At 62.5% G+C, this 115,343-nt stretch carries 100 protein-coding genes and 6 pseudogenes (1 of these 106 running past the window's edge); 57 read left to right on the forward strand and 49 right to left on the reverse strand.

Going from position 1 to position 115,343, the window contains the following annotated elements; genetic code table 11:
• A pseudogene (locus ACWUKX_RS11550) lies at positions 1-121 on the reverse strand (co-chaperone GroES); the annotation flags it as partial.
• A gap of 199 nt (positions 122-320) precedes the next feature.
• On the opposite strand from ACWUKX_RS11550, the pseudogene ACWUKX_RS11555 reads away from it, so the two are divergent.
• From ACWUKX_RS11555 to ACWUKX_RS11565, 3 genes and pseudogenes are all read left to right on the forward strand, one after another.
• Positions 321-410, forward strand: a pseudogene (locus tag ACWUKX_RS11555) (DUF433 domain-containing protein); the annotation flags it as partial.
• A gap of 94 nt (positions 411-504) precedes the next feature.
• Positions 505-804 (forward strand): annotated as a pseudogene (locus ACWUKX_RS11560) (winged helix-turn-helix domain-containing protein); the annotation flags it as partial.
• Between the two features lie 454 nt (positions 805-1,258).
• A complete protein-coding gene (locus ACWUKX_RS11565; protein ID WP_456006783.1) occupies positions 1,259-2,341 on the forward strand; it encodes a cytochrome-c peroxidase in 1,083 nt (360 codons plus the stop codon).
• A 144-nt stretch (positions 2,342-2,485) separates the two neighbouring features.
• Here ACWUKX_RS11565 and ACWUKX_RS11570 read toward each other — a convergent pair whose 3' ends face one another.
• The 3 genes and pseudogenes from ACWUKX_RS11570 to ACWUKX_RS11580 form a co-directional block, all read right to left on the reverse strand.
• Positions 2,486-3,316, reverse strand: coding sequence for a thermonuclease family protein (locus tag ACWUKX_RS11570; protein ID WP_456006785.1), 831 nt, complete (start codon positions 3,314-3,316; stop codon positions 2,486-2,488).
• A gap of 514 nt (positions 3,317-3,830) precedes the next feature.
• Positions 3,831-4,655 (reverse strand): annotated as a pseudogene (locus tag ACWUKX_RS11575) (nucleotidyl transferase AbiEii/AbiGii toxin family protein).
• 124 nt (positions 4,656-4,779) lie between these two features.
• Positions 4,780-5,451 carry a hypothetical protein gene (locus ACWUKX_RS11580; RefSeq protein ID WP_456006788.1) on the reverse strand — a complete coding sequence of 224 codons (672 nt, stop codon included), beginning with the start codon at positions 5,449-5,451 and terminating at the stop codon, positions 4,780-4,782.
• Between the two features lie 721 nt (positions 5,452-6,172).
• Between ACWUKX_RS11580 and ACWUKX_RS11585 the strand changes: the two genes are divergently transcribed.
• From ACWUKX_RS11585 to ACWUKX_RS11600, 4 genes are read left to right on the forward strand one after another with little or no spacing between them, the layout of a single operon-like run.
• Entirely contained in the window at positions 6,173-7,732 is a 1,560-nt protein-coding gene (locus tag ACWUKX_RS11585) for a Wadjet anti-phage system protein JetA family protein (RefSeq protein WP_456006790.1), read from the forward strand.
• Positions 7,722-8,372, forward strand: coding sequence for a DUF4194 domain-containing protein (locus ACWUKX_RS11590; RefSeq protein WP_456006792.1), 651 nt, complete (start codon positions 7,722-7,724; stop codon positions 8,370-8,372). The genes ACWUKX_RS11585 and ACWUKX_RS11590 overlap by 11 nt, the downstream gene beginning before the upstream one ends.
• Before the next feature lie 38 nt (positions 8,373-8,410).
• Positions 8,411-11,803, forward strand: coding sequence for an SbcC/MukB-like Walker B domain-containing protein (locus ACWUKX_RS11595; RefSeq protein ID WP_456007033.1), 3,393 nt, complete (start codon positions 8,411-8,413; stop codon positions 11,801-11,803).
• Positions 11,800-12,996, forward strand: coding sequence for a Wadjet anti-phage system protein JetD domain-containing protein (locus tag ACWUKX_RS11600; protein WP_456006794.1), 1,197 nt, complete (start codon positions 11,800-11,802; stop codon positions 12,994-12,996). Before ACWUKX_RS11595 ends, ACWUKX_RS11600 begins: the two co-directional genes overlap by 4 nt.
• A gap of 137 nt (positions 12,997-13,133) precedes the next feature.
• Here ACWUKX_RS11600 and ACWUKX_RS11605 read toward each other — a convergent pair.
• A pseudogene (locus ACWUKX_RS11605) lies at positions 13,134-14,129 on the reverse strand (IS481 family transposase).
• A 398-nt stretch (positions 14,130-14,527) separates the two neighbouring features.
• Here ACWUKX_RS11605 and ACWUKX_RS11610 point away from each other — a divergent pair.
• Together ACWUKX_RS11610 and ACWUKX_RS11615 are read left to right on the forward strand one after the other, a co-directional pair.
• Entirely contained in the window at positions 14,528-15,583 is a 1,056-nt protein-coding gene (locus ACWUKX_RS11610) for a dsDNA nuclease domain-containing protein (RefSeq protein WP_456006797.1), read from the forward strand.
• A 57-nt stretch (positions 15,584-15,640) separates the two neighbouring features.
• Positions 15,641-17,332 carry a hypothetical protein gene (locus ACWUKX_RS11615; RefSeq protein ID WP_456006800.1) on the forward strand — a complete coding sequence of 564 codons (1,692 nt, stop codon included), beginning with the start codon at positions 15,641-15,643 and terminating at the stop codon, positions 17,330-17,332.
• 794 nt (positions 17,333-18,126) lie between these two features.
• Here ACWUKX_RS11615 and ftsZ read toward each other — a convergent pair.
• Both ftsZ and ACWUKX_RS11625 read right to left on the reverse strand, forming a co-directional pair.
• Positions 18,127-19,134, reverse strand: coding sequence for a cell division protein FtsZ (gene ftsZ / locus ACWUKX_RS11620; protein ID WP_029348340.1), 1,008 nt, complete (start codon positions 19,132-19,134; stop codon positions 18,127-18,129).
• Between the two features lie 207 nt (positions 19,135-19,341).
• Positions 19,342-20,127 (reverse strand): SDR family NAD(P)-dependent oxidoreductase, encoded by a 786-nt coding sequence (locus tag ACWUKX_RS11625; protein WP_029348339.1) that lies wholly within the window; start codon positions 20,125-20,127, stop codon positions 19,342-19,344.
• Between the two features lie 75 nt (positions 20,128-20,202).
• Here ACWUKX_RS11625 and uxuA point away from each other — a divergent pair, with 75 nt between their 5' ends.
• Positions 20,203-21,387, forward strand: a complete 1,185-nt coding sequence (gene uxuA, locus ACWUKX_RS11630) for a mannonate dehydratase (protein ID WP_455840716.1) — start codon at positions 20,203-20,205, stop codon at positions 21,385-21,387.
• A gap of 22 nt (positions 21,388-21,409) precedes the next feature.
• Here uxuA and ACWUKX_RS11635 read toward each other — a convergent pair whose 3' ends face one another.
• The 6 genes from ACWUKX_RS11635 to ACWUKX_RS11660 all read right to left on the reverse strand — a co-directional run bounded on the left by ACWUKX_RS11635 (position 21,410) and on the right by ACWUKX_RS11660 (position 28,135).
• Complete coding sequence (locus tag ACWUKX_RS11635; protein WP_456006804.1) at positions 21,410-22,303, reverse strand: sugar phosphate isomerase/epimerase family protein; 894 nt, start codon at positions 22,301-22,303, stop codon at positions 21,410-21,412.
• Between the two features lie 120 nt (positions 22,304-22,423).
• Positions 22,424-23,362 carry an ABC transporter substrate-binding protein gene (locus ACWUKX_RS11640; protein WP_456006807.1) on the reverse strand — a complete coding sequence of 313 codons (939 nt, stop codon included), beginning with the start codon at positions 23,360-23,362 and terminating at the stop codon, positions 22,424-22,426.
• Between the two features lie 78 nt (positions 23,363-23,440).
• A complete protein-coding gene (locus ACWUKX_RS11645; RefSeq protein ID WP_065009780.1) occupies positions 23,441-24,439 on the reverse strand; it encodes an ABC transporter permease subunit in 999 nt (332 codons plus the stop codon).
• The gene (locus ACWUKX_RS11650; RefSeq protein WP_456006809.1) at positions 24,436-25,980 is read right to left on the reverse strand and encodes a sugar ABC transporter ATP-binding protein; all 1,545 of its coding nucleotides are present in this window, start codon (positions 25,978-25,980) and stop codon (positions 24,436-24,438) included. The genes ACWUKX_RS11645 and ACWUKX_RS11650 overlap by 4 nt, the downstream gene beginning before the upstream one ends.
• Complete coding sequence (locus ACWUKX_RS11655) at positions 25,980-27,356, reverse strand: FGGY-family carbohydrate kinase (RefSeq protein ID WP_456006811.1); 1,377 nt, start codon at positions 27,354-27,356, stop codon at positions 25,980-25,982. The genes ACWUKX_RS11650 and ACWUKX_RS11655 overlap by 1 nt, the downstream gene beginning before the upstream one ends.
• Positions 27,353-28,135 carry a DeoR/GlpR family DNA-binding transcription regulator gene (locus ACWUKX_RS11660; RefSeq protein ID WP_029348331.1) on the reverse strand — a complete coding sequence of 261 codons (783 nt, stop codon included), beginning with the start codon at positions 28,133-28,135 and terminating at the stop codon, positions 27,353-27,355. Before ACWUKX_RS11660 ends, ACWUKX_RS11655 begins: the two co-directional genes overlap by 4 nt.
• Before the next feature lie 197 nt (positions 28,136-28,332).
• On the opposite strand from ACWUKX_RS11660, the gene ACWUKX_RS11665 reads away from it, so the two are divergent.
• The 4 genes from ACWUKX_RS11665 (at position 28,333) to ggt (ending at position 33,243) form a co-directional block, all read left to right on the forward strand.
• Complete coding sequence (locus ACWUKX_RS11665) at positions 28,333-29,376, forward strand: class II aldolase/adducin family protein (protein ID WP_095520315.1); 1,044 nt, start codon at positions 28,333-28,335, stop codon at positions 29,374-29,376.
• A 1-nt stretch (position 29,377) separates the two neighbouring features.
• Positions 29,378-30,679, forward strand: a complete 1,302-nt coding sequence (locus ACWUKX_RS11670) for an FGGY-family carbohydrate kinase (RefSeq protein ID WP_456006814.1) — start codon at positions 29,378-29,380, stop codon at positions 30,677-30,679.
• Positions 30,676-31,530, forward strand: a complete 855-nt coding sequence (locus ACWUKX_RS11675) for a TIGR01459 family HAD-type hydrolase (RefSeq protein ID WP_127209088.1) — start codon at positions 30,676-30,678, stop codon at positions 31,528-31,530. The genes ACWUKX_RS11670 and ACWUKX_RS11675 overlap by 4 nt, the downstream gene beginning before the upstream one ends.
• 126 nt (positions 31,531-31,656) lie before the next feature.
• Positions 31,657-33,243, forward strand: a complete 1,587-nt coding sequence (ggt, locus tag ACWUKX_RS11680) for a gamma-glutamyltransferase (RefSeq protein ID WP_456006817.1) — start codon at positions 31,657-31,659, stop codon at positions 33,241-33,243.
• On the opposite strand, the gene ACWUKX_RS11685 is transcribed toward ggt, so the two are convergent.
• The 5 genes from ACWUKX_RS11685 to ACWUKX_RS11705 form a co-directional block, all read right to left on the reverse strand.
• A complete protein-coding gene (locus ACWUKX_RS11685) occupies positions 33,237-34,040 on the reverse strand; it encodes an ABC transporter ATP-binding protein (protein WP_456006820.1) in 804 nt (267 codons plus the stop codon). The two genes, ggt and ACWUKX_RS11685, sit on opposite strands and share 7 nt — an antisense overlap.
• On the reverse strand, positions 34,037-34,918 hold the full coding sequence (locus tag ACWUKX_RS11690) for an ABC transporter ATP-binding protein (protein WP_456006822.1): 882 nt from the start codon (positions 34,916-34,918) through the stop codon (positions 34,037-34,039). Before ACWUKX_RS11690 ends, ACWUKX_RS11685 begins: the two co-directional genes overlap by 4 nt.
• On the reverse strand, positions 34,915-35,745 hold the full coding sequence (locus ACWUKX_RS11695) for an ABC transporter permease (protein WP_456006824.1): 831 nt from the start codon (positions 35,743-35,745) through the stop codon (positions 34,915-34,917). Before ACWUKX_RS11695 ends, ACWUKX_RS11690 begins: the two co-directional genes overlap by 4 nt.
• The gene (locus ACWUKX_RS11700; protein WP_287113182.1) at positions 35,742-36,728 is read right to left on the reverse strand and encodes an ABC transporter permease; all 987 of its coding nucleotides are present in this window, start codon (positions 36,726-36,728) and stop codon (positions 35,742-35,744) included. Before ACWUKX_RS11700 ends, ACWUKX_RS11695 begins: the two co-directional genes overlap by 4 nt.
• A gap of 105 nt (positions 36,729-36,833) precedes the next feature.
• A complete protein-coding gene (locus ACWUKX_RS11705) occupies positions 36,834-38,444 on the reverse strand; it encodes an ABC transporter substrate-binding protein (protein WP_456006827.1) in 1,611 nt (536 codons plus the stop codon).
• A gap of 364 nt (positions 38,445-38,808) precedes the next feature.
• Here ACWUKX_RS11705 and ACWUKX_RS11710 point away from each other — a divergent pair, with 364 nt between their 5' ends.
• Positions 38,809-39,999 carry a M24 family metallopeptidase gene (locus ACWUKX_RS11710; RefSeq protein ID WP_456006830.1) on the forward strand — a complete coding sequence of 397 codons (1,191 nt, stop codon included), beginning with the start codon at positions 38,809-38,811 and terminating at the stop codon, positions 39,997-39,999.
• Here ACWUKX_RS11710 and ACWUKX_RS11715 read toward each other — a convergent pair.
• The 3 genes from ACWUKX_RS11715 to ACWUKX_RS11725 are packed head-to-tail and all read right to left on the reverse strand — an operon-like array spanning position 39,996 to position 42,491.
• Positions 39,996-40,415, reverse strand: coding sequence for a cupin domain-containing protein (locus ACWUKX_RS11715; RefSeq protein ID WP_135934609.1), 420 nt, complete (start codon positions 40,413-40,415; stop codon positions 39,996-39,998). The two genes, ACWUKX_RS11710 and ACWUKX_RS11715, sit on opposite strands and share 4 nt — an antisense overlap.
• A gap of 4 nt (positions 40,416-40,419) precedes the next feature.
• The gene (locus tag ACWUKX_RS11720) at positions 40,420-41,283 is read right to left on the reverse strand and encodes a phosphoenolpyruvate hydrolase family protein (protein ID WP_456006832.1); all 864 of its coding nucleotides are present in this window, start codon (positions 41,281-41,283) and stop codon (positions 40,420-40,422) included.
• Positions 41,284-41,294: 11 nt separating this feature from the next.
• Positions 41,295-42,491: a Tm-1-like ATP-binding domain-containing protein gene (locus ACWUKX_RS11725; protein WP_456006834.1), complete on the reverse strand. Its 1,197-nt coding sequence runs from the start codon at positions 42,489-42,491 to the stop codon at positions 41,295-41,297.
• Between the two features lie 112 nt (positions 42,492-42,603).
• Here ACWUKX_RS11725 and ACWUKX_RS11730 point away from each other — a divergent pair, with 112 nt between their 5' ends.
• From ACWUKX_RS11730 to ACWUKX_RS11760, 7 genes are all read left to right on the forward strand, one after another.
• Complete coding sequence (locus ACWUKX_RS11730) at positions 42,604-43,287, forward strand: TetR/AcrR family transcriptional regulator (RefSeq protein ID WP_065009766.1); 684 nt, start codon at positions 42,604-42,606, stop codon at positions 43,285-43,287.
• Between the two features lie 356 nt (positions 43,288-43,643).
• Positions 43,644-44,960, forward strand: a complete 1,317-nt coding sequence (locus tag ACWUKX_RS11735; protein ID WP_456006837.1) for an extracellular solute-binding protein — start codon at positions 43,644-43,646, stop codon at positions 44,958-44,960.
• Between the two features lie 73 nt (positions 44,961-45,033).
• Entirely contained in the window at positions 45,034-45,939 is a 906-nt protein-coding gene (locus tag ACWUKX_RS11740; protein WP_455850636.1) for a carbohydrate ABC transporter permease, read from the forward strand.
• 1 nt (position 45,940) lies between these two features.
• Positions 45,941-46,900 carry a carbohydrate ABC transporter permease gene (locus ACWUKX_RS11745; protein ID WP_455850635.1) on the forward strand — a complete coding sequence of 320 codons (960 nt, stop codon included), beginning with the start codon at positions 45,941-45,943 and terminating at the stop codon, positions 46,898-46,900.
• Positions 46,897-47,106 (forward strand): hypothetical protein, encoded by a 210-nt coding sequence (locus ACWUKX_RS11750; RefSeq protein WP_065009763.1) that lies wholly within the window; start codon positions 46,897-46,899, stop codon positions 47,104-47,106. Before ACWUKX_RS11745 ends, ACWUKX_RS11750 begins: the two co-directional genes overlap by 4 nt.
• The gene (locus tag ACWUKX_RS11755) at positions 47,103-48,212 is read left to right on the forward strand and encodes an ABC transporter ATP-binding protein (RefSeq protein WP_455850634.1); all 1,110 of its coding nucleotides are present in this window, start codon (positions 47,103-47,105) and stop codon (positions 48,210-48,212) included. Before ACWUKX_RS11750 ends, ACWUKX_RS11755 begins: the two co-directional genes overlap by 4 nt.
• Entirely contained in the window at positions 48,212-49,297 is a 1,086-nt protein-coding gene (locus ACWUKX_RS11760) for an ABC transporter ATP-binding protein (RefSeq protein WP_456006840.1), read from the forward strand. The genes ACWUKX_RS11755 and ACWUKX_RS11760 overlap by 1 nt, the downstream gene beginning before the upstream one ends.
• 52 nt (positions 49,298-49,349) lie before the next feature.
• On the opposite strand, the gene ACWUKX_RS11765 is transcribed toward ACWUKX_RS11760, so the two are convergent.
• Complete coding sequence (locus tag ACWUKX_RS11765; protein WP_456006843.1) at positions 49,350-50,321, reverse strand: AraC family transcriptional regulator; 972 nt, start codon at positions 50,319-50,321, stop codon at positions 49,350-49,352.
• Between the two features lie 92 nt (positions 50,322-50,413).
• On the opposite strand from ACWUKX_RS11765, the gene ACWUKX_RS11770 reads away from it, so the two are divergent.
• Positions 50,414-51,628: an MFS transporter gene (locus tag ACWUKX_RS11770; RefSeq protein WP_456006846.1), complete on the forward strand. Its 1,215-nt coding sequence runs from the start codon at positions 50,414-50,416 to the stop codon at positions 51,626-51,628.
• Positions 51,629-51,635: 7 nt separating this feature from the next.
• Here ACWUKX_RS11770 and ACWUKX_RS11775 read toward each other — a convergent pair whose 3' ends face one another.
• Positions 51,636-51,983: a GFA family protein gene (locus tag ACWUKX_RS11775; protein ID WP_456006849.1), complete on the reverse strand. Its 348-nt coding sequence runs from the start codon at positions 51,981-51,983 to the stop codon at positions 51,636-51,638.
• A 125-nt stretch (positions 51,984-52,108) separates the two neighbouring features.
• Between ACWUKX_RS11775 and ACWUKX_RS11780 the strand changes: the two genes are divergently transcribed.
• Entirely contained in the window at positions 52,109-53,413 is a 1,305-nt protein-coding gene (locus ACWUKX_RS11780) for an amidase (RefSeq protein WP_456006851.1), read from the forward strand.
• Positions 53,414-53,513: 100 nt separating this feature from the next.
• Here ACWUKX_RS11780 and ACWUKX_RS11785 read toward each other — a convergent pair whose 3' ends face one another.
• Genes ACWUKX_RS11785 through ACWUKX_RS11800 form a run of 4 tightly spaced genes read right to left on the reverse strand, consistent with a single transcriptional unit; the run spans position 53,514 to position 57,328 of the window.
• Positions 53,514-54,494 carry a hydroxyacid dehydrogenase gene (locus tag ACWUKX_RS11785; RefSeq protein WP_456006853.1) on the reverse strand — a complete coding sequence of 327 codons (981 nt, stop codon included), beginning with the start codon at positions 54,492-54,494 and terminating at the stop codon, positions 53,514-53,516.
• Between the two features lies 1 nt (position 54,495).
• Positions 54,496-55,212 (reverse strand): FadR/GntR family transcriptional regulator, encoded by a 717-nt coding sequence (locus tag ACWUKX_RS11790; RefSeq protein WP_456006855.1) that lies wholly within the window; start codon positions 55,210-55,212, stop codon positions 54,496-54,498.
• Between the two features lie 2 nt (positions 55,213-55,214).
• The gene (locus ACWUKX_RS11795) at positions 55,215-56,384 is read right to left on the reverse strand and encodes a mandelate racemase/muconate lactonizing enzyme family protein (protein WP_065009790.1); all 1,170 of its coding nucleotides are present in this window, start codon (positions 56,382-56,384) and stop codon (positions 55,215-55,217) included.
• Positions 56,385-56,440: 56 nt separating this feature from the next.
• Positions 56,441-57,328, reverse strand: coding sequence for a sugar phosphate isomerase/epimerase family protein (locus ACWUKX_RS11800; RefSeq protein WP_456006857.1), 888 nt, complete (start codon positions 57,326-57,328; stop codon positions 56,441-56,443).
• Positions 57,329-57,394: 66 nt separating this feature from the next.
• Here ACWUKX_RS11800 and ACWUKX_RS11805 point away from each other — a divergent pair, with 66 nt between their 5' ends.
• From ACWUKX_RS11805 to ACWUKX_RS11820, 4 genes are all read left to right on the forward strand, one after another.
• Positions 57,395-57,598 (forward strand): hypothetical protein, encoded by a 204-nt coding sequence (locus tag ACWUKX_RS11805; RefSeq protein ID WP_127208719.1) that lies wholly within the window; start codon positions 57,395-57,397, stop codon positions 57,596-57,598.
• Positions 57,599-57,726: 128 nt separating this feature from the next.
• On the forward strand, positions 57,727-58,782 hold the full coding sequence (locus ACWUKX_RS11810) for a sugar phosphate isomerase/epimerase family protein (RefSeq protein ID WP_456006859.1): 1,056 nt from the start codon (positions 57,727-57,729) through the stop codon (positions 58,780-58,782).
• Between the two features lie 157 nt (positions 58,783-58,939).
• Complete coding sequence (locus tag ACWUKX_RS11815; RefSeq protein WP_036267011.1) at positions 58,940-60,127, forward strand: Gfo/Idh/MocA family protein; 1,188 nt, start codon at positions 58,940-58,942, stop codon at positions 60,125-60,127.
• 173 nt (positions 60,128-60,300) lie between these two features.
• Positions 60,301-61,155 (forward strand): sugar phosphate isomerase/epimerase family protein, encoded by an 855-nt coding sequence (locus ACWUKX_RS11820; protein ID WP_456006861.1) that lies wholly within the window; start codon positions 60,301-60,303, stop codon positions 61,153-61,155.
• Positions 61,156-61,174: 19 nt separating this feature from the next.
• On the opposite strand, the gene phnE (ACWUKX_RS11825) is transcribed toward ACWUKX_RS11820, so the two are convergent.
• From phnE (ACWUKX_RS11825) to phnG, 11 genes are all read right to left on the reverse strand, one after another.
• Positions 61,175-62,734: a phosphonate ABC transporter, permease protein PhnE gene (phnE, locus tag ACWUKX_RS11825; RefSeq protein ID WP_456006863.1), complete on the reverse strand. Its 1,560-nt coding sequence runs from the start codon at positions 62,732-62,734 to the stop codon at positions 61,175-61,177.
• A 4-nt stretch (positions 62,735-62,738) separates the two neighbouring features.
• Complete coding sequence (gene phnE, locus ACWUKX_RS11830) at positions 62,739-63,713, reverse strand: phosphonate ABC transporter, permease protein PhnE (RefSeq protein ID WP_456006865.1); 975 nt, start codon at positions 63,711-63,713, stop codon at positions 62,739-62,741.
• A gap of 72 nt (positions 63,714-63,785) precedes the next feature.
• Positions 63,786-64,694: a phosphonate ABC transporter substrate-binding protein gene (gene phnD, locus ACWUKX_RS11835; protein ID WP_456006866.1), complete on the reverse strand. Its 909-nt coding sequence runs from the start codon at positions 64,692-64,694 to the stop codon at positions 63,786-63,788.
• 147 nt (positions 64,695-64,841) lie between these two features.
• On the reverse strand, positions 64,842-65,699 hold the full coding sequence (gene phnC, locus ACWUKX_RS11840) for a phosphonate ABC transporter ATP-binding protein (protein ID WP_456006868.1): 858 nt from the start codon (positions 65,697-65,699) through the stop codon (positions 64,842-64,844).
• A gap of 194 nt (positions 65,700-65,893) precedes the next feature.
• Positions 65,894-66,511, reverse strand: a complete 618-nt coding sequence (locus tag ACWUKX_RS11845) for a DapH/DapD/GlmU-related protein (RefSeq protein WP_456006870.1) — start codon at positions 66,509-66,511, stop codon at positions 65,894-65,896.
• Positions 66,508-67,215: a phosphonate C-P lyase system protein PhnL gene (gene phnL / locus ACWUKX_RS11850; protein ID WP_456006872.1), complete on the reverse strand. Its 708-nt coding sequence runs from the start codon at positions 67,213-67,215 to the stop codon at positions 66,508-66,510. The genes ACWUKX_RS11845 and phnL overlap by 4 nt, the downstream gene beginning before the upstream one ends.
• Before the next feature lie 2 nt (positions 67,216-67,217).
• Positions 67,218-67,994 (reverse strand): phosphonate C-P lyase system protein PhnK, encoded by a 777-nt coding sequence (gene phnK, locus ACWUKX_RS11855; RefSeq protein WP_065009749.1) that lies wholly within the window; start codon positions 67,992-67,994, stop codon positions 67,218-67,220.
• Positions 67,991-68,872, reverse strand: a complete 882-nt coding sequence (locus ACWUKX_RS11860; protein WP_456006874.1) for an alpha-D-ribose 1-methylphosphonate 5-phosphate C-P-lyase PhnJ — start codon at positions 68,870-68,872, stop codon at positions 67,991-67,993. The genes phnK and ACWUKX_RS11860 overlap by 4 nt, the downstream gene beginning before the upstream one ends.
• Positions 68,873-69,140: 268 nt before the next feature.
• Complete coding sequence (locus tag ACWUKX_RS11865; RefSeq protein WP_065009747.1) at positions 69,141-70,253, reverse strand: carbon-phosphorus lyase complex subunit PhnI; 1,113 nt, start codon at positions 70,251-70,253, stop codon at positions 69,141-69,143.
• A 1-nt stretch (position 70,254) separates the two neighbouring features.
• Positions 70,255-70,866 (reverse strand): phosphonate C-P lyase system protein PhnH, encoded by a 612-nt coding sequence (gene phnH / locus ACWUKX_RS11870; RefSeq protein WP_095520286.1) that lies wholly within the window; start codon positions 70,864-70,866, stop codon positions 70,255-70,257.
• Complete coding sequence (gene phnG, locus ACWUKX_RS11875; protein ID WP_065009787.1) at positions 70,866-71,327, reverse strand: phosphonate C-P lyase system protein PhnG; 462 nt, start codon at positions 71,325-71,327, stop codon at positions 70,866-70,868. Before phnG ends, phnH begins: the two co-directional genes overlap by 1 nt.
• A gap of 121 nt (positions 71,328-71,448) precedes the next feature.
• On the opposite strand from phnG, the gene phnF reads away from it, so the two are divergent.
• Entirely contained in the window at positions 71,449-72,198 is a 750-nt protein-coding gene (phnF, locus tag ACWUKX_RS11880; protein ID WP_456006876.1) for a phosphonate metabolism transcriptional regulator PhnF, read from the forward strand.
• Between the two features lie 23 nt (positions 72,199-72,221).
• On the opposite strand, the gene ACWUKX_RS11885 is transcribed toward phnF, so the two are convergent.
• The 6 genes from ACWUKX_RS11885 to ACWUKX_RS11910 form a co-directional block, all read right to left on the reverse strand.
• Complete coding sequence (locus tag ACWUKX_RS11885) at positions 72,222-73,238, reverse strand: zinc-binding alcohol dehydrogenase family protein (protein ID WP_456006878.1); 1,017 nt, start codon at positions 73,236-73,238, stop codon at positions 72,222-72,224.
• 68 nt (positions 73,239-73,306) lie between these two features.
• Positions 73,307-74,272, reverse strand: coding sequence for an ABC transporter permease (locus tag ACWUKX_RS11890; protein WP_456006880.1), 966 nt, complete (start codon positions 74,270-74,272; stop codon positions 73,307-73,309).
• The gene (locus ACWUKX_RS11895; protein WP_456006882.1) at positions 74,269-75,822 is read right to left on the reverse strand and encodes a sugar ABC transporter ATP-binding protein; all 1,554 of its coding nucleotides are present in this window, start codon (positions 75,820-75,822) and stop codon (positions 74,269-74,271) included. The genes ACWUKX_RS11890 and ACWUKX_RS11895 overlap by 4 nt, the downstream gene beginning before the upstream one ends.
• Positions 75,823-75,972: 150 nt before the next feature.
• Positions 75,973-76,968, reverse strand: a complete 996-nt coding sequence (locus tag ACWUKX_RS11900; protein ID WP_456006884.1) for a substrate-binding domain-containing protein — start codon at positions 76,966-76,968, stop codon at positions 75,973-75,975.
• A 326-nt stretch (positions 76,969-77,294) separates the two neighbouring features.
• On the reverse strand, positions 77,295-78,293 hold the full coding sequence (locus tag ACWUKX_RS11905; protein WP_456006886.1) for an aldo/keto reductase: 999 nt from the start codon (positions 78,291-78,293) through the stop codon (positions 77,295-77,297).
• A gap of 61 nt (positions 78,294-78,354) precedes the next feature.
• A complete protein-coding gene (locus tag ACWUKX_RS11910; protein WP_456006888.1) occupies positions 78,355-79,860 on the reverse strand; it encodes a UxaA family hydrolase in 1,506 nt (501 codons plus the stop codon).
• 272 nt (positions 79,861-80,132) lie between these two features.
• Here ACWUKX_RS11910 and ACWUKX_RS11915 point away from each other — a divergent pair, with 272 nt between their 5' ends.
• The 6 genes and pseudogenes from ACWUKX_RS11915 (at position 80,133) to gndA (ending at position 86,014) form a co-directional block, all read left to right on the forward strand.
• Positions 80,133-81,035 carry a GntR family transcriptional regulator gene (locus ACWUKX_RS11915; RefSeq protein ID WP_456006890.1) on the forward strand — a complete coding sequence of 301 codons (903 nt, stop codon included), beginning with the start codon at positions 80,133-80,135 and terminating at the stop codon, positions 81,033-81,035.
• 118 nt (positions 81,036-81,153) lie between these two features.
• Complete coding sequence (locus ACWUKX_RS11920) at positions 81,154-81,507, forward strand: DUF2946 family protein (RefSeq protein WP_128345406.1); 354 nt, start codon at positions 81,154-81,156, stop codon at positions 81,505-81,507.
• A gap of 107 nt (positions 81,508-81,614) precedes the next feature.
• Complete coding sequence (locus tag ACWUKX_RS11925) at positions 81,615-82,154, forward strand: copper chaperone PCu(A)C (protein WP_456006892.1); 540 nt, start codon at positions 81,615-81,617, stop codon at positions 82,152-82,154.
• Between the two features lie 40 nt (positions 82,155-82,194).
• Positions 82,195-82,713 (forward strand): annotated as a pseudogene (locus ACWUKX_RS11930) (YcnI family copper-binding membrane protein).
• 55 nt (positions 82,714-82,768) lie between these two features.
• Positions 82,769-84,406, forward strand: a complete 1,638-nt coding sequence (locus tag ACWUKX_RS11935; RefSeq protein ID WP_456006894.1) for a copper resistance CopC/CopD family protein — start codon at positions 82,769-82,771, stop codon at positions 84,404-84,406.
• Between the two features lie 180 nt (positions 84,407-84,586).
• Positions 84,587-86,014: an NADP-dependent phosphogluconate dehydrogenase gene (gene gndA, locus ACWUKX_RS11940; protein ID WP_456006896.1), complete on the forward strand. Its 1,428-nt coding sequence runs from the start codon at positions 84,587-84,589 to the stop codon at positions 86,012-86,014.
• Here the strand turns inward: gndA and ACWUKX_RS11945 are convergent.
• Complete coding sequence (locus tag ACWUKX_RS11945) at positions 86,011-87,057, reverse strand: LacI family transcriptional regulator (RefSeq protein WP_455840674.1); 1,047 nt, start codon at positions 87,055-87,057, stop codon at positions 86,011-86,013. The genes gndA and ACWUKX_RS11945 overlap by 4 nt on opposite strands.
• A gap of 404 nt (positions 87,058-87,461) precedes the next feature.
• On the opposite strand from ACWUKX_RS11945, the gene ACWUKX_RS11950 reads away from it, so the two are divergent.
• The 8 genes from ACWUKX_RS11950 (at position 87,462) to ACWUKX_RS11985 (ending at position 95,558) form a co-directional block, all read left to right on the forward strand.
• Positions 87,462-88,700, forward strand: a complete 1,239-nt coding sequence (locus ACWUKX_RS11950) for an ABC transporter substrate-binding protein (RefSeq protein ID WP_456006898.1) — start codon at positions 87,462-87,464, stop codon at positions 88,698-88,700.
• Between the two features lie 95 nt (positions 88,701-88,795).
• On the forward strand, positions 88,796-89,689 hold the full coding sequence (locus tag ACWUKX_RS11955; RefSeq protein ID WP_455840672.1) for a carbohydrate ABC transporter permease: 894 nt from the start codon (positions 88,796-88,798) through the stop codon (positions 89,687-89,689).
• Entirely contained in the window at positions 89,682-90,617 is a 936-nt protein-coding gene (locus ACWUKX_RS11960) for a carbohydrate ABC transporter permease (protein ID WP_029348229.1), read from the forward strand. Before ACWUKX_RS11955 ends, ACWUKX_RS11960 begins: the two co-directional genes overlap by 8 nt.
• A gap of 2 nt (positions 90,618-90,619) precedes the next feature.
• Positions 90,620-91,717: an ABC transporter ATP-binding protein gene (locus ACWUKX_RS11965; protein WP_127318032.1), complete on the forward strand. Its 1,098-nt coding sequence runs from the start codon at positions 90,620-90,622 to the stop codon at positions 91,715-91,717.
• Between the two features lie 53 nt (positions 91,718-91,770).
• Positions 91,771-92,517, forward strand: a complete 747-nt coding sequence (locus tag ACWUKX_RS11970; RefSeq protein ID WP_456006900.1) for a sugar phosphate isomerase/epimerase family protein — start codon at positions 91,771-91,773, stop codon at positions 92,515-92,517.
• Between the two features lie 12 nt (positions 92,518-92,529).
• Positions 92,530-93,693, forward strand: coding sequence for a Gfo/Idh/MocA family protein (locus ACWUKX_RS11975; protein ID WP_128341183.1), 1,164 nt, complete (start codon positions 92,530-92,532; stop codon positions 93,691-93,693).
• Between the two features lie 150 nt (positions 93,694-93,843).
• Entirely contained in the window at positions 93,844-94,890 is a 1,047-nt protein-coding gene (gene mgrA / locus ACWUKX_RS11980; RefSeq protein WP_456006902.1) for an L-glyceraldehyde 3-phosphate reductase, read from the forward strand.
• 263 nt (positions 94,891-95,153) lie between these two features.
• Positions 95,154-95,558, forward strand: coding sequence for a Fur family transcriptional regulator (locus ACWUKX_RS11985; RefSeq protein ID WP_023675234.1), 405 nt, complete (start codon positions 95,154-95,156; stop codon positions 95,556-95,558).
• A gap of 152 nt (positions 95,559-95,710) precedes the next feature.
• Here the strand turns inward: ACWUKX_RS11985 and polA are convergent, their stop codons facing one another.
• Positions 95,711-98,677, reverse strand: coding sequence for a DNA polymerase I (gene polA, locus ACWUKX_RS11990; RefSeq protein ID WP_456006904.1), 2,967 nt, complete (start codon positions 98,675-98,677; stop codon positions 95,711-95,713).
• Between the two features lie 402 nt (positions 98,678-99,079).
• On the opposite strand from polA, the gene ACWUKX_RS11995 reads away from it, so the two are divergent.
• The 8 genes from ACWUKX_RS11995 to ACWUKX_RS12030 all read left to right on the forward strand — a co-directional run bounded on the left by ACWUKX_RS11995 (position 99,080) and on the right by ACWUKX_RS12030 (position 106,101).
• Positions 99,080-100,465, forward strand: coding sequence for a M20/M25/M40 family metallo-hydrolase (locus ACWUKX_RS11995; RefSeq protein ID WP_456006906.1), 1,386 nt, complete (start codon positions 99,080-99,082; stop codon positions 100,463-100,465).
• Positions 100,466-100,558: 93 nt separating this feature from the next.
• A complete protein-coding gene (locus tag ACWUKX_RS12000; protein WP_456006908.1) occupies positions 100,559-101,179 on the forward strand; it encodes a ribonuclease D in 621 nt (206 codons plus the stop codon).
• A 51-nt stretch (positions 101,180-101,230) separates the two neighbouring features.
• Positions 101,231-101,479, forward strand: coding sequence for a hypothetical protein (locus ACWUKX_RS12005; RefSeq protein WP_135934665.1), 249 nt, complete (start codon positions 101,231-101,233; stop codon positions 101,477-101,479).
• 105 nt (positions 101,480-101,584) lie between these two features.
• Complete coding sequence (locus tag ACWUKX_RS12010) at positions 101,585-101,839, forward strand: GlsB/YeaQ/YmgE family stress response membrane protein (protein WP_065010153.1); 255 nt, start codon at positions 101,585-101,587, stop codon at positions 101,837-101,839.
• 26 nt (positions 101,840-101,865) lie between these two features.
• Positions 101,866-102,012, forward strand: a complete 147-nt coding sequence (locus tag ACWUKX_RS12015) for a hypothetical protein (protein ID WP_029348215.1) — start codon at positions 101,866-101,868, stop codon at positions 102,010-102,012.
• 205 nt (positions 102,013-102,217) lie between these two features.
• Positions 102,218-102,607 (forward strand): hypothetical protein, encoded by a 390-nt coding sequence (locus ACWUKX_RS12020; RefSeq protein WP_065010152.1) that lies wholly within the window; start codon positions 102,218-102,220, stop codon positions 102,605-102,607.
• Positions 102,608-102,989: 382 nt separating this feature from the next.
• Positions 102,990-105,245, forward strand: coding sequence for a transglycosylase domain-containing protein (locus ACWUKX_RS12025; RefSeq protein WP_456006909.1), 2,256 nt, complete (start codon positions 102,990-102,992; stop codon positions 105,243-105,245).
• A gap of 103 nt (positions 105,246-105,348) precedes the next feature.
• Positions 105,349-106,101 (forward strand): SDR family NAD(P)-dependent oxidoreductase, encoded by a 753-nt coding sequence (locus tag ACWUKX_RS12030; protein ID WP_065010150.1) that lies wholly within the window; start codon positions 105,349-105,351, stop codon positions 106,099-106,101.
• A gap of 21 nt (positions 106,102-106,122) precedes the next feature.
• On the opposite strand, the gene ybaL is transcribed toward ACWUKX_RS12030, so the two are convergent.
• Together ybaL and ACWUKX_RS12040 are read right to left on the reverse strand one after the other, a co-directional pair.
• Positions 106,123-107,910 (reverse strand): YbaL family putative K(+) efflux transporter, encoded by a 1,788-nt coding sequence (gene ybaL, locus ACWUKX_RS12035; RefSeq protein WP_456006911.1) that lies wholly within the window; start codon positions 107,908-107,910, stop codon positions 106,123-106,125.
• Between the two features lie 221 nt (positions 107,911-108,131).
• On the reverse strand, positions 108,132-108,581 hold the full coding sequence (locus ACWUKX_RS12040; protein ID WP_029348209.1) for a baeRF12 domain-containing protein: 450 nt from the start codon (positions 108,579-108,581) through the stop codon (positions 108,132-108,134).
• Between the two features lie 392 nt (positions 108,582-108,973).
• Between ACWUKX_RS12040 and cysG the strand changes: the two genes are divergently transcribed.
• From cysG to ACWUKX_RS12070, 6 genes are all read left to right on the forward strand, one after another.
• A complete protein-coding gene (cysG, locus tag ACWUKX_RS12045) occupies positions 108,974-110,425 on the forward strand; it encodes a siroheme synthase CysG (protein WP_287151259.1) in 1,452 nt (483 codons plus the stop codon).
• Positions 110,422-110,727, forward strand: coding sequence for a DUF2849 domain-containing protein (locus ACWUKX_RS12050; protein ID WP_456006913.1), 306 nt, complete (start codon positions 110,422-110,424; stop codon positions 110,725-110,727). Before cysG ends, ACWUKX_RS12050 begins: the two co-directional genes overlap by 4 nt.
• A 46-nt stretch (positions 110,728-110,773) precedes the next feature.
• The gene (locus ACWUKX_RS12055; protein WP_095520260.1) at positions 110,774-112,444 is read left to right on the forward strand and encodes a nitrite/sulfite reductase; all 1,671 of its coding nucleotides are present in this window, start codon (positions 110,774-110,776) and stop codon (positions 112,442-112,444) included.
• Entirely contained in the window at positions 112,419-113,183 is a 765-nt protein-coding gene (locus ACWUKX_RS12060) for a phosphoadenylyl-sulfate reductase (RefSeq protein WP_065010146.1), read from the forward strand. Before ACWUKX_RS12055 ends, ACWUKX_RS12060 begins: the two co-directional genes overlap by 26 nt.
• 27 nt (positions 113,184-113,210) lie before the next feature.
• Positions 113,211-113,747 carry a DUF934 domain-containing protein gene (locus ACWUKX_RS12065; RefSeq protein WP_456006915.1) on the forward strand — a complete coding sequence of 179 codons (537 nt, stop codon included), beginning with the start codon at positions 113,211-113,213 and terminating at the stop codon, positions 113,745-113,747.
• Between the two features lie 139 nt (positions 113,748-113,886).
• A complete protein-coding gene (locus ACWUKX_RS12070) occupies positions 113,887-114,507 on the forward strand; it encodes a DJ-1/PfpI family protein (protein WP_456006917.1) in 621 nt (206 codons plus the stop codon).
• A 143-nt stretch (positions 114,508-114,650) separates the two neighbouring features.
• On the opposite strand, the gene ACWUKX_RS12075 is transcribed toward ACWUKX_RS12070, so the two are convergent.
• Positions 114,651-115,343 carry the 3' portion of a fatty acid desaturase gene (locus ACWUKX_RS12075; protein WP_065010144.1) on the reverse strand. It continues 330 nt past the right edge of the window, so only the last 693 of its 1,023 coding nucleotides appear in the window; the start codon falls outside the window, past its right edge; its stop codon occupies positions 114,651-114,653.

Genomic DNA, 115,343 nt, shown 5'->3' on the forward strand with positions numbered 1-115,343 from the left:
CTTCCTGCGGCTTTTCCTTCGCCGTATCCGGGATGATGATCCCGCCGGCAGTCTTGGATTCGGATTCGACCCGGCGAACGACCACACGGTCATGAAGTGGGCGGAATTTCGATTGTGCCATTTTGGATTCCCTGGTGCGGATGTTGAACGGTTCCCCGTTGCCGGAGCGCGATTAGCACTCACCGAGGCCGAGTGCTAACAAGGGGGTGGATAGGCGGTTGGCGGTTGCAAGTCAAGGCGCGAAGAACGGTGAAACCGAGCCGAAGGGACGTGAGCTGAGGGCCTATATCGTTCTTCAGAAGGAGCAGGAGTATAGGCTCATTTCTTGCATCTATACCCCCACAGAGGCGGCGGCGGTCTGTGGGATGGGCATCAAGCCCGTTCACAATGCGATCGACAAACGCGTCGTCGTACTGTGCCTTGCACTGTTCGTTTTCTCGGTGTTCGGCGTGATGCGGTTCTCATATTCGATGAGGGACGATAGGCGGATGTTTGCCGCCAATCGTCAAACGACGCCGCTTGCGCCGAGGGACAAATCTTGAAGTCAAGCTCACTGCGGGTGAGTTCAACCTGCTCATGGCCTTCCTCAAGAACCCAGGCCGGGTGCTTTCGCGCGAGCAGCTTCTGACGGCGACCAGGGTCTATGATCAAGAGGTCTATGACCGCAGCATCGACGTGCTGATCCTGCGCCTTCGCCGTAAGCTGGCACACCCCTCGGCCCTGCAGTACATCCGTACCGAGCGCGGCGCCGGGTATGTTTTCGACAGCGCCGTGGACGTTGAGGAGCTGAGGACGCGCCGCTAAGGCGGCGCCCTTCCTTTGTAGTCTATCACGTGCTTCACCAACCACTCAGCGTATGTGGTTCACTCAAGGAGTGTTACCGGAGAGGCGCGACTATGTTGTCTGCCTGGCCGGCTACCGTGGCCGGCTTTGCGGGCGATAGACACCGAGTAGCTCTTCCGCGGAGGGCGCCGGATCAGAAGCGTTAACTGATGCTTGCGCGCGTGGCCATTGTGGCAGCCACGGACATAAGATCGTGTGGACCGGTGTAGGCATGCGCCGGGCAACGCCCATTGTCGGGTTTGTCCGGGCCACAACGCTGCCGTGGTCGATTTGCACCCGGCTCGGGCCGAAAGCCGTTTGGAACACTTGTCCAATTTCTTCTGCGCCTTTGGCTCGATTTTTGCTCCTCTCCATCGCGACGCTGCAGATGCTGCCGAGGACGCCTCAACCGCTAATGATGGGAAAGCGCGCTCATTTGGCGCGCAGGATCGGGTTTGAAAAAGGAGAGGCTTGTTTGGCGATTGGATGGAACTTTCGGTTTGCTGCACTCGGATCTTGTCTGCTCACCTCAATGGCGATCGGGCAGGACAATCTGCTCGACGAAGCGAAATCGCTGTTCAGCCCAGTTCCCAAGAACCCGCCTGCCCTTGAGGGCAATCCGGCGACTGCAGAGAAGGTCGAACTGGGCAAGATGCTCTATTTCGAGCCGCGACTTTCGGAGGCGCAAAACATCAGCTGCAACACCTGCCATCAAATCGGGCGCGGCGGCGCTGATGGCCGCCCCACCTCAATTGGCTTCAATTGGCAGCGCGGCGGCCGCAACGCGCCAACTGTGCTCAATTCAGTGTTCAACACCACTCAGTTTTGGGACGGTAGGGCGATCGACCTGACGGAGCAGGCCGGCGGGCCCATCGCCAACCCGATCGAGATGGGAAGCACCCCTGAGCACGCCGTCGACCAGCTCAAAGGCATTCCCGGCTATGTAGAGGCATTCCGCAAGGCCTTCCCAGATGAAACCGATCCTCTCGACTACGACAACATCGGGAAGGCGATTGCCGTCTTCGAGGCGACGCTGACCACGCCCAATGCGCCGTTTGATCGATATCTCGAGGGTGACGAAAAAGCGCTCACCGTTGAAGAGAAGAAAGGCCTCGGGCTTTTTATCCACAATGGGTGCGCATCTTGCCACAACGGTGTCAATGTCGGCGGCGGTATGTACGCTCCTTTTGGCCTGGTCGAGAAGCCCGGCTGGGGCTTCCTGCCGCCCGACGATGAAGGTCGCAAACAGGTGACACGGGAGATTGACGACCAATATGTCTTCAAAGTCCCCAGCTTGAGAAACGTCGAACTCACTGCCCCGTACTTCCATAGCGGCCGTGCGTGGGACCTCGAGGAGGTGGTGGCGGTGATGGGCACCACCCAGCTTGGCACCCGATTGGCCGCTGACGAAGTCTCCAATATCGTCGCCTTCTTGCGGACACTAAGCGGAGACCAGCCGCAGGTAACTTACCCGATCCTGCCGCCAAGCGTCGCTACGACACCTCGGCCAGCGCCGTGATCGCATGAGGTTGGTGATGCGTTGATTGCCAGCCGCCGTTTGCCTCCGCGACCGGCTCTCTAGGATAGGACGCCTTTACCGCGAGTTCAAAAAGCGCGACGGCCCGAGCCGGTCGCCAAGTCACAGGCGACGAACGAGCTTTCCCTAGCAAACCGATTCGCAGGGGATACCGTCCTTGTCTCGGTCCAACTTGCCTCCCCATGAGCAGTTTGCGAGAAACCAGTTTGCTTCATCGCATGAGCTGATTTGAGAGCATGTTCGCCGCGCCTCGCACGAATAGCCGTTCTGCGCGAGCAGCCGGCGGCTGACGATGCCTCGTGGTGGGCCCGACGGCGCCGCGCCATCTGCATGCTCCGCTCGCCACTCCCAAGGCGCCTGAAACTTGCCGGCCCATATGCCGATCTTCATAGCTTCCGCCTTCGCTTGCTGCTGTGCGTACGCGCCGTGGCTGTAACGGGGCCAATCCAGGGCCTGGCCGTGCTCGACCATCCAGGCGGACAGGCTGGCACCATCTGAGCGCAGGCAATCGCCGACAAATCGGTCGTAGCGATCCCTGGAGACGAACCGGCAGTGAACTGGCCTCGATGTCGCCAGGAACGCGTCTAACGCTTCGGCCGAACGGCGCCCACAGGGATAGTCGAACCCCTTCGCGTCGTCGCAATACTGCTTACTCTCAGGCGCATCGATCCCGTTGAGGCGAATGCGCTGACCGCGGATTTCAATCGTGTCGCCGTCTACAATGGAGGCGACCCCGGCGGTCGGTGGAGGGCTCGGGCGGGTTAGATTCGACAGACTGATCTCGGGCAGGCGGTCGCTTTGCTGCATGGCCGACAGGAAGGCTAACGCACCAGCGGCAGCCACACTGACAAAAATCAGCCGCTGTGGAACGGGTGCCCAACGCCGGGCGCGTGTCCGCTTGGCGGCGGTGCGCTTTCGCGACTGGTCAAGCCGATTGTCGTGCCGGGATCTGTCCAAGCCCATTCCCCCCGGGGGAAGAATGCGTCGATCCGGGCAGAGAGTCCATAGTTGTGCCGGCGTGATACGAGGCAGGCTGGAGGCCGATGCCATCGATGGAACCAGCGGCGCCACGTTGCCCCTCGCTTGGGGCCTGGATTATCAATGCCCGATAGTGCGGCGGATTCTCGGAACAATGCGCACCAAACGGGTGCATAGAATCCCGCCCGGCGAATGCGCTTGGAACGCAAATGTTGCCGCGTCGGCGGTGAATCGCGATCGCGACGCTGACAGCTTGCCCCGGATCGGTCAAAGCTGCCAGAGTCAGGGTGCTTGGATGCAAAGATCTGAAGGGATGACTCATCAACCCGACAATCCAGAAAATATTGTTGGCTGCGATCAGGAACTGGCCCGGTACCGTTCCCGGCGGCGGGCCACACTTGTGGATCTCATCTAGGTTGCGAGTGGACTTGGCGTGCTTCCGCCTACGCTGACCCGGAGTCAGCCGCGCCTCACAGTCTGGACCCTTATGGGATCACAATCGATCGAGATGCGCGTCCAGCTGAGTAAGGATTGCGTCGAGCGAAGGCCGGTCCCTGTAGTAAAGGGCGCGGGTTCGCTCATAGGCGTCGGCGTAGATCTGCCGGGTCGTGGGCTCGCTGAGGCGAAAGGCCTCGTTCCGCCGCAGGTCCGGCTCATCCCCGCCTCGGAACCGGTCGGCTTTGTGTGCGCGGTATGCCGGGCTGCCGATAAAGGCCTGGACGCCATCGTCCTCCAGAAGACAGGAGACGTCATAGTAGTGACGCATGAAGTTGTCAGGCATCTCTCCGGAAGCCTGCTGCTGGCGAAATTTGGTGGAAAGGGTCTGTAGCTTTTCGACGAAAGTGTAGCCGGGCTCGTAGCACTAAACATCGACGGCGCGGTTATCGATTAGGTCTGTCACGCCCGATGCGACCGCTCGATCATAGGCCCAGGAAGAGATCAGGCGGGCTTGATTGGGCGCGACCCGATCGAAGCCCGCTTCCAACAGCACGCCGGCCTTGAGCCCGGCGGGCAACGGATTGAGCTCCGGATAAATCAGACGAATTCCAGCACCTCGCACCCGACCCGTGGGATCATCAAAGGCCTGATCACGCTCGGCGCGCAAAAATCCGGGTATGTTGAGTCGAGGAACCAGGCCGTCGAAGAATTCTCGGCGCAGTTCGATGTGGGCCGGCTTGTCGTGATTCCTGCCGGTAGGAAGAGCGCCCTGAGGATGGATCAGAATGTCGATGTCTTCGGAGAAGCGGTGGATCAGCTGATGTCCCTTGGACAGCGATGTGCCGCCCTTGAGCTCGAAGCGGAAACCAAGCTGCTGCAAGCCCCACAGGCATGCATGATCCAGTAGTCCTTCTCAACCAGACCGGAATCGATGTTCATGTCCGCGGCGACGACCGAGATCAGATCCTTGAAATCCCCCAGATCGTGTAGAAGCGGCATGCGGATCAGACCGCTTCTAGCGCTTGGCTCACCAGTCGCCCGGCGCGAACCGAACCGAAATCCCGCGCCGCCTTGGCCAGCTGCGCGGGATTCATATCGCGGGCGCGCCTGAGGGCTCGAGGCAACACCTCGGCCTTGTTCTCGGGAAGACGATCAAGGTTCTGGAGAAGGTCGACCAGCAACACTTCCTGGGTCAGTTTCGCAGGCACTGAGGGCTTCTTACGGAAGTCGTACATTCGACCGCCTAGCTGAAAGCGCCCATGGCGCTTGAGATTATAGACCACCGGTTCGTTATAGAGCTGGGTCGTGCCCACCCCCAGGCTGTTATAGGCGCTGGGGGAGACTATCAGAAAGCGATCGTCCTTGAGGAACGTCTCGACCAGTTTCTCCGCCGCAGCCGGAGCCTTGCCGAAACGCGTATTGCGCGGAGCCATGTACAGTCCGCCCGATACCCTATCGAGCCGACCTTCCTCGACAAGCTGACGTAGGTGACGATCGACAGCCGTGGACCATTTCGCCAGGTCCTTGCGCCGATAGACCTGCCCAGGGCGCAACCGCTTCTTCAGTTCGCTCAATGCGGACATCGCCAAATCCTTCGTCCTCCACATAGGAGGCTGTGCTTCGTTTTGCAACGTTTTTTGTTTAAAATTCATGCATCCAAGCAGGCGGCGGCCCATGTCGCTAGGTTGAATCTCTCTTATTGGCAGGAAGCGCAAACTCAGGGCGTGGACGCCGAGCGGGTGGGGTGTGGGAGTTTTGGTTTGAAGTATCCTGCCGACGGTTGGGGACCTTGTTCAATTCGGCCGAGTAGGTCCATGCTCGCCACACTGCGCAGCTATCGCCGTGGCGGCGCATGTGAAGTTTTCATGGGTTCGTGGACCATCGGCGGTCAATGATGAACAGCGGCGTTGGAAAGTCCTTCAGCACGCTGACGCTCACCGCATAGCCGGGATGGGTGAGGTCGCCTCCGCCGGCATGCCTACCTCGCGGTCTGGAATGTCCGCTTCGTGGCGGCGCCCCGAGGAATCCTACAGGATCTCAAGAACCTGCGGCCAGCGGCCGGGCTCGACCGCCGACCCGTCGGAATACGACAACGGCATTTCTTGGTGACCGCTTCGTGCCCGATATCGGACGTCTGACGCTGAATTTCGCCACCTCAATAGCCCGCCGTTTGTTCATCATTTCTCTTGATTTCTCTTGCCGAGCCTAGAACGAGTGCCGTGGATTGCAAAGTTTGCTGCTGGACGACCTTCGGGTGGGCACTCTGTAAAATCGGTGAGAAAGATCCATTGTTAGAAACCGGTTGAACCATTTCCCGTGCCTAACACGCGGCATAGTCCGCTAATCGCTTGACCTTTAGACGGGCTCCAGCCAACCTTCTCAGAAGGGGTGGGAATCTTGGCAAAGTCCGCAGTATCTTCAGTATCGGATGCATCGCGTCCACAACTCTTCGGTCAACTCGGTCCGGACGTCTTCACGGTGTTCTCTGGGGGGAACCGGCTGCTCTATGAGCGTGCGATCCTTGCCGTCTACGACGGCCTCTACCGGTCGGACCTGCTGTTCCCGACCGAGGCGGAGGTGGTCGGTGTGATCTACGACTGCGTCACGCGGGAGCCCGGCCTCTGGGCTGAGGACGAAGCTGCCGTCGACCTAGACCGTCTCATCACGCGAACCGGCCGACGGGTCAGGCGTCGCCGCGTCGCAGGCGTGGATGATGAGGCCACCGGGACCGCGATTAGCTGCTCCCGGCACATCTACAACCGGATGCTGCAGACGGGCTGGCTGGACGAGGCGAGCTATGGCCTTAAGACGACCGTAGAGATGCCGTCCGGCGCGATGCGTCTCGCCGAATTCCTCTGCTCCCTGAAGGAGGGCGGGGCCGAGCAACTAGGCGGCCTGGTGGTGGAGGTAAGGAACGCGATCCGTGCAGTGCGCGAGAAGCCGGCCGAAAACGCTCTCGGCCTCAACAAGGCCGCTCAGGACTCAGCACGTTTCGGACGATATCTGAGAAGCGTGCTCGCGGCCCTGCGGGAAGTTGATCGGCAGGTGCTTGCCTCGGAGACACTTGCGGAGCGGCTGCGGCATTACTTCGAGGACTTCGTCGAGCGGGTGCTCCTACGCGACTATACCTCCATCTCGACCACGGCGCATCCCTATCGGTATCGGCGGACTATTCTGGTCTCCCTCGACGAGTTGCAGGATTCCGAGATTGACTTGGCAGCAATCGCAGACGCGTATCTTGAAGCTAGGCTGGTTCCCGACGGGAAAGCGGCGCGCGACCTCGTGCAGGAGGACCTGTTCCGGATCCGCCGCGTGTTCGAGCGGATCGAGGAATCCTTCGAGGCGATCCAGCAACACCGGTCCAGGCTCGAGATGCGGCTGCGCAACGTGGTCAGGTATGCTGGGCGCCGAACCAACTTCCTCCAGCGCAGCGAGCACGTGATCCAGGGCCTTGACGACGCTCTTTCGCGGGGCGTGGATGATCTTATGGTCCGAGGATTGATTGAGCCTCGGGTGACCGTGGTCGCTCCCGAGCTGCTCGCGAAGCCGCGCGGGGAGCGGCCGGAGATCGCCGACGCCGATCTGACTCTTCCGGCGCCCGACCCGATACGCGAATTCAGACGTCAGCTCGAGCGGGCGTACTTGGATCGCCTGACCATCTCGCCAGCAAGGATTAGCCGTTTCCTCGAAAGGCGGGTACCGCCCTTTGGCGAAACTACGGCGGCCTCCATGAGGGTCGAGACCGTCGACGACTTCCTTGCCTTCGAAGCCATCCGAATGATGGTTGCCGGCGGCCTCGGCGCCGACGTCGACTCGCGGCTCGCGAAGGCGCTCGAGGGCAGGTTCGAGCTCGCGGCGTTCGACGAGGCGGTGTCAAATGAGTGGCTGGACTGCGGCGGCTTTCACGTGAAGCGCCTCGACGATAGCATCACCCTCGAGGTCGGGCATGCTGCTTGAGTTCAACGCCCTCGAGAACTCGAACCCCCGCGGCTTCCTAAGGGTCACGCAGTTCATTGCGCATCTAATGCGTAACCAGTTTGTCCACACGGAGGACCGTGGGGCCGCGACGCTGCTCGAAACGCTTCACCGTCCAGAGCTCGCGAAGCTCGTCGAGGCTTATTTTGACGTCGCGGGCTACCGTCTCGTCCACCGGGAGACCGAAGGCTGGGCGGGGATCCTGCCCGATCCGGAGCGCACGTCGCTGCCGCGGCTGCGCATCGATGAGACGATCGCCCTACTCGTCATGCGACGGCTCTGGGAAGAGGCGCTCCAACTAGGCGAAATCTACACCAACGGAACTGTCCGCACGACGCTCAACGAGGCGTATGCGGCCTATCAGGGCATAGTCGCCGGCAGCCGGCGCGCGGCGCTTGCGCCAAACGAGTTCCGCGACGTGCTCCGGATGCTCGAACGGAAGGCGATCGTTCGCCTTGGTGAGTTCGACGCAGACGCGCAGGATATGAATCTCGACATTCGCGCGCTCGTTACGAGCGTCGCCGGCGACGACTTCGTCGCGTCGCTCGAGCAGATCCTGTCGCGTCCGGCCGCCTCGAACACCGACGCGGGCGATCAGGCGGTGGTGGGAGGCGAGGCATGATGGAACTGCGACGCATCGTCCTCGTGAACTGGCACATGATGGTGAGGGCCGACCTCGATCTGGCCGGCGATGCTGCCATCCTCGGCCAGAACCGATCCGGCAAGTCTACGATCATCGATCTGATACAGGCGATCATAGCGGGCGGTTCGTCCCGTCTGTACCGGTTCAACCGATCGGCGGGCGAGAGCAGCGGCCGTTCGGACCGCACGCTCGGGGGCTACTGCCTCGGCCAACTCAACGAGGACACATTCCTCAGGAACCAGGCGAGGAGCTACATCGCGCTTGTCTTTGAGCATCCGGAAAGGCGGCGGATGCCTGTGAGCCTCGGCCTGTCCATTGAGGCCGCCCGCGGACAACAGACAGAGGTAGTTGGACGATTTGTCGCCGAGGGGATCAGCGTCGACACCTCCATGCTGCTGGATATCGGCCAAGACGCGTCCCGGCCTACCGTGTGGCCCGTTGTCCGCCGGCGGCTCGATCAGGCCTGCGGCGAAGCGGGCGGTCAGCTCCTCACGCCGGACGATGCCAAGACATACATCCGCGAGTACATGCGCGCGCTGTTCACGGGGCGCCGCACGTCAGATCCCGAGCGGTTTGTTCGCACCTTCGTGGCCGCGCTCTCCTTCACGGACATCTCGTCTGTCGAGCAGTTCGTGCACCGCTACCTGCTCGAACCCAAGCCGATCGACATCGCCGAGCTACGCGATTCTATCCGCCGCTACCGCGAGATCCAGAAGACCATTGCCGACCTCAACCGAAGGCTAGAGGCACTTCGCGCAATCCGCGCCCAAATAGAGGAGTTCAACCGACTTCTCGCCGAGGAGCTCACCTGCCGCGCGATCGAGAAGACCGCCATGCTGGTCGAAGGATTCACCAGGCTGTTGACGAATATCAGTGAACACAGGTCGAAGTCGCACGAGCTTCATGTAGTCATGGAGGAGTTCGCGCGGGTGGAGGAGGAGATTGAGCGTGAGACCGAGGCGTTCGCATCCGTCCAGCGACAGCTCGCCGCGACCGGCGCGCAGGGACAACGCGCCATCGTTGAGCAGGAGATTAGGGGGCTGGAGCGGGACCATGCCGGCGTCATGGAGCGCCTGCTGGCTCGACACCTTTGCGCTGCGCGCGCGATCCAGCTCCTGGAGTTGCGCGACAAGCTGAGCGTCATAAACCCGGGGGAACTGTTCCGCGCGCTCGAGCGCGTCGAGGAGGCCAGCCGCGGGCTCGCACCACCCGATTGGCCACGCGATCCGGCGAAGATGGACGAGCTGCTGGACGCGGTCTCTGAAGCGGCGATTGCCCGGACAGAAAAGGCGACCGACCAACGAGACGACGCCATCGTCTGGGTCAAGCAACTTGAGGCCGAGACAGCCGAGGACAGCAAACAGCTTGCCAACGCCAAACGGGGACAAATCACCCTTAATACCGCAACCTCGAAACTTATGGCGGCTCTGCGCCGCGAAGGCATGACGCCGCGCACACTCTGCGAGGTCGCTGACGTAATCGACGAACGGTGGCGTAATGCGCTCGAGGCGCTGCTCACCCGCGACCGCGAGGCCATCATTGTCGATCCGGAGCACGCCTACCGTGCGACCGAGATCCTGCGACATGGACGCGACGCCTATCCGGGATGCCGCGTAGCCAACACCCGCAAGCTCCAGTCGAGGTCCACCGTGCCCGAAGGCGGCACGCTAGCTTCGATGATCCGCAGCGACGATAAGCTGGCCATGGCGTTCGTAGTCTTCAGGATAGGCAATGTCCGGCTTGCGGAGAACCAGGATGAGCTTCTATCCAGCGGCCGCGCCGTGATGGCCGACGGTGCATATTACGACGGCCTGATTACCGAGATGCGCCGGCCGGACGGCCTCAAGATTGGCCGGGCTGCGGCACCACTGATGGAGGCCACGCTACGGGAGCAGATAGAACAGCGCTTGCAGCTTCTCAGGATTCATCTTGAGAAGAAGCGCTTCTTCGAGGATGCGATCCGCCGGCTCGAGGATTGCAGCAGACCGGTCGGCGAAAAGGACAAGTTAGAAGCGCTCGCATTCGTGCTAGGGGATCTGGCCGACAGGCGTGCCGACGCGCGGCGACGGCTCGATCGGATATCGGCCCAGGTCGACCCTGAACTACTCGACGCGGAGAGGCGGTCGCAGGTCCTATTGAGCAGTCTCAAGGCAGGTCGCGATGAACTGATCGATAGTCGCGCGTCGCTCAGATCGAAGATTGAGGAGGTCAAGGCGAGACTAGGCGCGGGCGAGCAGAGCGTCGGCTCTTATCTGTGCCTCGCCCATCGCCGTCGACAGTTCCGCGGTGTCGTGACCTCCGCAGCACAAGTGCGATCGCTCCGAGAGCGATATAAAAGGCATCCGGCTAGAAGTCCGGCCAGGATTGCTTCCGACATGGAGAAGGCTGCGGACGATGCGAAGCAGGGATATCGGGAGCTCGGTCATGGGATCAGGGCGGCTCTTGGGAGGTATGCGATCGACTTCCCCGACGCACTCGAGGGCTATGCGGACGTGCCGATCATCGGCACGGTAAAACCATGGGTGTCAGATGGCATTGCGATGCTGGAAGACAACGAGCTCATCCGGTACCGCGAGCAAGCGGACGAGGCGGCAGATCGGGTTTCGCGTCTCTTCAAGACGACCTTCATTCATGAGCTGAACAGCCGTTTCGGGCAGCTTCACTCGGAGATGGAGAAGTTGTCGGCGGCGCTCCGTAGACGTCCCCTTCACGGTGAGATCTATCGGCTGGCGGAGCTCGTCAAACCAGAGTTCGATGACCTCTATCATCTCGCCAAGGACAGCGAGACTGACGGGCGCGTGCTGGATGCACTGTTCGGTCGGGCCGAGCCTCGCGACGAGCGGCACGCGCGAGCGCTGAGGCAGATTGAACAGCTTCTCGCCGACGAATCCTTCGACTTCACGGTCTTTCAAGATTACCGCAGCTATTTCACCTATGACCTCAGGATGCGCGACGTCGCGACCGGGCGGACGACGAGCTTCGACCGCCGACGCGGCGTGGCCAGCGGTGCCGAACGCCAGGTGCCTTTCTACGTAGTCATCGGAGCAGCCCTCGCAAGCTCCTATCACGGCGTCCGCCAGGCGACCGCTCCAAGTGATCTCGGAATGGGTCTTGCCGTATTCGACGAGGCCTTCAGCAAGATGGATGGCCCCAACCAGCGGACACTGCTCGACTTCTACCGCGCGATCGGCCTCCAAGTCGTCATCGCTGCGCCGACCGAGAAACGTGCGGTCGTCTACGAGAACCTAGACTATATCATCGACGTGTTCCGCAGCGGCGACGTTTCCCTGGCCGAATCCATCCGGATCAAGGACCGTGTCCGCGAAGAGATGCGCGCTGCCAATCCGCAACACGCGACGGATGAAGAACTCGCGGAGCGCCTCGGCCTCAAGGCGAGCGCCGCCGAATGAGCCGACGCGGGTTTTCCACCATCAGTTCACTCGTCGACGATCTGCTCACGCGGCACGAACGCAGTCCCGCCGCGCAAAACCTGCTCGCCTCGATCGACAACAACGGCTTCGCCAACATGGACCTGCGGGACACCTTCGACGAGGAACTAGCAGCGCTGGAGCGAGCAGGCGGGATCGAGCTGGTCCACACCGGTCCGAAGACGGAGCGCCGGGTAACCAGTGCGAGACTGAAGGATGCCGGGGTGCTCTACCGGAAGGTCGAACGCCGGCCGGCTGGCGAATTGGCATCTCAAGCTGTTTCAGAACTGCGGTCGCAGCCGAGACTGCCCGCCGGCGCCACCAGCTTGATCGACGACGCCGTCGCGGCCTGGACGCGCGGCGTGTCCCACATCGGAATCGGGAACGGAGACGGGCGAACGCTTGCACACGTGATCGGCCTCGCCATCGCGATACACGAGCGCATGTCGGGCAATCCACAGGGAGAGCAGGACTTCCGGACGTTCTCGCGCCTGACAGTCGGCGACAGTAAGGCGCTGGAGAAGAATGTCCGACAAGTCGCCGCAGCGATGGCGAAGATTTACCCGAACATGGAGGATCAGACTCGCCTCGATCCGGAGGAGTTGCTTGCCAGCGCAGGTATCAGGCGCTTGCCGCAACCTATCCTGCTGCACGGTGATGTATCGCTAGACGGGCGGTCCTTTCCGGCGATGCCCTATGTCGGAATACCTACCGACTGCGCCGGCGGGATCGGTCTCCTGACGAGGCCCAACTACGTCCTCACGATCGAGAACTTCACGTCATTCGTTCGGCACATCCGCGAGGTCGCACGGTCCGAACGGGCGCTCGTCATCTATTCGGGGGGCTTCCCCTCGCGACCGACGCTCGCAACAATCACAAGGCTGGCGGCCCAGGCGCAGGTGCCGACGTTTCACTGGGGGGATATGGACGCCGGAGGCATCCGCATATTCCAGCACCTCGAACGACATCTTGCCAACGTCGACATTTCGCTGCGCCCCCATATGATGGACACTGAGCTGCTGCGCCGCTTCGGGAGGCCCGCACAGATCGTGACCAATCCTATTGGCGACGTGAATGGAAGCATGGTTGCCGACTTGGCGAACTTCCTTTCCTCGAATGGTCTCGTGCACGAGCAGGAGGAGTTCGATCCAAGAAGTCCGATCAGGGACGCTTGAAGCCGCAGAGCAGAAAGCGCTGATCCTCCGCCCGGATCCCTTGCATTGACGAACGGCGATCCGTGATCGGATAGTTCATGCTGTCGGAGGCGGACCGGCTGGCCCTTTCCTTGCAGAACTCGCAGGGACCCTCTCTACTAGCTGTTTAGTCCCGGCATTTGCTGGAGCGGATTAAGCTTGAACCGTTCGGGCTGTGCGGCCCAAACCTTACAGATGAGCTCATAGGGTGTGAGGCCTTTGACGGTCTTGAGTCTGCGACCGAAGTTGTAGACCGAGATGAAGTCGGCAAGGTGCTGGCGGAGTTGGTCGTCGCTCTCGTAATAGAAGCGCCTGACAATCGCATCCTTGATGGTCCGGTTCATCCTCTCGACCTGGCCGTTGGTCCACGGATGTCTTGCCTTGGTTGTTCGGTGCTCGATGTCGTTCGTGGGCGCAGGCGTATTCGAAAGCATGGACCCAGAAGCGTTCGCCGTTTGCGATGGCTTCCTTGATCAATGGCACGGCCGAACCGCCGGCGCCGGGCGTCGTGAACTGGATGCCGTTGTCGGTGAGCACGGTGTGGATCTTGTAGGGAACGGCCGCGATCAGGCGCAGCAAGAAGTCTCTTGAGACGGCGGTGGTGGCCTTCTCATGCAGTTCGACGAAGGCGAACTTCGAGGTGCGATCGATCGCGACGAACATGTGCAGCTTGCCCTGTTCGGTGCGCACCTCGGCGACGTCGATGCGGAAGTAGCCGATCGGATCGCTCTTGAACTTCTTCTTGGCCGGCCTGTCGCCTTCAACATCCGGCAGGCGGCTGATGCCGTGGCGCTGCAGACAGCGATGCAGTGACGAGCGCGTCAGGTGTGGGATCGTAGGTTGTAGGGCATAGAGGCAGTCATCAAGTGGCAACAGAGTGTAGCGCCGGAAGGCGACGATGACGGCCTCCTCCTCGGGCAAGAGCACCGTCGATTCTAGGCTCCCTCGGACCGGTCGGCAGATCGGCCACCGAGGTCCGTTCCCGCCATTTGGCAACAGTCTTCTGGTTGATGCCGTAGCGCTTCGGCAGCGCTCTCAGGCTCTCTTGACTATGCTGTATCGCTCGACGGATCGCCTCTGTCGTCGTGGCGCTCCCCATGAAGAACCTGGCCCATAGCGCATCCCTTGATTCGGAGGACAAGGATGCCCCATCAAAATCTGGGATCAAACATCTAACCGTCTCGCTCTTTGCCAAACCGGATCCTGACGGTTGAGCCGGCTAGTCTAGTCTAAAAGCCTGCCAGCTCTGCGCCGCATGTCCGCCGTTTGCAGCTTCCTGAAAGCAGAAATGGCCAGCTGCCACACTGGAGGTGGTGGCTGCGCCAATGAGCGGACGCTTACATCTTATGTAGCGACACGGAATATTGGACAGTTGAGGGTTCGTTCAGTGATGTCGGAGTCGCTCCGAAGGGTGGTCAATAATTCTTGGTCAATATCTCGCAGGCGCGATATTGAGAGCTTGAAAAGGGAAGCGTAATTTGCTTTTCATTTCCGGGGTTGGGGGGTGGTCTTTTTGAGCGTCAAGGATTCGCTGCTGACGGTTTCGCAACGCGAAGAGGGCGGGCGGACAGCGTATGACCGTTTCGACTACCAGACAGCGTGGGGCCTGTCGCGTCTTTTAGATTTGCACGCGGAAGGGAAAAACTACGCCGTCGCCTTCGAATTTCATGACGACATTGTCTCCCTCGACGAGGCCGATGCGCCAACGAGCGCGATCTTCTACCAGGTCAAGACCAAGAAATCCGGTAACTGGTCTTTTGCCCAGATAACCAGCCGCCCGACGTCAAAGGGCGCCAAGAAAAGTTCGTTTGCCGGCAAGATGTTCGACAACTTCGTTCGGTTCGGGGCGATTGTTGAGAAACTCGCGTTCGTGAGCAATCAGCCGCTCCCCGACGTGATCGTTGTCCACGGCGAGGAAGGTTTCACCAAGGCCGAGAAAAAGAAGCTTGCCAAATTTGTGACGGAGCTGAGCTCGGAGTCAGCCGGCTTCAAAGACCTCAAACATACAAGCCTCTTTTTCTTCGTCTTCTCCGACCTGAACCTGTCGAACTATGAAAACACCGTCGTCGGGCGGATCGCTGCGTTCCTAGAGCAGGAACTTGGCTCGCATATACCGCCCAAGCCGTTTGCCTTGGCGCTGAACGATTATTGCCGCCGACGTTCTAAGTCCCTGGCCGACCTTAGCAGCTTTGACCAGCTCAAGGCTTCGAAATTCGTTACGCGGGCGGACATGCTGAAGTGGTTGTCTCAGGCGCAGGACCAGCATGAAAGAAGACCGGATTGGACAGCTGTGGCTAACGAACTCCACCTGCCATTAGCTGAGAAGACTAGGATTGAGCGAGCTTGGCGGGAGTACGAGATCACCCTCCGTTCCCGGTCGAATGCCGCAACTATCGCTTTCACGGAGCGAGTGCGCGGAATTGTCGACGAGGCAATCGATAAGGCCGACGATCTTTTGGCGCTCATCAATGCGGTTATCACTGAGGTCCGGCCAATCGTGACCGAATGGAAAGCCGGCACCAACGACGCATTTGTGAAAGCGGCTATACTTTACGAGCTGAAAAGATGAGTACAAACGAAGACCTTCGGTACCAACTGCTGATCAGGAATCTCCGGAAGAAGAACGATGAAAAAACTGCGCTTCGAGACTCTGGAGTTGTTGTCGCGGCTAGAGCGCAAAGCTCGCAAAATCGAGTTCCACCCTCTATTGACGGTGATCAAGGGGGCGAATGACGTCGGCAAATCCTCTGTTATAAAGAGCCTCTACTGGGCTCTCGGTGCATCGTCGGCAAAAATCCACCCGACTTGGGCGAAGGCGAACATCAAGGCCCTTCTCACTTTTACTGTCGACGGTCGCCGCTACCGGATCCTTCGTGACCATGACGCATTCGGTATTTTCGACGCCGATGGCGAGCTCTTGCTCGCAACCAGTCAAGTCACAAGAGAGCTAGCGCCCTTTCTGAGTCGACTGTTGGATTTCAAACTGGTGCTCTCAAATCGGAAGGGTGAGCCTGAAACCCCTCCACCCGCCTATACGTTCCTGCCGTTCTACATGGACCAGGACTCCGGTTGGGCGAAGCCGTTGGACTCGTTCGCCAACCTTTCCCAGTACACGGACTTCCGGAAAGCGTTGTTAGAGTTCCACACCGGCATCCTACCAAACGAATACTATGAACTTGAGGCCGACAAACGGGGGCTGCAAGTTGACCAGAAAGGGCTAGTGGCTGATCGCCGGGTCGTGCAGAAAGCGATCGAGCGCTTCAACCTCCAAGCCTCGTTCGATGGACTTGAACTATCAATAGAGGGTCACGAACAGGCGATTGAAGGCCTCCTTACGCGCCTCAAGCAGATTAGGGGGGTGCGGCAGGATCGCGCTAGCAAGCTCTCCGAGATTCTAGATCAGCGGATGATCATCGAACAGCAAATGCAGGTAGTCAGAGCGTCGATCGCTGAGTTGGAGAAGGATGCCAGGTTCGCTGGTGATCTACCTGAAGAGGTTTTTTGCCCTACATGCGGAACCGCTCATCGCAACGACTTCGCCAACCGTTACGGCATTATTGAGGATCGTGAAGCCTGCTTTGAGTTCATCACTGAAGCCAGGCAGAAAGTCGGTGCGTTGACGTCCCAAGCCGTCAAGGCAGAGTCCGAAGTCCATGAGGCCGATCGAGCGCTTGCCGAAGTCCAGGCATCTCTTGATGCAAAGAAGGGGGATGTCAGCCTGTTTGAGGTCATCGAAAGTCGAGGGCGACACATTGCGTCCAACCTGTTCGATGGACAGATCGAAGAGCTTGACGATCAGATCGCCGACTTGTTGGGCAAGATCGAGAAAATCGATGAAAGGCTGCGCAAAATCAAGGACAAGAAGCGCCGCGAAGAAATCGTTCAATACTATTCCGGCCTCGTGCTCGGCTACCTTAAGCGGTTAGACGTCACCAACTACAGCGCTGATGAGATCACGAAGATCCCCGCCAAGATTTCGGAAACAGGCAGCGACCTGCCAAGAGCACTACTGGCATATTTCCTCGCGATCCTGCGCACGATATACAAGCATTCGACATCCCTCCTCGCTCCGATCGTCGTGGATAGTCCCAACCAGCAGGATCAAGACGCGACCAATGTGGGTGCCATGATTGACCTGATCGTGGCTGCTCGTCCGGACGACGCTCAGACGATCCTCGGCACGGTTTCTCTTCACGGTCGAACCATTGTAGACGGCAAGGTGATAGAGTTCACCGAAAAATTGTCTGTGCTGCAGAAGGAGGATTTCCACGACATCTTAGCATCGATGCAACCATACATGGATCAGATGACCACTTAGGGTCAGTTCGCAACCCTGGTACCCGCAGTCTGAACGTCTGATTTTCTACTTTCTCCTACGGAACCGCTCCGGCAAATACATCTCAGGATCAGCGTTATTGGGCAAGGGGCCAAATGGCTTAAGATAGCAGGAATGGCGGCTATCGCCGATTACATCCCGAAACCCGTCAGGCCGCAAGCGGCCCCATTAAGGCCTTCGAGAACTGTAGACGAACGATTGCCTGTGGCCGTTGGACGCTTTCATCGAACAGCCAAAGCTGCCGTTAAAGGCCTCGCTTTGGGAAGCTTCGCCATTGCTTCCCTGCATGGTAAGAATCGCTACAGGGTCGACCTCAAGGAGTAGGTCTCTATGTACCGCCTGAATAGCGTAACGATCCCAGCCCACGAAAAGCCTCTCTCAATCAAGAGTTGAATACGTCCTCCGGGCCTCGAACCCTAGAGGGATTTTCGACTATCATCGATGCACAAGCCGTCGTCATATCGGCGTGGTTACCAAATGTCGGCATCGGTGGTTGCGTGTCCCCGCAACCAAATACCCAAAACGGCCCGCCTCAGTGCGGGCCGTTTTGCGTTTGCGGCCTGCCGCGCTCGGTTTTTGATCCTCATCAGGGCCTGCAAGGGAGGCGAGCCGACACAGCTGGACAGAGAAAGAAAGTCAAGTCCTGTCCCGGCAACCAGTTTCGGCATAAACCCCCAGCAATCTCGAATGGTTGCCGGGGTTTTCTTTGATGCCGGCGTCACTTGTTCGCCCGACATTCCAACCGGCGCTGCCAGGCCATGAATTTCTTTTGTTGATCAATTCACACGGTTTTCCAATCCCGCCGTCAGCGGTATCTCGAGCCCGCGACGCAATCCCGTCGCAACAACCGACACCCTGAATTTTCCGGCGAGCGCCTTGTCGAAAATGGCGCCGACGATGATATCGGCGTCGGCGTCGACCTCCTCGCGGATGCGGGTGGCAGCTTCGTCGACCTCGAACAGCGTCATATCAGTGCCACCCGATATCGAGACAAGGACGCCCTTGGCGCCCATCATCGACGCTTCGTCGAGAAGCGGGTTTGCGATCGCTGCTTCGGCCGCCTTCCTGGCGCGGTCCTCCCCGGTGGCTTCGCCGGTTCCCATCATCGCGCGACCCATATCGCGCATCACCGACTTCACATCGGCAAAGTCGAGATTGATCAGCCCTTCCTTGACGATGAGATCGGTGATACAGCCGACGCCGGCGTAGAGGACGCGATCCGCCATGGCGAACGCGTCCGCGAAGGTCGTCCTGGCATCGGCGATCCTGAAGAGGTTCTGGTTCGGGATGACGATGACGGTATCGGCGCTTTCGCGGAGCCGCTCGATGCCCTCATTGGCGGCATGCATTCGACGGTTCCCTTCGAAGACGAACGGCTTGGTGACGACGGCCACGGTCAGTATTCCCGCGTTGCGCGCGGCCTGCGCTATGACCGGTGCTGCACCAGTTCCGGTTCCGCCTCCCATGCCCGCGGTCACGAAACACATATGCGTTCCCGCAAGATGGTCCATGATTTCGTCGATCGATTCCACGGCCGCGGCATGGCCGACCTCGGGCAGGGATCCTGCACCAAGGCCTTCCGTGACGTGCGCTCCCAATTGGATCAGCCGCGTTGCCTTCGACATGGTGAGCGCCTGAGCATCGGTGTTGGCGACGATAAATTCGGTGCCCTGCAAGCCTTCGGCGATCATGTTGTTGATGGCGTTGCCGCCACCGCCGCCAACCCCGATGACGGATATTTTGGGCCTCATCTCCGAGATTGCCGGCCTCGTTGCAGTGTTCATTTGCCGTCTCTCCCATTGAATGCGCCAGCGCAGCGGTCGGTGGAAGGCTTGCTCCTGGCGCACTGCAAAGACTTTGGACAGTGAGCGAATCAGGACAGCCCAGCGTAACCAAGGGAATCAGACGGTTGAACCGGCTGCAAGTGCAGTATGCAAACTCGCGCATGTTAAGCGTCATTGGTTTGCCGGCCGAGACCGATCTTCCTGTTTCTACTTCACGCCGATGCCGGCCGTCAGGCCGCCATCGATCCTGTAGTCCGCACCGGTGCAGAACCCGGCTTTCGACGAACACAGAAAGGCGATGAGTTCCGCCACTTCCTCGGGCTCGCCGATGCGTCCGATGGGGTGGGCTTCGCCGAAGCGCCTGTAGGCGGCCTCGACATCGGCGTCGGTGCCATTCTCGCCGCGCGCCGCCTTTTCCAGGATCGGGGTGCGGATCGAGCCCGGGCTGACGGAATTGACGCGAATGCCGGAGCGCGCGTAGTCAAGCGCCAGAGAGCGCGTCAGGGTGTGGATGGCGCCCTTGGTCGTAGCATAGGCGGCGACGTTCTGCTGGCAGGCGAAGCCCTGCACCGAAGCCACGTTGACGACGGCGCCGCCGCCTCTCTTCATCATCTCGGGAATACCGAAATGCGCGGTCAGGTAGATCGAGCCGACATTGACGGACATCGCCTGGTTCCAGGTGTCGAAATCGGTGCTAACAGCGGTTCCATATGGATGGACCGCCGCGGAATTGACGATGATATCGAGGCCGCCGAACCGCTCGACACCGGCCGCGACCGCATCGCGAACCTGATCCGGCACGGAGACGTCGACGGCCATGACCAGCGCCCCCGCTCCGGAGCTGTCCAGTTCCGCTGTCATCGCCGCGTTGGCCGCGCGGTCGATGCCGCAGGCGATGATCGCCGCGCCGCCCGCCGCAAGACGTCTGGCGGTTGCCAGGCCGATCCCGGTCGTCCCCGTCACCAGAGCGATCTTGCCGTCGAAATCCTTCATTGCGCAGACTCCTTTAATTTGACTTCCATTGTGGCCCAACAATACGGTTCTGTTTTATCGCAAAGGAAAGCCTCGATGGAACAATGCTGGCGCTGGTATGGCCCTGACGACCCGGTGACGCTCGATCATGTCAAGCAGGCCGGAGCCACGGGCGTCGTATCCGCCCTGCATAATATCTATGACGGCCGCGCCTGGCCTTTGGCGGATATCCTGGAGCGCAAGCGGATCATCGAGGCCGAAGGGCTGACCTGGTCTGTCGTGGAGAGCATTCCCGTCCACAATTCGATCAAGATCGGCTCGGCGGAACGGGTTCGCTATGTTGGCTGGTACAAGGACACGATCCGTGCGCTGGCGAAAGCCGGCATAAAGACCATTTGCTACAACTTCATGCCTGTGGTCGACTGGACCCGCACCGACCTTGCCTATCGGCTTCCAACGACGGGCTACGCCCTGCGTTTCGACGCGATCGATTTTGCCGCATACGACCTGTTCGTCCTGAAGCGCAGGAATGCCGAGGCCAGCTACAGCGCGGCACGTATCGCAGAGGCGGAATTACGCTTCAAGGCGCTGAACGACGAGCAGATCGACAGGATCGAGCGCAATCTCATCGCTGGCCTGCCAGCAACCGAGCGCAGCTACAACCGGGAAAGCTTTCGCGAGGCATTGGCGGAATACGATTCGATCGGGCCGAAGGAGTTGCGCAACAATCTTGCCTGGTTTTTGCACGAGATCATTCCCGTGGCCGAGGAGGAGGGGGTGCGCATGTGCATCCATCCCGACGACCCACCATTCTCACTCTATGGCTTGCCACGGATCGTCTCGACCGCCGAGGACGCGCGTTTCATCCTCAGCGCAGTCGGCAGTCCGGCAAACGGCCTGACATTCTGCACCGGCTCCTACGGTACGCGCGCAGACAACGACATTGTCGGCATGGTCAAGGAATTCGCCGACCGGATCCATTTCGTCCATCTGCGCAATGTAACCATCGAGGATGACGGCTCCTTCTATGAAGCCGAGCATCTGGAGGGCGGCACTGACATGGCGCATGTCATCCTCGCTTTGATGCAGGAAGAGACGCGCCGCAGTAGGGAAGGTCGCGCCGACTGGCGGATTCCCATGCGTCCCGATCATGGCCATCTGCTCGCCGACGATATCGGCAAGACCAGGATCAACCCCGGCTACTCGCTGATCGGCCGCCTGAAAGGCCTAGCCGAGCTGCGTGGCATCATGCGCGCCGTGGAGCGTTTTGATCTGGCCTGAGGATCGCAAACGGGAAGTGGTGCTAAGGTCGATGGCTTGACGAAACAAGCTCGGCCTTGCGCCGTGCCGTCTCCAGCCCGATGGCTATGAAGCGGCGCGCATGCCGGGCCAGTTCCATATTGTCGGTCCACAGATTGCGCCAGATGGCGGTTTTCTTCGACAGGTTCTCGTCGACGATCTCCGACGAGAAGGATTCGAAGCTGAGGTCGTCGCTATAGCCGATCGCGGTCAGCGCATCGAAGATCGCGGCGAAGTCGATGTTGCCTGTACCGAGGAAGCCGCGATGGCTCTCGCCGATATGGACATAGCCGATCTTCTTCGCGGCGTGGCGGATGGCCAGCCCGACATCGGCCTCCTCGATATTCATGTGGAAAGTGTCGAGATGCAGGAAGATGTTGTCGGAGCCGGTGTCCTCGATGAAGGCTAGCCCTTGTGCGGCGGTGTTGAGCAGGTTGCTCTCGAAGCGGTTGACGATCTCGAGGTTGAGCGTGACGCCGGCGGCCTTGGCGGTCTCCGCGACCTTGGCGAGCGTGGCAGCACTGCGGTTCCATTGATCGCGCGTCGGCGCCTCAGTCTGCAATCCGTGGCTGGTGCTGAGGATGCCGGCGACCTTCCGGCCGCCGAGATCGCGGGTGAGCGCGATCGTACGTTTCAGGATTTCGACGCCGTGCGCCGCAATCGCCTTGTCGGCGCTTGAAATGTCGCCGTCGGCCGGCAGTCCGATGCTGATCGCCACGCCGAGGTCGAGGTCGGCGATGCGCCTGGCCAGCCCGCCAACATCGACATTCGCAGGGTCGAGATAGGAGAATTCGATCAGGTCAAAGCCGGCCTCTTTGGTGTTGGCCAGCGTCCGTTCGAGGTCGCCTTGCGCCGAGCTTGCCGACCAGACGAAAGAATGGATTCCAATGCGCGACATGATCGTCTCCTGCTGGTCGAGAGCATCGGACCCAAAAGTGGAAACCGGTTTTGGGAAAATCCGATGCTCAGACAAAAAAGGTGCGGCCGGTCATCCCGGCCGCACCAGCCTTGGGAGGCCTTAGCGGGCTGCGGTCCAGCCCTTGTAGTCCTTCAAGTTCTCGGCTGTGATCAGCTGCGGGTCGAGCAGTACCGTCGCCTCGGCCGGCTTTTTGCCGGCGAGCACCTCAGCCGCCATCTGCAGCGACTGGCCAGCCATGACGTAAGGATCTTGCGAGGCCGAGGCCTTGATCATCGAGGTGCCGGAAGAGAGTTCCTTCTCGATATCGGGCGCGCCGTCGACCGCGGTGAAGATGAACTCCGAGCGGTTGAGCTGCTTGGCCGCAAGCTGGGCGCCGATCGCCGTCGGATCATTGATGGCGAACACCGCGTCGATCTTGTCGAAACGGGTCAGTAGCGACTGGAACACCTTCAGGCCGCCGTCGCGCGAGCCTTCGGCGTTCTGGTCGTCGGAGAGGATCTTGATATCCGGGTGCTTCGCCAGCACGTCCTTGCAGCCCTTGACCCGCTCCAGGATCGACGACGATGCCGGGCCGTTCAGGATGACATAGTCGCCCTTGCCGCCGGTGTGGTCGATCAGATACTGGCAAGCCGCTTCGCCGGCCTTGACGTTGTTGGTCATCACGGTGACGTCGGCGCCCGGCGCCGAAACATCGAAAGCGGCAACCACGATGCCCGCCGCCTGCGCCTTCTTCACCGCCGGTGCGATCGCCTTGGCATCGACGGCGTTGAGCATGATCACGTCGACGCCGGCGGCGATGAAGGAGTCGACCTGCGAGACCTGCTTGTTGAGGTCGTAGTCGGCCGACACCGACGTCACCTCGACATTAGGGTTGATCTTCTTGGCGGCGTCCTCGATGCCCTTGATGGTGGCGACGAAGAACGGGTTGCCGAGCAGGCCGACCGAGATGCCTACCTTGTTCAGATCCTTGGCCGAAGCCGGTGCGATGACGACGGCCGCAAGGGCAACGCCGCAGAGCAGTTTAGCGATGGTCTTCATTGTTTTCCTCCTGATGCCCCGCGCCTCTCACGGTGCGTTACATGAAACCGGGTCGTTGACGCCGGCGACTAAGGTCAATCACGTTCTTGCTCCTGCCTGGAGCCTGTAGCGGTCGAGGGCGACCGCCACGATGATGACCAATCCCTTGATGATGTACTGCCAGATGTCCGAAACACCGGCCAAGATGAGCCCATTGGAGAGCACTGCGATGATCAGCCCGCCGATCAGCGTGCCCCAGATCGAACCGACGCCGCCGACAAAGCTGGTGCCGCCGAGAATGACCGCGGCAATGGCGTCGAGTTCGTAGGACTGCCCAAGCTGCAGCCCGTTGGCCGCGTAGAGCCGGGCCGCCGACATGGCGCCGCCAAGGCCGGCCAGAAGGCCGGAAACGCCATAGACGAAGAGCAGCACCAGCGGCACCTTGATGCCGGTGAGGCGCGCGGCCTCGGCATTGCCGCCGACGGCATAGATCCAGGTGCCGAGCACGGTGCGCTTGAGCACCAGCCAGGAAAGCACCACGACCGACAGAGCGATGATGACCAGCCAGGGGATGCCGAACAGCGAACCGTTGCCGATGAAGTCGAACGGCAGGTCCGAGTTGAACACCGTGGTGTCCTGGCCGAGCAGGCGGGCGACGCCGCGCACGGCTGTCAGCGAACCCAGCGTGACGATGAAGGGCGGCAGCTTGATATAGGCGACGAGCAGTCCGTTGATGACGCCGAAGCCGAGGCCGACCAGAATGGCCGCCGGCACGCCGAGCATGCCCCACTCCGGCACCAGCGACACCATCACCGCCACCATCGCCGAGGCGGCAAGAATGGAGCCGACGGACAGGTCGATGCCGCCGGTCAGGATGACGAAGGTCATGCCGGCCGCGAGCACGATGTTGATCGACGACTGCTGCGTGACGATCAACAGGTTGGTCTCGGTGAGAAAGCGCGGGTTCATGAACTGGAAGCCGGCTGCCAGCAGGATCAGGACCGGCAGCATGCCAAGCGCGGCGAAGGCGGTGCGCAGCCGCCGGCTCCTGCCGACCGCCTGGTCACCCGCGCTGATCTCGGTTGCCTTGTCGGTCATCCCTTGGCCGCTCCCGTTGCAAGTTCCATGATTGCTTCCTGACTGAGCGGCTGGCCGGCGGATGCCATAACTTCGCCAGCGATAGTGCCGTCGCGCATCACCAGCACGCGATCGGCGACGCCGATCACCTCCGGCAGTTCGCTGGAGATCATCAGGATGGCGATGCCCTTCTTGGCGAGATCGTCGATCAGCCGGTAGATTTCGGACTTCGCCCCGACATCGACGCCGCGAGTCGGCTCGTCGAGGATGAGGACCCGCGGCTCGGTTTCGAGCAGGCGGGCGAGCAGCACCTTCTGCTGGTTGCCGCCCGACAGCGAGCCGGCATTGGCCTGCACCGAGCTGGTGCGGATGGAGAGGTCGGAAACGGCCTTGGCGGCGCGCCTTTCGGCCGTGGCGAAGTCGCGCAGGCCGCCGGCCTGCGCGTCCCTTGCGAGCACGCCCATGCTGATATTGTCGGAAATCGACATGTCGAGGAAGAGACCGAGTTCCTTGCGGTCTTCGGTGAGATAGGCGATTCCGGCGTCCAGCGCCTCGCGCGGCGAGCCGATGGCAATCGGCTTGCCGTCGAGTTCCAGCGTGCCTGATGTGTGCCTGTCGGCGCCGAAGATCAGCCGTGCGAGCTCGGTGCGACCCGAACCGACAAGGCCCGCCAGCGCCAGCACTTCGCCCTTGTGCAGATCGAAGGAACAGTCCTTCAGGAGATTGCCGTCCGACATGCCGCGCACCGACAATGCGATCGCTCGGTTGCTGTCCGGCGGGCGGTGATCTTTTTTGTAGAAGGCGGACAGGTCACGGCCGACCATCATCGAAACGAGGCGCGAGGCGTTCAGATCGGCGCGATCGAGCGTGCCGACATAGCCGCTGTCGCGCAGCACGCTGACGCGGTCGGCAAGCTGGTAGACCTCTTCCATGCGGTGGCTGATGTAGATGATGGCGATGCCCTGCGACTTCAGCGTCGCAATCACCTCGAACAGCCTGTCCGTCTCGCGCGAGGTCAGCGAGGTGGTCGGCTCGTCCATGACGATGATGCGCGCGCTGGTCGACAGTGCACGGGCGATTTCGACCATCTGGCGTTCGCCAAGCGAAAGGCTGGAGACCGAGGCGCGCGCCGAGAAGGAGACGCCGAGCCGCGCGATGATTTCCTTGGCGCGCCGATTGCACTGGTCGCGGTCGACGATGCCGAACCGTCTCGGTTCGTTGCCGAGGAAGATGTTCTGCGCGACCGTCAGGTTGGGCGCCAGCGACAGCTCCTGATAGATGACCGCGATGCCGTTGGCGCGTGCCTTGATCGGGTCGCCGGTCGCGACCGGCGCGCCGTCGATCAAGATGTCGCCGCCGGGATCTGGCCGATAGGCGCCGGACAGCACCTTCATCAGCGTCGACTTGCCGGCGCCGTTTTCTCCCATCAGCGCGTGCAGTTCACCGGCGTGAACGGTCAGCGACACATCCTGCAAGGCGCGGATCGGGCCGAACGTCTTGGAGATGTGCCGCATCTCCAGCACCGGCTGGCGCACTGTTTCGATTCGGGCAGCGGCGGTCATCACGCGCCTCCCGCTGCTGCAGCAACGATGCCTCGGTCGGCGGAAAGGCCGCGCCAGCTGTCGCGATAGCCGGCAAGCCCGGTGATGCTTGAAACACGAACAGGCTCCGGCGCCTCGGCGGCAAATTCGCGTCCAACACTCTCGAAGGCGAGAGCCGCCGCTCCAGTGGCGCTGCCCTCCAGCGTGGCGCCCTGCATGAAGGCCTGGCTGGGACGCAGCTGCGCCAGCAGGCTAGCGAGCAGGCCGCCGCTGTTCAGCCCGCCATCGACGATCACCGTGTTGTTCGAATGGATCAGGTCGAGACACAGATCGACCATCAGCGCGACGTAGAGCAGCGCCACGGCCGCGCGCTCCTCCGCGGTGGGTGTGCGCCCGACCAGTTCGCCGGGATGGCCAGGCATCGGGCCACCTGGCGCGAAGCTGGGCAGCGCCATGATGCCGGCGTCGATCACCTGCTGTACTGTGGAGCGGTCGATTGCGCCCTGCCAGCCGGCGCTGATCGTCGCGAATTCACGCCCGCCCATGAAGCGGATGGTCGGCACCGGGCCACCGTCGACATCGACATTGACCAGCATGTCGCGATCGCGATCGAGCGCGTCGAGCGGGCAGTCCGGATTGAGCACGACGACCCAGGTGCCGGTCGAGACGACCGTTACCGGCCCAAGCTCCTGGCGGCGATAGGTATGGAGCGCCGCATTGCTGTCATGGACACCGTTGTGGATGGCGATCGGCCGCGCCGCCTCGCCGAAGCGCTGCTCGCCGATGACCACGCCGGCACGCTGGAAGGCGGGCATCTGGCCGCGCCATCCTTCGGCGTCAACCAGCGAGGAGAAATCGCGCTTGCGCGGCGCCCACATATGCGAGTGGCAGCCGAGATAGGAAACCTCCGACACCGCCCGGCCACCAAAGCGCCAGCTCCAGTATTGCGGATAGCCGAGGATCGATTTCGCGGCATCGAACGTGCTGGGTTGCACCGCCTTCAGCCACAGCATGTGGCGACCATAGTTGAAGCCGAGCGGCAGGAGCGGCGAGAAAGTCTCGGCAAAATCCGGAATGCGGCGATCGATCTGCGCGGCGATCTCAGCAGGTGGCTCCTGCTCGTAGTCGAGAATAGGATGCGTCAGCGCCGCATTGTCGACCAAGGCAAAGGTGCAGCCGTGGCCCGAAACCATCAATCCTTCCACACCATGATTGTCGACCGCTTCGCCGACGACGCGAGCCGCCCATTCGTGAAGCGCTGTCTCGTCGAGCACACTGAAGTCGCCTTTGCGCGTCCAGTTCGGCTGAGTCCGGCGCTCATCGAGAATCTGCCCGTCCTGACCAAAGACGAAGAGCTTCGAGTTGGTCTTGCCGAAGTCGAGGACGGCCACCTTCACTGCAGGGCTCCAGAGGCAGAGGCGATCCGCACCATGACGCCGGCGTCTTCGAGCATGCGTGCGTCCGCATCGGACAGGCCGTCATCGGTCACCAGCGTGCCGATGCGGGACAGAGGCAGCGCGACGTTGCGCGCGTGGATCGACAGTTTGCGGCTGTCGGCCAGCACCACGATCTGGTCGGCGCATAGGCTGAGTTCGACGATGGAGCGGACCAGCAGCGGATGCGATTCCAGCACGCCCTCCGGGCCGATGCCTTGCGCGCCAAGAAAGAATTTCGACGCATAGAACGGCACGGCCTGGGTGAGCGAATGGATGATACCAGGCTCGCGATGAAGCTCACCGCCGGCGATGGTTAGGCTGCAATGACCGTGGTCGCTCAAATAGGCGATGAGCGGCATCGAGTTGGTGTAGAGCCGGATGTTGCGGTCGGCGAGCTTGGCACCGAGATGGAAACAGGTCGAACCGCCATGCACGATGACGGCGTCGCCATCGCGCACCATGGTCGCGGCGAGAGCCGCGATCTGCCGCTTGGCTTCGACTGCGAGATCGCGGTTCTCGTCATAGGGCCTGGCATAGGCGACGCCCGCCTGCGAGGCGCCATCGAGCGCCGAGATGCCGCCATAGACCTTTCGTGCTTCACCGGCCTCATCGATCTTGTCGATGTCGCGCCGCACCGTCGCTGCCGACACGCCGAGCCGCTCCTGCAGCTCGCGCACTGAGGCGAAGGGGCGATCCCGCAACAACTCGACAATCTGACGCTGGCGGCCGGAGTCGCTCAACGGATACCCTCCCGAAATGCCATTGCCACGGCAATTGGTGCAACTTACTCAACACCGATCAGATTGCAAGCTCGATTTGACTAGATAAGATCACTATTGACGTAACTTACTCGCATCTGCGATACCAGCATCACTCGTTATCCCGGCAGCGGGATATCCAAAGCCGTGGCCACGCGGCCGTTTGTGAAGGAATTTCGATGGCAAACTATGCGGATGCGCAGGAATTGGCTGCTTTGCGGTCGCTTTCGGCCAGCATCGGGCGCGACCCGCATTTGACCCAGGCCGCGGGCGGCAACACTTCGCTGAAGGCTGGCGACACGCTATGGATCAAGGCTTCCGGTACTTGGTTGAAGAATGCGCTCGCCGAAGACATTATGGTTCCCGTGGCGATCGCCCCGCTGCTCAGGGCTGTCGAACAGCGCGACCCGGCCGCCGATAAGCCGCAGGGTTTCGCCATCGAGGCGCTCAACACACGCAGGCTGCGCCCCTCGATCGAGACCACGGTTCATGCCCTGATGCCGCAGCGCGTCGTCCTGCATGTTCACTGTGTCGACACCATCTCCCTTGCCGTGCAGGCCGACTGCGAGGCTCAAATCGCCAAGCGCCTCGATGGTCTCGAATGGGCGTATGTTCCCTATCGCCGGCCGGGCCTGCCGCTCGCCCAAGGCATTGCCGAGCGCCTTCGGCCTGGGGTCGATATGCTGATCCTTGCCAATCACGGCCTGGTCGTCGCAGCCGAGACCGTTGCCGGCGCCGAAGCGCTGCTGCGCCGCGTCACAGGGCTGCTGGCGCGGCCGCCCCGCGAGGTGGCGGAGCCCAACCTTGCTGCACTGACGGCGCTCATCGGACGCACCGGTTACAGGTTGCCGGCGGATGTCGAAGCGCATGCGGCCGCGATCGATCCGGAAAGCTGCCGCATGGCGTCGGGGGGCAGCCTCTATCCCGATCACGTTATCTTTCTCGGCCAGGGTTCGGTCGTGGCGAGACCCGGCGAGGACGTGAAGCGTGTCACCGAACGGTGCGACAGTGCACCGGTGGCAATCCTGTTTCCCGGGCTTGGCGTGCTGATGCGCGGCGACGCGAGTGGCGGCGCCGACGCCATGCAACGCTGCCTTGCCGACGTGACGGCGCGGGTCGATGTCGCGGCGAAGCTGAACTATCTGACCGCCGCCGAGAACGACGAACTGATCAACTGGGACGCCGAGCAGTACCGCCAGAAACTCAATGCAGCCGGCAGTTGACATGGCGCGTTCGAAGGGCTCGCTTTCGATCGGCCCCCTTTCGATCGGCATCGACATCGGCACATCAGGTGCGCGCGCCGTCGCCATGCGCCCGGACTTTTCGATTGCCGCGCGTTCCGCCGTCCCACTCGACAGATTTGGCCAGAACGCCCCCGACCCCTCAGTGTGGTGGTCAGCGGTCGGCGCGGCGCTGACCGAACTGCTTTCAGGCATCGATCGCGCCGCGGTCCGGTCGATTGCCGTCGACGGCACTTCGGGCACGCTGCTGCCGGTCGACGGCATCGGGCGGCCGCTCGCCGAACCGTTGATGTACAATGACAAGGTCGACGACGACGCTATTCTGGCCGTGATCGCGCGCGACGCGCCGGCAGCGAGCGCAGCACTTGGGGCGACGTCCGGTCTCGCCAAGGCGCTCTGGTTCCAGCGACGGCCCGGCGTTGCCGCGGTGCTGCATCAGGCCGACTGGATCGCGGGACAGTTCTCCGGCCGTTTCAATGTCAGCGACGAGAACAATGCCCTGAAAACCGGTTACGACGTCGAGGCCCGGCGCTGGCCGGACTGGATCGCGGCGACCGGCATGCGCATGGAACTCCTGCCCCGCGTCGTCAAGCCGGGCGACATCACGGGAACGCTCTCCGCGAGCGCCGCGGATTTGTTCGGCCTGGCGCGCGACGTCGCCGTGGTCGCCGGGACGACGGATGGCTGCGCGTCATTCCTGGCGACGGGCGCTACGGCAGTTGGCGACGGCGTCACCGCTCTGGGGTCCTCGCTGACCATCAAGATCCTCTCCGACCGGCCGATCTCGGCGCCGCAGTTCGGAATCTATAGTCACCGGTTGGGAGATGCCTATCTGGCGGGTGGTGCGTCGAATTCGGGCGGCAAGGTGCTGGCGCAGCATTTTCCCCTCGCGCGCATCATCGAGTTGAGTGCGGCGATCGACCCTATGACGGAGACGGGCCTCGACTATTATCCACTTCCCGCGGTCGGCGAACGCTTCCCGGTAGCCGATCCTGCCCTGCCGCCGCGTCTGACGCCGCGGCCGGCGGACGACGCCGACTATCTGAAAGGAATGTTGGAGGGCATTGCCGAGATCGAGGCGCTCGGCTATCGCCGGCTTGCCGAGCTCGGCGCGCCTCGGCTGAACTCGGTCAGAAGTGTCGGCGGCGGTGCGGCAAACGCCGCCTGGACCGCGATCCGGCAGCGCAAGCTGGGCGTCGATTTTCTGCCGGCGCTTTCGGACGAGGCGGCCGCCGGCACGGCGCGGCTGGCGCTGATGGGCGCAATCGAAGCGGGGCTCTTGTGATTACGAAGACAGTTGAACATGTCGATGGCATCGGAGCGCTGGTCGAGCGCTATCAGGTGTTCCTGCTCGATCAGTTCGGCGTGCTGCACGATGGCACAAACCCTTATCCGGGCGCCGTGGAGGCATTGTCGGCGCTGAAACGCGCAGGCAGGACGATTGTGCTGGTCTCAAACTCGGGCAGGCGCGCGCGGCCCAACGAAGCCCGCTTGCTGAAGCTCGGCTTCCAACCAGGAAGCTGGGATCAATTTGTCTCCTCCGGCGAGATCGCGTGGCGGTCCTTTCACGAAATGGCGATATCTGGAACGCTGCGCCCAAACACAAAGTGCCTACTGATCAGCCGCGAGGGCGATCGCTCGGCGATTGAAGGCCTGCCTTTCGCGTTGACCGGTGACGGCGACGATGCCGAGCTGGTGCTGATCGCCGCCAGTGAGGGCGATCGCTATGACATCGATCACTATCGCAGACTTTTTGCACCGGCAGCAATGCGGCAGGTGCCGTGCTTCTGCACCAACCCCGACAAGATCATGCTGACCGCCGTGGGGCCTCGCTTTGGCGCTGGTCAGCTTGCGGATCTCTATGAGAGCCTCGGCGGCAGCGTCACCCGTATCGGCAAGCCCTATACCCCGATCTTCGACGCCGCGCTGGCGCTGGCGGGCAACCCGGACCGAAGCAGCGTGGTCTGTGTCGGTGACAGCGTCGAACATGATGTCGCCGGCGGAATTGGCGCCGGCGTGGCGACTGCGCTGGTCCTGTCCGGAATATTGGCTGACACCCCTGACCTGGCCGAGCTTTTCGACAGTCTGGATGCCTACCCCGATTACACCACGGATGTTTTTAAATTCGCTGATTGAGCCGTCAGTTTTCCAGGGTTGGGCGCTGCCACGGCAATGATACTGTCGGTCGTGGTGCTCGGTGGCGCAGCCCTTTGGCTGCCGGTGCCAGTTCACATCTGGTTGGTCGGAGGCTATTGATCCTGCATGCGTGATTTTCAACTCCCCGGTCGGTCGCCGGTTCGTGCGACGGAAGCGATGGCCGCGACATCGCACCCTCTGGCGACACTGGCGGCGCTCGAGATGCTGCGGTCCGGCGGTAATGCGATGGATGCAGCCGTGTGCGCGGCGGCGGTGCAGGCGGTCGTCGAGCCGCAATCGACCGGTATCGGCGGCGACTGTTTTGTCCTCTATTGTCCCAACGGCCAAGGCGAGGTTCTGGCCTTCAACGGCTCCGGCCGCGCACCTGCGTCAGCGACGGCTGAATGGTATCTGGACAGGGGGCATGTCGAACTGCCTGAGTCCGGTCCGCACGCGGTCACCGTGCCGGGCGCCGTTGACGCCTGGTACCGGCTGCTCGAGAATCACGGCAGAAAGGGCATCGACGCCGCGCTCGCACCTGCCATACGCTACGCCGAACAGGGCTACGTCGTCCAAGACCGCGTCGCCTTCGATTGGGCTGAAAGTGCTGCCTTGCTTGCCGTTGACGAACATGCCGCGCGGATATTTCTGCCGGATGGAAGGGCGCCGCAGGCTGGCGAGTTGCACCGGCAGCCGCAACTGGCCGACACCTTGCGCATCGTCTCGCGCCGTGGCCGCGCCGGCTTTTACGAAGGCGAGGTTGCGGACGACATGGTCTCGCGTCTGCGCGCGCTTGGCGGGCTGCATGCGCTCGAGGATTTTGCGGCCACGAAGGGTGAGTATGTCAGGCCCGTCGGTACGTCCTACCGAGGCTACGACATCCATCAGATGCCGCCGAACAACCAGGGCCTGACGGCACTGATCATGCTGAATGTGCTGTCAGGCTTCTCGCTAGGCGCGCTGGAACCGAACGGCGCCGAGCGCTTTCACCTCGAGATCGAGGCTGGGCGGCTTGCCTATCAGGACCGCGACAATTTCATCGGCGACCAGAACCACGTCCATGTTCCGGTTGAGCAGTTGTTGTCCAGATCCCATGCGGACCGGCTCCGCGCCGAGATCGATCCGGCGCGTGCGATGACGCATCTGCCTCGGCTTGAGCTTCAGCCGAGCGATACCGTTTACATCTCCGTGGTCGACCGCGATCGTAATGCGGTCAGCTTCATCAACTCGACCTTTGGTTCGTTCGGCAGCGGGGTGGTCGGCCCGAGCACCGGCGTCGTCCTGCAGAACCGCGGCAGCAGCTTCCGCCTGGCGGCGGACCACCCAAACCGCATCGCACCGGGAAAACGCCCCATGCACACCATCATGCCGGGCATGGTGACAGCCAAGGGCCGGGCGATCATGCCGTTCGGCGTGATGGGCGGCGGCTACCAGCCGTTCGGCCATGTCCACCTGCTCACCAATATTATCGATTTCGGCATGGACCCGCAGGAGGCGCTTGATGCGCCGAGGGTGTTTTACCGCCAGGACGCAGTGGAGGCGGAGCGTGGCGTTCCGGCCGAGGCGATCGCCGGCCTGCGCGAGCGAGGCCACGACGTGTCCATCCCAACCGAGCCGCATGGCGGCGGCCAACTGGTGCTGATCGACTGGGACAAGGGCACGCTTACCGGCGCGTCCGATCCACGCAAGGATGGTTGCGCGCTGGGTTACTGACGATCGGCCGCGCCTTGCGTGCTGGTCCGGTTCAGTTTTGGCGCTGCCGTCACCAGCGCCTTGCCGATCGTCGATTGCGGGGCACCAATGACCGCACGGGCGTTGCCGCTCTCGGCGACGCGGCCGGCGTCGAGGATGACGACACGATGGGCGATGGCGCTGATAACGCCGAGATCATGCGAAATGAACAGATAGGCGATCCGTTCCTCGCTCTGCAGATCGAGCAGCAATTGCAGGATTTGTCGGCGCACCGATAGGTCGAGCGCGGACACCGCTTCGTCGAGCACGATCAGCGACGGCTTTGTCGCGATGGCGCGAGCAATCGCGATGCGCTGGCGCTGGCCGCCCGAGATCTCGTGGATGGCGCGGCCGGCGAGATCAGTGCTCAGGCCGACGCGATCGAGCAGAGCGGCGATGCGGCGCGGGCGTTCTGATCGGGTTGCGATGCCATGGATCCGCAGCGGATCGTCGAGCACGCGCGCGACGGTGGCGCGTGGGTTGAAGGCGGCGAGCGGGTCCTGAAATACCATTTGCAGACGAGCACGCCGGGCACGCAAGGCAGCGCCGCTCAGGGACAGGAAATCGCCGCCTTCGAACTCGATGCGGCCGGCGTCCGATTCGATCAGCCGCAGCAGCAGCCGCGCGATGGTCGACTTGCCGCTGCCGGAAGGCCCGGCCAGTGCCAGCGTCTCGCCGGGCTCGATGTCGAAGGAAACATCATCGACGGCGGCGATTGTCTTGCCGCCGCGACGATATCGTTTGGTCAGGCCGGAAACAGCCAGCAATGGACGGCTCACCTCGATGCTCCTGCCGGCCGCAGCATTGGTTCGGCGTCGGGGCCGAGATGAGCGTCGAGCAGCGCTCTTGTGTAGGCGTGGCGCGGGCTAGCAATGATCTGCGCCGTCGCACCGAGCTCGACCAGCTCGCCGTGCCGGAACACAGCGATGCGCTCGGCCAGCTCGGTGGCCAGCGCGATGTCGTGGCTGACGAACAGCAGCGTCATCCCGTCCTCGGCCACCAATTGTCGGATCAGCGCGACGATCTCGGCCTGCACGATGGTGTCCAACGCGCTGGTCGCCTCATCGGCGATCAGCAGTTTCGGACCTGCCGCGATCGCGGCGGCGATCGCTACGCGCTGCTTCTGGCCGCCGGAAAGCTGGTGCGGATAGGCGCGCAAGGCGGCATCGGGATCGGACAGGCGGACGCGTTCGAGCAGGGTTTTTGCCCAAGCATAGGATTGCGGCCAAGTAAGGCGGAGATGCGTGTGCGCAACTTCCGCGATCTGCTCGCCGACCGACATCACCGGATCGAGGCTGGCCGAGGGGTCCTGGAAGACGAAGCCAATGTCGCGGCCGCCGAGGGGTGTGTGGGTGGACCGGGTAATGAATTCGGATGGCTGGCGTTCCTTCACACCCCCCTCAGAGGGGGGTGCCTTGGCACCAACGGATGGCGACGATGGCAAAAACCAGTCAAGGCAGCCGTCAATCCTGGAGGAAGCCGGCAGCAGCCCGGCGATGGCCAGCGCCAGCGTGCTCTTGCCCGAGCCGCTCTCGCCGATGATGGCGAGGCGCTCGCCGGCGGCGACATCGAGGTTGACATGTTTCAGCGCCGCCACCTCGGCGCCATCGCGGCGATAGCTCACCGTCAAATCGCGGATCGAAAGCAGTGCCGTCACGACAGGCTCCTCCTCACCGCTGTCGTTTCGACGGCGCCTTCGCCGGCGAGATAGACGCCGAGCACGGTCAGCACGAGCGCTACGCCCGGAATGATCGACAGGAAGGGCGCGGCGCGCAGCACGGCGCGACCTTCGGCGATCATGCCGCCCCAGGTCATGCGGTTCGGGTCGCCGAGACCGAGGAAGGACAATGCCGCTTCAGTAAGGATCGCCGCGGCGACGATCACCGACGACAATGCCAGCACCGGCGGCAATGCGTTGGGCAGCACTTCGCGAAAGGCGATCTCCAGCGGATGCATGCCGATGACGCGGGCGCCGGCGACAAAATCGCGCTCGCGGATCGACAGCACTTCGGCTCGCGCTACGCGCGCCGGACCGGTCCATGCGCCGAGCGCTATCGCCGCGACGACGACGCCGAGCGATGGCCCGACGACGCTGACGAAAGCCAGCGCCAGCAGGAAGCTCGGCACGGTCTGGAAGGCGTCAGTGATGCGCATAAGGACTTCGTCGACGAGGCCGCCGGTAAAGCCGGCCAGCGTGCCGACTATCGCGCCGACGGCAATGGCTGCGGCTGCCGCCGCCAGCCCGACTGCCAGCGAGGTGCGGGCGCCGTGGAAAAGTTCGGCCAGCACGTCACGGCCGAGCCGGTCGGTGCCGAGCGGCAGCGACCAGTCCTGAAAGGGCGGCAGCAATGCCGGCCCGGCAATGGCCTGCGGATCGCCGGGGAAGAACAGCGACGCCGACAGCGCCATGGCAAACAGCGCCACCAGGATGATCGCGCCGGCGATCGCTTCCGGCGCCCGAAGAAAGCGGCGAAGCGGGTTCACGCGCTCGCCTCGTTGGCGCCGACGCGCGGATCGAGGAAGGCGTAGGCGATGTCGACGAGAAGGTTTATCACGACAACCAGAACGGCGCTGGTGAGAATGATGCCGAGCAACAGCGGCGTGTCTCGCGCCGCCACTGCTTCCTGCGCCAGCCGGCCAAGGCCGGGCACGGAAAAGACGCTTTCGATGACGACGCTGCCGCCGAGCATCTGCGCCGATTGCAGGCCGAGCATGGTGACCAGCGGCAACAGCGCGTTGCGGGCAACGTGGGCGAGCACGATGCGGCGGCGGGACAGCCCTTTAGCGCGAGCGGCGAGGACAAAATCCTGTCGCCAGACCTCGGCCATGCCGGCGCGCATCATGCGCAGGTAGAGCGCGAGATAGATGAAGCCGAGTGCGGACACCGGCAGGACGAGATGGCTGGCGATATCAACCGCGCGGTCGAGGCCGGTCTTGGCCGACGCGAGGCTCTCGATGCCGCCGATCGGGAACCAGCGCAGGTCGACGGCGAAGACGATGATCAGCACCAGCCCGAGCCAAAAGCCGGGAACGGCATAGAGCGCCAGCGAACCGATCGACAGGAAACGGTCGCGAAAGCTGCCGGGCCTGGCGCCGGCATAGATGCCGAGTGCCGAGCCGAGCCCGAAGGAGAGCGCGGTGGCGCTGCCCATCAAAAGCAGCGTGTTGGGCAGGCGTTCGAGGATGACGTCGCGGATCGGCCGCGAAAAGCTCACCGATTGGCCGAGGTCGAGATGCAGCAGCGCCCAGAGATAGTTGGCCAGCCGCGTCAGCGCCGACTGGTCAAGGCCCCAACGATGGCGCAGCAGTTCGATCATGCCGGCATCGCCGCCGGTCGAGGCGATATAGGCGTCGACCGCGTCGCCGGGGGCGGCTTCCAGCAAAAGGAAAGTGCCGATGACGACAATCAGCAGTACGAAGACGCTGCCGACGAGGCGACGGCGAAGGAGGGTGAGGCTGCGGGTCATGCGGCAATCGCGCTGGGGAGGGACCCCAGCCAGTGGCGTCGCGAAGGAACTCTCATCGCCGAAGCTGAGCACCCGATTACGCGATGTGCAAGCCTGGAGAAAACGCTAGCCCGCCAAATAGGTGTCCGCCCAGTTCGACACCGCCCAGCGCGGGTTGTTGGCGACATTCCCCACCGTCTCTCTGATAACGCTGATGAAGCTCCATTCGGCGACGTTGATCAGCGGCAGGTCGGCTGTGACCTTTTTCTGAAACTCCTTGTAAAGTTCCGTCCGCGCGGCGGGGTCGAGCGTCTCGGATGCCTTGGCGATCAGGGCGTCGAGTTCGTCGTTCTTGTAGCCGCCCTGGTTGGAGAACGGCACCCCGTCGGGAATGCCGCTCTGCACGAGGATGGTGGTCGAGATCGCAGGGTCGCCGCGGAACACCGGCGGCCCGACCGCGAGGTCGAAAGCGTGGTCGGTGTAGACAGCCTTGATATGCGCGGCCGAGTCGTTGTTGACCAGCTGCGCGTCAATGCCGATGGCGGCGAGCGCCGGGCGCAAATAGTCGCCGAACTGCTTGGTCTCGTTGAAATAGGGTGCCGGCAGTAGCTTCAGTGAAAAGCGCTTGCCGTCGTCGCCTTTGCTGTAACCGGCTTCGTCGAGCAGGGCGTTGGCCTTGGCCACATCGAAGTCATAGGTCGGCACATCGGCCGTATAGAATTGCGTATCGTTCTTCGGCACCGGGCCGGTGGCTGTGGCGGCGTAGCCGAGGAACACTGTCTTGACGACGAAATCCTTGTCGATGGCGTGGGCGATCGCCTGGCGCACCTTCAGGTCGGCCAGTTCGTTGCGGCGATGGTTGATCTCGACGACAAGCTGATAGGTCAGCCCCTCATAACCCTTGGTAATCACCTTGAGACCAGGCACCTTGGAGATGCGGTCGAGATCGGCCAGCGGCACCGCGGAAAAGGCGGCGAGCTGGATCTCCTCCGCCTCGAGCGCGCTTGCGGCCGAGGTGCGGTCGGGCAGCACCTGATAGATGATCTCGTCAAGGTAAGGCTGGTCCTTGCCCCAATAATCGGCATTCTTCTCCAGCCGGTAATATTCTCCTGACTTGTGCTCGGCGAATTTGAACGGGCCGGTACCGACGGGCGCGTTGTTGGCCGGGTTCTCTTCGATCTTTCCGGTCTCGTAGATGTGCTTGGGCACCACGCTGCTCAGCGCCGGCAAGGCATTGCGGATCAGCTGGAACGGTGTCGGCTTGGCGAATTTGAACACAGCCGTCAGTTCGTCCGGCGTGTCGACCGCCTCCAGATCCTTGAACACGGTGCGGCCGAGATTCTGCAGCGGCTTCCAGATCTGCAGCGCCGAGAACGCGACGTCGGCGGAGGTGAAGGGTTTGCCGTCATGCCATTTGACGCCCTCGCGCAATTTGAACGTCACCGACAGGCCATCGGCGGCGCCCTCCCAACCTATCGCCAGGCGCGGGTCGAGCCCGTCCTTGCCCTCGAAGGACGCCTCGGCCAGCGTTTCCACGATCTTGCTCGTAATGAAGAACACGCCGTTGGAAGCGACGATCGCCGGGTTGAGGTTGCGCGGCTCCGAATCGGCGGCGACGACCAGCCGTCCGCCTTTCTTCGGCGTCTGTGCCAGACCGATGGTCGGCAGCGCCGTCGAGGTCAGAAGCAATGCCGAACCGGTAAGCACGGTGCGTCTGGAAATCGTGAAATCTGACATGATTGAACTCCGTCCCTCTCAGCCACCCGGCCGGGTGGGCCATCACCCTCGGACGCCAGACGGCCTCCTTGCAAGGGTGATTATGAGCCTTGCCGAGGGTTTCGCCAGAGACGGATTTGGCGCATCCTCATGTGGCTTTGAAAATTTCGTCCGCTGGACCAGTTACAAGAAGCGGTTCAATCCGACCATTTCTGGTAGGACCAAATTGGGCTGGTCACCGCAGTGTACGACGACGGAGGGTGCCGGAACGGCCGTTCCAAATGTTTCTGGCTGGACCAGGCTGGACAAAATAGTGCAGATTTGACCGACAGCCAGAGCATCAGAACCAAAACAGCCTCGGCCAGGGAAATTCAGGGAGAGAGAGATGAACGTCGCCCCGGGCAAGAATGCCGTCAGCACCATCCCGTTCGATCATGCCAGGCTCGATCGGCTGATGGAGGAGGCCGGCATCGATGTGCTGCTCGCTACCTCCAAGCACAACACGCAATATCTGCTTGGCGGCTACAAGTTCATCTTCTTCGCCGCCATGGATGCGATCGGCCACAGCCGCTATCTGCCGATCGTTGTCTATGAGAAGGGCGGGCCGGGCCACGCCGCCTATATCGGCAACCGCATGGAGGGCGGCGAGCACCAGAACAAGCCGTTCTGGACGCCGACCTTGCATGCCGCCTGCTGGGGCACGCTCGACGCCGCCAACCTTGCCGTCGAACACCTGACGAAAATCGGCAAGGGCGATGCCCGCATCGGCATCGAGCCGGCTTTCCTGCCGTCGGATGCCTACACGCTGATCCGCAAGGCATTGCCCGACGCCAAGCTGCTCGACGCGACTGATATGCTGGAGCGGATGCGTGCCATCAAGACGGAAGCCGAGTTGGAGAAGTTGCGCATCGCCTCTGACCTGATCACCGATTCCATGCTGGCAACTATTCACTGGGCGCGCGAAGGCACGACCAAGACCGAAATCATCGAGCAGTTGCGGCGCGAGGAGACCAATCGCGGCGCGCATTTCGAATATTGCCTGCTGACGCTGGGCGCCAGCCACAACCGCGCCGGCTCGCCACAGGCGTGGAAGAAGGGCGAGGTGATGTCGATCGACTCAGGCGGCAATTATCACGGCTATATCGGCGACCTCTGCCGCATGGGCATTCTGGGCGAGCCGGATGCCGAACTCGAGGACCTTTTAGCCGAGGTCGAGACGGTGCAGCAGGCGGCCTTTTCCAAGGTACGCGCCGGCACACTGGGCGGTGATATGCTTTCCTATGCGGAGGGCGTGCTGAAGAAATCCAAGGTTGCGCCCTATACCGATTTCTTCGCCCACGGCATGGGGTTGATCACGCATGAAGCGCCATTCCTGATGACCAACCATCCGGTGACATATGAAGGCACCTATGCCGAAAAGCCGCTGGAGAAAAACATGGTGCTCTCGGTCGAGACCACGATGCTCCACCCGACGCGCGGCTTCATCAAGCTGGAAGACACCGTGGCGGTCACCGAGACTGGCTATGTCATGTTCGGCGATCGGGGCAGGGGTTGGAACAGAGGTGGGGTGGCTTAGCCGCCGCCCGGCGGCAGCAGCCTGAAATCCGGCAGGTCGCGCAACGCCAGTTCCGGTCCGGCGGGCGAATAGACGACGAAGAGCTGCATCGGCCCATCGCCGGTATTTAGCGTTGAATGGAAGCGGCTTTCCGGCACATAGATGGTGCAGCCGGGGCCGACCTTCGCAATGACCGGATTGCCCTTGTCGTCCTCAACCATCTGCTCGCCGTTGCCTGATATGACGAAGATGATTTCCTCGGCGCCCGGGTGGTTGTGGCGCGTGTGGCCCTTGCCGGACGGCAGGTCGACGACGCCGCCGGAAAAGCGCGTCGCGCCGTTCACCTCGGGCGCCACCGTCAACGACAGTCTGCCCCAGTCGAAGCCGAAGGCGCTGACCTCCTTCGGATAGACAAACACCTTGTTCTTGTCGGTCATCGTCTCATCCCTTCTTTTTCTTTGCAACGATTGTGCCGCCAAGCGTGACGGCCTTGAAATCCGCAGTCTGCCTGGCGATCGCCGCTTCCGCCGGCAGCCGCTCCATCGAGCTTGCCCCATAAAAGCCGTGCAGGCCCTTGCAGCGTTCGAGAATGTACCGGGCGTCGTCCGGCATCGAGATCGGCCCGCCATGGCAAAGCAGGATGACGTCCTTGCGCACGATACGCGCCGCTTCAGCGATGGCGTCGATCTCCGTCAGGCAGTCATCGAGCGACTTGGCCGACGTCGCGCCGATCGAGCCGCCGGTGGTCACCCCCATATGGGCGACGATGATGTCGGCGCCGGCCTTGGTCATGGCGCGGGCCTCATCGGGATTGAAGACATAGGGCGTGGTCAGCAGGTCGAGTTCGTGTGCCGCGGCGATCATGTCGACCTCGAGCCCGAAGCCCATACCGGTTTCTTCGAAACTCTGCCGCATCTGGCCGTCGAACAGGCCGATGGTCGGAAAGTTCTGCACGCCGGAAAAACCCATCGTCTTCAGCTCGGTCAGCAGCAGCGGCATAATGACGAAGGGATCGGTGCCGTTGACGCCGGCCAGCACCGGCGTCTTCTTCACCACCGGCAGCACCTCATAAGCCATTTCCTTGACGATCTCGTTGGCGTTGCCATAGGCGAGCAGGCCGGCGGCGGAGCCGCGCCCGGCCATGCGGTAGCGGCCGGAATTGTAGATGATGATCAGGTCGATGCCGCCGGCCTCCTCGGCCTTGGCGGACAGACCGGTGCCGGCGCCGCCGCCGACGATCGGCACGCCGCCGGCAATCATCTTGCGGAATTTTTCCAGGGTCTTCTTGCGCGGTATGGCGGCCATGGCTTCGTCTCTCACTGTCTGGCGATGTCGAGAAAAGCCGCAACCGCAGCCTTGGCGAATTCGGGATCGTTGATGTGCATCGGCAGGCGCGTCACGCTTCGCGTGTCACCAGGCTTGATCGTGCGCTCGATGGCCTCGAAGAGTGCTGCATCGGCCTCGGGGTCGAAGAAAGCGCCGCCTTCGATGTCGAGCGCCGAGACGCCTTTTTCGGGAATGAGGAACCGGACCGGGCCATCGCAGAGGCTCAGTTTGGTGCCGATCCATTCGCCGATCTTGCGGCTTTCGTCAGGTGTCGTGCGCATAAGCGTCACGTTAGGATTGTGCTCGTAAATCAGCCGCCCGCTATAGCGTTCCGGAATGGTCGGCGGCGCCCAGAAATTCACCATGTCGAGCGCGCCGACCGAACCCACATAGGGCAGCCTGGTGCGGGCGATCGCGCCGAAGCGGTCTTCGGTCGCCGGCAGCACGCCGCCGAACAGGAGGTCGCAGACTTCTGTCGTCGTGATGTCGATGACGCCGGACAGCAAGCCGCTATCGGCAAGCTTCTCCATGGTGCGGCCGCCGGTGCCGGTGGCGTGGAAGACCATGCAGTCATAGATCGATCGGAGTTGTTCGGCGATGGAAGTCACGCACGGCGTGGTCACGCCGAACATGGTGAGGCCGATCGACGGTCTGCCGTCGGGCGGCTCCGCCGGCTTTGCCGCCATGCCTGATATCGCCTGGGCGGCGTTGTGCAGCACGACACGAGACAGCCGGTTCAGGCCAGCCATGTCGGTCACCGACGGCATCATCACGATGTCGGAGACATCGACATAAGGTGCGGTGTCGCCCGAGGCGAGCGTCGAAACCATGATCTTAGGCAGGCCGAGCGGCAGCGCGCGCATGCCTGATGTGATGATCGAAGTGCCGCCACCACCGCCAATGCCGATCACACCTGCTATATCGGTGCGCGATTGAACAAACCGGGTGAAAGCGATGGCCATTGCCGCCACTGCGGTGCCGCGGTCGTCGATGCCCAGTACGGCACTGCTGCCGCCGGGATGGTGGCCGGCGACCTCTTCGGCCGAGACATCGACCGGCACGGTTGGGTTGCGCGTTCCAACATCGATGCGGGCGACAGCAGCACCGGTAGCAGCGACTGCATCGGCCAGAAAGGCGAGTTCCTCACCCTTGGTGTCGGCGGTGCCCACCACATAGACGCGCTTCATTGCGTTTCCCCGGTTCTAGGCGCGCTCGGCGTTGCCGCCTGCCGCTCTTTGCCCGGCCGTTCGGCATCGCGACGGCCATTGCAATTTTTTGAGACGCGCGTATCGTATTGACATGAATGTCTCACGTCAACAAGCGGCGGTTTCCGACGATGCCGGTTCTGGAGCCGCACGCGGACCGCGCGCGCGCACAAGACGGCTGATGCTGGAGACAGCGACAAGGCTGATGCAGGCGGGCGCCACGCCTTCGGTCAGCGAGGTCGCCGAAGCGGCAGAAGTCTCCCGCGCCACCGCCTATCGATATTTTCCAAGCCAGGCGGCCCTGGTGCAGGCGGTGGTCGACGAAGGACTCGGGCCGATCCTCACCTGGAAATCAGCCTCGGCCGATCCCGAGCGCCGCGTCGTTGAACTGTTCGATACGGCCATGCCGCGCATCGAAGCCTTCGAGGCGACCTTCAAGGCGGCGCTGAAACTGTCGCTCGACCAGTGGGCGCGGCGGCAGGCAGGCACGCTGGGCGGCGAGCCGGCCTTCACGCGCGGCCATCGCGTCGATCTGCTCAAGGACGCGATCGCACCGCTCAAGCACCGGCTGCCGCCACGCGAATTCAAGCGCCTGGCGCAGGCCCTGTCGTTGATCTTCGGCGTCGAAGTGCTCATCATACTGAAGGACATATGGGGGCTGGACAGCCGCAAGATGATGTCGGTAGCGCAATGGGCAGCCGGCGCCCTGGTGCGGGCTGCAGTGATGGAATCGGTAACCGAAGGAGGCAGAAGCGCGCCGGCGACAGCCACGGAATAGTATCGATCTGGTTCGACCAGTTTGGGATGCTGATTAGCGACAATAGTCGACGTGCCGTAACGCGAGCAAGGCCCTTGCGTATCAAGGAGTAGGAAAATTTAAGAAAAACAGACAGATGTTGCTGGAATCCGCTTGTCGGAGGGGCTGCCATCGTCCAAGAAAGAGCTTGACGTGTGTCCGAAATTGGTAATACCAGATCAGGGCAATATGGCGGATTAAAAGTGAGGGCTGCGATCCATTCCGGCCGAGCGAGGAGGCTCGAAACCGGAACGCTGCCACCACGGGAGAACTACCAGGGTCGGCCTCACCGCCGGCTCGCATGATACGGTAGAATGCGCACAAGGGAGGAAATCATTATGCGCAAGACAATGACCAGCATGCTTGCTGGTATCGGCTTAGTGCTCGCCTGCGGAACGTCCGTCTACGCGCAGGATAAGGAACTCACCATATTCTGGGCTGAATGGGATCCGGCGAACTATTTGCAGGAACTCGTCAACCTTTACGAGGCCGAGAGCGGCGTGAAGATCACGGTCGAGACGACGCCGTGGCCGGATTTCCAGACCAAGGCGTTCACCGAGTTCAACGCCAAGGGCAGCGCCTACGACATGGTCGTCGGCGATTCCCAATGGATCGGCGCGGCCTCCGAGGCAGGCCACTATGTCGACCTCACCGACTTCTTCAACAAGCACAATCTGAAGGAAGTGATGGCGCCGGCGACGGTTAAATACTACGCCGAATATCCGTCCAACTCCGGCAAGTACTGGTCGATCCCGGCCGAGGGTGACGCAGTCGGCTGGTCCTATCGCAAGGACTGGTTCGAAGACCCGAAGGAGATGGAAGCCTTCAAGGCCAAGTACGGCTACGATCTCGGCGTGCCGAAGGACTGGAAGCAGCTGCGCGACATCGCCGAATTCTTTCACCGTCCCAACGAAAAGCGCTACGGCGTCGCCATCTACACCGACAACTCGTATGACGCTCTGGTGATGGGCGTCGAGAACGCCATCTTCTCCTTCGGCGGCGAGCTTGGCAACTATGCCACTTATAAGGTCGACGGGATCATCAACTCTGAGCAGAACGTCAAGGCGCTAGAGGCCTACAAGGAGCTCTACTCCTTCACCCCTCCCGGTTGGGCCAAGAGCTTCTTCATCGAGGACAACCAGGCGATCACCGAAAACCTGGCGGCGATGAGTATGAACTACTTCGCCTTCTTCCCGGCGCTCATCAACGAAGCCTCGAATCCGAATGCCAAGGTCACCGGCTTCTTCGCCAACCCGCCAGGACCGAACGGCGATCAGTTCGCCGCGCTCGGCGGCCAAGGCATCTCAGTCATCTCCTATTCCCAGAATCAGGAAGAGGCGATGAAGTTCTTGGAATGGTTCATCAAGGACGAGACGCAGAAGAAATGGGCGGAACTCGGCGGTTACACCGCAAGCGCCAAGGTGCTCGAGTCGCCTGAATTCCAGAACGCCACGCCTTACAACAAGGCCTTCTACGAAACCATGTTCAAGGTGAAGGACTTCTGGGCGACGCCGGAATATGCCGAGCTGCTCATCCAGATGAACCAACGCGTCTATCCGTACATCACCGGCAATCAGGGCACGGCCAAGGAAGTGCTCGATTCGCTCGCCGCGGACTGGAACGCGACGTTCAAGAAATACAACCGCGTGAAGTAAACGGCACTAATGCTCGGAGGGGGCGGGAGCCCGCCCCTTCCGTTTTCTTTTCCGGACAAGGAAGGAACGGGCCTTGGCCACTGCAGTCATGACCACCCTGGATCCCAACTCGCGCTCCGCCGCCCGCGGCATGAGCGACCTCACGATCCGCAATCTCTTCATTATTCCGACGATCGTTTTCCTGATCGTCTTCAACATCTTTCCACTGATCTATTCGCTCGGCTATTCCTTCACCGACTTTCGCGCGTCGAGCCCCGCGGCGGCCAATTTCGTCGGACTGCAGAATTACCGCGAGCTGCTCAACGACCTGTTCATCTGGTCGAATTTCGCTATCACCGCCAAATATGTCATCGTCTCCGTAGTCGGCCAGGTCATTGTCGGCTTCGGCGTGGCGCTGCTGCTCAACCGCGATATCCCGTTGAAGGGCCTGCTGACGACACTGCTGCTGTTGCCAATGATGCTGTCGATGGCCGTCGTCGGCCTGTTCTGGAAACTGCTCTACGATCCGTCCTTCGGCATCATCAACTATACGCTCGGCCTCGGCTCCTTCGAGTGGCTGTCCAACCCCGACATGGCGCTCTACGCGGTTGCCATCACCGACATCTGGATGTGGTCGCCCTTCGTGATGCTGCTGTCGCTCGCCGGCCTGTCGGCAGTGCCGAAGCACCTCTACGAGGCGGCCGCGATCGACCGCGCCGGCTCGTTCTATACCTTCTTTCGCATTACGCTGCCTTTGGTCGCGCCGATCCTGATGATCGCGATCATCTTCCGCACCATGGAGGCGTTCAAGACCTTCGATCTTGCCTACATCCTGACCAGCCAGCCGACCACCGAGGTGATCTCGATCCGGCTCTACAAGATGGCGTTCCAGGAATGGCAGACCGGGCGCTCCTGCGCGCTCGCCTACATCGTGCTGATCATGATCCTGGCGATCACCAATATCTACGTCAAATACCTGAACAAGGTGAAGGAGCGCTAGAATGGCCGCTGTCACCACCTCTACCGAGCGTTCGCTCAACAAACTCGCCATCGTCGGTGTGCTGGTCGTCACGATGATTTTCCTGGCGCCGATCTACTGGATAGCCTCGACGGCGTTCAAGCCGCGCAACCTTGCCACCACCATTCCACCGACGGTGGTGTTCCAGCCGGAGATATCGCCTTTCGTCAAGCTCTTCACCAAGCGCTCGCAGTTGCGCACTGCGCCGACGCCGGAACAATACGCCGCCGCCCCGTGGTGGGAGCGGCTGGTGTTTGACGGCGGCGAGAAGGTGGTGCGCTCGGGCAGGGGCGAGGTGCAGTGGTCCGGCTATCCGAGCCGCTTCATGAATTCGCTGATCGTCGCCATCACCTCGACGATCCTCGCCGTCGGCATGGGCACCTTCACGGCTTACGGGTTCTCGCGCTTCAAGATAAAGGGGGAACAGGACCTGCTCTTCTTCATCCTGTCGACGCGCATGCTGCCGCCAGTGGTGGTGGCGATCCCGATGTTCCTGATGTACCGGGCGGTCGGCCTCAACGACACGCATTGGGGCCTGATCATCCTCTACACCGCCTTCAACCTCAGCTTCTCTGTATGGCTGATGAAGGGGTTCATGGACGAAATTCCGAAGGAATACGAGGAGGCGGCCCTCGTCGACGGCTATACGCGCATGGAGGCGTTCTTCAAGATCGTGCTGCCGGAGGCGGCCACCGGCATCGCCGCGACCGCGGTGTTCTGTTTCATCACCGCATGGAACGAATATGCCTTCGCGCTGATCATGACCAACCGACGCGCCCAGACGGCGCCGCCGTTCATTCCAAGCCAGGTCGGTTCCGGCCTGTCCGACTGGACGGTCATCGCGGCCGGCACCTTCCTGTTCCTGCTGCCGGTCGCCATCTTCACCTTCCTGTTGCGCAACCACCTCCTGCGCGGCATGTCCTTCGGAGCGATCCGCAAATGATCCGCCATGCTACAATCCAGCGCACGGCCGAGATCGTGATGGTGTGCGGCATCATCGCGCTCTGCCAGCCGTGGAATCTCTTCCTGCACCGCTACGGGCTGACAATCATCATTGTCGGGCTGCTGACGTTCATGATCACCGGCTGGGTCGGTCCAAGGCAGAAGCCGCAGGCGACCGGCGCGCCGGAAAAAGAAGGTCACCCATGACCCAGATCGAGCTTCGTGGCGTCCAGAAATTCTTTGGCGCCGTTCAGGTCATCAAAGACCTCAATCTCAAGATCGACGACAACGAGTTCATCGTGCTGCTCGGCCAATCGGGCTGCGGCAAGACGACGACGCTTCGCGCCATCGCGGGACTGGAGACGATCGACGGCGGCGATGTCCTCATCGACGGCAAGCCGGTCCAGCATCTCAAGGCTGCCGACCGCGACATTGCCATGGTCTTCCAATCGTTCTCGCTCTATCCGCATATGAGCGTCTACGAGAACATCGCTTTTCCGTTGCGCGCAATGCGCAAGAGCAAGGCCGAGATCGACGGCGAGGTGCGCTCGGTCGCCAAAGTGCTGCAGATCACCGACCTGCTCGGCAAGAAGCCGTCGGCGCTGTCGGGTGGCGACATGCAGCGCGTGGCGATCGGCCGGGCGCTGGTGCGGCGGCCGAAGGCGATGCTGATGGACGAGCCGATCGGCGCGCTCGACGCCAAGCTGCGCGAGGAGATGCGTGCGGAGATCAAGCGGCTGCACATCAAGCAGGGCTCGACCACCATCTACGTCACCCACGACCAGATCGAAGCGATGAGCCTTGCCGACCGCATCGTCATCATGCATGAGGGCGTTCTGCAACAGGTAGGCAGCCCATCGGAAGTGTATACGCACCCGGCCAATTTGTTTGTCGCGCAATTCGTTGGCTCGCCTGTGATGAACGTCGCCAACGCGGCGGTGACGATGAACGGCTCCGGCGCCAGGGTCACCGTCGACGGTGCCGCGGAAGGGTTCCTTTTCCCGGCCGAACTGGTCGGCCAGCTCGACGCCGCGAGCGTCGAGCAGGATCGCCTTGCACTCGGCATCCGCCCCGAAGGAGTGATGGTCTCGCGCGAGCCGGCGGATGGTTATCTGCCGGTCGAGGCGCACATCATCGAACCGCTTGGCTCTTACGATATCGTCGACCTCAAGGTCGGGGCACAGATGTTGCGCGCCCGCACCCGTTCCGGTTTCGTCGGCAAGCCGGGGGTCCAGGTCTTCGCCAAGCTCGACCCGGCGCAGGCGCACTTCTTCGACACGACAAGCGGCAATTCGCTGGGGGTGAGACTCTGATGGCCCATATCCAGCTCAAGAACATCTCGAAGACATTCGGCAATCACACCGCATTGACCGGGCTCAATCTCGACATTGCCGACGGCGAGTTCTTCGTGCTGCTCGGCGAGACCGGCGCCGGCAAGACGACGACGCTGCGCATGATCGCGGGCCTGGAAAGGCCGGACGAGGGGCAGATATTCATCGACGGCGCTGATGTCGCCGACTGGGGTGCGGCCGAGCGCGACGTGGCGCTGGTTCTGCAGCAATACTCGCTTTATCCGCGCTACACGGTGCGCGAAAACCTCGAATTTCCGCTGAAGCCAAAAATCCGTCGCATCGAGCCCGACGAGATCAAGACGCGCGTCGACCGCGTTGCCAAGACCTTGCGCATCGAGCATCTGCTTGACCGCAAGACCGATCGCCTTTCTGGCGGCGAGATGCAGCGCGTCTCGATTGGTCGCGCCATCGTCAGGAAGCCCCGCGTATTCCTGATGGATGAGCCGCTGTCGGCCCTCGATGCCAAGCTGCGCGAGGCGCTGCGCACCGAGCTGAAGAACATCCAAATGAACCTTGGTCAGACCTTCCTGTTCGTCACGCACGATCAGATCGAGGCGATGTCGATGGGCGACAAGGTTGGCGTGCTCAATCATGGCCGCATCGTCCAGACCGGCACGCCGTATGAGATCTACAACAATCCGCGCGACACCTATGTGGCGAGCTTCGTCGGCTCGCCGCCGATGAACCTCATCGACGGCAAGCTCATCGACGGCCGCGCGGTGATGGCACCGTTGAATTTCGAGCTGCCTTTTACGGGGGGTGCCAAGACGAGCGGTGCGACCGACGGTCGCCCGCTCGTCTTCGGTATTCGTCCCGAGGATGTCTATCTCGAGAGCGGGGCGCCGGTGGAAGCGCGCGTCCACGATGTCGAGAACCATGGCGTCGAAAAGATCCTGACCCTGCGGGTCGGCGACGCCGTGCTGCGGGCCACGGTGCCGGCCAGAACCGATGTCGAGATCGAGCAGCCGGTGCGCTTTGCCTGGGATCCGGACAAGGTGGTGCTGTTCGACAAGGGAAGCGGGATTAGTCTCCGCCACGCGGGCTAAGCGCACCCGTTGGGCGGGAGGATGCTAAGCGGCTTGAAGCCTCTGTCCAGGTTTAGCCGGCTTGGCAGGTCCCAGCCTGTTCGTCGGCCCGAAAATGGCTGGGAGCCGATCCGATGACGCGCTTGAACGCCCGGCTGAACGAGGCGTCGGATTCATAACCGAGGCGAGCGGCGACGACGGAAATCTTCAGCCGGTCGCGGACCAGCCATTGCCGTGCCTGGTGCATTCTCACCTGGGTGACATATCTCGCCGGGGTTTCGCCGACGATCGTCGCGAAGCGTTCCGCGAAACCCGATCGCGAGGCGCCCATCATCCTGGCGAGCGTTTCCACCGTCCAATCGCGGTCCGGTTCGAGATGGATCGCCGCCAGCACGCGACCGATCTCGCGGTCTCTCACCGCCGCGATCCATCCGGACGAGTCGCCGCAGCCGCGCTCGACCCATGACCGGATGACGGTGGCGGCCATCACATCGGCAAGCCGTGCCAGAATGCCGCCGGAGCCGACGCGCTCCATCGTCACTTCGCGCGCCATGGCCTCCAGCAGATGCGGAATGGCCGGTTCATAGGCTTCCAGTTCGTGCGCACGCATGACATCCGGCATCATGCCCAGCAAAGGGTGCAAACCATCGAGATTGAAATACATGCTGCCGAAAAACAGCAGGGTCCCCGGCCGGCAGCCTTCGTTCGACAGGCAGTAAACGCCCTTGCAGACCTCTCCGACCTCGTAACCCTGGATCGGCGAAGCCTCGGTGCCCGGTTCGCTGGCCAGGACATGTGCCGCACCGCGCGGCAATAGGACCGCGTCGCCTGCATTGAGTTCCACCCATTCGCCGGACGGCTGCAGCAACCAGCATCCTCTGCGGCCGATGAAATGAAATCGCGCCGCCGGCTGAGCCGGGAACTGGATGCCCCAGGGCTCCTTCATTTCGCACCGGCCATACTCGACGCCATCAAGACGCAACCCGCGCAATATGTCCGTCAGCGGATCGCCAGTGACCGGAACTTTGGACGAATGGTCAAGCATGATGGTGTTTCTAGCATGGAAACTCCAGACGGTCACTCCCTATGTTGCACTGCAGCCAAATGTTGCGCTGCAACCAGATCGGAGATCCCATCATGACCGAACCCGCGACAGGCATCATGGACGTCGTTCTCGATCCCGCCGAAAGCGACGAGCGAGCCGAGCCGGCGTGGGGGGCGGTCGTATCCCTCGCGCTCGGTGTGTTTGGGCTCGTAACCGCAGAATTCCTGCCTGCCAGCCTGTTGACGCCGCTGGCGCAGGACCTCGGTGTGACGGAGGGCACTGCCGGCCAAGCGGTGACAGCGACGGCCGTTGTCGGCGCGATCGCCGCCCCGACTATGGCTATCATCACCAAACGGCTCGATCGCAGACTGGTCATGTGGGCGCTGACGGTCCTCCTGATCCTGTCGAACCTCCTGGCGGCGTTTGCGTCCTCGCTTCCCGTTCTTCTGATCGCCCGCATCATGCTCGGGATCAGCCTCGGCGGCTTCTGGTCGATGTCGGCGGCGATGGCGATGCGGCTTGTTCCGATGCGGCTGATGCCGCGCGCCATGTCGATCATTCTCACCGGCGTTTCGGTGGCGACGGTCTGTGCGGCCCCGGTCGGCGCCTATGTCGGCGACGTCTGGGGATGGCGAACGGCCTTCATGATTGCGGCTGTTGTCGGGGCGCTGGCGCTGCTGATGCAGGTCGCCACCCTTCCGAAGCTGCCGCCGGCGGGCGTTGCCAGTTTTCGCACCTTGCTGGAGGTGATGAAGCGGTCGACGATCAGGGCAGCACTTCTGGTGGTCGTGCTGGTGGCCTCGGGACACTTTGCCGGCTTCACCTATGTCCGGCCATTTCTCGAGAACGTTCCGGCACTGGATATCGAGACGATCTCGCTGGTGCTGCTCGCCTACGGGATTGGTGGGTTCTTCGGCAATTTCGCCGGCGGCTTCATGGCCGAGCGCAATCTCAAGGCAGCAGTCGGCCTGGCGCCTCTGCTGATTGCATTGTCAGCGCTCCTGCTGCTCGTTCTCGGTGCCTCACCCGTGGTGGCGGCAATGGCGGTTGCCGCCTGGGGCTTTGCCTTCGGTGCGGTGCCGGTCGGGCTGCAAACCTGGCTGGTGCGAGCCGCTCCCGACCAGGCCGAAAGCGCCGGCGGGCTGATGGTCGCCACGTTCCAGGTGGCCATTGCGCTCGGCGCCGTTTTCGGCGGCCTGCTGGTCGACAATGCCGGCGTCGCCAGTGCGTTCGCCTATTGCGGGATCGCGACGCTGCTGGCGGCCCTGGCGGCGTTCCGGCTTGGCCCAAAGGCAGCCGACAGTTGAGGGTCCGTCAAACCGCGCGGCCGTCGAAGTCGAAAATCGGCACAGCGTCCAGATCGAGATCGTCTATGCAATGGATGTTGACGTACGCGCTTCGTTCGCTCCCTTCGCTGACATCCTCGGCGAAGGGATGGATGGCGCAGGTCCGGCAGAACCGATGGGCGATGACATGGTTGCCGAAGGTGTACCTGCCAAGATCGTCGCCCCAAGCAAGCACCCGCAATGCCCCGTGCGGCACGGCCCATAGCAGCGCGCCTTTGCGCGAGCAGATCGAGCAATTGCATCGCACGGCTCCGGTTAGATCGCCCTCGACCTCGAAGGCGATCTTGCCGCAGTGGCAGTTGCCTTTGTAGAGCATCAGGTCGCCTCCTTCCTTCGGTTCGACAGGGGTGCAAAAGTGCTTATGCCGGGTTATGTCTCTGCAGGCCACGCACCAGCTGTCGCCTGTAAGACGTTGCAGGCGTCCGGAGTCCGACACCGAAAATGCAATCCGTCCGCGACCGCCTCGAAGTCGTCCTTTCGCGTCTCGCCGTCCGCGCGGACAATGAAAGCGTATTCGTAAAGCTCTATCCGGAAGCCGCACGGGCAGCAGCCGATGCCGCCGATGGTCGGCGCAGAGCCGGCGTGACGCTCGGGCCGCTCGACGGAACAATTCTGTCGATCAAAGACCTGTTCGATGTCGCCGGCGAGCCAACCACGGCCGGATCATTGTTGCTCAGCACCGCGGCGCCGGCGATGCGGGATGCCGTCATCGTGCAACGATTGCGGCAGGCAGGCGCTGTCATCTTCGGCAAGACCAATATGACCGAATTCGCCTTCACCGCAATCGGCGTCAACCCGCATTACGGCACGCCCGGCAATGCGACCGACGCCAGCCGGATTGCGGGTGGCTCATCCTCCGGCGCCGGTGTTTCCGTTGCCGAAGGCACGAGCGAGATCTCGATCGGTTCTGACACCGGCGGTTCGGTGCGCATTCCGGCATCGCTGAACGGTGTCGTCGGGTTCAAGCCGACGGCACGCCGGGTGCCGCGTGATGGCGTTCTCCCGCTGTCGGCCACGCTGGACTCTATTGGCCCGCTTGCCCGCACCGTCGCCGAATGTGCCGCAGCCGACGCGGTGATGGCGGGCGAGGAGACTATGGCTCTGGTTCCGCTTCCGTTTGCCGGACTGCGCATCGGCATTCCGCGCGGCGCGCTCTTCGAGGATACGGAAAAAGAGGTCTCGGCGGCGTTCGAGCGATGTGTTCGCAAGGTAGAGCTTGCGGGTGCATACCTCGCCGATCTGTCCATCGATGACCTCCTTGCCGATTTGCGAGGGGTAACCAAGCGAGCCTCGATCGCGGCAATGGAGGGCGCCGCGGTCCATGCAGATTGGCTGGCGACAGGTGCGACGACGCCGGTCGATCCGCGGGTGGGCGAGCCGTTGTCGCGCGCCGCCGCCGTTCCGGCCACGGCCTATATAAGGGTAATCCGCCGCCGCACGGCGCTTGTCGCCGCCATGGACGAGCGGCTGGCGTCCGTCGATGTGCTGGCCCTGCCGACCACACCGGTTTCCGCGCCGACCATCGTGTCTATGACCAGCGACGAAGCTCTATGTGAGCGCACCGAAGGCCTTCTGTTGCGCAACACGCAGGTCGCCAACCAGTTCGACCTCTGCGCGATCTCGCTGCCGATGCCGGGAATGGCGCGCCCGGCCGGGCTGATGCTGGTGGCGCGCCACGGCCACGACCACCGTCTCCTGCGCATCGCGGCGGAAGTCGAGGCACTGCTTATAGCGCGTCGCGTCTGAACGGGTTCATGCGACGCGCTTTAGGTTCTTGTTTCTATGCATGTCGTTATCGCAAAACCGCTGCGCACTTTTGCGCGACATGCATTAGCCGTTGAGGTGCTCAGATATCGGCCGGAAACCGCCGCCGGTAGTGCTCGATCACGTCGGGATTGCGCAGATTGACCGGCAATTTGTTGGCCAGCACCAGCAAGGCTTCATCAGCCGAACCGACGCCCATGCGCATCATCGATTGCTCGGTGATGCCGGCCATGTGCGGCGTGACGATGACATTGTCGAAGCCGAAATAGGGATGATCTGAAGGCAGCGGCTGCGTCACAAAAACATCGAGCGCGGCACCGCCGATACCGCCCTTTTGCAGCGCTTCGATCAGCGCGTCGTCGTCGATCACCGGCCCGCGCGAAATATTGATCAGCAGCGCATGCGGCTTCATTCGACCGATGCGCTCGCGGTTGATCAGGCCGCGCGTCTCCGGTGTCAGCGGGCAGCACAGAACGATGATATCGCTCTGCTCGATCAGTGCGTCGATCGACAGGAAGCCGACCCTATCGGGCGCCGGCCTCATGCTGCGCGTCGTCGCTACCACGTTCAGGTCGAAACCATGTGCTGCGATATGGCCGACTGCCTGTCCGATGGCGCCGAAGCCGACAATGCCGATCGTCTTGCCGGCGAGCTCGCTGGCGAGAATGGTGTGGTCGCGGCCGGCCAGCCAGCCCTTCGCCCGCAAGTCGCGGTCCACCATGCGGAAACGCCGAAGCAGCGCCAGGGTCGCGAACATCACGTATTCGGCGACCGACCGTGCATTGACCGCCGGCACGTTTGCCACCAGCACGCCGGCTGCAGTGGCCGCTTCCATCGGAACCATGTCGAGCCCGGCGCCATGGCGGATTGCAGCCCGGAGCTTCGTAGCACCTTCGAACAGCGCTGATGGCAGCGGGGCGCGAACGATGATGATATCGGCGTCCCTCGCCTCAGTCGCCAGCGTGTCCGCATCGAGGGCGGAAGCGACAACGAGTTCGCCGGCACCAGTCAACATGGCGGAGGCGCGCGGGTGCAGCGTGTGTGTCGACAGGATTTTGGGCATATCAGACCTGTTCGAGTGCTGGGCTGTGAGGTTCTGCCCCGCCGCCTTCGATCAGGCCTTTCCAGTAACTTTCCGCGCCTTGCAGATGGGCACTCATCAGCGCCTGGGCGAGATTGCCGTCGCGGCGCAGCAGCGCCTCGTAGATCTGGATGTGCTCGGCATGCGAGCGCACGCTGCGTTCGGGATCGTTGAAATAGATCGGCAGGCGTTGCTCGCCCATCATGTAATAGAAGCTGCATATGTTGTGAAAAACGCTGTTCTTGGTTGCCCGCACGATTTCAAGGTGAAATTCGCGGTCCTCCTTGGCGAGGCCCTCGCCTGCCGCAATGCGCTCCTCCGACGCCTTCAGGATTTCGCGCAGCCGCTCGAAATTTTCCTCGGTAGCGCGCGAACAGGCAAGCTCGGCGGCCTTGATCTCGTGGATCTTGCGCAACTCGACCGTCTCGTAGATCTGGATCGGATCAAGCGGCAGGCCGGCCCTGGCAAAAAGCGCCATCGCCTCGACGCTGGCCTGCTTGGTGTCGATGTAGATGCCGGACTTGGCCCGGCGCTCGACGATGCGCATGGCTTCGAGGATGGCCAGCGCCTCGCGGATCTGGCCGCGGCTGACGACGAAATGCTCCGCCAGTTCACGCTCCGACGGCGTTCGGCCCGTCGCCTTGTCGGAGTGGGAGAACAGATAGGCAGCGAGTTCCGCGAGAAGGTTCTTTTCTTTCATGATCAGCCGCGTAGCGCGTGCGCCTCCAGGAACCGTTCCGAAAGGGTGAATCCCAGTCCGGGCTTCTCGGGGATCGCCATCATACCGTCCTTTGCTTCGACAGTCTCCTCGATCAGATCGTGGATCATCGGGTTGGCGCCGAGCGAATACTCGATGGTAAAGCTAGCCGGCGAAGCAGCGCAGACATGCAGCCCGGCAAAGAAGCAAGGCGCGCCAGCCCACAGATGCGGCGCAAAGCGCAGATTGAAGGCGCTGGCGATGGTGCCGATCTTTATCGCCTCGCTGATGCCGCCGCAAAAAGCCGGGTCAGGCTGGAAGATATCGGCCGCCTTGAGCGTGGCGAGGTCGCGGAAAGCATAGCGCGTCGCTTCGCTTTCGCCGGTGGCGATCGGGATGGAGCCGGACGCCCGCACTTCGGCCATGCCGGGCTTGTCGTCGGCGATGACCGGCTCCTCGAACCAGGCCAGATCGAGATCGCCGGCGAGATGGATGAAGCGCTTGGCTTCCGCCACCGTATAGGTGCCATGCGCATCGACCATCAGGTCGACCTCGGGGCCGAGCGCCTGTCTTGCGGCGCGCACGCGGGCGGCGGAAAGATGCGGAGCGCCGTCCATCGCGCCGATCCGCATCTTCAGCGCCTTGAAACCGCCCTTGGCGATATAGGATTTTAACTGGTCGCCGATCGCCTCGGTGGAAGCCCAGCCGCCGGAAGCATAGGCGGGCATGCGGTCGAGCTTGCGGCCGCCGAGCAGCCGCCAGACTGGAACCCCCTGCGACTTGCCCAGAATATCCCACAACGCGATGTCGACGGCGCTGATCGCAGCGACGCTGATGCCGCGCCGCGCCAGTTGCGGCATGGCGTGGCCGTTTTGCGCGGCACTGTCGTGGCGCACGCCATTGTAGAGCATCTCCCAGATCACCCCGATGTCGGCCGGATCGCAGCCGATCAGCTGCGGGCCGACCTCGTGGTTCAGCATGTGGACGAGGGCGCCATAGCTGCCGGTGCTGCCGGCAGCATTCTTGCCTTCGCCCCAGCCGACCAGCCCGTCGTCGGTCTCGATGCGCAGGATGGCGGCGTCAAACGTCGTCACTTGACCGAAGTCGCTGCGGTGCTGCTTCGCGGCTTCGATCGGTATGCGGACCCACCAGGCTTGGACCGTCTTGATGCGCATGTTCATCCCCGGCCTTGCCGCCGGTCAGGGCGGAAGGCTCATTCTCAACGGACCGACTACTTGATCAACGGCAGCAACGTTTCAGCGTTGATGCGCATCTGATCGGTGTAGAACTTTTCCGTCAGCACGCTGGAACCATGGTCCTGAATGAATTTGAGCTGCTCCGGCGAGATGTCGACCGGATTGCGCTCGACCATGTCGGGATAGGGAGCGGCCGGCGTGCGGTCGACGGGGGCGACGAACTCGTTGGTCAGCGCGCCATCGTAACCGACCTCCTTCAGCGTGCCGACGATCTTCGGCCAGTCGATCTGTCCGAGACCGGCGGCGAAGCGGTTGTTGTCGGCGACATGGAAGTCGAACAGGCGCTTGCCGACCTGCCGGATGGCATCATAGACGTTAAATTCTTCCATGTGGATGTGGTAGGCGTCGAGGCAGACGCCGCATTCGGGGCTGACTGCATCGGCCAGCGCCAGCGCCTGGGCGCCACGGTTGAACAGATAGGTCTCGAAACGGTTGAGTGGCTCGACCGCGATCTTGACACCGACCTTCTTGGCATGGGTGAAGCATTCCCTGGTGGCTTCGACCACCCATTTCCATTCTTCTTCTTCGGTGCCGTCCGGCACCACCTTGCCGACGGTGGCGGGAACCAGGGTGATGATCTCGCCGTCGAGTTCGCTCACCATCGTCAGCACATCCTTGACGTACTGTACGGAGCGCTCGCGCTGGCCCTGGTCCTTGGCGGCGAGATTGCGCTCGCCCAGCATCAGCGTCACCGCCCCCCAGCAGCGGATGCCGTGCTCCTTCAGGAGCGCGCGCGTCTCATCGGTCTTGTATTGCTCGGGCTCGCCGGAAATTTCGATCGACTCATAGCCGAATTTCTTGATGCGTTTGAGCGTCGTCTCCAATGGTTCCGCCCGCATCCAGTTGTGCGTCGAAAGATGCATGGTCTGTCCTTCCCAGAATTCGCCTGTAACAGTTCGCCTGCGACGCACTCCACCAGAGTGCGTTGCATGATTCCTCCCCAAGGCGCTCCAGCATTTGTCGTAAACTGGTTCGACCAATTGGGCGTGAAAAGAGGTCTACAGCAATTTCATCTGGACGGCAAGAAATCCTACAAGGCAGCCCCGGCCCATGATTATTTCATTGATAAAACTGGCGTATTAGTCCGCTGCCCGGCAATTTTCGCAGCGCTGGTTGCGAGTGGCACCGCTTGACCAAATGACCATATTTGGTAATACCAGAATGGCGGTGCGTACTAGCGCCTGTCGAGAAAAGACCAAAGAGGCTGGCCCTGCTTTCAATCGGCGCTATGCTTGGTCGTGGATAATTAGGGAGGATGCCGATGCCGTCGACAATGAAGGGTCCTGGGCTATTTCTGGCGCAGTTCGCAGGCGATGCGGCACCGTTCAATTCGCTGCCGGCGATCAACAAATGGGCGGCCGGGCTGGGCTACAAGGGCGTGCAGATCCCGACCTGGGACAGCCGGCTGTTCGACCTCGAGAAGGCGGCGTCTTCCCAGGCCTATTGCGACGAAGTGAAGGGCATCTGCACCGAGGCGGGCGTTGAGATCACCGAGCTGTCGACGCATCTGCAGGGACAGTTGGTGGCGGTGCATCCGGCCTATGACGCGCAGTTCGATGGCTTCGCGCCGCCTGCGTTGCACAATAATCCTAAAGCCAGGCAGCAATGGGCGGTCGAACAGATGAAGTTTGGCGCCAAGGCTTCGAAGAATCTCGGGCTTAAGGCGTCGGTGTCGTTTTGCGGAGCGTTGGCCTTCCCCTACCTTTATCCTTGGCCGCAACGGCCGGCGGGATTGATCGAGGAAGCATTTTCCGAACTGGGAAAACGCTGGAAGCCGATCCTCGACGTCTATGAGGACAATGGCGTCGACGTCGGTTACGAAATCCATCCGGGCGAGGACGTCTTCGACGGTGCGACCTTCGAGATGTTCCTCGACGCGGTGGGCGGCCACAAGCGCTGCAACATCAATTACGACCCGTCGCATTTCCTGCTGCAGCAGCTCGACTATCTCGAATTCATCGACATCTATCACGAGCGGATCAAGGCGTTCCACGCCAAGGATGCCGAGTTCAATCCGACCGGCCGGCAAGGCGTCTATTCCGGTTATCAGAGCTGGACGAACCGGGCCGGGCGTTTCCGCTCGCTCGGCGACGGACAGGTGGATTTCGGCGGCATCTTCTCCAAACTCGCCCAATATGACTACGATTCATGGGCGGTGCTGGAATGGGAATGCTGCCTGAAGCACCCCGAGGATGGCGCGGCCGAAGGCGCTCCCTTCATCCAGCATCACATCATCAGGGTGACGGAAAAGGCATTCGACGATTTCGCCGGCGGCGCGACCGACAAAAAGTCGCTGCGCGCCATGATGGGAATCTAGCGCTTTTTCCCCTCCCCCTCGAGGGGAGGGTCGATCCGCGCAGCGGATCGGGGGGTGGGGTCGCTGGGCGTAGAGCTCGGCATGAACCGACCCTCCCGGCCCTTCGGGCCACCCTCCCCTCAAGGCGGGAGGGGTATTTCAGACGAGGGAGAAAATCATGGTCGGCGCATCGAAATCGGAAACGGGAGGCGGCCCGATCCGCTACGGCATGGTCGGCGGCGGGCAAGGCGCCTTCATCGGTGCCGTGCACCGGATCGCGGCGCGCATGGACAATGAGTTCGTGTTAGTCGCAGGTGCCCTGTCGTCCGACCCGGCGCGTGCCAAGGCATCGGCCGAGGAGCTCGGGCTCGATCCGGCGCGCAGCTACAGCTCGTTCGCCGAGATGGCCAAGGCCGAGGCCAAGCGGCCGGACGGCATCGAGGCGGTGGCCATCGTCACGCCCAACAATGTCCATGTGCCGGCGGCGAAGGCTTTTCTCGAGGCAGGCATCCATGTCATCTGCGACAAGCCGCTGGCGACGACACTGGCCGAGGCAAAGAAGCTGGCGGCACTAGTCGAAAAGACCGGCAAAGTGTTCGTGCTGACGCATAATTACACCGCCTATCCGATGGTACGGCAGGCGCGCGAGATGGTAGCCAAGGGGCAGCTCGGCGACATCCGCATCGTGCAGTCTGAATATCCGCAGGACTGGCTAACCGAGGACCTCGCCGCTACCGGCCAGAAGCAGGCGGCCTGGCGCTCCGACCCCAAGCAGGCGGGTGCCGGCGGTGCGCTGGGCGACATCGGCACGCATGCCTACAATCTCGCGCGCTTCGTCTGCGGGCTGGAGCTCGATTCACTTTCCGCCGATCTCGACGCCTTCGTGCCGGGGCGGCAACTCGACGACAATGTCAACGTGATGCTGCGCTTCAAACCGGTCGGCAAGTCGCACCCGGCCAAGGGCATGATCTGGGCGAGCCAGGTGGCGCCCGGCCACGAGAACGGGCTGAAGCTGCGCATCTACGGCTCGAAGGGCGGACTTGAATGGGTGCAGGCCGACCCGAACTACCTCTGGTACACGCCGTTCGGCCAGCCGAAGCAGTTGATCACCCGGAACGGCGCTGGCGCGCTTCCCGTCGCCGGGCGCGTCAGCCGGGTTCCGTCAGGCCATCCGGAAGGCTATCTCGAAGGCTTCGCCAACATCTACCAGGAGGCGGCCCGCGCCATCCGCGCGGCGCGCCGCAAAGGCGGCAAGCCGGCTAAGGAAGTTATCTTCCCGACCATCCAGGACGGGGTCGAAGGCATGGCCTTCATCGAAGCCTGCGTGAAGTCGTCGAGGAAGAACGGGGCCTGGACGAAGCTCTGATCGGGGTGCTGATCTTCAGGTGATGCCGGCCTGCAAACGGCAGTTTCATGCGCTTCCGGTGCTCACGTACGAAAAGTACGCTCCGCTCCGGTTCTCGGAAACTACCATTTTCGGCTCGGCCTAACCTGAATCTCAACACCCCTGTGGATTTCGCAATGATGGGAGGGGCGTCGATGAAAATCGGCATGTGCATGTTTTTGTGGACGACGGCCGTGTCGAAGAAGCACGAGCCACTGCTTAGGGATATCAAGGCGACCGGCTTCGATGGCGTCGAGATACCGATCTTTGCCGGCACGCCGGACGACTACACAAAACTTGGCGAACTGCTCGACCGCATCGGGCTGGAGCGCACCGCCGTTTCAGCGATGGGCGATCCGGCGCTGAACTTGATCTCGGCCGATGGTTCAACGCGCAAGGCCGGCATCGACTATATGAAGTGGGCGATCGACTGCTCGGCTGCGCTCGGCGCCAAAACGCTGAGCGGCCCGTTGCATTCGACACTGGGCGCCTTCTCCGGCAGTGGGCCGACGGCGGCGGAGAAGAAGCGCTCCGTTGCCTCGCAACGCGCCATCGGCGACCATGCCGGCAAGAGGAACGTCACCATCGGGCTGGAGGCGCTCAACCGCTTCGAGTGCTACCTGCTGAACACGATGGACGATCTGTCCGAGCATATCGACGCTATCGACCGGCCGCATATCAAGGCGATGTACGACACGTTCCACGCCAATATCGAGGAGGCCGACCCGATCGGCGCCTATACGCGCAACCACAAAAATGTCGTCCATATCCATATTTCGGAGAATGATCGCGGCGTACCTGGGCGCGGCCACATTCGGTGGAAGGAGACGTTTTCGGCCATCGGCAAGAGTGGCTATGACGACTGGCTGACGATCGAGGCCTTCGGCCGCTCGCTGAAGGATTTGGCGGCGGCAACCAAGGTCTGGCGCGATTTTTCGGAAAGCCCGGAAGTCGTCTACCGCGACGGTTACAAGCATATCAGGAGTGGCTGGAAAAAGGCTGGTGCTTAGGACGCAGCCGAGCTTCCTCTCAGGCGATCTGAGCCGCCGGCGGCAGGCCGGCGGGCGCGCGCTCGCGCCGCTCGTCATTGCCGTTTCCGACTGTCCCCATCAGTTTGCGGCGTAGATAGCTGGAGATGTTGTCGAAGATGAAGACGACGAGCAGAATCAGCACAACCATGTAGAAAACATTGGCCCAATTGGTATTGGTGCGCATGGCTTCCCACAATTTCAGGCCAATGCCGCCGGCGCCGACGGCGCCTATGATCGTCGCTGACCGGGTGTTCGATTCCCAGAAATAGAGGGATTGGCTAAGGAATACCGGCAGAACCTGGGGCAGCACGCCGTAGCGCTGCACCATTGCCGGCGTGGCGCCAACCGAGCGGATGCCCTCGCGCTGCTTGTCGTCGATGTTTTCCAGCGCCTCGGAGTAGAGTTTGCCGAGGGTTCCGGTGTCGGTGAAGAAGATGGCCGACATGCCGGCCAGCGGTCCCGGACCGAAGCCGCGGGTGAAGAACAGCGCCCAGATCAGCATGTCGACCGAGCGCAGGAAATCGAAGAAGCGTTTTGTCACCTGATTGGCGATCCGGCTCGGCGTGACGTTGCGTGCAGCCAGGAAGGCGAGCGGAAAGGCGACGATCGAGGCCAGCACCGTGCCGACAAAAGCCATGACGATGGTTTGCAAGAGTTTCAGCCAGACGTCTCCATGCTGCCACTCGGCATTGTTGAAGATGTTGTCCCAGGCGAGCGCTGCGTTCGACCGCGACGGATCGATGCGGGCCCCGGAGACGATCAGTGAAGCGACCTCGCCGAACGGCTTTCCCCAGAATGGCGAGTTCGTGTCAAAGACGAAATTGGCCCAGCCGAAGAAACGTCTCCAAGCGACGACTTCGTCATTTTGCACTTCGGCGCGACCGAGAAGGCCGAACGAGACGTAGGCTGTCGAGCCTGGCCTGCGTTGCTCGATCCAGTCGGGCAGCGGTGTGCGTGGCGTCACAGAGCTGTCCTTGGCAATGTCGAAAATGACGCTTTCGGCGCCGCGCGTCACGGTGACGAGGTTTGGCGTGATGGCGATCCGGCCATTGCCAAGGGTGACAGTCGCCGCCACAACGGCGTTTTCGCGCACCGTTTCAGGTGCAGCCGGAGCGGATTGGCCCAACGGGGCGGCCGGGTTCTCGGCGGTCGGCGCGCCGGGCGCCATGAACGAATCCTGCGATGACTTGTTGGTCGCGATCGCCGGTGCCGGCACTGCGTCGACCTGCCGCTCGATGACGGCCATCTGCTTGGCCACCCAGTCGGGATCTGGATTGGATCCCAGTTTGGAAAAGCGGGAGTAGTCGATCGTCAGATAGCTATCTTTGAACTCGATGTCGGGCCGGATTTCGTAAGACACCCAGTCGGCGAGATAAGCGCCGGCAAGATTCCAGTTCGCCTTTTCGAGCACGGTGGCGATCGAGAAGAACCACGCGCAATAGAAGGTGTAGAGAATGCAGAGAAGGATGCCGATCGGGACGGCGTAGCGCTTCCATAGGGAGCGCCGGAAGGCGTCCGGGTGGCGAGCGGCGATGTCGTCGATGGCATCGGCGTTCATGGTGTTACTCTCCGCGCCCGTATGCGAACGCCTGCCGGCCGACAAGACGATGCCTCAGCCATGCCGAAAACTGGTCGACAGAGACTATCGTGCAGAACAGCAGAAAGACGATGGCAATGGTCTTGGCCTCATGGCCCCGGCCGATCGAAAGACGCAGGGATTCGCCGATGCCGCCGGCGCCGACGGCACCGAGAATGGTCGAAGCGCGCACATTGATCTCGAAGCGGAGCAGGAAGTAGCTCATGAAATTGGGCAGGACCTGAGGCACGATGCCGAACCACACCCGTTCGATCCAGTTGGCGCCAACAGCCCGCAAGCCTTCTTCAGGCTTCATGTCGGCATTTTCGACCACTTCGAAGAACATTTTTCCGAGCGCGCCGACGGTATGGATGCTGACCGCGAGGATCGCCGGAATCGGTCCAAGCGAGAAGACCGCCAGAAAGAAGCCGGCGATGACGATTTCCGGAAAGGCGCGGACGATTTCAAGGAAGCGGCGCGTGGTGAAGCGGAGCCAGCGGCTGGCCGTGATGTTGCCTGCAGCCAGGAAGCAGAGCAGGAAACCGAATGTGGAGCCCACCAGCGTCGAAAACAGGGCAATGTTCAGCGTCTCGATCATCCGGTGGAAATACTCCGGAATGTAGATGCCTTGGGTCAGGTAGACCCGACCTTCGGGGTAGTCGAACTTGAGGCTGCCATCGTCATAGGCGGAAGGCAGGTCGAACAGCGCGCGCACCGGGTCGAACCAGTCGCGCGGCTTCAATTCGGTGAAAAAGTCGGCGATGTAGGAAAGGCGGTCGAAGAACTTTCCGGCGTTGGTTTCGTTGGCGAACCAGAGCGAGCCAGAGAGTGCAAGAAACAGGAAAGCCAGGCCACCGATCGTGTAAAGGCGCCGGCGAGCGGCGAGGTCGCGCCAGTGCCGCTCGACTGTGGCTGCCTCCGGTGAAAGCGCAGGCGCGTGGTAAACATCGGTCGCACTCATCGATAGATCCCCGGCCCCTGATGCGGCAACGCCGCCGGCGGCACATGGCCCGGCGGCGTTGTGGCAGTTTACTTACGAGCCGATCTTCGCCTTACGGGCATCGATGATTGCCTGATAGAATTCCGGGGTGACCGGCGAATAGCCCTTGAAGTCGCCGCCTTGTATCGCGGAGAAACAGGCCGGATCGGTTTCCGGAAGCTTGGTCAGGAAATCGGTGATCTTCTGCTTGGCGCCGGCGTCGATGGACGTACGCAAGACCAACGGGCCGTTCGGGATCATCGGCGACTGCCACAATTCGACGAGGTCGTCCATCTTGAGCACGCCCTTGTCGACCATCTTGCGGAGGTTGCCCGAGCTGTAGCCGTCCTTGAAATCGCCGACGCCGGAGGCCCAGGTGGTGCCGGCATCGAAGGTGCCCTTCAGGACTTCAAGGACAAGCTGTTCATGGCCGCCACCGAAACCGGTCGACGCGAAGTAGCTCTTCACATCCAGGCCGATGTCCTTGGGCAGTGACGTGACTGGGATCAGATAACCAGAAGTCGAATCGGGATCGGCGAAACCGAGTTTCTTGCCCTTCATGTCGGCGAGTGTCTTGATGCCGGAATCGGCACGGGCGACCATGACCGAATGGTAGCCGGTCGAACCGTCGGTCTGGATCGTCGTCAGGATCGGTTGAACCGCGTCCTTGTTTTCGAGATAGATCTTGGCATAGGCGGAAGCGCCGAGCTCGGCATAGTCAAGCGTGCCGCCGAGCAGGCCCTGGATGACGCCGTCGTAGTCGGCGGCCGGGAACAGCGAAACTTTCTCGACGCCCAGCACTTCCTTGATGTGGTCGGCAAAGCACTGATAGTTGCGCAGGCGATCGGCTTCGTTCTCGCCGCCCAGAATGCCGACGCGGAATTCCTTCAGGTCCTGTGCCTGGACCGCGCCCATCGCCATGGCGAGGATGGAAACGGCACCGAAAAGTATCTTTCTAAACATTTCGCGTCTCTCCTGTTGATTCCGGCATCGCGCCGGTAGCGTTCGAATTTTGACAGCGCCCTTGACGCGGGCTGGCGATCCAGGCGCTCTTTTGTTTGTCCATGATCCTTTCTGGATACCGGTATCCACCTGTCGGGGATCATGGAACTAATAGCCAGGAAATGCGGGCTCGAGCGGTCCTGCGGATGCGGCGATTTTTTGCTTGATGGTGACGCTGGTCGAGGTGATGGCCTCGGAGATTTCGCCGCCATTGCTGTCGGCACCGTAGACCATGCGCACCGCCTCACGGTTGAGATCTTCGGGTGGGCCGTCGAACACGACCTTGCCGGCAGCCATGCCGATGATGCGGTTGCAATAGGTGCGCGCAGTATCCAGCGTGTGCAGATTGGTGACGACGGTCATGCCTTCGCGCAGATTGATGTCCTGCAGCGAATCCATCACCACCTTGGCATTGAGCGGGTCGAGCGAGGCGATCGGCTCGTCGGCGAGGATAACTTTCGGCTGCTGCATCATGGCGCGGGCGATCGCGACGCGCTGCTGCTGGCCGCCGGACAAGGTGCCGGCCGGCTGCAGCGCCGTGCGGGCAATGTCGAGACGCTCGAGCGCCGCTATCGCCTCGGCCCGTTCCTCGCGAGAGAAGACACCGAGCAGATTGACAATCGTCGAGCGGTGATTGAGCCGGCCGAGCAGCACATTGGTCAGCACGTCGAGACGCGGCACCAGGTTGAATTGCTGAAAGATCATGGCGCAATCGCGCTGCCAGCGCCTGAGCAGCGAGCCGCGCAGGCTGGAGACTTCGGCACCGTCAAAGAAAATCGACCCTTGGCTCGGATCGATGAGGCGGTTGATCATGTGCAAAAGGGTCGACTTGCCGGCGCCGGAGCGGCCGATGATGCCGACCATCTGACCGTGCGGGATCGAGATATCGACATTGCTGACGGCGGTGTTCTTGCCAAACCGGCGGGTGACGCCGCGGATTTCGAGCGTGGCTGAGGTTGCTGACATAGGCAAGTTCCAGTCCAGTCGCGTTTCGAAGGTCTGTTAACCATCGCTAGCGCAAGGCCATGAACCTGCGGTGTCGGATTGATGTCAGTTTTGTTACCGCCCACAGGCTTGGGCGGCGCGCCGTGAATGGTGAATGGTGACGGTGGCAGCCAGAAGAGGCTGGTGAAGGCCCTTCTATTCACCATTCACCCCCTTCAGCTGCCGTATTTTTCCAGAAACGCTTCCGCCGAAAGGGCGCGGAAATCGTAGAGCGCGGCGCGCAGGCGGGCATGGTCCCAATCCCACCAGGCGAGTGCCTGATAACGTTCCGCCGTGTGGCGGTCGAAGCGTTCGCGGATTGGTTTCGCCGGCACGCCGCCGACGATGGTGTAGGGCGCAACGTCCTTCGACACCACCGCACCGGCGCCGACCGCCGCACCGTCGCCCACGGTGACGCCGGGCAGGACGGTCGAGCCGTGGCCAAGCCGGGTGTCGTGGCCGATGGTGACGCGTCTGGCGCGGCGCTGGGCGAAGAATTCGCTCTCGTGCTCGGCGTCGTCCCAATAATCCGAGGCGCGATAGGTGAAATGGTGCAGCGTCGGCCGCCACGTCGGGTGGTTGGTGGCGTTGATGCGCACATTGGCGGCGATGTTGGCGAACTTGCCGATCGTCGCGCACCAGACGCCGCAGTCCTGCATCATGTAGGAATAGTCGCCGATCGTGCTCTCCGAAACCCGGCATCGTTCGGCGATTTCGGTCCAGCGGCCAAGCGTCGAATTCTCGACTTCCGCTGTCTCGTGGACCAGCGGCGTTTCCGACAATTTTCGCGTCATGCGGCGATTTTCCCGGCGGCAAAAGCGGTCACGTCGATGACGCGGTCGGCTACCGCCTCGCGCACGTCGCGGTCATGGAAGATGCCAAGCAGGGCGACGCCGGCCGCCTTCTTGGCCGCGATCAGCGTAATCACGACTTCGCGGTTCCTGGCATCGAGCGAAGCGGTCGGCTCGTCGAGCAGCAGGATCGGGTGCTCGGTGATGAAGCCGCGCGCGATGTTGACGCGCTGCTGTTCGCCGCCGGAAAAGGTCGCCGGCGGCAGTGCCCAAAGTTTTTCCGGCAGGTTGAGCTGCCCCAGCAAGGCGCGCGCCTTGCCGCGCGCAACTTCACGGTCCTCGCCGCGCTCGACCAGCGGTTCGGCGACGACATCGAGGGCGGGGACGCGCGGCACTGTGCGCAGGAACTGGCTGACATAGCCGATCGTGAGCCGGCGCACGGCAAGCACGGTGCGCGGGCTCGCCGTCGCGAGATCGATGAGCCCGTCCTCGTGCTGGACGATGATCTGGCCTTCGTCGACCGCATAGTTGCCGTAGAGCATCTTCAGGATCGAGCTCTTGCCGGCGCCGGAAGGGCCGCCGAGCACGGCGCACTCGCCGGCCCTGATCGAGAACGACACGCCGGTGACGACAGGCAGTTTGATGCCGTCGCGCAGATGCATGGTGAAGCTCTTGGCGACATCGGAGACGACGAGCGGGGTTGCCATGATCACACCTGCAGAATGGAAGAAACAAGGAGCTGGGTGTAGGGCGCGCGCGGATCGTCGAGCACGCGGTCGGTGAGGCCGCTTTCGACGACGCGGCCGTCCTTCATCACCATCATGCGTTGCGACAGCAGACGTGCCACTGCGAGGTCGTGGGTGACGACGATTGCCGCAAGGCCGAGATCGGTGACCAGCCCGCGCAACAGGTCGAGCAGACGCGCCTGCACGGAAACGTCGAGGCCGCCGGTCGGCTCGTCCATGAACACCAGCCGCGGCCCGGTGACGAGATTGCGGGCGATCTGCAGGCGCTGGCGCATGCCGCCGGAGAAGGCGCGCGGCTCGTCGTCGATGCGGTCCTCGTCGATCTCGACGCGTGACAGCCAGTCGACCGCAGTGGCGCGGATTTTCCCATAGTGGCGGTCGCCGACCGCCATCAGCCGCTCCCCGACATTGGCGCCGGCGGACACCGTCATGCGCAGCCCGTCGGCGGGGTTCTGGTGGACAAAGCCCCAGTCGGTGCGCATCAGGAAGCGGCGCTCGGCCTCGCTCATGCGGTAGAGTTCGCGGAACTGACCGTCGCGCATGCGGTAGCTGGCGGTGCCGGAACTCGGCAGCAATCTGGTCGAGAGGCAGTTGAGCAGCGTCGTCTTGCCGGAACCGGATTCGCCGACTACCGCCAGCACCTCGCCCGGCCAAAGGTCGAATGTGACGTTTTCGCAGCCGACACGCGAGCCGTAGAATTTGGATAGCGCGGAAACGCGCAGCAGTGGTTCGTCGGTCATTGCGCCGGCTCCATCGTTTCGGGCGCAAGACGGCCACGATGGCCTCCTTCGCGCCGTTTCTCGCAATGGTCGGTGTCGGAGCAGACGAACATGTGGCCGCCATGGTCGTCGAGGATGACCTCGTCGAGATAGACCTTCTCGGCCGCGCACAGCGCGCAGGGCTGGTCGAAGGTCTGCACCTCGAACGGATGGTCCTCGAAATCGAGGCTGACCACATCGGTGAAGGGCGGCAGCGCATAGATGCGCTTTTCGCGGCCGGCGCCGAACAGTTGCAGAGCCGGCGAATGGTGCATCTTTGGGTTGTCGAATTTCGGCGTTGGCGAGGGATCCATCACATAGCGGCCCTCGACCTTGACCGGGTAGGCATAGGTAGTGGCAATGCGGCCGTGCCTGGCGATGTCCTCGTAGAGCTTCACATGCATGAGGCCGTATTCCTCCAGCGCATGCATCTTGCGCGTTTCCGTTTCGCGCGGTTCGAGGAAGCGCAACGGTTCGGGAATTGGCACCTGGTAGACCAGCACCTGGCCCGCGCTCAGTGGATGTTCGGGAATGCGGTGGCGGGTCTGTATGATGGTCGCCTTGGCCGTCTCGGTGGTGACGGCGACATTGGCGACCTTCTTGAAGAACGCACGGATTGAAACCGCGTTGGTGGTGTCGTCGGCGCCCTGGTCAATGACTTTGAGCACGTCTTCAGGGCCGATGATCGAAGCCGTGACCTGGACGCCGCCGGTGCCCCAGCCATAAGGCATCGGCATTTCGCGCGAGGCGAACGGCACCTGATAGCCGGGAACGGCTATGCCCTTGAGGATCGCGCGGCGGATCATCCGCTTGGTCTGCTCGTCGAGATAGGCGAAGTTGTAAGTGGCGATGTCGGTCATGGCGATCGCTTCCGCTGTGTGCTACCGAATTGACTTCCAAGACGCGGAAGAAGGGCCAGGCTCGGATGACTCCAACCGGATGGATGCACATCGGAATCCTGTTGCTGGTGTTTGTCGGCGTGGTTGCCTTTGTCCTTCGAAGAATGGTTCTTCCTGCGCCGAAGGAAGGCGCGAATGGCGAAACCGTTGGCGGCAGTAGCGGCTACGGCGGATCCGGAGGGGTGTAGCGGCCATTCCCACGAGATCATGGTGGTGGAGCTAACTGAAGTCATTCCGCAGCCTGCCTCTTCTCTTCGACTTTGCCTGCGTTTTCGCGGGCGTCATGCTCGGCGCGCATGCGGCGCACGAGGTCGAGCTCGGCCTGGAAGTCGACATAGTGCGGCAGCTTCAGATGCTCGACGAAGCCGGTCGCCTGGACATTGTCGGAATGCGAGATGACGAACTCCTCGTCCTGGGCAGCGGCGACGACGTCTTCGCCGAATTCCGAAGCGCGTAACGCCCGGTCGCACAGTGCCATGGCCATCGCCTTGCGCTCGCTCTGACCGAAGACGAGGCCGTAGCCGCGGGTGAATTGCGGCGGCGCCTTGGCCGAGCCCTTGAACTGGTTGACCATCTGGCACTCGGTGACGCGCACGGAGCCGAGCGGTACCGCGAAGGGCAGCTCCGGCACATCGAGTTCCAGCTCGACCTCACCGATGCGAACTTCGCCGACGAAGGGATGGTTGCGGGCGTAGCCGCGCTGGGTGGAATAGCCGAGCGCCAGCAGAAAACCCTCGTCGCCGCGTGACAGCGCCTGCAGGCGGATGTCGCGGGCCATCGGGAATTCCAGCGGCTCGCGGGTGATGTCGCCGGGGACATGATCCTGCGGCATGTCGCCATCAGGCTCGATCAGGCCTTCGCGGGCGAGGATCGCGGAGACGCGCGGCATGGCTTCCGCCTCGCTGGCACGCTGCAGCGGCTCGGCGACATCGCCGCCCGCGGCGAGCTCGGGATCGAGCAGCCGGTGAGTGTAGTCGAAAGTCGGGCCGAGCAGCTGGCCGCCAGGAAGATCCTTGTAGGTCGCCGAAACGCGCCGCTCGACCAGCATCGCGCCAGTGTCGATCGCCTTGGTATAGCCGAAGCGTGGCAGCGTGGTCCGATAGGCACGAACCAGGAAGATCGCCTCGATCATGTCGCCGCGCGCCTGAACGATGGCGAGGGCCGCCAGCTCGCGGTCGTAGAGCGAACCCTCGCTCATCACCCGGTCGACGCCGAGCGCCAGCTGCTCGACGATCTGGTCGAGGCGCAGCGCCGGCACGGAACGATCGCCGCGCCGGCGGTCGGCGAGCAGGGAGTGGGCGTTGGCAATGGCCGCTTCGCCGCCTTTTACCGCGACATACATATCACGCCTCCATCGTCTTGATGCGCGTCGTGCGCGGCAGGCAGGCAACGCCGTCGGGGGTGGCAAGGATGATGTCGACGCCACGCGGAAAGCGCTGGTTGTTCTGCTTCCATTGCTCGACGAAATGGCGCGGCATCTGCGCCGGCGCGATGGTTGCAGTCATTTCGATGCCGGGACCTTCGAGCAGCAGAGGGGCGCCTGAAACGATATCGCTCACCTGCAGGATCAGCGTTGTGGAGCGGTCGGGATAGTCCTGGGTGCCCTGCGAAAAGCCATCGAGCGACATCATCTCGGCCGGCGTGGCGATCAGCGCGAAATGCGCGTCGGCCGGCGTATTGGCCAGCGGCGCGCCGGTGTGGAAGCCGAGCCAGGATTTCACCGCTGCTGGGGCCTGCAAAACGGGGTCGAGCCAGAGCGGCGTGTCGTTGTCGCACAGCGCCAGCGCGATGGCGCCGGCGGTGGCCGACAGTGGCGCCGGCGGGCGGGCAAAGATCGGCAGGGGCTGCAGGGTGCCTGGCCGCGCCATCGCATCCATCACGGCGCGGAACACCGTCTGGGCGTCGAACACCGGATCGGCAAAGCCGCCCTCGATCGCTTGCGTTGCGATGTCCATCAGTCTTCTCCGCGTACCATGGTGAAGAAATCGACCTTCGTTGCCGCCGTCTCGGCGCGCCGCCGTTCACGTGCGCCGGCAAGTGCGGCCTGCAGCGGCGCAATGAGTTTTGTCTCGACCTCGCGGCGCAGGGCAGGATCCTGCCAGAGCGCGTCGGCGATCGCCGCCAGTTTTGCTTTCTGCTTGTCACGGCCGAGCGCGTAGCAGTGGCCGACCTGTCCGGATGCGAGCCGGACGGTAGCGCGGGTGACCGTCGCCTCGCCGACATTGAATGGTGCGCCGCCGCCGCCGATGCGGCCACGCACGGTGACCAGGCCGGTTTCGGGACCGCGCAGGAGTTCTGCTTCCGAAGGCAGGCCGGCTGCGTTCCAAAGGCGGACGATATCGTCGCCGGTCGATTGCGCCAGCGTCGCCATGACGGCCTTGCGCTCAGCCTGATCGCGCGCTTCCTGTCCTCGCATGGCAGCCATTCCTTCTCGTCCGAATTTGTATAATGATGTAGACAATTATACAAATTATACCTATTCTCTAAAGCGTGTCCATGACAGATGGATGACAGGGCGAAAAAGATCGGGGCAAGAGATGATCGGGCAGCAGATTGCCAGCAGCATAGAGCGGCGCAGCGGCGTCTCGCTGTGGCGGCAGATCGCCGACCAGATCCTGCATTCGATCGCCATCGGCGACTTTGCCGAGAATGCCGCGCTGCCACCGGAGATTGCACTGGCGGAGCGTTATGGCGTCAACCGCCATACGGTGCGCAGCGCCATCGCAGCACTGGTGCAGGATGGCGTGCTGAGGGCCGAACAGGGGCGTGGCACTTTCGTGCTTTCGCGCAAGCGGCTGTCCTATCCGATCGGCGCCCGCACCCGTTTTTCGGAGGGCTTGCAAGGGCAGGCGACGGAGCGCCGCAGCGTGCTGCTCGAATCGGCGGTCGAGCCGGCCAGCCGGCGCGTCGCCGAAGGGCTGGGGCTTGCCAAGGGTTCGAATGTCATACGCCTTGAGACGCGCGGCGAAGCCGACGGACAGCCGGTCTCGCGTGCCACCGGCTGGTTCGATGCGAAACGCTTCGAAGGCATCGAGACCGCTATCGCGGAAACTGGATCGGTGACCGCCTCGCTCCAGCGTTTCGGCATCAGTGACTATCTCAGGCAATCGACAGTGCTGTCGGCGCGCCACGCAGATGCCGCCGATCTCGCCGATCTCGATCTGCAGTCCGGCGCCATCGTGCTGGTCACGGTCGCGGTCAACGTCACGCCGGACGGCCAGCCGATCCAGTTCGCCGAAACGCGCTTTCCGGCTGAGCGCGTCGAGCTCAAATTATCGGCGCGGTAGATAGGTGCGCGTCTATCCCGGTCTCATCTGACCTGAATGACCGCCTTGATCAGGCCGGATTTCTCATGCGCCCAGCGGGCGAGGTCGCGCGGTGTGTCGCCAAGCGTCGTGCGATGGGTGACGAGCTTTGCCAGCGGCACCGCGCCGTCGCGGATCGAGGCGGCGACATGGTCGAAGTCGGCGCGCAGCGCGTTGCGGCTGCCGATCAGCGTCATCTCGCGCTTGTGGAATTCGGGGTCGGAAAAGACGATGTCGTCCTTGACGACGCTGACCAGGACCAGCGCCCCGCCATGCGCGACATGGGCGAAAGCCGACTGGACTGACTGGGTGTTGCCAGTGGCGTCGAAAACCACGTCAAAGCCTTCGCCGTCAGTCGCCTCCCGCGCCAGATCGGTTGCCGATCCCTTCGAGCCGTCGAGGGTGGCGAAGTCGAGTTCGCTTGCGGCGAAACCCAGCCTCTCGGCACTCATGTCGAGCAGCGTCACGTCCAGACCGGCGATGCGGGCAAACAGTGCCGTGCCGAGCCCGATCGGCCCGGCGCCGATGACCAGCGTGCGCGCGCCGGGCTGCGCCAGCGAGCGCCGAACGGCATGCGCCCCGATCGCCAGGAATTCGACGGCGGCGGCGTCGGCCAGCGACAGGCCGTTGGCCGGGTAGAGGTTCTGCGCCGGCACCAGGATCCGTTCGCACATGGCGCCGTCGCGGTGGACGCCGAGCACCTCGATCCGGACGCAGCAATTAGGCTTGCCTTGCCGGCAGGCGATGCATTTGCCGCAAGCGAGATAGGGATTGATGATCACCGGTTCGCCAACGGCCAGATCGACGCCTTCGCCGGCCTCGATCACAGTGCCGGAAACCTCGTGGCCCATGATGCGGGGATAAGCGAGGAACGGATGCTTGCCATCGAAGATATGATAGTCGGTGCCGCAGATGCCGACATGACTGACCGCGACCAGCGCCCAGCCAGAGGGCGGAGTGCCTGGCGCCGGGCGGTCTTCCAGAACAAGCTCACCGGGCGAGCGGCAGACGACGGCTTTCATAGTTCAATCCAGTCTGTTCATGAAACCGCCGGCCCGGCTAGCGCCGGGCCGGCGGTTGTTAATATGGTCTACTTGCCGCGGCGGCGCAGGCCGTCGAAATAGACGATGACGATAATTAGCACGCCGGTAATGATGCGCTGCCAGAAGGCATTGACGTTCAAGAGATTGGCGCCGTTGTTGATGGTGGCGAGGATGAAGGCGCCGAGCAGCGGTCCGTGCACCGAGCCGACGGCGCCGAACAGCGAGGTGCCGCCGATCACCGACGAGGCGATCGCCTGCAACTCCCAGCCCTCGGCCTGTGTCGGATTGCCGATGCCGATGCGCGAGGCAAGCAGCACGCCGACAAAAGCCGCACAGAGGCCCGACAGCGTATATGCCATGTAGATGGTGCGCTGGACGTTGACACCGGACAGGCGCGATGCCTCGGCGTTGGAGCCGACCGAGAACAGATACCGGCCCCAGCGGCTGTGATGCAGGAAGATGTAGGCGGGGATGCCGACGAGGATCACCATCCAGAACAGATTGGGGACGCCGAGAAACGAGCTGCGCGAAAACAGTTGGAAGGCATCGTTGTTGATCGAGATCGAGTTGCCGTTGGTCATCAAGAGGCCGATGCCGCGCAAGGATGTCAGCGTCGCCAGCGTGATGATGAAGGGCGGCAGGCCCATTCTGACGATGCCAAAGCCATGGAACATGCCGATGGCGACGCCGACCAGCAAGGTGATCAGGATGGCGAGGAAAATCGGCACGCCGGCATTGATCAACATCGCCACGATGACGGTGGCGAAGCCGACGACGGCGCCGACGGAAAGGTCGATGCCTCCGGTGATGATGACGAAGGTCTGGCCGACTGCCAGGATGGCGATCATCGAACCTTGCCGCAGCAGATTCGAGATGTTGTTGGCGGAGGCGAAGCTCGGCGTCGCCACCGACAGGATGACCCACAACAATACCAGCAGCGCCAGCAGTGTCAGCCCGAACAGGGCGTTGTAGTTGCGTTTCGGCCTTTCGGCCGGGATCGCCTCGGTGCTCATATCTGTCCTCCCGGTTTTTCTTGTTTCTCGGCCAGCGCTTGGGTGAGGATCTCCTCATGGTCGGCAGTGCGGAATCCATGAGTGGCCACCAGTTTGCCGCGCCGGAACACATGCAGTGTGTCGGCCAGTTCATAGACCTCGGGCAGATAGGACGAGATCAGGATGATGCCGGCGCCATTGGACAAAAGCGCGCTGAACAGGCGGTAGATCTCGGCCTTGGTGCCGACATCGACGCCGACTGTCGGCTCGTCGAAGATGAACAGCTTGGCGCCGTGCGCCAGCCACTTGCCGATGACGATCTTCTGCTGGTTGCCGCCGGACAGGCTGGAGGCGAGCGCGTTGCGCGTCGGTGTCTTGATCCTGAGATTGGCGATCTGGCGATCCGCCTCGGTCTTCTCCTGTGCGCTGGAGATCAGCAGATTGCTGGAGATGCGCTTGTAGATCGGCAGATTGAGATTGAGGCCGACCGGCAGGTTGAGGCAGAGGCCCTGGTCGCGGCGGCTTTCCGGCGCCAGCGCCATGCCGAGCCTGATAGCGTCATGCTCGGAATTGACCTGAACCGCCTTGCCCTCCCAGAGGATCTGGCCGGCCGACTTGCGATGACGGCCGTAAAGCGTGGTGACGAACTCGCTGCGCCCGGCACCGATCAGGCCGTAGAGCCCGACGATTTCGCCGGCACGGACCTTCATCGAGACATTTTCGAAGCCCTTGCCGGAGAGATTTCTGGCTTCGAGCAGCGTCGCGCCCGGGGTAAAATGCTCCTTGTGATAGACTTGCTCGATCGAGCGGTTGATCATCATCTTGACCAGCTCGGCGTCGTTGGTTTCGGCGATGTTCCTGGTGCCGACAAGCGTGCCGTCGCGCAGCACCGAGACGCGGTCGGCGAGCTCGAACACCTCTTCCATGCGGTGGCTGATGTAGATGATGGTGACGCCTTCGCCCTTCAGCCGGCGGATCAGCGTGAACAGCTGGTCGGCTTCCTTCCGGGTGAGATAGGCAGTCGGCTCGTCGAAGATCAGGAACTTGGTGCCGCGCACGGTGGCGCGGGCGGCGGCGATCAGCTGCTGCTGGCCTATGGTCAGGTCACCCAGCACGACATGCGCCGGCAGATCAAAGCCGAGATCGTCGATGATCTTCTGCGCTTCCCTGACCATGGCCCGCTGCTGCAGGATGCCGAAGCGGGAATCCTCCTCGCCGAGGAACATGTTGGCTGCGACAGTGAGATGGCGGCACAGAACGACCTCCTGATGCACAGCATTGATGCCCAGCGCCATCGCCTCATGCGGCGTCGCCAGCGCTGCCGGCTTGCCCTCCCAGATGACGTCGCCGGAGGTGCGCGGCATGACGCCGGTCAGCAGCTTGATCAGGGTGGATTTGCCGGCACCGTTCTCGCCGACAATGGCGTGGATTTCGCTGGCCTTGAAGGCGAGGTTAACCGGCTTCAGCGCGTGCGTGCCAGGATATCGCTTCTCCAAGCCCTTGAGTTCGAGGATCGTCCTGCCCGGTTCCAGCGTTGGGGCCGGATGCAGTTCCTGCGCCGTCGATGTCATGACAATCCTCCCAGATTGGCCTCACGATTGGCACGTAGCGATGCTGGCCGGGTCGCATCGTCAAGGGTATTGAAGCCGGCTGATTTCGAAGCACTTTCAGGGTGTTTCCGGGGCAATGAGGCCCCGGAAACGGTGCGCCAATGCCGGTGCTCAGTCGAGCTTCGGATTGAGCAGCGCGTCGATCTTCGGATCCTTCATATTGGCCTTGGTGACGAGGTTGGCGCCGGTATCGACATTGGCCTCGACCTTCTCGCCTTTCGAGGCCGCGAGCGCCGTCTTGATGCCGTCATAGCCCATCCGGTACGGATCCTGGACGACGAGAGCCGAAATGACGCCGTCGTTGAGGAACTTGATCAGCTTCTCGTCGCTGTCGAAGCCGACGAGTCCGACCTTGCCGGCCAGGCTGTTCTCGGCGATCGCCTGACCGACGCCCTGCGCCATGATCAGGTTGGAGGCGAAGATGCCCTTGAGGTTCGGGTTGGCGGTTATCAGGTCGGTCGCGATGTTGAGGCCGGTAGTGGCTTGGCCGTCGGCGTACTTGTCGGCGACAAGCTTGAGGCCGGGATATTTGGCGGCAAGCTGCTCCTTGAAGCCCTGGGCGCGCTGTTCGAGCGAACCGGCACCCGGAAGCGCGGTGATCAGGGCGACGTCGCCCTCGACTTTGCCGCCATTGGCTTCGGCGATCGCGGCCGCCAGCCCGTCAGCGGCGACCCGGCCGCCCTGGATATTGTCGGTGGTCAGGAACGAAGTGAAGGCCTTGGAGTCGGCGCCGGAGTCGATGCCGATGATCTTGACCTTGGTGGCTGCCTCATCGATCGGCTTGCCGAGCGCCTTGGCTTCGGTCGGCGCGATGACGACGGCAGCCGGGGTGCCGGCGACGGCGTTCTCGAGGATCGAGATCTGGCCGTTGACGTCGGTCTCCGCCTGGGCGCCGAGCTCCGGCACGTTGACACCGAGGTCCTTGCCGGCCTTGCGGGCGCCCGCCAGAACGATCTGCCAGTAGAAAGAGGTGGTGTCCTTGACGATGATCGGAATGGTCACGTCCGCGGCGTGAGCCGGCGCCGAGTGCACCACGCCGGCAAGCATCGAGGCAGCGGCGAGGGCCACGACGGCGCGGCGGTTGAGAATGCTGGTCACGAATTTCATAAGGCTTCCTCCCTAAGTCGCCCGGTGAACGTTGCTGAAGCTCGGTTTGGATAGGCGCTGCCCAAACGGAACTTTATCAATAAAAAACATTTACCGCTTTTTGATAGTGCATAGGTTGGGTCGACGCAAGCGGTGTTTCGTATCGGTCTCCTTATGGCTAGACCGATCTCATTGCCAAACCCTACAGATCCTCTCCGAAAGGTATGGAATATTAATTCCACCAACCAGTCAAGATGGAATATTCATTCTTTTTGGGGCGTCCGATTGTTACGCCTCCTGATCGCGCCATCCGCCGTTTAACCGACGAGGGCGAAGGCCGCAGCGCGTCAGCCGAGTTTCTGTACGACCGTGTAAGGATCATATTTGGCGAATTCGGTTTCGGGCACCTGGATGTCGAGCAGTTGGAGATTTCGCCCCAGATTGGTCGGTTTGGCGGTGCCCGTCAGCACAGAAGCGACCACAGGCTCGTGCAGCGGGAACTGGAACGCCGCCGCGGCAAGCGGATAGCCGCCCTCGGCGGCGATTTCTTCCATGGCGGCGACACGGTCGAGAATGTTCTGGGTGGCCGGCAGGTAGTCGAAATGCGCACCCGGCACAGGGCCGGTCGCCAAGATGCCGGAATTGAAGACGCCACCGATGATCAGCGAGGTCTGCCGTTGCCGGCAAAGCGGCAGCAATTCGGCTTCGGCGGTGCGGTCGAGCAGCGAATAGCGGCTGGCCAGCAGGATGCAGTCGAGCGGCGCCTGGCGCAGCACATCGAGACAGATCTGCACCTCGTTGACGCCAAGGCCGTAGGCGGAAATGACCCTGGACGACTTCAGCTCTTCCAGCGCCTTCAGCCCGCCATCCATCAGCTGGCGGAAATGCAGCTTCGTTTTCTCGACGCCATGCGTGTAGACGCCGATGTCGTGGACGAACAGAATGTCGATTCGATTGAGGCCAAGCCGCGCATAGCTGAACTCGACCGAACGCATGATGCCGTCATAGGAATAGTCGTAGTCGAGCGCAAAGGGCAGCGGATCGACATAAGAATGGTCCGGAATCTGGTCTTCCGGCACCGGCCGGAACAGGCGCCCAACCTTGGTCGACAGCACGTAGGAGTCCCGCGGCTTGTCGCGCAGGAAATCGCCGAAGCGGCGTTCCGAGAGGCCGAAGCCGTAGAAGGGCGCCGTATCGAAATAGCGCAGGCCGGCTTCCCAGGCGACCCGTAGCGTCTCCATCGCCGCTTCACGCGAACAGGCGCGATAGAGGCCGCCGACCGCCGCGCCGCCGAAGCTGACCTCGGTTATTTCCAGCGCGGTGCTGCCGACACAGCGTTTCTTCATGCAAAGCCTCCCACCGGCCATTTGCCGGCCCGTCCATGTCTTAAGTCAGTTAGTGGGTGGTCTAGAGGGTCGCGCCGAGGTGCCAGGGCACGAACTCGTTGTCGCCGTAGCCGAACTCCTCGCTCTTTGTCTTGCGGCCGGAAGCCGTCTCGACGATCAGTTCGAAGATCTCGCGACCCATGCCGGCGATGGTCTTTTCGCCCGAGGCGATGACGCCGCAATTCACGTCCATGTCCTCTTCCATGGTGTGGTACATGGTCGAGTTGCTGGCGACCTTGATCGACGGCGTCGGCCGGCAGCCGAAGCAGGAACCGCGGCCGGTGGTGAAGACGATGACATTGGCGCCGCCTGCCACTTGGCCGGTGGCGGAAACCGGGTCGTAGCCGGGCGTGTCCATGAACACCAAGCCGTGTCCGGTGACCTTTTCGGCATAGCCAAAGACGCCGTTGAGCGGCGTCTGTCCGCCCTTGGCGACCGCGCCAAGCGACTTCTCCAGGATGGTGGTCAGGCCGCCGCGCTTGTTGCCGGGCGACGGATTGTTGTCGATGGAGGCGCCATGCTTGGCGACATGGTCTTCCCACCACTTCACATAGCCATCGAGCCTGGCTGCGATCTCCGGGGTCGCCGCACGGTAGGCAAGCAGATGCTCGGCGCCGTAGATTTCCGTCGTCTCGGAGAGGATGCCGATGCCACCAACACCGGCAAGGATGTCGACGGCGGCGCCCAGCGCCGGATTGGCGGTGATGCCGGACATGCCGTCCGAGCCGCCACATTGCAGGCCGACGACGATCTCGCTGACCGGGATCGGCTCACGCTCAAGCTTGTCGACCTCCTCGGCGATCTCGGCCAGCACCAGCATCGCCTTCTCGACCGATTTGCGCGAGCCGCCGGCTTCCTGGATGTTGAAATGGCGTTTTCCCGCAGCGACACCCTTCTGGCCATAGAGGGTGAGCTGGTTGACCTCGCAGCCGAGCCCGACCATCAGCACGCCGCCGAAATTCGGATGGCGGGCGTAGCCGGCCAGCGTGCGGTGCAGCACCATCATGCCGTCGCCGGTGGCGCTCATCCCGCAGCCTTGGCCGTGGACGATCGGAACGAAGCCGTCGATGCCGGGATATCTGGGCAGGAGCGTGCGGTTCGCCTCGTCGGCGATGGCATGGCAAACGGTGGCCGAGCAATTGACGCTGGCGAGAATGCCGACGAAGTTGCGCGTGCCGGCACGGCCGTCGGCGCGACGGTAGCCCATGAAGGTGCGGGCGCGGTCGGCCTCGGTCGCGTGCACGGCTTCGCTCGGCGGCACCACCGGCAAACGCCCGGACTCGAAGACCAGATTGTGCGAATGGACATGCTCGCCGGGTGCGATGTCCTGGGTGGCGCGGCCGATCGCCTGAGCGTATTTGACCACGGCCTCGCCGGCGGCGATTGGCTTGATCGCTACCTTGTGGCCGGGTTCGATCAACGCGGTGGCGACGGCACCGCCCGGCAGTACCGCGCCGATCTCGATGCGGCCGTTGGCGACCGCGACATTGTCGGCGGGGGACAGAAGAATGCTGTTTGCGGCGTTCACGGGCAGTTTCCTGGGTGTTCCTGGGATCGGCAAGCGGATTGACACGCGCCTGTTAACAGTTAATGTCTTTTATCGTGAAAAAACAGTTTTGCGTCAATTGTTTTTTCGTGACAGCGCCGCGCGTTCTTATGGATGTGCAGAGGATCGGATACTGGAACCAGGGCTGACTTTCGAAAAGCGATTCTCGCTTTTTTGGGGGCCTTTGCGTTTGGAACATTTGTCATATCGCGCTTCAAACCGCCGCTGCAAGCGCCGGCGTAACGGGGCAGGGGATGTCGAAGAGCAACAACGTCTACAAAGACGCCTACAATCGGGGTTTGCGGCTGCTCGACGAAACGAAAAGCCTGCCGTCCGAGCCCGAGCTTGGCACGCTGCTCGGCGTCAGCCGCACGACGATCCGCACCATCCTTACGCGCATGGAAGAGACGGGGCTGATTGCCTGGAACAAGCGCAGCAAGACGGTTTTGCGCGTGCCGCGGCCGGACGATTTTTTCCCCGAGGAAGAGACCGACACGCTGTCGCAGATCATCGAGCGCTCCTTCATGCGGCGGCTGCTTGCCGGCGGCGCCGAGCCCGGCATGCAGATCAACGAACTCGAGTTGGCGCGCGAGATCGGCGTCGGCACCACCAGCGTGCGCGAGTTTCTGATCCGCTTTTCCCGCTTCGGGCTGATCGAGAAACGCCGCAACAGCCATTGGGTGCTGAAAGGTTTTACCCGCGCTTTCGCGCTGGAATTGACCGAAATCCGCGAGATGTTCGAATTGCGCTCGGCTGCCGCGTTCGCCGCCCTGCCGGACGACAGCCCGGTCTGGGCCGACCTCGACCGGCTGGAAGACGAGCATCGCCGGGTGGCGCGCGAGATCGCCACGCGCTTCAACGAATTCTCGGAGCTCGACGAGCGCTTTCACCGGCTGATCCACCGCGCGTCGCACAATCGCTTCATCGTCGATTTCTACGACGTCATCGCCATGATCTTCCACTACCACTACCAGTGGAATAAGGCGCAGGAGCGCGAGCGCAACGAAGTGGCGGTCGCGGAACACCTGGCCTATATCGCGGCGCTCAAATCGCGCGATCTCGGCAAGGTCGACGCCGCCTGCCGCAAGCATCTGAAGTCGGCGCGCAATACCCTGTTGACCTCGATCCCCGAGGGCCAGCAACCGTCGCGGGCTTAAAGCGCTGCGTTGCCGCAGCAGTAATTTGGCGATTTTCCGCCCGCCGAGCGCGTGCTAGGTATTTGCCGTTGCTGCGTGAAGAGGCAGGCTTTTGAACATCCGGCGGAGACGATGGAGCATGCCGGCCGCGTTCGCCGCGGCCTATTTGCTCGTGCTCCAGTCGGTGTTTGGCGCATTCGCCTCCGGCTTCCCCGATGCTTCGCAACTCGACGCCTTCGGCAATGTCATCTGCACCCAGGAGGGCGCGGCCCAGCTTCCAGGCGGCGATCCGCACCAGCAGCACGTGCCGGCTTGCTGTGTGCTCGGCTGTGGCATGGCCTCGGCGGCTTACGCGCCGCCGCCCGCTGCCGGCATGTTGGCCGGCAACTTTTCCGTCGAAACCGTCGCGTTTGTGCTGCCGGCGTTCCGGCACCTCGATTTCAGCCGCGACCGCTCTCCGTCGAATCCGCGCGCGCCGCCGGCTAAGGCCTGATCCGTCCCAGATCGCCTTGCGGAAACCTTTCGCGGGCGCATTCATTCAACATCGAAACTGTTCGCGACCGGCCGACGGCGCGATTTATCAGTTCTTGGAGCTATCACATGTCTCACACATTTCGCGCGCGGTTCGGCCGCAACAGCCGCTTCCTGCGCAGCTTCGAGGAGCGACACGGCATCACCGTGTTGCTCCTCGCCCTTCTGTTCGTCGGCGCCCAGGCCGTTTCCGCGCATGAGTTCAAGGTCGGTGACCTCGAGATCGGGCATCCCTGGTCGCGCGCCACACCGCCCGGCGCCAAAGTGGCCGGCGGCTATTTCACCGTAACCAACACCGGCAGTTCGCCGGACCGGCTGCTGTCGATCTCCTCTGAAATTTCGGCCAAGGCCGAACTGCATGAGATGGGCGTGAGCGATGGCGTCATGGCCATGCGGCCGGTCACCGGTGGCCTTGAAGTTCCGGCCGGCGGTAAGGTCGCTTTGGCACCCGGCGGCTATCATCTGATGTTCGTCGGGCTGAAACGGCAACCGAAGCAAGGCGAGACGTTTCCAGCCACGCTGATCTTCGAGAAGGCCGGCACCGTCACTGTCGACTTCGCCGTGGAAGGCATCGGCGAAACGGGCGGTATGGACAATCACGCCAACTGACCCGGCCAGATCCGGACAAGTCGAAATTTGAGGGACCATCATGAACAGGTATCTTTTGTCGGCCGGCGCGTTTTTCGTCTTGGGGACAAGCGCGACCTTCGCCCACGTCACGCTCGAAACGCAGGAGGCGGCGGTCGGTTCGACCTACAAGGCTGTCCTGCGCGTGCCGCATGGCTGTGAGGGCAAGGCGACGACGGCGGTGCGCGTGCAGATCCCGGAAGGGGTGATTTCGGTGAAGCCGATGCCGAAGCCGGGCTGGACGCTGCAGGTCAAGAAGGGCAGATACGAGAAATCCTACCAGCTCCATGGTCAAGCGGTGACATCAGGCGCTAGGGAAGTCGATTGGAGCGGCGGCAGCCTGCCGGACGAATTCTACGACGAGTTCGTCTTCCGCGGGACACTGGCGGCGGATCTGCCGGCCGGCCAAACGCTCTATTTCGCGGTGGTGCAGGAATGCGATGGCGTTGCCGAACGCTGAATCGAGATTCCGGCGGTCGGCCAAGATGAGGATGCGCTGGAATATCCCGCGCCTGGTCTCAAGCTGCTGCCGAAGAAGTGATCCTAGGCGGCGCCCTCTATCCGAAAGAGCGCGCCGCTGTTTGTGTGGCAGTGGCATGAGCGCGGCACCCTTCCTGCGGACGATCTGCACAACCAGCAAGCGCGCCGGTCGGCTTGCGGTCGGGCAGCTGACTGCGATCGTGCTGCTCGCCATAATTGCTGCGCCAACTCAGGTCTTTGCCCATGCGGCGCTGATCACGACCGAGCCGGCTGATGGTGCGGTGCTGGGACAAAGTCCTATGCAATTTTCGCTGACCTTCAGCGAACCGGTGTCACCGCTGGTGCTGACCTTGGTGCGGCCTGACGGGACGCCGGTTCCGCTGACGTCCTTTCGGCTCAGTGTCCAGACGGTCGAGATCGACAATCCGCAAACGCTCGGGTCCGGCACACATGTGCTGAGCTGGCGGGTAATCTCCGCCGATGGCCATCCGGTCGGCGGCTCGGTGCTTTTTTCCATCGGCGCGCCGAGTGCTGCGCCGGCCGTCTCCGAAGTCGTCGACCGGGGTCTGAGGTCGGCTATCTGGATCGGCAAGATCTTTCTCTATGTCGGCCTCTTTCTCGGCGTCGGCGGCGCCTTTGCCATCGCTTGGCTGGCGAAGGGCGGACGTTCCGGCCAGCGCTTCGCCATCGCCGCAATCCTATGCGGCCTTGTCGCGGCGCCTTTGTCGCTCGGCTTCCAGGGACTGGACGCGCTCGGTGCGCCGCTCGTCTGGCTGGCGCAGCCGGGCGTCTGGCAAGCCGGGCTCGGCACAAGCTTCGGCTGGACGGTCCTGGTCGCGCTTGTGGCGCTCGGGCTCGGGCTGCTGTCGCTTGTCGGGCCGCGCGGCGGTGCAAAACTGTTTGCGCTTGCCGGCTTGGCCGCTGTCGGTGCCGCCCTCGCCGCCAGCGGGCATGCAAGTGCCGCCGAACCGCAATGGCTGACAACGCCGATGGTGTTTCTACACGGTGCCGGCATTGCCTTCTGGGCCGGGGCGCTGGCGCCGCTCAGTCTCGCCATCAGGCGGAAGCCGGTCGAGGCCACGCCTTTCCTGCGCCGGTTTTCCCAAGTGATACTGCCCGTCGTGGCCGTGCTTACGGCCACCGGCATCGTGCTGGCTGTCATCCAGGTGCAGGCGCCCGCAGCTTTGCTCGAGACTGCCTATGGCGGGCTGCTGCTGGTCAAGCTGGCACTGCTGTTCTTTCTGTTCACGCTGGCCGCGACCAACCGCTGGAAGCTGACCGGTCCGGCCGAAGCGGGAGACACAGAAGTACAGTGGAGGCTGGTCCGCTCGATTAGCATTGAAATGCTGATCGTTCTGGCGATCTTCGGCGTTGCCGCCGGCTGGCGTTTCACGCCGCCGCCACGCGCCCTGGCGATCGCAGCAGCGCAGCCGGCGTCGGTGCATATCCACACGCCGAAGGCGATGGCCGACCTCAGCATCACTCCCGGCCATGTTGGGCCGGTTGCCGCCTCGATGGTCATAATGACCGGCGATTTCGGCCCGCTCGACGCAAGCCAAGTGACGTTGGTGCTATCAAAACCTGACTCCGGCATCAAGCCGATCAAGCGCGCGGCGACAAAGCCAGGCGACGGCACCTGGCGCGTCGACGATCTCGTCGTCCCGGTTCCCGGCCGATGGACAGCGCGGCTCGATATCCTCATCTCGGATTTCGAGATCGTGAAGATCGAGGCGCCGATCGACATCAGGCCGTGAGGACAAGCTGGCGGTCTGCAAACACAATTCGGCGAGGCGGTTGACGCAGCCTTGAACGCCCGTCATTCATCTTGGCAAGATTGGCATCTCGGCAAGATTGGCATCTCGACAAGAATGGCATCCCGAAAAGAATGGGCGTCGCCACAAATCAACAAAAGATCCGAAAGCAGGGAAGAAACGATGGAAAAAGCCGAAATCGGCCTGATCGGCCTTGGCACGATGGGCTCCAACCTGGCGCTCAACATCGCCGAGAAGGGGCACCGCATAGCCGTCTTCAACCGCACCGCGGCGCGCACCGACGCCTTTGTCGCGAATGCCGGGGCGCTCAGGGATATGGTGGTGCCCTGCTATAGCCTGGAGGAACTCGCCGCTGCCATCCGGCCGCCCCGTCCGATCATCATCATGGTGCTGGCCGGCAAGCCGGTCGACGAGCAGATCGCGGCACTGCGCGGCGTGTTGTCGGCCAACGACATCGTTATCGATGCTGGCAACGCCAATTTCCGCGACACGATGCGGCGCTTCTCCGAGCTCTCCGATTCGGATCTCACCTTCATCGGCATGGGGGTGTCCGGCGGCGAGGAGGGCGCGCGCCATGGACCGTCGATCATGGTCGGCGGCACGGAAGAGTCCTGGAAACGCGTCGAAAGGGTGCTGACCGCCATCTCGGCCAAGTTCAGGGATGAGCCCTGCGCGGCGTGGCTTGGCACCGATGGCGCCGGGCATTTCGTCAAGACCATCCACAACGGCATCGAATATGCCGACATGCAGATGATCGCCGAGATCTACGGCATCTTGCGCGACGGGCTCGGCATGGCGCCGAAGGAGATCGCACAAGTGTTTGCCGGCTGGAACAAGGGCCGGCTCAACTCCTATCTGATAGAGATCACCGCCAAGGTGTTGGCCGCCGACGATCCGAAGACCGGCAAGCCGATGGTCGACGTCATCCTCGACCGCGCCGGCCAGAAGGGCACCGGCAAATGGTCGGTCATCGAGGCGCAGCAGCTCGGCATTCCGGCCACCGCGATCGAGGCCGCGGTGGCGGCACGCGTGCTGTCGTCGATCAAGGACGAGCGCCTGGCCGCCGAAAAGGCCTATGGCAATGGCGGCGTGACCAAGATTTCCGGAGACAAGGACGCGCTTCTCAACGATCTCGAGCTGGCGCTGTTCGCCGGCAAGATATCAGCCTATGCGCAAGGCTTCGCGGTGATGAGCGGCGCCTCGAAGGAATTCAACTGGAACCTGCCGATGCCGACCATCGCCAAGATCTGGCGGGCCGGCTGCATCATCCGCTCGCAATTGCTGGATACGATAGCGGAAGCCTTCGGCAAGGGTGGGGCGGCGACCAATCTGCTGATGGCACCGGCTTTCTTCGCAATGATGCAGGAGGCGCATCCATCGCTCCGGCGCATCGTGGCAAGAGCGTCGGAGGCTGGCTCGCCGGTGCCGGCGCTGTCGTCCGCGCTCGCCTATTTCGATAGCTACCGCCAGGGCCGCGGCACCTCGAACCTGATCCAGGCGCAGCGCGATTTCTTCGGCGCGCACGGCTTCGAGCGTATCGACGGGCAGGGCGCGTTCCATGGCCCGTGGGGGAGCGGAGCGGCAGGCTAGTCGCGGCGATAGGCCAGAACCTCGGTCGGCATGCTCAGGCTCTGCAAGGAGCCAGGTGCTGCGCCGCCGATCCAGCCCAACACTGAGCGGGCGAGCTCGGCGCCGGCCAGCCGGAAGTTCTCGTTGACCACCAGCAATTCCCTACGGAACAGGTGGAGCAGGTCGGACGACTGCTTGGACACCACGTCGACGTCCCGGCCGAGCTTGAGGCCGGCGTCCTCGATGCCGGCGACGATGGCGAGTGTAGCGGCGGCGGCACTACTGACGAAACCGTCGGGCCTGGCGTCGCGGCGCATCAGCTGTGCGGTCCTCATTCTGATCTGCTCGATTGAATGGTCGATCGAAACGGTGTTGAACGGGATTTCGCTGGCACCGACCTCGCTCAGTGCATCGGTGAAGCCGTTGAGCGTATGACTGTGGTAGGTCAGCTCGACTGGAGGCGCCAGCAGAGCCAGCCTGCTGCGGCCGATGCCGGCCAGATGGCGTACAGCCTCGGCCGCGAAAGCGTAGTTGTCGAAATCATGGTAGGGGTGGATCAGCCCCATATCGGTGCGGCCATGCGTGGCAAAAGGGATACCACGCTCCAGCATGTAACGGGCCCTGGGGTCATTCGGCTGAGTGCGCGAAATGATGACGCCGTCGGCGGAGCCGGTTTCCACCAGATAACGTATCGGGTCCAGAGGATCCTGCGAGCGTGAATAAGGCGTGACGATCAGGTGATAAGGTGTGTCGGCGATGACTTCCGAGACGCCGTAGATGATATCAGAGACAAAGCTCATGATCTCGCGCTCGGTGTTGAGCACGAGACTGATGACGTTGGTCTTGCCGGTCCGCAGGCGCACACCGGCACGATTGGGGCGATAGCCGATCTGTTTGGCGACGAGCTGGACGCGCCGCCTAGTCTCGGCGCCGATCTCGGGCGCGTCCTTCAGCGCCCGCGATACAGTGGTGACGCCCAGCCCGGTCATGAAGGCAAGCGTCTTCAGCGTCGGCCGGCCTTGTCCCGACGCGTCATCGTCCTTTTCCGTCTGATGTCTGTCCATTCATCCCGCCCGTCAGGCGCATAGCAGTTGCCGTGCAGGCCGGCAATCGGCGGATTGCGGCTCTCCCACGACTCCGCCTGATGAACACTCTATATACTGAAACGTTACAGGTTGTCACTTGCCATCACGCGCTGTTGGTGGGCAGGCTCTTTGCACGGAGCGACGCTCTGTTCGACGTAAGCCACTGGACGTCGGCTATGGCGTGCTCGCGCAACAGGATTCGCCGGATTTCATCCGTGCGACACTATTATTGCCGCGCAACCTCGCTGTTGCAGTGCAGCACCTAGTAGAATTTGTTCGCGCCTCAAAAAATAATTGGGACCGGTTCCTATTCAGGGGTTGCGCGCCCTACACAATTGCCGTATCGAAAATCTGTAACGTTTCAGATTCTGGGAGGAGCCGAAATGCGATACCAATTCATGACCGCTGCGTTGGCAGTGACAACCGCGCTGCCTTTCGCCGGCCCGGCGGCAGCGACGGATCTGGAAGTCACCCATTGGTGGACTTCGGGCGGCGAGGCGGCGGCGGTCGCCGAATTCGCCAAGGCGTTCGACGCGACAGGTAATCATTGGGTCGACGGCGCTATCGCCGGCTCCGGCGGCACGGCGCGGCCGATCATGATCAGCCGCATCACTGGCGGCGACCCTATGGGCGCCACCCAGTTCAACCACGGAAGGCAAGCGGAAGAATTGGTGCAGGCCGGTCTGATGCGCGATTTGACCGAACTGGCCACCAGGGACAAGTGGGCCGAAATCGTCCAGCCGAAGAGCCTGCTCGACGGCTGTACCCTCGACGGCAAGATCTATTGCGTGCCGGTCAACATTCATTCCTGGCAGTGGCTGTGGCTGTCGAACGGGGCCTTCGAAAAGGCCGGTGTGCCGGTGCCGAAGAATTGGAACGAATATGTTGCAGCAGCCCCTGCGCTGGAGAAGGCAGGCATCATACCGCTCGCGGTCGGCGGGCAGCCCTGGCAATCCTCGGGCGCCTTCGACGTGCTGCTTACGGCGGTCGGCGGTACCGACGCTTTCTTGAAGGTCTATCGCGACAAGGATGCCGAGTTCGCCGCCGGGCCTGAGGTCGCGAAGGTGTTCAAGGCCGCGGACGATGCCCGCAAGATGGCGAAGAACACCAATGTGCAGGACTGGAATCAGGCCACCAATCTCGTCATCTCCGGCAAGGCCGGCGGCCAGATCATGGGCGACTGGGCGCAAGGCGAGTTCCAGGTTGCCGGGCAGACCGCCGGCAAGGACTATACGTGCCTTCCCGGCCTTGGCCTGAACGAGGTCATCGCCACCGGCGGCGACGCCTTCTACTTCCCGCTGCTGCAGGACGCTGAAAAGTCCAAGGCGCAGGAAGCGCTGGCCGAAACGCTGCTCGATCCCAAGACGCAGGTCGCCTTCAACCTCAAGAAGGGCTCGCTGCCGGTGCGCGGCGATATCGACCTCAAGGCGGCGAACGACTGCATGAAGAAAGGGCTCGACATCCTGGCCAAGGGCAGCGTCATGCCCTGGACGGACCAGCTGCTGTCGCAGGACACCCAAAAGCAGAAGGAGGACCTGTTCTCCGAGTTCTTCGCCAAGCCTGATATGACCGTGGAAGAGGCACAAAAGCGCTTCGCCGACATCGTCGCCTCAGCGGACTGACGATCGACGAGCCGCTCGCTCCCGGCCCGCGACCGCGGGGCCGGGAGCTCCGGGTCAAGTCTTGACCCGCCCGCCCTTCCCCGACGGCTGTGCAGATGAGCAAGAGCGAACGCCCCAACCAACTCTTCCGCAACCTTAACGCCAAGGTCGCCTCTATTCCGATGGTCCTCACCGCACTGGTGATCTTCGTCGGCGGCAGCGCGTGGACGGTGCTCTATTCCTTCACCAATTCGAAGCTCCTGCCGCGGCTGAACTTCGTCGGGCTCGACCAGTATTATCGGCTGTGGTCGACGCCGCGTTGGCTGCTCTCCATTGAGAACCTCCTGGTCTACGGCGTGCTGTCGCTGGTGTTCTCTCTGGTCATCGGCTTCATACTCGCGGCGCTGCTCGACCAAAAAATCCGCTTCGAGGACACGTTCCGCACCATCTTCCTCTACCCGTTCGCGCTCTCCTTCATCGTCACCGGTCTTGTCTGGCAGTGGCTGCTCAACCCGGAGTTCGGAATCCAGGGGGTGGTGCGCGGCCTCGGCTGGGAAAGCTTCAGTTTCGATCCGCTCTACAATTCCAACATCGTCATCTACGGCATATTGATCGCCGCGCTCTGGCAAGGCACCGGGCTGATCATGTGCCTGATGCTGGCGGGCCTGCGCGGCATCGACGAGGATATCTGGAAGGCCGCGCGGGTGGACGGGATACCCACCCTAAAGACCTATCTCTTCATCATCATCCCGATGATGCGACCGGTCTTCATCACCTCGCTGGTCATCATCGCTGCCGGTATCGTCAAGGTCTATGACCTGGTTGTCGCCCAGACCAGCGGCGGTCCCGGCATCGCCTCCGAAGTGCCGGCCAAATATGTCTACGATTACATGTTCTTCGCCCAGAACCTCGGCCAGGGCTTCGCCGCCTCGACCATGATGCTGCTGTCGGTGGTGGTCGTCATCGTTCCCTGGGCCTATCTCGAATTCGGAGGCAAGAAGCGTGGCTGACCATGCCGTTTCCCTGCCTGCCGGTACGGGTTCGATCGGGCTCGAGGCATCCGGGCCGCGAGGGCCGAAGCCGCGGCATGTGTTCTCGCGCCGCAACATCTTCCTCTATGGCACGCTCATCGTGATGGCGCTGTATTATTTGCTGCCGCTCTATGTGATGGTGGTGACGTCGCTCAAGGGCATGCCGGAGATACGCCTCGGCAACATCTTCTCACCGCCGCTCGAGATCACCTTTGAGCCTTGGGTGAAGGCCTGGTCCAGCGCCTGCACCGGCCTCAACTGCGACGGACTCTCGCGCGGCTTCTGGAATTCGGTGCGCATCACCGTTCCGTCGGTCATCCTGTCGATCGCGATCGCTTCCGTGAACGGCTACGCGCTTGCCAACTGGCGCTTCAAGGGCGCCGACACTTTCTTCGTCATCCTGATCGTCGGCGCCTTCATCCCCTACCAGGTGATGATCTATCCGATCGTCATCATCCTGCGCGAAATCGGCCTCTATGGCAGCCTGAGCGGTCTGGTGATCGTCCATTCCATCTTCGGCATGCCGATCCTGACCCTGTTGTTCCGCAACTATTTTTCTTCCATGCCGGATGAACTGTTCCGGGCGGCGCGCGTCGACGGCGCGGGCTTCTGGGGCATCTATTTCCGTATCATGCTGCCGATGTCGCTGCCGATCTTCGTCGTCGCCATCATCCTGCAGGTGACCGGCATCTGGAACGACTTCCTGTTCGGTGTCGTCTACACTCGCCCCGACACATATCCGATGACGGTGCAGCTCAACAATATCGTCAACTCGGTGCAGGGCGTGAAGGAATACAACGTCAATATGGCCGCCACCATCCTGACCGGCCTCGTACCGCTCGTCGTCTACTTCGTTTCCGGCAAGCTCTTCGTGCGTGGCATCGCTGCCGGCGCGGTGAAAGGATGATGATGACAAGAATGGAAAATCCCAGTGTCTCGATCCAGGACCTGTCGCTGAATTTCGGCGCAGTGTCGGTGCTGGAGACGCTCAACATCGATGTCGCCGAGGGCGAGTTCATCGTGCTTCTCGGCCCGTCCGGCTGCGGCAAGTCGACCTTGCTCAACTGCATCGCCGGTCTGCTCGACGTTTCGGACGGCCGCATCTTCATCAAGGGCAAGAACGTCACCTGGGAGGAGCCCAAGGACCGTGGCATCGGCATGGTGTTCCAGTCCTATGCGCTCTACCCGCAGATGACTGTCGAGAAGAACCTGTCCTTCGGGCTGCGCGTTGCCGGCATCCCCAGGGACGAGATCGCCAAGCGCATCGCGCGGGCCGCAGAAATCCTGCAGATCGAGCCACTGCTGCAACGCAAGCCGTCGGCGCTTTCGGGCGGCCAGCGCCAGCGTGTGGCCATCGGGCGGGCGCTGGTGCGCGACGTCGACGTCTTCCTTTTCGATGAGCCGCTTTCCAATCTCGACGCCAAGCTGCGCGCGGAACTGCGTGTTGAAATCAAGCTGCTGCACAGCAAGCTGCAGAACACCATGATCTATGTCACCCACGATCAGATCGAGGCGATGACGCTGGCCGACCGTATCGCGGTGATGAAGGGCGGCGTGATCCAGCAGCTCGACGCACCGCAGACGATCTACAATCGCCCGGTCAACCGGTTCGTCGCCGGCTTCCTCGGCTCGCCGGCGATGAATTTCCTCGACGGCAGGCTGGAGAAGGACGATGGCAACTGGCACTTCGTCGCCGAGGATGTGCGGATCCCGCTTGCCACCTACGCTTTCGAAAAGGAGCCCGTGCCGGGGGCGGCCGTCTTCGGTATCCGGCCCGAGCATGTCGCGTTCAACAGCGGCGCTGGATGGCCTTTCACAGCCACGGCAAATGTCGTGGTCGTCGAACCCATGGGTTCCGACACGCTGGTCTGGCTGAAGCTCGGAAATCAGAATTTCACCGTGCGGGTGACATCTGAGCGCACGCCAAACAATGCCGACACGGTGAGCATCGGTTTTGACCCGATGCGCGCTTCGCTGTTCGACGCCGCCACCGGCAACCGCCTCTAATTCCCAAGAACTTCACCTCAAGCACATCCATCCCCAGAGAACGGACAGAGACGATGAACTGGTCATTCCAACTTTACAGCGCGCGAAATTTCCAACCTTGGAAAGGGGCGCTCAAGATGCTGGGCGAGCTCGGCTACGCGCAAGTCGAGGGGTTCGGCGGCGTCTATGACGACCCCAAGGCGTTTCGGGCCGAACTCGACAAGAACGGGCTCGCCATGCCGACCGGCCATTTCTCGATCGATGCGCTCGAGAAGGATTTCGATGGCGTGCGCAAAATCGCCGACGCGCTCGGCATCACGCTGCTCATCTGCCCCTATCTGGTCGCCGAGAGCAGACCAACCGACACGGCCGGCTGGCGCGGCTTCGGCGCACGCCTGGCCAAGGTCGGCGATGCGGCTGGCAAAGCCGGCTACGGCTTTGCGTGGCACAACCATGATTTTGAGTTCAAGAAGCTTGCCGACGGCTCGATGCCGCAGGAGCACATCCTCGCGGCGGCACCAGACATCGGCTGGGAGATGGACGTGGCCTGGGTGGTGCGCGGCGGCGGCGATCCGCTGCCCTGGATCGAGAAGTATGGCAAACGTATCGTCGCCGTCCATGTCAAGGACATTGCCAAGCCTGGCGAGGGCGTGGACGAGGACGGCTGGTCCGATGTCGGCCACGGCACGATCGACTGGGCCGGCCTGATCAAGGCGCTGCGCGCCAAGAGTGCCGCCAAATACTACGTCATGGAACAGGATAATCCCAACGACATCGAGCGTTTCGCTCGCCGCTCGATCGCAGCCGCCAGGACCTATTAGGAGCAAATCAGCATGGCAAGAAAACTTGGGATCGGCGTTGTAGGCTGCGGCAACATTTCGAAAGCATATTTTTCGCTGGCGCCGCTGTTTCGCGGCATCGAGATGCGCGCCTGCGCGGATATCAACATGGATGCGGCCAAGGCGCGGGCGAAGGAGTTCAAGCTGCGCGCCGAGACGGTCGAAGGGCTGCTCAAGGCCGGCGACATCGACATCATCGTCAATCTCACCATTCCGGCGGTGCACTACGAGGTATCGAAACAGATCCTCGATGCCGGCAAGCACGTCTATTCGGAAAAGCCGTTCGTGCTGTCGGTCATGGAAGGGCTCGATCTGAAGAAGCTGGCCGAGAGAGACGGACTGCGCATCGGCTCGGCGCCGGACACTTTCCTCGGTGGCGCGCACCAGCTTGTCCGCAACCTGATCGACACTGGCAAGCTCGGCAAGATCACCAGCGGCACATGCCATGTGATGAGCCATGGGATGGAGCATTGGCACCCCAATCCGGACTTCTTCTTCCAGCCTGGCGCCGGTCCGGTGCTCGATATCGGACCCTATTACATCACCAATCTGATCCAGCTGATCGGACCGGTGAAGCAGGTGGCAGCCTTTGCTTCGATCCCGAAGACAGAACGCACGATCTCGTCCAAGCCTCGCGCGGGCGAAAAAATCCTGGTCGCCACGCCGACGACGATTCATGGCGTGATGGAGTTCGAGAATGGCGCCGTGGTGACGCTCAATACCAGCTGGGACGTGTGGAGCCATGGCCACGCGCCGATGGAACTCTACGGCGAGTTGGGCACGGTGTTTTTGCCGGATCCGAACTTCTTCGGCGGCGACGTTCGCTTTACCGACGCCGCCAAGCCGGTCAAGAAGCTGCCGAAATGGAAGCATCCGTTCGGCGTGGCCAACCAGATGCATTCGCACGGCATGATGGCCAACTATCGCACCGCCGGTCTCGCCGACATGGCGCTGGCGATTGCGGAAGGCCGGCCGCACCGGTGCTCGATGGAGCTGGCGCTGCATGCCGTGGATGTGATGACCGGCATGTTGCGGTCGGGCGCGAGCGGAAAGTTCGTCGCCATGCAGACCACCTGCGAACGCCCTGCGGCACTCGGAGTCAAGGATGCGGAAGCGCTCTTGGCGAAGAAGAAAGGGCTCCTGGCGAAGAAGAAATAGGGCAAGCGCTTCAGTGATTGCGACACTTGTTGTTTACCGTCGACCCCTCTCCCCATAGAAACGGCGAGACGCTAAGGGTGAGGGGCAGAGCCGACTCACCCTTTTTTGCGGTGGCAACTGCCGGGCTCGCTTTGATCTAAAGGATTTCCCATGCCCTATGTGCCTGCCGAAAACCGCTACGAGAAAATGATCTACAATCGCTGCGGGCGATCCGGCCTGAAATTGCCGGCGATCTCGCTCGGCCTCTGGCACAATTTCGGTGGCGACACGCCGCACCGGACCAAACAGGCGATCGCGCGCAAGGCCTTCGATCTCGGCATCACGCATTTCGACCTCGCCAACAATTACGGCCCGCCGCCCGGTTCGGCTGAGACAGCTTTCGGCGAAATCCTGCGGACGGATTTCTCCTCCTATCGCGACGAGCTGATCATCTCGACCAAGGCCGGCTACGAGATGTGGGCCGGACCTTACGGTGAATGGGGCGGGCGCAAATATGTGCTGGCCAGCCTCGACCAAAGCCTGAAGCGGATGGGGCTCGACTATGTCGACATCTTCTATTCGCACCGTTTCGATCCCGATACTCCGCTGGAAGAAACGATGGGTGCGCTCGATCATGCGGTGCGCTCGGGTAAGGCGCTTTATGCCGGCATCTCTTCCTACAATTCGCAGCGCACGCGCGAGGCCGCCGACATTTTGAAGCAGCTCGGTACGCCTTGCGTCATCCATCAGCCGAGCTATTCGATGCTCAATCGCTGGGTCGAGGACGATGGTTTGCTCGACACGCTGGAGGGGCTCGGCGTCGGCTCGATCGTGTTCACGCCGCTGGCGCAAGGCATGCTGACGGACAAATATCTCGGCGGCATCCCTGAGGGCAGCCGCGCCAGCCAAGGCAAGTCGCTGAGGCCGACCTTCATCAACGACAAGACCATCGCCAACATCAAGGCGCTGAACGCGATTGCCGGCCGCCGCGGCCAGACGCTGGCGCAGATGGCGCTGGCCTGGGTGCTGCGCAAGGGCAGGGTGACCTCGGCGCTGATCGGCGCCAGCCGGCCGGAACAGGTCGAGGATTGCGTCGGCGCGCTGAAGGCGCTCGACTTCAGCGATGCCGAGCTCGCCGAGATCGACACCTACGCGCGCGAAGCCGACATCAATCTGTGGGCCGCCTCCGCCGAGCGCAAGGGTCCGCCGCGGAAGTGATCCACCACGGAAGTGATTCCCTACAGAAGTGACTGGCAACGCGTAGCCGACCAGGTGCGGCGGGAACTGCTCCCGCCGTTTCATCTACTCGGCCGCCAATGCGTGGTCGGAGTTTGATGCCTGCTCGGAGTTGGCCGGCTTCTGGGCCATGCCGGCACAGAAACAGTAGCAAAAACGCCCGTTCGTCGCTATCTGGATAGAATTGAAGCCGCTTGCACGCGGAAATGACGTGCGAGCGGCGCGAACGGGTTGGAAACAGGATCATGGCAGCAAGGGATGTGCTGACGAAAAACCAGTTGTGCGTGCTCGAGAAACTCGAGGCCGCCAGCGGGCCGCTCAGCGCCTATACATTGCTTGACCAGCTTCGCGAGCGGGGTTTTCGCGCACCGCTGCAGGTCTATCGCGCGCTCGACACGCTGGTTAAGTCCGGTTTCGTGCACAGGCTCGAAAGCCTCAATTCCTTTGTCGCCTGCGCCGAGCCGCACGACCACAGCCATTCGATGACCGCCTTTGCCATCTGCGACACATGCGGGCAGGTGACCGAATTTTCCGACCATGATGTCGGACACCGGCTCGATGAGTGGGTGCGCTCGACCGGCTTTGCCGCCAAGAAGGCAGTGATCGAATTCCGCGGCACCTGTGCCAAATGCCTGGCCGAGGCGGCTTAAGGTGTATTGATATTAGGTGATGCCGGCCTGCAAATGGTGGCTTCCTGCGCTTCGGTCCTCACGTACCCAAAAGTACGTTCCGCTCCGGTTCTCGGAACCCACCATCTTCGACACGGCCTGACCTGAACCCCAACACACCTGGCTTGGGCGCATCAATGAGCCTCTTCCCAATTGTCGGCGGCGCGGGCATCGACATGCAGCGGCACCGACATCGACACCGCCGGCATCGCAGCGTTCTCCATCACATGGCGCACGACGGGGATCGTCGCCTCGACCTCCGCTTCGGCCGTCTCGAAGACCAGCTCGTCATGCACTTGCAGCAGCATACGGGCGGAAAGCTTCGCCTTTTCCAACGCATCGTCCATGCGTATCATGGCGCGGCGGATGATGTCGGCCGCGGTGCCCTGCAGCCGCGCGTTGATCGAGGCGCGCTCGTTGAAGGCACGGACTGACGGGTTTGACGACCGTATCTCCGGATAGTGGATGCGGCGGCCGAAGATCGTTTCGACGAAGCCGTATTCGCGGGCATAGGCTTTGGTAGCGTCGATATAGTCGCGGATGCCCGGGAAGCGTTCGAAATATTTCTTGATATAGGCGCCGGCCTCTTCGCGCGGGATCGACAGCTGGTTGGCGAGACCAAAGGGGGAAATGCCGTAGATGATGCCGAAATTGATCGCCTTGGCGCGGCGGCGTATCTCCGAGGGCATGCCCTCGACCGGCACGTTGAACATCTCCGACGCGGTGATGGCGTGGATGTCGGCGCCGTCGGCGAAGGCCTGTTTGAGCTGCGGGATCTCGGCGACATGGGCGAGCACGCGCAGCTCGATCTGGCTGTAGTCGGCGGAAACCAGCTTGTTACCCTTGTCGGCGATGAAGGCCGTCCTGATCTTCCGCCCCTCGATGGTGCGTACCGGAATGTTCTGCAGATTGGGATCGGAGGACGACAGCCGTCCCGTCGTTGTCGCGGCAAGGGCATAGGAGGTGTGGACGCGCTTCGTATCGGGATGGACGAAACCGGGCAGTGCGTCGGTATAGGTCGATTTCAATTTGGTCAGCTGGCGCCAGTCGACGATCTTGCGCGGCAGCTCGTGGCCTTCGGCGGCGAGGTCTTCCAGGAGCTGCGCCGAGGTCGACCATTGGCCGGTCTTGGTTTTGGAGCCGCCGGGCAGGCCCATCCTGCCGAACAGGATGTCGCCGAGCTGTTTTGGCGAGCCGATATTGATGCGCTCGCCGACGAGCTGATAAATTTCATCCTCCAGCCGCGCGGCGCCCTGTGCCAGTTCGCCGGAGAGCCGCGACAGGATCTGCCGGTCGACGGAGATGCCGCGCTGCTCCATCCTTGCCAGCACCGGCACCAGCGGCCGTTCCAGCCGCTCGTAAACCGAGACGAGGCCTTTGGCGGCAAGCCGTGGCTTCAGCACCCGCCAGAGCCTGAGCGCGACATCGGCGTGCTCCGCGGCATAGGCTGTGGCCTTGTCGATGTCGATCTGGTCGAAGCCGACGAAGCTTCTTCCTGAGCCGGCCAGATCCTTGAGGGCAATGGTCGAGTGGCCGAGCCACTTTTCCGACAGAGCCGCCATGCCGTGGCCGCCGGACGTGCCTGCGTCGAGCACGTAGGAAATCAGCATGGTGTCGTCGAAGGGGGCGACATCGATTCCGTGGCGGCTCATGACGACGAGGTCGTATTTCAGCTCCTGCACGATCTTGAGAACCGACTTGTCCTCCAGCAACGGCTTCAGAATGCCAAGCGCCTCTCGGATCGGGATCTGGTTTTCGACCACTCCGCCGCCGAGCAGGTCGCCGTTGCCGCTTTTGTGGGCGAACGGCACATAGGCCGCGCGACCGGGCGCGGTGGCCATGGAGAGGCCGATCAGTTCGGCCTGCATCGGATCGGGCGAGGAGGCCTCGATATCGAAGGCGACGATGCCTGTCTCCATCGCCTCGGCGATCCAGGCCCTCAGCGTCGCTGTGTCGCGGATGGAGACGTAAGCGCTGGTATCGATCTTGCTGCCAGTGGCGTCCTCGAAGCGAAGCGCCGAAAGAAGCGAAGGGGTGTCACCTTCCTTGGGTTCCACCTTGATGGTGGCCGGCACTGCTTCCCCGGCTTCGTCTGTCACTGTCTCTGCCGCTCTTTCGGCGGCTGCCGGCACTCCAAACCCGACATCGGGACCATGCGCGGTGTCCGCGCGCTCGATAATGACGGGAACGGGCTTGACATCAGCCGCTTCCGTTCCGGTCGCTTCCGCCACGCGGCGGGTCAACGAGGAGAATTCCATCGTCTTGAGAAAGCCGATCAGCCTTGGTCCGTCGGGCGGGTGCAACACGAAATCGTCGAGCCCGCCGATCCCCGGCACGTCGTTCTTCAGCGTCACCAGTTCACGCGAAATGCGCGCCTTGTCGGCATTGGCAATGATCGATTCGCGCCGTTTGTCCTGCTTGATCTCGGCGGCACGGGCGAGCAGCGTATCGAGATCGCCGAACTGTTCCAGCAATTGCGCCGCCGTCTTCGGCCCGATGCCGGGCACGCCCGGCACATTGTCGACCGAATCACCGGTCAGCGCCTGCAGGTCGATCATCTTTTCCGGCGGCACGCCCCATTTCTCGATCACCTCGGGAACGCCGATTTGGCGGTCCTTCATCGGGTCGTACATGGCGACCGAAGGGCCGACCAGTTGCATCAGATCCTTGTCGGAGGAGATGATGGTGGTGTCGGCGCCGGCTTCGCAGGCAAGCCGGCAATAGGTGGCGATCAGGTCGTCGGCTTCGTAGCCTTCTGTCTCGAGGCAGGGCAGGTTGAAGGCCCTGGTAGCCTGCCGGATCAGGCCGAACTGCGGGATCAAATCTTCCGGCGGTGCCGAGCGGTTGGCCTTGTATTCGGGGTAGAGGTCGTTGCGGAAGGTTTTCGACGAATAGTCGAAGATGACGGCGAAATGCGTCGGCACGATGCCGACATCGGTGTTGCGGGCGTCCTGCGTCAGCTTCCACACCATGTTGCAGAAGCCGAGCACGGCACTGGTCGGCAGCCCGTCGGATTTGCGGGTCAGCGGCGGTAGTGCGTGATAGGCACGGAAGATGTAGCCGGAACCGTCGACAAGGAAGAGATGATCGCCTTTTTTCATGGGACGAAGGGATAGCGCGGCGCAGCGTCGTGGTCCATGCCAAAGGCGGCCTCAACCGCCGGTTCCGGCAACATCCCTGACAGTCGATCCGATCACGGGTATGTTACGAAAGTGTAATCTTCGTGCCCTTGAATCGCCACGTTCGGAGACACAGATAAGCGCCATCGGCATTTTTCGCCGAGGTCCGGAGCAAGGCCCGTCCCCCGCCTATCCCGGACACTTGCGGCAGCCTATCCCCCCTCTCCGGGCTGCCGCATCGTTTCGAGTAAAGGCCGCCGTGGTTCCCCTCCACCACGGCGGCATTTTTTTGCCTTTCGACGCCCGTGGTCCAACGACCGCCGGCTTTTCGTTTCTGCCTTGCGGCTTTAGGGTTGCCGCTCAGAATCGAAAGGCTTGATAAAAATGTCCAGAATTTCTCCCGTCCTCGATCGTCTCGACAAAAACCTCGACGAGAGCCTGGAACGCCTGTTTGGCCTGCTCAGGATCAAGTCGATCTCGACCGATCCGAGCTATGCCGCCGATTGCCGCAAGGCGGCGGAATGGCTGGTGGCGGAGCTCAAGCTGATCGGCTTCGACGCCAGCGTGCGTCACACGCCAGGTCATCCGATGGTGGTGGCGCACCATGACGGGCCGGCGGGCGCACCGCATGTCCTGTTCTATGGCCATTACGACGTGCAGCCGGTCGATCCGATCGAGCTCTGGGAAACCGACCCGTTCGCGCCTTCGGTGAAGGAGATCGAGCCCGGCCACCAGGTGATCACGGGACGTGGTTCGGCCGACGACAAGGGGCAGCTGATGACCTTCGTTGAGGCTTGCCGCGCCTGGAAGCAGGTGCATGGCGGGCTGCCGTGCCGCATCACGATCCTGTTCGAAGGCGAGGAGGAGTCCGGCTCGCCATCGCTGAAGCCGTTCCTCGAGGCAAACGCGGCCGAACTCAAGGCCGACTTTGCGCTTGTCTGCGACACTGGCATGTGGGACCGCGATACGCCGTCCATCTGCGTCGCGCTGCGCGGGCTGGTCGGCGAGGAGATCACGGTGAAGGCCGCCGACCGCGACCTGCATTCCGGTCTCTATGGCGGTGCTGCTGCCAATCCAATCCGAATCCTGGCCAGGATATTGGCCGACATCCACGACGAGGACGGCCATGTCACCATTCCGGGGTTCTATGACGGCGTCGAGGAGACGCCTTCGCAGATCCTGAAGTCATGGGAGGCGCTCGGCGAAACCGCCGAGACATTCCTTGGGCCTGTCGGCCTGTCGATTCCGTCCGGCGAACAGGGGCGCTCGGTGCTCGAACTCACCTGGGCGCGGCCGACGGCCGAGTTCAACGGCATTATCGGCGGCTATACCGGCAAGGGGTTCAAGACGGTGATCGCGGCGGAAGCCTCGGCAAAAGTGTCCTTCCGCCTTGTCCACAAGCAGAATCCCCAGAAGATTCGCGCCGCTTTCCAAGGCTTCGTCAGGGAACGCCTCCCGGCCGACTGCTCAGTCGATTTCCAGCCGCATGGCGGCTCGCCGGCGATCCAGCTTTCCTACGACTCGCCGTTTCTCGCCAAGGCCAAGGACGCGCTGTCCGACGAATGGCCGAAACCGGCGGTGACGACGGGAAGTGGCGGCTCGATCCCGGTGGTCGGCGATTTCCAGACCTATCTCGGTATCGAATCGTTGCTGGTCGGTTTCGGGCTCGACGATGACCGCATCCATTCGCCGAACGAGAAGTACGAGATGAGTTCATTCCACAAGGGCCAGCGCTCCTGGGCGCGCATTCTCGATGCGCTGACACGCTGAGGGGGCGAGAATTCAACTTTCTGTTGATTTTTCATCGGATCGCGGCAAGGACGGGCTAGAGCGACGTGCGTCCAGCCGCGACCGGAGAATACGATGAGCGATATCCGCTTCCATAAGAACGACCTGCCGGGGCTCTTGCACTACGACGTCGGGGCGATCGCCATCGACACGGAGACGCTGGGGCTCAATCCGCATCGCGACCGGCTTTGCGTTGTGCAGATCTCGCCGGGCGACGGTTCCGCCGACGTCATCCAGATCGCGCCCGGCCAGAAGAAGGCGCCAAACCTCGTCAGCCTGCTCAAGAACCGCAGCATAACCAAGCTGTTCCATTTCGGCCGTTTCGATCTCGCCGTGCTCTACAACGCCTTCGGCGTCATGCCGGAGCCGGTGTTCTGCACCAAGATCGCCTCGCGGCTTACCCGAACCTATACCGACCGGCACGGGCTGAAGGACATCTGCTTTGAGCTTCTCGGCGTCAGCCTGTCGAAAGCGCAGCAGTCATCGGACTGGGCGGCGGAGACATTATCGCCCGAACAACTCGAATACGCCGCCTCCGACGTGCTCTATCTGCACCAGCTGCGCGATGTGTTGACAGCGCGGCTTGCGCGCGACAACCGGACCAGGGAGGCCGAAGCCTGCTTCCGCTTCCTGCCGACGCGTGCGAAACTCGACCTGATGGGCTGGGATGAGGCAGACATCTTCGCCCATAGCTAAGGCGGAACCTGGTGTTCGCCGCGACGTTCTGTCGGTCCGTGGAGGGATGAAATGGCTGCCAGAAAACCAATCGAAACAGCACCCAAGGATGGCTCCAAGGTCACCGTCTACTGGAAGGACAGCGACGGGGTGATGAACGAATCCATCGCGCAGTACCGGTCGCTCGACCGGCTGAAAGCGGCCGGCGGCGACTGGGACGAGAACGACACCGGCTGGTGGGCCTATACGGACGGTCACACGCAAAGGAAGGTCGAGCCGATCAGCTGGCGGCCTGCATCCGGGGATGGCGACGACGAATGACGCCGCTGGCGGCGCCGGCTCCTTTCCAATAGGTTGGACATGTTGCAATCGGAGGTCGATTCGGAGCTCTCTGCTCCGCGACCATTCGCTCGGGAGGGATCTGCAATGGGTACTGAGAGCCTGCTTGTCTTCATCATCATCGGTGCCATCGCCGGCTGGCTCGCCGGCCTGATCGTCAAGGGTTTCGGCCTCGGCCTGGTCGGCAATATCGTCGTCGGCATCGTTGGTGCCTTAATAGCCGGCTGGCTCTTCCCAAGGATGGGGTTCGCCATAGGCGGCGGTATATTTGCCTCCATCATCCACGCCACGATCGGCGCGGTGATCCTGCTCGTGCTGATCAAACTGGTGAAGCAGGCCTGATCCTCGAAGCACATCAAGGGCGCGCCATGAAGCAGAACATGCTCTATCTCATCATCGGCGCGCTCGTCGTCGTGGTCATCGCGCTCGGCGTCTATGTCTATCGCGAGCAAACCAGGCCGAAGGGCGTGGAACTCAAGATCGACGACAAAGGCATTTCGATCCAGCAGAACTGAGCGGCGTTGGGTTGGCGCGGCAAAGGTGCCGATGACCTGCCCCATCGGGTCGAAAATTGAGCGCCAAGGCAGGCCGCTCCATCCTTCGATGCACCCGGAGAGAAGCCTACCTGGATACGGAATAAGAGTGACGGATCGACACATCCGCGGTATGATCTTGGTACAGGGAGTTTGGGGCCAACCCACCTACTATTAGGAGGTTGCCATGAGGCACCAAACACTGGACCAACTGCATGCGGTGGCAAAGGTACACAGAGACCCAACACCTCCTAGAATGGACCGAACCCAGCGTCTCGAACGTTGGTCAAAACTTCTAGAACGGCAGCCCAGCCGACTCCTTACCGCGCTTATCGGGACCGAATATCGTTCGTCGCCGGAGCGCGAAATCATGCGTGGCGAAGGCTCGCCAATATCGGTTGCCTTCGAGGATCCGATTCTGCGCGATGAGGGGCTGAAAGACGACACTTATGGCGAAGCAAAGCGTTTCTTCGAACTGACCGACGATCAGCTCCACGAAATTGTCTGCTACTGCCATGTCGGCGAGACGATGCAATCATCCTGGGCAGCGCTTTCCGTTCGTGATGCGATCGACTAACGCATGATCCACCTAGGTGAATGACTTTGGTGGCAAGGTCATGCGCAGATTCAACGGTTTAGAGCAGCGATCGAACGCAAGAGACGGTGGCTGAGCGGTTGATGCTGAAATACGAGAAGGCCGTCTCGCGAGGGACGCCATTGTTGCAAACCCCCAGAAGCAGGGAACGCAGCGGTGACGTCCCGTAACGCATTGAATTAACTTTGAACCATTTAACCCGCCCTTAAATCGCCGCATCTACTCTTCACCCGAACGCCATGGAGCGATGTGCGTCCGTTCGGACGCACAGAGTACGCTCTTAGACTTTGAAGCTTCGCATCGTGTTTCCGAAAATCGCGATTTTCGGGCGATGCGATAGGCATCGGGACATACAGCACAGCGCATGGCGAACCGCAGAGACAGCCGCATCGAACCCAGCTTCGAGGGACCGCCACGGGCGAAATCCTCGGCCGGTTTTTCTGTGAGCGAGGAGGATCGCGTCGTGCCGAGCAACCGCAAGACCTCTGCAAAGCGCCAACCGGCCCGGACAAAATCGTCGCGGCGCGGACGTGGCAAAAGCCGGCGCGGGCTGTTCGGCGTGCTCGGCCGGTTGGCCTACTGGTGCTTCGTGCTGGCCATCTGGGGCGGCATCGCCAGCGCAGGCATCGTCGTCTATTACGGTGCGAAAATGCCGGCGGCCACCACCTGGGCCATTCCCGACCGCGCGCCCAATATCAGGATCGTCTCCGTCGAAGGAAAACTGCTCGCCAATCGCGGCATGAGCGGCGGCGAAGCTGTCGGCCTGCATGAAATGTCAGCCTATATTCCCGAGGCCGTCATCGCCATCGAAGATCGCCGCTTCTATTCGCATTTGGGCATCGATCCGATCGGTCTGTCCAGAGCCATGGTCGCCAACGTTCTCGGCGGGCGTTTTTCGCAGGGCGGCTCGACGCTGACCCAGCAATTGGCGAAAAACCTGTTCCTGACGCCTGATCGCACGCTGGAACGCAAGGTGCAGGAAGTGCTTCTGGCGCTGTGGCTCGAGCACAAGCACACCAAGGACCAGATCCTCGAAATGTACCTCAACCGGGTCTATTTCGGCTCCGGCGCCTATGGTGTCGAAGCGGCCTCGCGCCGCTATTTCGGCAAGAGCGCACGCGATGTCACGCTGCCTGAGGCGGCACTCCTCGCTGGCCTGTTGAAAGCGCCGTCGCGTCTGTCTCCGGCGCGTGACCCGAAGGCGGCCGAGCAGCGCTCGCAGCTCGTTCTCGCCGCCATGCGCGACGAAGGCAAGATCAGCGCTAAGGAACTGACCACGGCGATGAGCGCGCCGGCGTCGCGGGTGGCATCCTACTGGACGGGCTCGGAAAACTACGTCGCTGACACCATCGTGGAAGAACTGCCCGACCTGATCGGCGATGTGCGGGGCGACATCATCGTCGACACCACCGTCGACCTCACGCTGCAGAAGCTCGCCGAACAATCGATCCGCCGGCTGATCGACGGGAGCGGCAAGAAGCTCAATGCCAGCCAGGGTGTGCTGGTGTCGATCGACAATTCCGGGGCGGTACGTGCCATGGTCGGCGGCTATGATTATTCGACCAGCCAGTTCGACCGCGCCTCGGAGGCGCGCCGCCAGCCGGGCTCGGCGTTCAAGCCGTTCGTTTACATGGCGGCGCTGGAAGCCGGCCGCACACCAGACAGCGTGCGCAATGACGCGCCGATCAGGATAGGCAAATGGACGCCAACCAATTACGGCGGCAAGTATTTCGGCAAGGTGACGCTGGCGACGGCGCTGGCGAAGTCGCTGAACTCGGTGGCTGCCCAGTTAACCATGGAAGTCGGCCCTGACGCGGTGGTCGAGGCGGCGCATCGCATGGGCATCCAGTCCGACCTCACGGCCAACACCTCGATCGCGCTCGGCACCTCTGAAGTGACGCCGCTGGAACTGACGTCGGCCTATGTCCCCTTCGCCAATGGGGGCTACCGCCCCGACGTCCATTTTATCCGCCGCGTGACGACAGCCGGCGGCAAGGTGCTCTACGACAACAATGGCGGCGGCGCCCCGCGCGTCATCAAGCCCGAGATCGTCGGGATGATGAATTCTATGATGACCGGCACTGTCGAAATCGGCACTGCCAGGAAGGCGGCCTTTGCCTGGCCGGCCGCCGGCAAGACCGGCACCAGCCAGAATTCGCGCGACGCCTGGTTCATCGGCTACACCGCCAATCTCACCACCGGAGTCTGGTTCGGCAATGACGATGGCGGTCCGATGAAGAAGGTCACCGGCGGCGCGCTGCCGGCGCAGGCCTGGCATGAATTCATGGTCGCCGCTCATGAAGGCGTGCCGGTGCGGCCGCTGCCTGGAACATGGAGGTCGACGCCCGCGGATACGATCGTGCAGGACGAAATACCGTCCAACGCGGCGCAACCGGCCCCGGTGCCGTCCGCTTCGGTTGGCCAATCCGCGCCGTCCGCCCAAAAAGCGTCGCCGCCTCGCGCCGTGCGTCCCGCCGAAACGGTCGATGCCGCAGGCTTCGGCGTGCCGGGCGGTAGCGGCACCACCGCATCGATCAAGCGCCCGGTGCCGCCCGGCGATGTCGGCGGCCCGGTCAAGAAGCGGCAGACCTCGATCTTCGACATCCTCACCGGCGGCTGACCCCTCGTCATCGCTGCCGTGTTCCGCTACATCTCCGGGTTAAAAGTGCTAGAGCGTACTTTGTGCGCCCAAAGGGACGCACGTCGCCCTAAAGAGATCGCGAATGGCCGAAACCGACACCAGAAAGACAATCGTGCTGACCGGCGCCAGCCGCGGCATCGGCCATGCCACGGTCAAGCGCTTTTCGCGCGAAGGCTGGCGCGTCATCACCTGCTCGCGCCAGGCCTTTGCCGACGACTGCCCGTGGCCGGCCGGTCCGGAAGACCATATCAAGGTCGATCTCGCCGACCAGGAGGATGTCGGCATCGCGATCTCCGAAATCCGCCATCGGCTGGAGGCGCATGGCGGCCAGCTTCATGCGCTGGTCAACAATGCCGGCATCTCGCCGAAGCTCAAGGACGGCAACAGCCGCATGAATTCGATCGACACGCCGATGCATGTCTGGCGCGACGTGTTCCAGGTCAATTTCTTCGCGCCGATCATGCTGGCGCGGGGATTATTTAGGGAATTGGCGTCGGCCAAAGGCTCGATCGTCAATGTCACCTCGATCGCCGGTACCCGCGTGCATCCTTTCGCCGGCACCGCCTATGCGACGTCGAAAGCCGCGCTCGGCTCGCTGACGCGGGAAATGGCGCACGATTTCGGCCCGCACGGCATCCGCGTCAACGCCATCGCACCCGGCGAGATCGATACGGCGATCCTGTCGCCGGGCACGGAAAAGATCGTCGAGACGATCCCGCTGCGGCGGCTGGGGACCACGGCGGAAGTCGCCGACATCATCTTCTTTCTGTGCTCGCAGCAGGCGTCCTATGTGACGGGCTCGGAAATCCACATCAATGGCGGCCAGCACGTGTAAGCGAACGCCGGCGATCGAGGTCTAAGTAATCGGTGCTTTCGGCTCTTCGGCCGCCTCTGTCTTGCCTTCCATCACCTCTTCCACAATCCCACGCGCGATCTCGCGCTCACCCATGATGACCGTGTCGGCTCCGAGCCCCTTGAGATGCTCGACCTCGGCATCGGAATGGGCGCGGGCAATGACGTTGATCTTCGGGTTGGCGGCGCGGGCGCGCAGCACGATCTGTCCCGCCTCGAAGGCGTTGGGGATGGCGAGGATCAGCCGCTTCGCGCCCTCGGGATTGGAAGCAGCGAACACCTCGCTATTCGCGGCGTTGCCGGACACGGTTTCGATGCCGTCGTCCCTGAGCTTCGCCAGCGTCTTGTCGGCATCCTCGATGACGAGGAAGGGCAGGGCGGCCTTCTTCAATGACGCGCCGACGAGACTGCCGACGCGGCCATAGCCGACCAGGATGGAATGGCCGGTAAGCGCTGTCCTGGGCGGCGGGCCGTCCTCTTTCACGGGTGCCTCAACCGAAGCCAGCTGGCCTGGCTCCGTCGCGGGGCCGATCGGCTTTGCCTCGTCGAGCGAAGCCGTCTTGCCGGCGCGCCTTTCCAGCCAGGGTTTCATCGAGTCGACGGCAAGGAACATCAGCGGGTTGAGGACGATCGACAGGATAGCACCGGCGAGGATGAGGTCGCGTCCTTGTTCGGGCAGCAGCTTCAGCCCGACGCCGAGCTCGGCCAGAATGAACGAGAATTCGCCGATCTGGGCAAGGCTTGCCGAAATCATCAACGCGGTCGCGATCGGATAGCGGAAGGCGACGACGATAGCGAAGGCCGCCAGCGATTTGCCGATGACGATGATGGCCAGTGTCGCCAGGATCGGCCAGCCATTGCTGATCAGGCTGAACGGGTCGAACAGCATGCCAACCGAAACGAAGAACAGCACGGAAAAGGCGTCGCGCAGCGGCAGCGATTCCTCGGCCGCTCGATGGCTGAGCGCGGATTCGCTCATGATCATGCCGGCGAAGAAAGCGCCCAGCGCCAGCGAGACGCCGAATAGCTTGGCGGCGCCGAAGGCGACGCCGAGCGCGATGGCCAGCACCGCCAGCCGGAACAATTCACGCGAACCGGTATGGGCGACGTAGTGCAGGATCCAGGGGATGACACGGCGGCCCACCACCAGCATGACGACGACAAAGGCGGCGACCTTGGCCAGCGTGATGCCGACGACACTCCAGATGCCGTAGCTGGCCGGCAGCGACAGCAGGCTGCTATGGGTCTCCCCTTGCTGCTGGCCGCCCAGCACGCCAGCCAACGCCGGCAAAAGCACCAGCGCCAGCACCATGGCCAGATCCTCGACGATCAGCCAGCCGACGGCGATGCGGCCGCGCTCCGTCTCGATCAGCCGCCGCTCCTGCAAGGCACGCAACAGCACCACGGTCGAGGCGACGGAAAGCGCCAGCCCGAAGACCAGCCCCGCGCCCATCGACCAGCCGAGCATCCAGGCAAGAGCGGCGCCGAGCGCTGTCGCGAAGCCGATCTGCACTATGGCGCCGGGCACGGCGATGGCGCGGACCGACAACAAATCCTTCAGCGAGAAATGCAGGCCGACGCCGAACATCAACAGGATCACGCCGATTTCGGCCAGTTCATTGGCGAGGCCGGCATCGGCGACGAAGCCCGGCGTGTTAGGCCCGACCAGCACGCCGGCGATGAGGTAGCCGACCAGCGGCGGGATGCGGAAGCGATTGGCAAGTGCGCCGAAGACGAAAGCCAGCCCCAAACCGGCGACAATGGTGGCGATAAGGGGCGTGTCATGCGGCATGGTCTATGGAGCGCCTTTCAAGATCACGATGCCGGATATGCACCGCCGGAAGCAGCCGCCTTTGCAATATGGCGGCTCGGATGGTCGAGGCAACCCGCAAATGCCATGAAATCGACGACAGGGAAGACAGAAGGCGAGCCGCCTCGGGCTGGCAATGGTTGCTCGAAAAAAGAAGGGGATTGCTGCAAAAAGGAAGGGGCCTGCGCGCCCGATGCCCGCGATCAGGCCGCCTGCAACAGGTTTTCGATGTCGACGATGGTGTGGTTGGTCAGCGTCTTCGAAATTTCCACTGTGATTTTCTCGGCGACTTCCTTGTGCAGTTTTCGACGCATGTCGCCCAGCACCTGCGGCGGTGCGATCAGCACCATCTCCTTGAAGGCGCCGCGATGCGCGAGCTTGTACAGCCGCTCGGCAATTTCGTCGGCGAAACGCTCCTTGCCGAGACGATGCCAGTCAGTGTCCTCGACTGCGCTGCGGTGGACGGAAGGGCCGTCGCTGTAGCGGCCGGGGCGGTCCGAACCTTGCTCTCGCGTCGCCGGATTTGCCTGTTCCATTTCCTGCACGACCTGAAGGTCGGGATATTGGGTGTCGCCACGGTTCTCGAGGAACAGCGCCTTCTCGCCGTCGGCCACTACGATCCACAGTCCGCGTTTCAGCTTGAGGTTATTCACGGAGCGCTCCTTTTTTCTGTTTTTCATGGTTTCTAGGCCCGTCTCTGGAGCCATTGCCGCGGCTGAACAGCCAGGCTCGGATTCACAGGGCAAACGCGCGCCGACGCAGGAATGTTCCGGTGTTCAGCGCATCGCAGCTTTAGTCTACTAGATTCGTAGAATTTAGAAAAAAGTGTTTTGTAATATACCTCGCTTGTCGCTAGAACCGCCACAGATCAAGGCTCGCAACAGCGGCTTGGATCCGCTCCACTCGTGGCTGTGGAATTTTTTTCTCCTGCCTTTGGGGCTTGCGGAAAAGCGATTGCTTCACACGAAGCGATGCGCGAGTGCGTTCCTTCTGCTTTTTCGCGCCCGCGCGTAGAACTGCCAGCGTATTCAGGATTCCGCTCGCCATGCCGCAGGCCACCGCCAAGCTCAACGCCTTTCCCGTATTCATGCGGGTCGAGGGCGAAGCCGTGGCCATCGTCGGCGGCGGCGAGGAGGCTCTGGCCAAGGCGCGGCTGATCGGCCAGTCGAGCGCCGTGCTGCGCATCATAGCCGATGCCGCCGAGGCCGAGTTGCTGGCCTTCATCGCCGCGAATGGTGCCATCCACATTGCTGCCGCCTACGATGCCGCGCATCTCGAAGGCGCGGTCATGGCGTTTGCCGCCAGCGGCAATGAGGCGCTCGACCGCCGGGTTGCCGAAGATGCGCGCCGGATGGGCATTCCGGTCAATGCCGTCGACCGGCCGGAGCTGTGCGATTTCTTCACCCCAGCGCTGGTCAACCGCGCGCCGGTCGCCATTGCCATCGGCACGGAAGGGGCCGGCCCGGTGCTTGCCCAGATGCTGCGCAGCCGCATCGACCGCATGCTGTCGCCGTCGCTCGGGCCGCTTGCTTCGCTTGCCGCCTCGTTACGCGGCACCGCTGAGAGATTGCTGCCGAAAGGCAATGCCCGTCGGCGCTTCTGGAGCGACTTTTTCGGCGGCGCGCCGGCCCGCGCCATGGCGGCCGGCCAGCTTTCGCAGGCGCATGATGCCGCCGTTGACCTGTTGCTTTCGAACGCGCCGGCATCGGGCCACATTGCCCTGGTTGGCGCGGGTCCCGGCGCCGAAGACCTGCTGACGTTGCGCGCCCACCGCCTGCTGATGGAAGCCGATGTCATCGTCCATGACGCACTCGTGCCGGAGACGATCGTCGCCATGGGCCGCCGCGACGCCGAGCGTCTGCCGGTGGGCAAACGCAAGGGCTGCCATACCAAGAGCCAGGCCGAAATCAACGCGCTGCTGATTGAACTCGGCCGCGACGGCAAGCGCGTCGTGCGGCTGAAATCCGGCGATCCGCTGGTGTTCGGCCGGGCGGGCGAGGAAATGGCGGCGCTGCGCGATGCCGGCATCGCTTATGAGGTGGTTCCTGGCGTCACCGCGGCCTTCGCCGCCGCCGCCGATTTCGAGTTGCCGCTGACGCTGCGCGGCGTGTCGTCATCTATGGTGTTCACTACCGGCCATGACCTCAAGGGAAATTCGCTGCCTGACTGGGCCAAGCTCGCCATCTCCGGCGCAACGGTCGCCGTCTATATGGGCCGCTCAGTCGCGGCCGAGGTTGCCGGCCGGCTGATCGAGGCGGGCCTGTCGCCGGATACGGCGGTCGCCGTGGTCGAGAATGCCAGCCTTGCCAACCGCCGCCGTTTCCACGGCACGCTCGCCGACCTGCCGTCGCTTGAGGTCCGCGCCGACCTTACCGGCCCGGTCATGACGATCATCGGCGATGCAGTCGCCGGCGCCAACTTTGAACGTTCCGAGCCGCTCGCGGCACACAGGCATGAAGGCGCGGCCCAAACAGCCGCCGAAGGAGCTGAACGATGAAAGTTCTGACCGCAAACCGCCTGGCCGACGGCGAAGCCGTCTGGTACGCCAACGGCGGCTGGGCCGAGATCATCGACAATGCCGATGTGGCCCATGATAAGGCGGCTGAAGACCGGCTGGAGGCGATCGGCGCCACGGCCTATGCCAACAACGAAGTGGTCGATGTTAATCTGATCGACGTGACCGTCGCCAATGGTGTGGTCGAGCCGGTCCGGCTGCGCGAAAAGATCCGCGCCGCCGGCCCGACCAACCGCAACGACCTGGGCAAGCAGGCCCGCCCGGAAGCCGCCCGGGCGGCGTAAACGACCACATTGATGAAACGGGCGGACTCGCCCGGAAAGACCAGACATGTACCGTTACGATGAGTTCGATCACGATTTCGTCCAGGCCCGCGTCGCCGAGTTCAGCGATCAGGTCGCGCGGCGGCTTGCTGGCGAGATCACCGAGGATCAGTTCCGGCCGCTGAGGCTGATGAACGGCGTCTACCTGCAATTGCACGCTTACATGCTGCGCATTGCGGTGCCTTACGGCACGCTGAACAGCAAGCAGCTGCGCATGCTCGGCCACATCGCCCGCAAATACGACAAGGGCTACGGCCATTTCACGACGCGCCAGAACATCCAGTTCAACTGGCCGGCGCTGTCGGACATCCCGGCGATCCTGGCCGATCTGGCGAGTGTGGAAATGCACGCCATCCAGACCAGCGGCAATTGCATCCGCAACGTCACCGCCGACCACTTTGCCGGTGCCGCCGCCGACGAGGTCGCCGATCCGCGCCCCTATGCGGAAATCCTGCGCCAATGGTCGTCGGTGCATCCGGAGTTCTCGTTCCTACCGAGAAAATTCAAGATCGCGGTGACCGGCGCCGAGCGCGACCGCGCCGCCATCCAGACGCATGACATCGGCCTGCATTTGAAGAAGAACGCTGCCGGCGAACTCGGTTTTGCCGTCTATGTCGGCGGCGGTCAGGGCCGTACACCGATGATCGCCAAGAAGATCCGCGACTTCCTGCCCGAGGCGGACCTTCTGTCCTACTGCACGGCGATCCTGCGCGTTTACAACCTCTACGGCCGCCGCGACAACAAATACAAGGCGCGCATCAAGATCCTCGTCCACGAGACCGGCGTCGAGGAGATCACCCGTCAGGTCGAGGCCGAATGGCAGGAGCTGAAAGAGGCGGATCTGAAGCTGCCGGAAGCCGACATCCGCGCCATCGATGCCTATTTCGCGCCGCCGGCGCTGGCCGACCGGCCGGAAGGCGACGAGGTGGTCAAGCTTGCCCGCCTCGATTCCAAGAGCTTTTCGGAATGGCTCGATCAGAACGTGGTGACCCACCGCCATCCTGATTATGCCGCCGTGACCATTTCGCTCAAGGGCATCGGCGAAGCGCCAGGCGATGCCTCCGACAGCCAGATGGAAGCGGTCGCCGACCTTGCCGAGAAATATGCCTTCGACGAGTTGCGCGTCAGCCACGAGCAGAACCTGATCCTGCCGCATGTTGCGCGCGCAGACCTCAAGGCGGTCTATGACGCTCTGGTCGACATCGGACTGGCGACGGCCAATTCCAACCTGATATCAGACATCATCTCCTGCCCCGGCCTCGATTATTGCGCGCTGGCCACGGCGCGTTCCATTCCGGTGGCACAGGAAATCTCGCTTCGTTTCGCTTCGCTTGAGCGGCAGCGCGAGATCGGCGAATTGAAGCTGAAGATTTCCGGCTGCATCAACGCCTGCGGCCATCATCATGTCGGCCATATCGGCATCCTCGGGGTCGAAAAGAAGGGCGCCGAACTCTATCAGGTCACACTCGGCGGCTCGGCCGACGAGAACACCTCGGTCGGCGAGATCATCGGCCGCGGCTTCAGTTCGGAAGAGATCACCGACGCCATCGAGCAGATCGTCGAGACCTATCTCGGCCTCCGGCTCGACAGAAACGAAAAATTCATCGACGCCTACCGCCGTGTCGGTCCCGCGCCGTTCAAGGAGGCGCTCTATGCTGGCGAAGCCAAGGCCGCTTGATCGTATCGTCGACGTCGAGGCCGGCATCGCCGCCGAAGCGGCGGGGCTCGATGCGCTCTATGGTCATCTGAAGCCGCTTGAGATCATCGAGCGGTCGGCCCGGGAGTTCTTTCGCGGCGAAATCGCCGCAGTTTCGTCCTTTGGCGCGGATTCGGCGGTGCTGCTGCATATGATCGCCAAGATTGACCGGACGTTGCCGGTGATCTTCCTCGACACCGGCAAGCATTTCGAGGAGACGCTCGGCTATCGCGACGCGCTCGTTGCCGATTTCGGACTGACCGATATCCGGGTGATCACGCCGGACGAAGCAGCGCTCGAACGGATCGATCCGACCGGCAATCTGAACGAGACCGACACCGACGCCTGCTGCGACGTCCGCAAGGTCGAGCCACTGGCGCGCGGCGTCGAGCCGTTCCGCGCTTGGTTCACCGGCCGCAAGCGTTTTCAGGCGACAACGCGGGCAGCACTTCCGGTGTTCGAGGCGGTCGGTTCGCGCATCCGCATCAATCCGCTGGCGCACTGGACGACATCGGACCAGGCCGCCTACATGCGCAAGCATCAGCTGCGCGAGAACCCGCTGGTCGCCTATGGCTATCTGTCGATAGGCTGCTTCCCGTGCACGCAGCCGGTGCAGCCGGGCGAGGACGCGCGCAGCGGCCGCTGGGCCGGTCACGCCAAGACCGAGTGCGGCATCCATTTGTCGGGGCTGGAGAAGTCGCTGACCGACGCCTCGCTTTAGGATCTTCTTGAGCTTTAGGAATTTTTGATGACCGAACTAACGCCAGAGACTATTACCCGCCTCTGGACCCCGACGGGTTTTCGCGAGGACGAGTGGACCCATGCCGAAAGTGCAGACGCACTGTCCGGCAATGGCCGCTTCATCCTGTCGCTGCAGGCGTTTCTCAACCTCGACCCGGCGGTTCGCCGGTCGGCGAAGGAACGTCTGGGCGTCCTGCTTCAGCCCGGCGACCAGCTCGAAAAGATCGCCGACCTGCTCGACGAGATATCGCTGGTGGCGTTGGCCTTCCCGGCTTTCAGTGACGGCCGTTCCTTCTCAAAGGGAGAACTGCTGCGCAGCCGCTACCATTTCGAGGGCACGGTCCGCGCAACCGGGCAAGTTCTGGTCGACCAGCTGCCGCATATGCTGCGCCTCGGCTTCGACGAGTTCGAAGTGTCGCATCCGGTGCTTTTGAAACGGCTCGAGGAAGGCCGCACCGGCGGTCTGCCGCTGTATTATCAGCCGACCGAGAGGCCGGAGGCCAAAGGCCCTAAATATTCCTGGCGGCGGGTGCGCGCCGGCTGATCGCCTGCGCCGGGCAGCTCGCCGCATCTGGTCGGACCACTTTGCAGATTCAGTCTTTTATTTTCGGTGTCCTGCCCTTAGGATAGGCTCATTATTTCGCGCTCCGAAATAAATATGGCCACCAAGGGAGGAACCGGAAATGGCTGGTAAGAAGATATTGATGCTCGTTGGCGAGTTCAGCGAGGAATACGAGATTTTCGTCTTTGAACAGATCATGCATGCGGTCGGCCACACGGTTCACGTCGTGTGTCCGGACAAGAAGGCGGGCGACATACTGAAGACGTCGCTGCACGACTTCGAGGGCCACCAGACCTATACAGAAAAGCTTGGTCACGATTACATCCTCAACAAGACCTTTGCCGAGGTGAATCCGGCCGAATACGACGCCGTCTATGCGGCGGGCGGGCGCGGGCCGGAATATATCCGCATCGACAAGCGCGTGCAGGCGCTGGTGCGGCATTTCCATGAAACCGGCAAGCCGATCTTCACCATCTGCCATGGCGCGCAGATCCTGATGGCGGTCGACGGCGTGCTGCGCGGCAGGGAAGTCGCGGCGCTCCAGTATTGCGAGCCGGAAGTCACGCTCGCCGGCGGCACCTACATCGATGTCGCGCCGACCGGCGCCCATGTCGACGGCAATCTGGTATCAGCCAAAGGCTGGCCGGGTCTCGCCGCCTTCATGCGCGAATGCCTGAAGGTGCTCGGCACCGAGATCCGCCACGGCGAGATATTGATGCGCGACGAACGCAAGGCGGCTTAAGCAAGGCTTGGGAACCGCCGCATTTGTCGTGCGGCGGCTCTACAGCGCCGCGCGTCCTTTTGGGACGCGCAAAGGACGCTGTAGCACTTTGATTCCACGCATGATCCTTTCCGAAAATCGATTTCGATTTTCGGGGTCATGCGTTACGCAGTCATCCGCGCTTCGCGAAACGATACCAGCTTGCTGCGGTTCTCATCCCACAGCGCCAGCTTGACGCAGCGCAGGCTCTCCAGAAGCGTGACACGGCCGATTTCGCGCAGTTCCGGATAGTCCCTCAGGACCTCCTGCAGTCGATAGCACGGCACCTTGGCGGAGAGGTGGTGCACGTGATGCACGCCGATATTGCCGGTGAACCAGTTCAGCACCGGCGGCAGGTCATAATAGGACGAGCCGTGCAGGGCCGCGTGCTGAAACTCCCATTCGGAGTCCTTTGCCCACTCGGTTTCCTCGAATTGGTGCTGGACGTAAAACAGCCAGATGCCGGCGGAACCGGCCAGAACGACGATGGGTAAGTGGACAACCAGGAACGCTTCGAGGCCGACGAACCAGACGAGGGCGGCGGCGGCGACCGCGATGGCCACGTTGGTTGCCATTGATGACACCCAGGGCGTGAGGCCGCCTCGCATCATGCCGACCGGCAGTCTCTGCTCAAAGATGAAAAGCCAAATGGGGCCGAGGCCGAACATGACGAGCGGATGGCGATAGAGACGATAGGCAAGGCGGCCCCGCCAGGACATTTGCCGATATTCGGCGACAGTCAGCGTCCTGATGTCGCCGGTGCCGCGCTCATCGAGGTTGCCGGCGCTGGCGTGATGGGTTGCGTGGGCACGTCGCCA

Source organism: Mesorhizobium sp. f-mel, from assembly GCF_053850215.1.

Coding starts and splice junctions, on each gene's coding strand:
- ACWUKX_RS11580 (WP_456006788.1), bottom strand. CDS start 5,451: ATGGGCCGCCGCCTGCTTGGATGCATGAATTTTAAACAAAAAACGTTG.
- ACWUKX_RS11590 (WP_456006792.1), top strand. CDS start 7,722: ATGCTGCTTGAGTTCAACGCCCTCGAGAACTCGAACCCCCGCGGCTTC.
- ACWUKX_RS11595 (WP_456007033.1), top strand. CDS start 8,411: ATGGTGAGGGCCGACCTCGATCTGGCCGGCGATGCTGCCATCCTCGGC.
- ACWUKX_RS11600 (WP_456006794.1), top strand. CDS start 11,800: ATGAGCCGACGCGGGTTTTCCACCATCAGTTCACTCGTCGACGATCTG.
- ACWUKX_RS11615 (WP_456006800.1), top strand. CDS start 15,641: ATGAAAAAACTGCGCTTCGAGACTCTGGAGTTGTTGTCGCGGCTAGAG.
- ftsZ (WP_029348340.1), bottom strand. CDS start 19,134: ATGAACACTGCAACGAGGCCGGCAATCTCGGAGATGAGGCCCAAAATA.
- ACWUKX_RS11625 (WP_029348339.1), bottom strand. CDS start 20,127: ATGAAGGATTTCGACGGCAAGATCGCTCTGGTGACGGGGACGACCGGG.
- uxuA (WP_455840716.1), top strand. CDS start 20,203: ATGGAACAATGCTGGCGCTGGTATGGCCCTGACGACCCGGTGACGCTC.
- ACWUKX_RS11635 (WP_456006804.1), bottom strand. CDS start 22,303: ATGTCGCGCATTGGAATCCATTCTTTCGTCTGGTCGGCAAGCTCGGCG.
- ACWUKX_RS11640 (WP_456006807.1), bottom strand. CDS start 23,362: ATGAAGACCATCGCTAAACTGCTCTGCGGCGTTGCCCTTGCGGCCGTC.
- ACWUKX_RS11645 (WP_065009780.1), bottom strand. CDS start 24,439: ATGACCGACAAGGCAACCGAGATCAGCGCGGGTGACCAGGCGGTCGGC.
- ACWUKX_RS11650 (WP_456006809.1), bottom strand. CDS start 25,980: ATGACCGCCGCTGCCCGAATCGAAACAGTGCGCCAGCCGGTGCTGGAG.
- ACWUKX_RS11665 (WP_095520315.1), top strand. CDS start 28,333: ATGGCAAACTATGCGGATGCGCAGGAATTGGCTGCTTTGCGGTCGCTT.
- ACWUKX_RS11670 (WP_456006814.1), top strand. CDS start 29,378: ATGGCGCGTTCGAAGGGCTCGCTTTCGATCGGCCCCCTTTCGATCGGC.
- ggt (WP_456006817.1), top strand. CDS start 31,657: ATGCGTGATTTTCAACTCCCCGGTCGGTCGCCGGTTCGTGCGACGGAA.
- ACWUKX_RS11700 (WP_287113182.1), bottom strand. CDS start 36,728: ATGACCCGCAGCCTCACCCTCCTTCGCCGTCGCCTCGTCGGCAGCGTC.
- ACWUKX_RS11705 (WP_456006827.1), bottom strand. CDS start 38,444: ATGTCAGATTTCACGATTTCCAGACGCACCGTGCTTACCGGTTCGGCA.
- ACWUKX_RS11710 (WP_456006830.1), top strand. CDS start 38,809: ATGAACGTCGCCCCGGGCAAGAATGCCGTCAGCACCATCCCGTTCGAT.
- ACWUKX_RS11715 (WP_135934609.1), bottom strand. CDS start 40,415: ATGACCGACAAGAACAAGGTGTTTGTCTATCCGAAGGAGGTCAGCGCC.
- ACWUKX_RS11720 (WP_456006832.1), bottom strand. CDS start 41,283: ATGGCCGCCATACCGCGCAAGAAGACCCTGGAAAAATTCCGCAAGATG.
- ACWUKX_RS11725 (WP_456006834.1), bottom strand. CDS start 42,491: ATGAAGCGCGTCTATGTGGTGGGCACCGCCGACACCAAGGGTGAGGAA.
- ACWUKX_RS11730 (WP_065009766.1), top strand. CDS start 42,604: ATGAATGTCTCACGTCAACAAGCGGCGGTTTCCGACGATGCCGGTTCT.
- ACWUKX_RS11735 (WP_456006837.1), top strand. CDS start 43,644: ATGCGCAAGACAATGACCAGCATGCTTGCTGGTATCGGCTTAGTGCTC.
- ACWUKX_RS11745 (WP_455850635.1), top strand. CDS start 45,941: ATGGCCGCTGTCACCACCTCTACCGAGCGTTCGCTCAACAAACTCGCC.
- ACWUKX_RS11750 (WP_065009763.1), top strand. CDS start 46,897: ATGATCCGCCATGCTACAATCCAGCGCACGGCCGAGATCGTGATGGTG.
- ACWUKX_RS11755 (WP_455850634.1), top strand. CDS start 47,103: ATGACCCAGATCGAGCTTCGTGGCGTCCAGAAATTCTTTGGCGCCGTT.
- ACWUKX_RS11760 (WP_456006840.1), top strand. CDS start 48,212: ATGGCCCATATCCAGCTCAAGAACATCTCGAAGACATTCGGCAATCAC.
- ACWUKX_RS11765 (WP_456006843.1), bottom strand. CDS start 50,321: ATGCTTGACCATTCGTCCAAAGTTCCGGTCACTGGCGATCCGCTGACG.
- ACWUKX_RS11770 (WP_456006846.1), top strand. CDS start 50,414: ATGACCGAACCCGCGACAGGCATCATGGACGTCGTTCTCGATCCCGCC.
- ACWUKX_RS11775 (WP_456006849.1), bottom strand. CDS start 51,983: ATGCTCTACAAAGGCAACTGCCACTGCGGCAAGATCGCCTTCGAGGTC.
- ACWUKX_RS11780 (WP_456006851.1), top strand. CDS start 52,109: ATGCAATCCGTCCGCGACCGCCTCGAAGTCGTCCTTTCGCGTCTCGCC.
- ACWUKX_RS11785 (WP_456006853.1), bottom strand. CDS start 54,494: ATGCCCAAAATCCTGTCGACACACACGCTGCACCCGCGCGCCTCCGCC.
- ACWUKX_RS11790 (WP_456006855.1), bottom strand. CDS start 55,212: ATGAAAGAAAAGAACCTTCTCGCGGAACTCGCTGCCTATCTGTTCTCC.
- ACWUKX_RS11795 (WP_065009790.1), bottom strand. CDS start 56,384: ATGCGCATCAAGACGGTCCAAGCCTGGTGGGTCCGCATACCGATCGAA.
- ACWUKX_RS11800 (WP_456006857.1), bottom strand. CDS start 57,328: ATGCATCTTTCGACGCACAACTGGATGCGGGCGGAACCATTGGAGACG.
- ACWUKX_RS11805 (WP_127208719.1), top strand. CDS start 57,395: ATGATTCCTCCCCAAGGCGCTCCAGCATTTGTCGTAAACTGGTTCGAC.
- ACWUKX_RS11810 (WP_456006859.1), top strand. CDS start 57,727: ATGCCGTCGACAATGAAGGGTCCTGGGCTATTTCTGGCGCAGTTCGCA.
- ACWUKX_RS11815 (WP_036267011.1), top strand. CDS start 58,940: ATGGTCGGCGCATCGAAATCGGAAACGGGAGGCGGCCCGATCCGCTAC.
- ACWUKX_RS11820 (WP_456006861.1), top strand. CDS start 60,301: ATGAAAATCGGCATGTGCATGTTTTTGTGGACGACGGCCGTGTCGAAG.
- phnE (WP_456006863.1), bottom strand. CDS start 62,734: ATGAACGCCGATGCCATCGACGACATCGCCGCTCGCCACCCGGACGCC.
- phnE (WP_456006865.1), bottom strand. CDS start 63,713: ATGAGTGCGACCGATGTTTACCACGCGCCTGCGCTTTCACCGGAGGCA.
- phnD (WP_456006866.1), bottom strand. CDS start 64,694: ATGTTTAGAAAGATACTTTTCGGTGCCGTTTCCATCCTCGCCATGGCG.
- phnC (WP_456006868.1), bottom strand. CDS start 65,699: ATGTCAGCAACCTCAGCCACGCTCGAAATCCGCGGCGTCACCCGCCGG.
- ACWUKX_RS11845 (WP_456006870.1), bottom strand. CDS start 66,511: ATGACGCGAAAATTGTCGGAAACGCCGCTGGTCCACGAGACAGCGGAA.
- phnL (WP_456006872.1), bottom strand. CDS start 67,215: ATGGCAACCCCGCTCGTCGTCTCCGATGTCGCCAAGAGCTTCACCATG.
- phnK (WP_065009749.1), bottom strand. CDS start 67,994: ATGACCGACGAACCACTGCTGCGCGTTTCCGCGCTATCCAAATTCTAC.
- ACWUKX_RS11860 (WP_456006874.1), bottom strand. CDS start 68,872: ATGACCGACATCGCCACTTACAACTTCGCCTATCTCGACGAGCAGACC.
- ACWUKX_RS11865 (WP_065009747.1), bottom strand. CDS start 70,253: ATGTATGTCGCGGTAAAAGGCGGCGAAGCGGCCATTGCCAACGCCCAC.
- phnH (WP_095520286.1), bottom strand. CDS start 70,866: ATGGACATCGCAACGCAAGCGATCGAGGGCGGCTTTGCCGATCCGGTG.
- phnG (WP_065009787.1), bottom strand. CDS start 71,327: ATGCGAGGACAGGAAGCGCGCGATCAGGCTGAGCGCAAGGCCGTCATG.
- phnF (WP_456006876.1), top strand. CDS start 71,449: ATGATCGGGCAGCAGATTGCCAGCAGCATAGAGCGGCGCAGCGGCGTC.
- ACWUKX_RS11885 (WP_456006878.1), bottom strand. CDS start 73,238: ATGAAAGCCGTCGTCTGCCGCTCGCCCGGTGAGCTTGTTCTGGAAGAC.
- ACWUKX_RS11890 (WP_456006880.1), bottom strand. CDS start 74,272: ATGAGCACCGAGGCGATCCCGGCCGAAAGGCCGAAACGCAACTACAAC.
- ACWUKX_RS11895 (WP_456006882.1), bottom strand. CDS start 75,822: ATGACATCGACGGCGCAGGAACTGCATCCGGCCCCAACGCTGGAACCG.
- ACWUKX_RS11900 (WP_456006884.1), bottom strand. CDS start 76,968: ATGAAATTCGTGACCAGCATTCTCAACCGCCGCGCCGTCGTGGCCCTC.
- ACWUKX_RS11905 (WP_456006886.1), bottom strand. CDS start 78,293: ATGAAGAAACGCTGTGTCGGCAGCACCGCGCTGGAAATAACCGAGGTC.
- ACWUKX_RS11915 (WP_456006890.1), top strand. CDS start 80,133: ATGTCGAAGAGCAACAACGTCTACAAAGACGCCTACAATCGGGGTTTG.
- ACWUKX_RS11920 (WP_128345406.1), top strand. CDS start 81,154: ATGCCGGCCGCGTTCGCCGCGGCCTATTTGCTCGTGCTCCAGTCGGTG.
- ACWUKX_RS11925 (WP_456006892.1), top strand. CDS start 81,615: ATGTCTCACACATTTCGCGCGCGGTTCGGCCGCAACAGCCGCTTCCTG.
- ACWUKX_RS11935 (WP_456006894.1), top strand. CDS start 82,769: ATGAGCGCGGCACCCTTCCTGCGGACGATCTGCACAACCAGCAAGCGC.
- gndA (WP_456006896.1), top strand. CDS start 84,587: ATGGAAAAAGCCGAAATCGGCCTGATCGGCCTTGGCACGATGGGCTCC.
- ACWUKX_RS11945 (WP_455840674.1), bottom strand. CDS start 87,057: ATGGACAGACATCAGACGGAAAAGGACGATGACGCGTCGGGACAAGGC.
- ACWUKX_RS11950 (WP_456006898.1), top strand. CDS start 87,462: ATGCGATACCAATTCATGACCGCTGCGTTGGCAGTGACAACCGCGCTG.
- ACWUKX_RS11955 (WP_455840672.1), top strand. CDS start 88,796: ATGAGCAAGAGCGAACGCCCCAACCAACTCTTCCGCAACCTTAACGCC.
- ACWUKX_RS11965 (WP_127318032.1), top strand. CDS start 90,620: ATGACAAGAATGGAAAATCCCAGTGTCTCGATCCAGGACCTGTCGCTG.
- ACWUKX_RS11970 (WP_456006900.1), top strand. CDS start 91,771: ATGAACTGGTCATTCCAACTTTACAGCGCGCGAAATTTCCAACCTTGG.
- ACWUKX_RS11975 (WP_128341183.1), top strand. CDS start 92,530: ATGGCAAGAAAACTTGGGATCGGCGTTGTAGGCTGCGGCAACATTTCG.
- mgrA (WP_456006902.1), top strand. CDS start 93,844: ATGCCCTATGTGCCTGCCGAAAACCGCTACGAGAAAATGATCTACAAT.
- ACWUKX_RS11985 (WP_023675234.1), top strand. CDS start 95,154: ATGGCAGCAAGGGATGTGCTGACGAAAAACCAGTTGTGCGTGCTCGAG.
- polA (WP_456006904.1), bottom strand. CDS start 98,677: ATGAAAAAAGGCGATCATCTCTTCCTTGTCGACGGTTCCGGCTACATC.
- ACWUKX_RS11995 (WP_456006906.1), top strand. CDS start 99,080: ATGTCCAGAATTTCTCCCGTCCTCGATCGTCTCGACAAAAACCTCGAC.
- ACWUKX_RS12000 (WP_456006908.1), top strand. CDS start 100,559: ATGAGCGATATCCGCTTCCATAAGAACGACCTGCCGGGGCTCTTGCAC.
- ACWUKX_RS12005 (WP_135934665.1), top strand. CDS start 101,231: ATGGCTGCCAGAAAACCAATCGAAACAGCACCCAAGGATGGCTCCAAG.
- ACWUKX_RS12010 (WP_065010153.1), top strand. CDS start 101,585: ATGGGTACTGAGAGCCTGCTTGTCTTCATCATCATCGGTGCCATCGCC.
- ACWUKX_RS12015 (WP_029348215.1), top strand. CDS start 101,866: ATGAAGCAGAACATGCTCTATCTCATCATCGGCGCGCTCGTCGTCGTG.
- ACWUKX_RS12020 (WP_065010152.1), top strand. CDS start 102,218: ATGAGGCACCAAACACTGGACCAACTGCATGCGGTGGCAAAGGTACAC.
- ACWUKX_RS12025 (WP_456006909.1), top strand. CDS start 102,990: ATGGCGAACCGCAGAGACAGCCGCATCGAACCCAGCTTCGAGGGACCG.
- ACWUKX_RS12030 (WP_065010150.1), top strand. CDS start 105,349: ATGGCCGAAACCGACACCAGAAAGACAATCGTGCTGACCGGCGCCAGC.
- ybaL (WP_456006911.1), bottom strand. CDS start 107,910: ATGCCGCATGACACGCCCCTTATCGCCACCATTGTCGCCGGTTTGGGG.
- cysG (WP_287151259.1), top strand. CDS start 108,974: ATGCCGCAGGCCACCGCCAAGCTCAACGCCTTTCCCGTATTCATGCGG.
- ACWUKX_RS12050 (WP_456006913.1), top strand. CDS start 110,422: ATGAAAGTTCTGACCGCAAACCGCCTGGCCGACGGCGAAGCCGTCTGG.
- ACWUKX_RS12055 (WP_095520260.1), top strand. CDS start 110,774: ATGTACCGTTACGATGAGTTCGATCACGATTTCGTCCAGGCCCGCGTC.
- ACWUKX_RS12060 (WP_065010146.1), top strand. CDS start 112,419: ATGCTGGCGAAGCCAAGGCCGCTTGATCGTATCGTCGACGTCGAGGCC.
- ACWUKX_RS12065 (WP_456006915.1), top strand. CDS start 113,211: ATGACCGAACTAACGCCAGAGACTATTACCCGCCTCTGGACCCCGACG.
- ACWUKX_RS12070 (WP_456006917.1), top strand. CDS start 113,887: ATGGCTGGTAAGAAGATATTGATGCTCGTTGGCGAGTTCAGCGAGGAA.